This is a genomic window from Thermococcus sp. JdF3, from assembly GCF_012027495.1.
In the GTDB taxonomy this organism is placed as follows: Archaea; Methanobacteriota_B; Thermococci; order Thermococcales; family Thermococcaceae; genus Thermococcus.
The window spans coordinates 109,547-223,747 of the sequence record NZ_SNUK01000003.1 but is presented as its reverse complement, the minus strand read 5'-3'; the positions used below and the strand labels follow the sequence as shown (position 1 = coordinate 223,747).

Below are 114,201 nucleotides of genomic sequence, written 5' to 3'. Positions count from 1 at the left end.
CAAGGGCGCTCAAAACGGCACCGAGCGTTTCAAGGGGGTCGTACCTCTCTCCCACTGCTTACCACCATGGAAAAGAAGAAAACAAACTATAAAAGGTTTTCGAAGTCAAGAGGTCAGGCTGTCGCCCAGATGGGTATCCCCGCCTCGATGAGCCTCTTGAGTTCCTTACCTATGGGCGTGCTCTTGCTGACCTTCACGAGCCCTTTCTTGCTCGGTGTGGCCGTGAAGACGTACTGCTCGCCGCCGTAGAACTTGAGCGGCCTCTTCGCGTAGTCCGGTGAGACGCGGAGGACTATGGTTTTCTTCTTCTCCTCGATCTCCACGGGGAGTTTCTCCCTGGGCTTGGCTTCCTCGCGCTCGGTGAAGCTCTTGACGTCTATGCTTATCCCTATCCTCTTCTCCAGCTCGGTGATTCTCTTGCCCTTCTTTCCGATTATCGCGGGGATGTCGAACTCGTCCGCGTAGATCACCGCCTTGTGGGGACTGACTATCTCGACCTCCGCATAGACATCGGGCAGGAACTTCTTTATCTCCTGCTTGAGCCTCTTCTCCGCGAGTTTTAGTGCGGGGGCCTTCTCCTCCTTCTTCACCGGGACGACGCTTATCTCCTCGCCGTAGGTGTATATCTCGTACTCGAGCTCGCCGGTCTCAAAGTCGCGGACTTCGATGACGGGCCTGGCGAGGTCCTCCTCCCTCATGCCGCTCGGCACCTTGACGAGGTACTCCAGCGTGAGAACCTTCGCGACCCTCCCTGCCTTGATGAACAGGACCGTGTCAACTATCTGGGGAATCATTCCCAGCTCGACCCTTCCGATGAAGCGCTGGATTGCATCTATCGGCTTCGTTGCGTGCACGACACCGACCATTCCAACGCCGGCGAGCCTTAAATCCGAGTAGATCTTGAAGTCGCTCGTCTTTCTCATCTCGTCGAATATCGTGTAGTCCGGCCTGACGAGGAGCAGTATATCGCCGGTCAGCTCCATCCTGCCGCTCAGGGCCGTATACTGGGTGATTTCCTCGCCCACCTGGAGATCGCGGGGCTTTTCCATGGTCTTCACTATCTTACCCATGCCCGCGTACCATTCCGCCAGGGCCTGGGCGAAGGTCGAGTTGTGGACAAGAACCGGCGCGGTTCCTGCTATGAAATTGTGGTTTGGCACGGTTATGTCGTAGACCTCAAAGCTGCCCGTCAGCTCTTCAACCCCCTTGACCCTGTCCCAGAAGAGGTTCTCGTCGAGCATGAGCTCTAGGTGGGCCAGATACTCCTCGATGAAGCTGGCCCTGGTGTAGTACTCCTCGACCGCCCCGTCAACAAGCTTTTTGAGTGATGTAACCCGCATCTCGGAGCCGGACAGGAAGAGGCTCAGCATGGGCCGTGAAACAGCTCCCCACGTGGCACGCCCTATCTTCTCGAACACGATGGACAGCAGGCCCCGGATCTCACTGGAAATTACCCCCCATGTTTCGGCCTCTTCCTTCAGGAGCCCGGTTTCTCGGTAAAACGCGTCCAGTAGCTTCCCTATCGTGGAAGGCATCGGGGTTCTCTTCTCCTCCAGCCACAGCTCTGGCCCCGCGGGATCGATGCCGTTCCTCTTGTAGAAGTCCATCGGAACCCTCGAGTGAATGAACTCCACTACCTCCCTCCACCTGCCAAGCTCCTTTGAGTAAAGGGCGAGCTTTTTGACTGCCCACTCTATTCCGAGGTATTCCCTGTAGAGCTGGAGGTATTCCGAGTAAACCCTCCTGAGTCTGTCCTTGGAGTATGAGCTCTTGAGGGGGCCCTTCATGGGCTTTCTGAGGAGAATTCCGAGGGACTTGACGGCTTCACCGGCGGGGATGGTTCCTATGTTGGGATTCGAGCGGACGTTGAGGTGCCTTTCAAACCCGGCCACTTTGAACCTTGGCCTGACCGTTTCGTAGAACCTCTTTATACCCTCGGAGTTCTTTATGAGCACCCTGTACTGGGGGAGACCCTTAACTTCCCTCTCGGCCACTATGGAGGGTATACCGAGCCTCAGGAGAAGGTACTGAAGCCCGAAGGCAAAACTTTTACTTGCCGTTGCTATCTCGAGCTCCTTCCCCACGTACCCGTCCCCTTCGAACACGCCCCTTAGGAAGGACGCTATCCTGCGCTCATCTGCCCTGAACACCAAGGGGGGAATCCCTACTGTCCTCGCCTTTTTCTTTTCGGGATAGCCCAGGGCGCGCAGGAGCTTTTCAATCGTTTTGGAGTTTCTGAGGCGCAGTCTTCCTGGGCTGACGTAGTAGAACTCCTCCTTCGGGACCCTGAAGATCGACGTCACCAGGCGCTTGAAGTGCCTCACGAGGTTCTCGTCGAAGTTGTTGAACTCAAAGGTACTCCCAGAGCCCTCCGCCCACATCAGGCCCAGGAACTCAAAGAAGTCCTCGTTGAGTTGGATGAACGGTGGTATCTCACGCGAGTTCCTGTTGTTTTTGCCCCTGTAGAAGACGCCAACGGTCTCCTCAGGGACTGCCTCAGAGAGTGGAACGACTTTCCCGTCCCTCAACCGCGCGAAAAAGCCCTCACCCACAAGTTCCCCGACCCAAACTCGCTTTGGAAGCGTTGCTCTCACTGCAATCCTGCCCGGAACCGCTATGGGGGACCCCACCTCAAGGTTTCCTGCATCCTCCCAGACGACGAAACCTTCCCTTATCGTCAGGACTGGGTGGTTGGGGCTGAGAACTATCTCCCTCCCTGTTGCGGTTCTCAGCCTGATAAGCCGCCCTTCCTCCCTCCTGTAAACCCTTTCGACTTTCTGGACGCTCACACCATTATGGGACAGTGTTATGACCTCTTCCCCGGGCCTCAGGGAGGAGATGGGAGCAAAGGTTCCGTCCGCGAGGAGAACCGGTGTGTCCGGCGGCAAACACTTCCCCTCTCCCGGCGCTCCGGCGATGAGGATTCCCTCCGCCCTGTCCTTGAGTCTCTCCAACAGCTTCTCGCTCAGCTCGTACTCCTCTATGCTCAGCTTCCTGACGGGTCTAACTGCCGTTATCTCTATCCTGTCCGCAAAGGGTGGCTTGGCGATGACTATCCTGTAGTTGCGGAGCTGAACCACCGTTGCTCCGGGCTCGTCGAGCTCTATGAAGCTCTCGGGGTCGCGCCTGGCCCTCTCCACTATGTCGTCGGCTATCTCCTCCAGCTCCTCATCGCTCAGCGGCTCCTCGCGGACGGGCACGAGCCTCCATTCGCCGGGCCGACCCTTCTTTGCGAACGGCCTCATGCCGCCCTTGAGGTGAACACTCATCGTGGTCTCATCGAAGAAGTCCTCGAGGCGGTGCTGTACCTCCTTCTTCGCGGTCAGATAGACCACGTCTATCCCCTTGGCGATGGCCACGTCCCTCTGAACCCTGTCGCCCGTGATGAGCGTCGCTCCGAGGGCCTGTGCGGCCTCGCGAACCATGCTGTCTATCTCGCCGGACTTCGCCCTCCGTATCTGCCAGAGCTCGGGCCGCTCTCCGTAGAACTCGAGGAGGATTCTGTCACTGTCCGCCATCTCGCGGAGCTTTTTGAGCTCTTCGAGGCCCACGTGCCCTATGGCCTTTCCCTCGTTGGCCTGGTGCTCTATCTCGGCGATGACGGCTTCGGGAATGACAACCTTGACCTTCTCGCTGAGCGTTGATAGGAACTGCGTGAGCCTGCCATCGACGATAACGCTCGTATCTACAACGAATACCTTCATCTCTCTCACCTCTTTTCTCGCTCAACGGCCTCTGCGGCTAAAGGTTCATAAAGGTTTAGCCGAAAAACAGAATGGGTGGGACGATGGGAAGGCTTATCTCAATAGCCTCCGGCAAGGGGGGCACCGGAAAGACCACCACGACCGCGAATCTCTCCATAGCACTTGGTAAAATGGGATACAAGGTCTGTGCCGTGGATGCGGATTTAACCATGGCAAACCTGAGTCTGGTTATGGGAATAGACGACGCCTACACGACGATCCACGACGTCCTCGCCGGCAGGACGGACATAAACAATGCCATATACGCCACGACCTACGAGAACGTCCACATTATTCCTGCCTCTATAGACTGGGAGCACGTCATTCGGGCGGATCCGAGGAAGCTTCCCGAAACCATAAAACCCCTCAAAAAGAGTTTTGATTTCGTGATAATCGACTCCCCCGCGGGGCTCCAGATGGACGCCATGAACGCAATGATGAGCGGGGAGGAGGTTCTGCTCGTCACGAACCCCGAGATATCCTGCATCACGGACACGATGAAGGTGGGGATGGTTCTCAAAAAAGCCGGCCTTGTTGTTCTGGGCTTCGTGCTCAACCGCTACGGCAGGAGCGATAACGACATCCCGCCCGATGTGGCGGAGGAGGTCATGGAGATTCCCCTGCTGGCGGTTATCCCGGAGGACCCGCCGGTAAGGGAGGCGACGCTTGAGGGCATTCCCGTCGTCGAGTACAGGCCGAACTCTGCCGGTGCCCGGGCATTCATGGAGCTGGCGGAGAGGATAACCAGGATAGCCGGTCTCAAGGCAAAAGTGATGGTGTGATTATCCGTTCCCTTTCAAACTCTCTGAATTCCATGCGGAGGTGAGACTGTGAGGCCGAAGGTCTTCATCACGCGCGCCATTCCCGAAAACGGCATCGAACTCCTGAGGCGGCATTTTGAGGTCGAGGTCTGGGAGGACGAGCACGAGATTCCGCGGGAAGTCCTGCTCGAGAAGGTTCGCGACGTTGACGCCCTCGTTACCATGCTGAGCGAGAGGATTGACGCTGAAGTCTTTGACAGCGCCCCCAGGTTGAGGATAGTGGCCAATTATGCGGTGGGCTACGACAACATAGACGTTGAGGAAGCAACGAGGCGCGGGATATACGTCACCAATACCCCCGACGTCCTAACCAACGCCACCGCTGACTTCGCCTGGACGCTTCTGCTCGCCGCCGCAAGGAGGCTCATAGAGGCGGACGGGTTCATCCGCTCGGGCGAATGGAAAAAGCGCGGTATAGCCTGGCACCCAAGGATGCTGCTGGGCCACGACGTTTACGGAAAGACCATCGGCATAGTCGGCTTCGGGAGAATCGGCCAGGCGATAGCAAGGCGCGCCAGGGGCTTCGGCATGAGGATACTCTACAGTTCAAGAGCGAGGAAGCCGGAGGTAGAAAAGGAACTCAACGCGGAGTTCAGGCCCCTCAACGAGCTCCTGCGCGAGAGCGACTTCGTGGTTCTGGCCGTCCCGCTGACGAAGGAGACCCACCGCATGATGGGCGAACGGGAGCTTAAGCTCATGAAGCCCACCGCGATACTCGTCAACATAGCGAGGGGCAAGGTCGTCGACACGGAGGCGCTCGTAAGGGCACTCAAGGAGGGCTGGATAGCCGGGGCCGGTTTGGACGTCTACGAAGAGGAGCCGTACTACCACGAGGAGCTCTTCAGCCTCGACAACGTGGTTCTGGCCCCCCACATAGGTAGCGCCACCCACGGTGCCAGAGAAGGCATGGCCGAGCTCGTGGCCAGGAATCTCATAGCCTTCAAAAACGGCGAGGTTCCGCCGACGCTGGTCAATGGAGAGGTTGTGAAAATTAGAAAGCCGGGGTTTGAGTGACCTCGGGCTTTTCTTGTTTTAAACCTCCCGTGAAGCTGTTCCAGGATGATTCTTAACCCACCGATGGGGGGCTGGCCCGCTGGATGGGTCTCACTCCAGCGGCTCCCTGCCGTAGCGGAGGAAGCTGAGGAACCCCTCGTCCTCCCCCACCAGCGCGCTCAGCACGGCGCTCACGTAGGCGTCGAACTCCTTCTTTTTAATGACCACCGAATGGTGGGCGTACTCCAGCGGGATAACGTATTCATCCTCTGCGACGGAGAGTATCATCGACAGGGTTTCGAGGGCATCCCGCTCGCTCTCACCGGGTACCTCCAGAAGGTATATGACGCCGCCGTCCACGAAGCGAACGTAGAAAGGCTGCACCTTTACTCTGTAGCCGTCTTTGGTCTTGTCGAGGAGCCTCATGAGGTTCCCGAAGTGCCCCATGTCCATAAGTTTCTCCACGACATCTGGGAACTTCCTCTTCTCCTCCCTCGAGTACCTGAACGGTACGTAGCCCGCTTCCTTTGAAATCATGTCTAGGACAGGGACGTCGAGCATCGGGGTGCCCGGTCTTACCTGCCTTACTATATCGTCGCGGTAGAAGGTTTTGGCTATCGCGGCAGTTCTGGATGCGAGGAGCCTGTCGAGGGCGTGGAGGAACTCGAGGTACTCCAGGAGGATTATCACGTCCTCGTAATCGTCCTGCCAGCGGGTTATCTTGGCCTCCTCGACGCCCCTCTCCTTGAGCAGCGTGAATATTCCCTTCCTGCCGTCCCCCCTCGCAACGAGAGTCGGGGCGTTTATGATGCCGTCCCTCTCAAGGGTCTCCAGCCAGGACTCCCATTTTTCGTCCAGGAGCTTCAGAAAGCCATCCGCCAGGGCGACCAGCTCGTCGCTGTGCCTCCTGAACATCTTATCGGTGTTACTTCCTATGTAACTGGGAGGGCGAATTATCGAGCCGCTTATCGTGCCGTCCATCAGCACCAGCTCGGCCCCCATCTCCGATGCCATGGCCCCTATGCGCTTCTCTAGGAGCTCCATGTGAATCCTTATCCTCTCGTCAACGTGCTTGTACGGCGACACGAAGCCGACTTCGCTCCAGTGGTACAGGTTCTCCCCGATGGCGACCGAGGCGACGCCGTAGATTATCGCCCCGCTGAGGCGCTTCATCATTCTGCTGCCGTCAACGGCGTAAACGCTGGCCCTTTTGGGCTCGGGGAAGGGCAGCCACTGGTAGCTCTTCGATATCTCCCGGGTGAGTTCTTCCATGAGCTCCAGCTGGTTCTTCAGGTAGTCCCTCATCGCCCTTACGTGGGCGTCGCTAATACGCTCCAATGCTCTCCACCTCCACGCGGCTCTTGCCGCCGACGTTCAGGACCCTTATCACGTAGTCCGCCGCGTCCTTCAGCTCCTCGTCGTGGGAGACTATTATGACCTGCGGTATCTTCCTCAACTGGCTCGATATAATCTCCACGAGCTTCTTCCTGCGCTCCTCATCCAGGAAGGGCGTGGGCTCGTCCAGGATCAGAAGCTCAAGGTTCCCCACCTTGTAGAGCGAGAGCGCCAGGCGGAAGGCCAGGCCGAGCGCTATTCTCTCCCCACCGCTCAGGAATTCCAGACCGACCTCGTTGCCGGCGTAGAGCACCTTCAGCTCTATCCGCTCCTTTCCGAACTTCTTCTCGCGTTTGAGCTTTATCCCCTGGTACTTGCCCTCCGTCATCTCCGAGAAGGTCTCGCCGGCGAGCTTCTGTACCTCCTCGAGCCCCCTGAGTTCCTCCTCGGCCTTGAGCCTCGCTACCTTCTCCTTGAAAGCGATCATGTCTGCCATGGCCTTCTCGACGGTCTCCAGCTCCTTTTCGGCCCCTTCTATCTCCTTCTTCTTTGCCTTCAGCTCGTCGAGGAGCTTCATTACCTCGTCCCTCAGCTCTTCAGCGCCCTTGAGCTCCGTTCTGGCTTTCTCAAGTTCCCTCATGGTTGCCATGTATCTCTTCTCCGCTTCGGCGTAGGCTTCCTCCGAGAACTCCCGCGAGAGTTTTTCCATCTCTGTCCTCAGCTTCTTGAGCTCTTCCCCCAGTTTTCCCAGGGCCTCAACACTCTCATCGTGTTTCTTCTCCAGGAAAGATAGCTTCTTCTTTGTCCTCTCAAGCCGGGCCGGGACGTCCCTGAGCGAGAGGTACTCGCGGTAAGATGGTTCGAGCTCCTTCATCCTTTCCTCAACAGCTTCGAACGAGCCGAAGCCCTCGTTCTTCAGCCTTTCCATTATCCTCCTCGTTTCCCTGCCTATCTCCTGGAGCTTTTTCTCTATCCTCCCCAGCTCGTCTTTTGCTTTCTCAAGCTCCTCAAGCTCCTCCCTGAGGTGCCTCAGCTCCTTCTTTATCTCGATGAGCCTTGCCTTGGCCTTTTCAAACTCCTCCGCGGCCTTCTCGAGTTCCTCCAGGTCGTACTTCGCCAGTTTCTCCTCGACCTCCCTCAGGAGGTCCGCCGTCTTCTTCAGCCTTATGAGCTTTGACTCCCTCTTGATAATCCCCTTGAGCTCGATTTCCCGTTCATTGAGCTGTTTGAGCTTCTTTGATAACTTATTCAGCTTCTTCTCGATGGAGGTTATCTCGGCGTCGTACTCGGCCCGTATCTCCTCCTCGTCGTGCTCCTCGATGGGCCTCTTGCACAGCGGGCAGACCCTGGCGCCTTCCAGCTTCGAGAGGTTCTCGATGAGGCTCTCCTTCAGTCCGTTGAGAGTCGCGATCTCCTCCCTTATTCCGGTCACTTCCCCGCGGAGGTTCTCAAGCTCCTCCTTGGCGTTCTCAACCGCTTTTAGCTCCTTTTCCAGGCTCTCGGGGGTAACCCCTGCCCGCTCGAGCTCCCTCAGGTACCGCTCCGCCTCGGCCTTCCTCTGGAGGGCGCGCTGGTAGAGGCCGTTCTTCCTCTTCAGCTCCTCGTAGGTCTCGCGGAGGGACTTTTCCTCCCCTTCGAGCTCCGCTATCTTTGCGGAGACCTCACCGATCCTGGCGACCCTCTCCTCAAAGACCTTTTTCTTCTCTGCCAGTCTTGCTTCGGCGGTTTCAAGCTTCGACAGCTCGTTCTTGAGGGAGAGGAGCGACTTCAGCTTCAGGTACTCCTTTTCGAGGGGTTCGAGCTCCCTGAGGCGTGCGAGTTTCTCCTCAAGTTCTCCTATCTCCTTCTTTACTTCCTCGATCTGGGCTTCATAGTCCTTTATTCTACCCTTCTCGGCCTCTATCCTCTGCTCCAGGACTGCCCTCTTCTTCTCCAGGCTCTCAAGCTCTCCCTTCCGGGTCTTGAGGCGCGAGTAATCCTCCTCCGCTTTCCTGAAGGCCTCTTCGAGTTCTCCAACCCGCTTCCGGAGCTCGCTTATCCTCCTCAGCGTCTCGGAGAAGCGCCTTTGAGCCTCGCGGAGGTTCTCCTCCACCTCGGCCTTTCTCTCGATGAGCTTCCTGAGGTACTCCCTCCTCCGCTTGAGTTCCCTTATCACGTCAGCCGCGTTCCTCTCGGCGTTCTCGTAGTCCTCTATGCCCAGAACCTTGCGCAGGACCTTTTCCATTACCTCGCGGTTCGTGATTATGCCCTCTATCTCACCCTGCCTTATGTAGAGCGCGTTGGTGAACACCTGAATCGGGTAGACGTTCCTCTCGACCCAGCGCGCCACGTCGGAGCTCTTCTCCGCTATCATATTCCCGTCCTCAAGGAGCTCGCTCTTCTTGGAGTCCCTGGCGATTCTGTAGCTCTTCCCGTTGTGCTCGAACTCCAGCGTTAATCCCAGTCCGCCGGTCGAGCCCACGCGGGTGTTTGCCTGAAGGTAGCCCCTCGGGAAGCTCGGGTGCCCCATGTAGAGGGCCGCGAAAATCGCCTCGAGTATCGAGCTTTTGCCTGCGCCGTTCTGTCCTATCAGCAGGTTTATGCCGTCGCTGAACTCCACCTCACTCATCTCGTGTGCCCTGAAGTTCCTGATCTTTATCCTCCTTATCCTCACGGCTTACCCCTCCTGAGCCACGCGTCGAGGCTCGATGGGTTTTTGGGCTTGGAAACGGGTTTGGGTTTTTTGGGAGGCTCTTTCCCCGGATCTTTTTCCGGTTTGGGCTTCTCCGGCTTGGAGGTGCTCTTGGACACTTTCTCCTCGAGTTCTTCCTTCCTTTCAGTCTCCAGAACTTTCTGAGCTTTTTCCGGGATTCCCTTCTCGTACCTCCCAATCAGCCAGGAGACGAACTCGGTGAGCCCCTCGGAGAACTCCTTCGGGGAGACCCTCAGGTTCAGAAGGAGCTCCCGCTCCCATTCGGTGAACAGCTCCTCCTCGCTCAGCTTCTCCCTGGAAAGCACCGTCTCCCCGACGACCCTGCTCCTGAAGGTGTAGTACATTATCCCCGAATCTTTAAGGAGGTCGTTGAACTCGGCCAGGCTCACTCCGCCTTTAATCGTCCCTTCGAGCGTTATAACCGCTATCGCGTCCTTCGGGACGAGCGAGGCGGCCTCCTCAACCCTCTTCCTGAGCTGGGACTTGCTGCTCCCCTCCACCCTGATCGAGTAGAACGGCCTCGCATCGACCTCTACGAACTCCGGCTGAAAGTCCTCGACGATGTAGAAACCCTTCGGCCCCTCTCTGCTCTCCATTACCTTCGGCTTTTTGTCCCTCAGGGAGTAGCGGATTATGTGGCTCGCCTCCCTTACCTCCGTCCTCTCCAGCGAGCCCGGATAGACCAGAGGCCCGCTCAGGCCTGTCTGGGCCGTTTCCGCTATCCTCCTCACGTGGATGTGGCCGAGGGCGTAGTAGGAAAAGCCGTCGGGAAGCTCGTTGAGCTTCAGGTCAAAGGCGTCCTTGTAGGGCGTGTCCTTGGCGAGGTAATCGACCGCCTGGTGGAGCATCAGGATGCCCTTCTTTCCCTTGAAGAGTGCCCTGAGAACGTTTACAGCGCCGTCTTGCCTTATGAGCTGCCAGCGGGTGTGGTGCCTGAGGCCGTGGATTTCAACGTCCCCGACCTGTCCCCAGACGAGGTAGCGGTTCTCACTTATCTTCCTGCTCCTCTGGAACTCGCCCTCCCTCGGCTCCCTCTTCAGCCCGACGGTGTATATCAGCCCGAGATGCTCGAGGAGGTCGAAGACCGAGGTTTCCCTTATGGTCTTGTCGTGGTTGCCCTCTATCGCAAAGACCGGGATTCCCTTCCGCCTCGGAAGCTCAAGGACCTCAACCGCGTCGCGTATCGTCTTTGGGGACGGCCTGCTCACGTGGAAGAGGTCGCCGGCGATGAGTATGAAGTCCACCCTGGCTTTCACGGCCTTCTCGATGGACTCCCTGAAGACCTTGAGGTAGTCGTCGTAGCGGAAGGGCTGGTTGAACTGCTCCCTGCCGAGGTGGACGTCGGCGATGTGCGCGAACTTCATGGCTCATCACCGGCTTCACAGCGGGAGGGCCTCTATGGCCTCCTCCTCGGTTATCTCCTCTTCCTCATCCCTCCCCGCGAGCCACTCGCCGACGATGTCTATGTCCCCGCCGCCGTAGTGGCCGTTCATATCCCTCTCGAAGCTGTATATCTTCACCATCGCCGGGATCGTTATCGCGTAACCCACTAGGACGGCCTCACCAACGCCGAGGGAGGCAATGTCGCTCAGCAGATCCTCGCTTATCTGCTCGCTCGCCTGCTGGACGTAGCGCTGGTCGTTCGGCTCGACGAGCTTCAGGATTATTTTGGTGTTCGTCTGGCTGAGTATATCGTCGTCCAGCTTCTTCGGCCTCTGCGACACTATTCCGAGGCCGACGCCGAACTTCCTGCCCTCGCGCGCTATCTTGCCGAGCCACAGAGTTGCGGGGTTCTTCTCGCCCCTCGGCGCGAATATGTGTGCCTCCTCCACTATGATCAGCACGGGCCTCGTTAGGGCGGGATACCTCTCGGAAACCTCCCTAACGAGGGCCCTGTCGTTGGTTCTGACGCCCTTAACGTAGTCTATCCTGTTCTTGAGGATTCCGCGAAGAACGAAGCTCGCCAGCGTTATCATCTGCTCCTCTTCCATTCCGCTGAGGTCTATAACGTTCACCATCCCCGGTCTTATCTCGCTCAGCACGTTGACGGGGCTTATGAACTCGCCGAAGTTGGCCCTGAGCTCGCTGAGGTAGTCCTTCAGCCTTATGAGGGCCTCTATGTCCCTTGACTGTATTTTCCTCGGCGTCTCTATGCCCTTCTCGTCGTAGTAGTGGATGATCTTGTCGTCGGTGTTCTCGTAAACCCTTATCCACTCCTCTATCTTATCCTCCATCTCGTGGATGAAGGCAATTCCGCCGACGACCTGCCCTTTCCTCCGCATCTCCTCCCTGACCGTCCTGTAAACCAGCCCCAGGAAGCGTCTCTGCAGACTGGCGTTTTCAGCTATCCCGAGCAGCGTGGCGAACTCGCTGAGCCTTATCCTCCCCGGATCTATCGTGGCCCTTATCGGGTTCACGCGCGCGCCGGGCCAGCTGAGCCTCTGGTATTCCCCGTGGGGGTCGAGAATAACAACCGTAGCGTTGACGCTGCTCACCAGCTCCTTCGTGAGAACCGCTATCGTGTTGGACTTTCCTGCACCCGTGACGGCCAGGACCGCGAAGTGCCTCGAGACGAGTCTGTTGGCGTCCAGCCCCACCTCTATGTTCTCCCTTGCGATGAGCCTGCCGAGACGTATGTGCCCTTCCGAGAAGATTTTCTGGAGGTCCTCGTCCCTCGCGAGGTAGACCTTCTCGCCCGGCTTTATCGGGACGCGGTTCGGGGCGGGCTTCGTCAGAAACTCACCGTCGTGCCTCCTCAGCACACCGAGAACCTTCGCCGTCGCCAGAATCGCCTCGCTCTTGTCCAGGACTCCCTTTGAGAATACGTTCACGGTCTTCTCGACGTAGTCATAGCTCCCCCTGCCGGCGTCCATCAGCCAGTTTACGTTTCTAATTGACTTCAGAAGCGCCAAAACCTCATCCCCGTCCCGGTTCTTAACAACCAGAAATTCCCCGAAGCGGGGCAGCTCGTTCCTCGGGTTCACTATGAACGTGAAGTGATCCGTGCTTGATTCACCAAAAACTATTCCAACGGCACCGTTTCCGACCATATTACCACCCTGAGTTGATTGGATTTGGGGAAACAAAAACCTTTCGCCGGCCAAAACCCTAAAAGGCCCCGGGTGCTATCTGGTAACATGAGCGAAATCCCCTGTGAAAGGATTCTCCTGGTTACGGGCAGGCTCGCGGAACCCCTCGTTAGAAAGTACGGAGAAGGCTGCGACGTCTTCGTTACACCGGTGAGCGTTGCCGCCTTCCTAACGCCCGGGATGATAGTCCGCTATCTAAAAAAGGCCGGTATAAAGAGCGACGACTACGACCTGATTCTGATTCCAGGTCTCGTTCGCGGCTCTGCTCAAATCATAGAAGACGAACTCGGAATCCCCGCCTTCAAGGGGCCCAGGAACGCGATGGACATTCCCCAGACGCTGAAGGCGGTTGAAAACGGCTTCAAACTGAGCAAAGAGGTTCCGGCCGACGAGCTCTTCTCCTTCGACGCCCTCAGGAGGGTTGAGGACATAAGGAACAAAACGAGGAACAGGAACTACATTGAGAAAGCCCTCAAAAAGCCCTGGAACGTCCTCATAGGGAATCTTCCGGTCGGAAGGGACTTTCCGGCGAGGATACTCGGCGAGGTCGTCGATGCCCCGAGGCTCGGAGTTGAGGGAACCGTTGAGAAGGCCCTCCACTATCTCCGCGAGGGAGCCGATATAATCGACATCGGGATGATAGCGGGCGAGACGAACCTCGACTTCATCGAGCTGATCCCTGAAATACGCGAGAGGCTTAAAGAGAAGGGCTTCGACGTCCCGGTAAGTTTTGACTCGCTCAACACGGCCGAAATCGAGAAGGCCCTGAGCTACGCCGACCTCCTCCTGAGCGTTGATGCCGGCAACCTTGAGGAACTCGTAACCGAAAAGCCCGTCGTTTTAATCCCGACCAACCAGAAGGAAGGCTTCTTCCCGACCAAACCTGCTGAGAGGGTCGAGTTCCTTGAGGGGCTGAAGGAAAGGGCCCTTGACCTCGGTTACAAGGTGGTGATCCCGGATTTAATACTCGAGCACGTCCCCCATCTGGCGCGCTCTGTAACGGCATTCCAGCTCTACCGCGAGAGGAATCCGGACGATGTTCTTCTGGCGGGGGTTGGAAACGTCGTCGAGCTCTACGACGCCGACAGCGTCGGGATGAACGCCCTGCTCGCTGGAATCGCGAGGGAGCTTTCAATAAACCTGCTTCTCACAACGGAGACGAGCGCAAAGGCGAGGGGTTCTGTAAGGGAGCTTAGAAGGGCAATAGACATGAACCTCTTTGAGATGCCGAAGGATTTAGGCTTCGACCTGCTGATTTTAAAGGAGAAGAGAAGCCCGGAGTGGAGCTTCGAGCCGGCTGAAAAGGTCGTCGAGGCCAGGGAAAGGCCGGTGGAGCTTGAGCCACTCTACTTTCGCATCTGGGTCGAAAACGGAAGGATATGGGTGAACGCCCATCGAGGAACCGAGGCCATTCTGACGATAGTGGGCGACGAGCCGAACGCGATAATCGACACGATCCTTGAGCGCTTTGAGATAGGTCCAAGGCACGCCTTCTACCTCGGCAGGGAGCTTGAGAGGGCTTACACAGCTTTAAGGCTCCGTAGGAGCTACGTCCAGGAGGTCAAGCTTTTCCCGGACTTCTACGCTCCACCGGATAAAGGTGTGGAAAAATGAAAGCGCCTCACCGCCTCCTGTATGCGTAGGCTAAAAGCGCCAGAATAGCCAGCGCCGCAAGAACGTAATAGGTCGTGTTACTCCCTTCCGGAGCCCCCGCGGGGGCCGTTTCGGTCGGGCTTTCCGTGTGGGTCGGTGTTTCCGTCTCTTCCTGGATCTCATGTTCCTCCTGTGTGACTTTCACCGCAACGGCGAAGATGGAGAGGGACGGGACCTCCGCGTGGTAGTGGAGGTAGTTTACGTCCTCGTAGTCCAGAACCGGGACGTATTCCTCCCAGCCCCCACCCCTGCGGAGAAGAGCGAGGTTCTCGGGGCTGGCATTGTTCTCCTCGAACCATCTCTTCGGAACCCTGAAGTACAGGGTGACGTTTTCCACGCTCCAGTTCCCCGGATGGGTGACATTGAAGGTCGAGTACACCGCGTAGCCCGTGATCTCTCCTCCTGGCTCCTGAGAGACGGCTATTGGGCCTTCAACCTCCTCCGGGGCCACGAGGGAGATCATGTTGAGGTCCGTCCCGAACTCAAACACCATAAACCCGGAGCCCTTTACAAGCGTTCCGGAGGCTTTTTCCGGCGCGATCCGGGGTTCTATTATCTCGACCGTAAAGTCCCTCGATGTGCTGAAGTTTCCGGCCATGCAGGTGGCCCCAAGTGTGTGCTTTCCTACCTTCAGGCCGTCGGTGGGCACGAAGATTCCTCTTCCGGTCCTTCCGTCGAGTCTCCACTCCACCACGCATTCTTCCGGTGCCGTTATGGTGATTCTCTTTCCCGCTTCGAGTGTCAGCGGAAAAGCATTCAGCTCCGGGGCCTTCACGCTTCCCCTGACAACTGTTACAACGTCGTCCAGAACCCCGACGGAGGCGTTACCGGTCACGTGGATCGTCGTCGAGTTCAGTGGGACGAAGGAGGGCCTTATCTCGATGACGTCCCCGTAGTGTCCAATCCGGGTTACGTTGGCCAGGGTGACGTTTGCGTTCGCGAAGATTTCTATCCCCGTTTCCTCCTCGCACGGAAGGGAGTTCAGGATTCCGGAGGCTGTGATGGTCACAACTCCCCCCGCAGTGGAAACGTTCCAGAGGGGCTTCTCCGCGAAGTATGCCCCAAGGAGCATCCCCATGGTGCCCTCGTCCCTGAGTGCCCTCAGGAGACGCCCCGCCCCCTCGGCCGTGGGTTTCATGGTTATCGTCACGTTGCCGAGCATCTCGCCCCTTCTCCGGCCCCTCACGCTGGTTCTTATCCAGAGCAGGGTTCCGTTGAAGAGGGCCGCTGTGGGCAGGCTTTCCGTGGAGCTCACGTAGCTGGCGCGGTAAACGTCCACATCGCCCAGGGACAGCGACACGTTTCCAATGCCCGCTCCAACGCTTCCCCCTCCGAGCACCGTCACATTGGAACTCTCAGCGTGCACCGTGAAGTTGCCGGGCGGGTCGAGGACGTATATCGTTCTGCTCCCTGGAACCGGGGCCAGAACCACGTATGTGACGAACTGGGACATGTCGAAGGTGTAGGTCACTATCGCCCCAACGCCCTTCCCCACTTTCTTCTCGTATTCATCCTGCTCAGCGGGCGTCAGTCCCTTGTAGTAGCTCGTCTTCTTCAGCTCCTTTAGAACCGCCTTCTTGGCGGCCTTTTTCAGGCCCTTCTTCAGCCCGGCCGTTCCCACGGCACTTCCAGCGCCGACGACCTCACCCCTGTCCCCCGTGTAGATTCCCTTGGCTATCTTGGCGAGGTTGTAGTAGAGGTTCATGTTGTTGAGCGCTATTATCGTCTCCAGGAGGAGTATCTGAAGGTCCTCGTCCAGCACTATCGCCTTGACGAGCTTTCCAAGAACCTCTGCCTGTTGGGCAACGGGAAGCTCCTCAAGGTTCTCCAGGCTGTTGTAGTACTCCCTGTCCATGCCGTAGTTCTCCTCGAGCCTGGCAAAGGTGTCTATACCGACAGGGGCTATGGCCGTCTCGTTGCTCGCTATGATGGCCGCGTCTACCTCGTCCCTCCTGGCGCTGGAGTTTATCGACTCGAAGCTCTCAGACTCCGTCTGGAAGTCCACGGTCTCGGCCAGGTTCACCACCTTCACGGCGGTGTGGGCGAGGGCGATGGTTATCGTTTCGGCCGGAACCTCCACACCGAGCACTCCCAGGAATGCCTCAAGCGTGGATGCGAAGACCTTGAGGATGTTCCCCGTCATCGAGGGCATGGCACCCACTACGATCCTGTAGTGGGGTATCGTCCTGTTGGGTTCGAGGCTGTTGTCGGCTATCGCCCTCATCGTGAAGTCGGGCGGTATGAAGTGGTACCACAGGTAGCCCTCGCCCGGCCCGTAGGAGCCCTGGACGAAGTAGTCGTAGTACACGTTCCCGTTGGTGTTGTGCAGCTCAACGTAGGTTTTGCCGTTCTTCACCGCGAGCACCTTGACCTCTATCGGGTCCATCCTGACGTTCTGAACCACGAAGGTCTTGTTCAGGGCCTTCACCGGTCTCTCCTTGTAGTTCAGGCTAGGGGTGTAGTAGGTCTTCTCGTCCTCGCTCCTGTAGTAGAACATGGCGTTCGTGAGGTAGTCCCCGCTGAAGTTCACAGGCGGGATTATCACGGGAGGAACGTCCGCCCACCAGTCGATGAAGAGATACTTGCCGCTCTTCTCGACCCCGACGGGGGCGCTTCCGAGGAGGTCAAAGGAGCCGGGGCTAGTGTCCGCAAGGGCCGAGGAGTTCGGGAATATGTATGCGCTCTGCCCGCGGAGTATCTTCTCCCCGGGATACCTCTCGGGTATATGGTCCGTCAGGTCTATCATCAGCACCTCCGCATCCCTGTCGCCGATGTTCTCGTAGCTAAGGTCGAAGTGGTGGCTTTCGGCAGCTTCGACGGTATCGTCGCCGTCCCCGTCGTAGGGCGGGGTGTTGTGGCAGTCGTTGGGGAAGCTCTCGCAGTAGGCCCTGGAGTACGGGTACATGGTGTAGTGTGTTATCTCGAAGACCGGGCCGAGGGTGAAGCCCACCCTCACGGGTACATCTGCCCTCAGCAGGTTGTCCTCGTCGTAGAGCTTGACCCTGACGGTGAACCTTTCCAGGTCCGGCAGTTCATCGGGCAGCACGTCCCACGTCATGGTTCCCCAGTCGTATTCAACGACAGGTATCACGAACTCCAGGTTCAGGGACCCGTTGGGCGGCAGGTAGGCGATTCCCTCGACCTTTCCGGTGTGCCTCTCGATGTACTCCGGCAGTTCCAGCACGACCCTCGCCGTTCCGTTCATCAGCCCGGTGTTCCTCAGGCTCACCGTGACGCACGCCATCCTGTCCCAGTTCAGGGCGAAGTCATGCGGCCCCTCCGTGTAGTCGTCGTATTTAACCGTGTAGAGCGAGTAGACGTTGGTGGCGTTTTTGACGCTGACGTTCTCCAGCACAACCTCGGCGTTGGCGAAGTAAACCCTCACGGAGCTCGTGAGATTCTTGCCGGTTGAATCCGTGGCCGTGAACCTCAGAACCCCCGGACCGGTGAGGTTCATCCCGAGCGTGTCCACGAGTATGTAGTCGTCGTAGGTGGTCGAGCCGACGGAAACCTCGGCCAGCGTTTCCACGCTTCCGTTTCTCTCAAGGGAGTAGGTGACCTTTGAGATGCCGTCCCTGGATACGGCCTTTCCGGCTAGGGTTATCACTCCTTTCACGGACCCGTTTTCAACGGGGATTACCTCCAAAAAGGCCGAGAGGAGGCTGGAACCCCAATCTTCCCCGGTCTCGGTTGAGTTGTACACAACCGGCTTCCAGTTCCTCGCGAGTATGTCGTAGTCCTCCCTGATGGTGCCATCGCGGGTGTACATTAGCCCCTCCTGGTAACTCTGCACCATCTCCGGCTCCTCACCGCCCCAGTCAATGTTGAAGAGCATCTGGGCGGAGGGGCCCTCTACGAGCACGTCCCTTTCGTTCACCAGGGAATCGGAGCGTATTCCTGGCGTTGGAGTCGAGTTTATGAGCAACCCAAGGTCGTTGTTCTGGATCAGGCTCTTCGTGAGCTCAACGTAGCCGCTCCCGTCCCTTCCCTCGAATAGAACCCCAACGGAGTTCCCGACGATGGTTCCGTGCGTTATGGACAGCTGATTGCCCCTCGTGTAGGCGTCTCCCCCTGCGTTAACCCTTATGCCGATGTTGTTGCCGTAGATCACGCTGTTGTCTATCCGGCCGGTGACGTTGGAGGTCTCTATCCCAACGCCGTTGTTCATGACGTAGGAATCCTTAACCACGATCCTTGCACTCTTCAGTCTTATCCCGACGTCGTTGTCATACACCTCGCTTCCGGTTACGTTGACCTCGCTCGTGGCCACTATTCCGCAGTCAAACCCGTGTATCCGGGAGTTCTCCACCTTCATCATCCCGTAATCGGTCATCTTGAGTCCCGTTCCGCTTCCCTGGCCGATTAGCTCGCTGTTGATAAGCTCAATCCTCCCGACGGCCTGCAGGGTGCCGTGTATCCGGGAGTCCGAGACGGTGACCCGGGAGAGGTATCCGAAGCTCATCCCAGTGTTGATCTCGTCCCTCGCGAACATAACCCTGCTCCCGTAGCCGCTCACCTTCCCGTTGAGAACGCTGTCAGTTACGGAGGCCAGGCCGCTCTCCAGCGTCAGGGAGGCCCTGAAGGCTCCGAACTCCGGGTACGGGTAGCCGGAGGGGACCTTAACGAGGACGGCTATCAGGTTGTCCCCCGGAAGCAGGTAGGGGGCCACATCAACGCTTCCCGAGTGGGGCTTTCCGTGTGCGCCCAATCCTGCGAACGAAACGCCTCCGAGCCTTCCATCGTTCACGGCCCTCCGCCCGTTCACGTAAACCTCCACCCTTCCGACGGCGGAGTAGAACAGAGTGGCCCTCACCGGAAGCTCCTCCACGCTGAACGTCCTCTTGAGATACAGCAGGGTGAAGGTTCCAAGTTCCGTACCAGAGTTCCAGCCCAGCGGTGCCGTCGAGGAGCGTGCAACAAAGGGGCCTGTGCCCAGGCTCATGCCCTCCACGTCCCGCGAGTAGTACCAGTTCTCCGGGAGCGTATTCGTGCTGTAGTACCATCCGGCGTTTGAGCCGAAGGCCACCTCACCGCTGAGACCCCCGCTCAGGGACTCGTCGTCGGTGTTGAAGCTCAGCTCGCCGTCGATTACGCTGCCCCTTATCAGGAACCATCTGGAGTCGGTGACGATGCTGCCGTTCTGGAGCCTGGAGTTCAGGAAGACGAGGTGTGCCTTTTCCTCGCCGGAAGCCTCCTGGATGAGAACCCCTTTGAGGACGCTGGCGTCCCCATCGGCGGGGTCTGTGGCCGGAATGCCGTCTTCGTCCTCCACCCTGAGCGTCCCACCGCCGTGCACGGTTATACTTCCGCGGTTCAGGGTGTAGCTGACTACGGACAGAACGCCCCTCACGTCGCAGCTGACCTCGTCCGCAGCACCTCCCTTCAGCGACGCCCTCGCTCCCGGACTCACCAGAACCTCGGTGTAGCCGACGCTTCCCCTGATGTCTCCACTCAGGTTGCTGTCCCGGAGGGAGAGGGTGCTCAGCTCCCTTATCAGGAAGCCCTTACCTCCCACGCTGGAGTTTTTGAACGTCAGGATTTTTCCCGCCGAATCCACCAGCACCGCGTAGCCTTCCCCGGGCTCTATCTTTGAGCGGTTGAAGGTCGCGCTCCCCCCGTTTACCACCACGTTGCCCCCGACAACGCTCAGGTTCGTGAAGACCGCTTCCCCGCTCCAGTAGCCTCCTCTCAGGTCGATGAAAATCCCCGCCTCGCGTGGGTTCTCCACGAGGACGTCCCTGAAGACCGCGTTCCTCCCGTTGTCGTTTATGAGATGGATCCCGTAGGTACAGTCCCTTACAGTTACGTTTTCGATCCTTCCCTCGCTCACGTCGCCGATCGCTATTCCTCCCCCGCCCGTGACGAGGGTGTTTGTGATATCAAAGCTCCCACCTGTAAAGAGGCCGCCCTCAATCCTGCTTGAGTCAATACTAACCTCGGAAATTTCAAAGGTGAACTCCCCCGCGAGCAGTGCCCTTTCAACCCTTACCGTTCCATCAACGAAGCTCCCAACTTTACCGCCCTCAAGGGTTGAGTCCTCTACCTCCAGCTTTCCGGAGTCGCCCCATAGTCCGCTTGCGTTTCCTATCAGCGAGCCCTCAAGGACTCTCAGACTTCCATTCACCCCCACTCCTCCGCGGAGATGAACCTTACAGCCCCTGAGCGTCAGGTTGCCGGTTTCATCCACGGCCAGTCCACCGTTCACGGTGAACTCGTGGCCGATGCACTCTTCTGTATCGTTCACAAGCCAGTCGCCGTCGCTCGGCGGACCGAGGAACACTGAAACATCCCGTCTCGCTTCTACACCGCACCCGCTCACGGCTATAACCGAGACCGTGTTCTCACCCGGCCTCAGAAGGCCCGTGAGGTTTGCACTCCCGTTGAACTCCCCCCATGGCCCCCCGTTGATGGAGTAGTAGAACTCCCTCACAGGAACACCGTTGGTGACCTCCGCGGACACGATGACCTCTTCATCGCGGTAGTAGAAGTCCTTCAGGTTCACCGACAGGTCGGGCTTCTCCGGGTTTTCACAGACGGTCAGCTCCTTCTCTGCCGTGAGCGAGCGGGCACAGTCGTCGGTAGCCCTTACCTCAAGGTGCACGGGGATCTTCTCCTCGGCTCCCTTCAAAACGGCGTCCCTTATCCCCCAGAGGTCGAGGGTGAAAATGGCCCTGACGATGTAGAGCCTCCCTACCTTCCCCCAGAAGGGATCCTCGACCTCTTTAAATCCAACCACCTCAAACTCCGGCTCAAAGGTGCCGTTTACGCTCTCACCCCGGACGGAAGCCCTGTAGGAGTACTCCCTCGCGAGGCTGTTTGTTACGAACGTGAACTCCACCGGGAAGAGGAGAGAGTCCTGTCCTCCTGTGGATTCTATCGTCAGGGAGCTTCCATCGGCAAAGCATTCCCTTTTTACCGAAAACCTCCGGACGGTAGTCCTTGCGGTTCTTCCGTACACGTCCGTCGCCGATATCGAGAAGCTGTACTCTCCGCCGGGGATAACGGTGAACCTCGCCCTGCAGGCGTTCCTGGTCACCCCAGCCGGCAGCGATACACCGTTCCAGGTAACCTGACATTCCCTGAGCGATACGCTCGATGCCACAGCCACCGTGACCTCCCGAACCTCGCTCTCAAGGACAGTTCCGTTCTCGGGGGTGGGTTTCACGTAGTAAATCACAAAGTTTGGCAGTGGCACCGTGAAAGCTATACTCACCGGCTTTCCGATGTTCCAGTATCTGTCGAAGGTCCTCACGTACAGGACGTGCCTCCCGTGGGCGAGGTTCATCGAAAACTCCATTTCCTCACCCGGGTCCCCCGTGAGGTTGGCAACGAGTGAGGAGTTCCAGTCCATGACCTTCTCTCCCTTCTCGCCCTCAATCTCCTTCGGATCGAGGTACAGTTCAACCCTCTCGAAGTCATCGTTGGTGGGGTTCCTCCACCTTGAGGTGAACCCCGAAGTGCTCGTGCTGACCGTCAGGTCTGCAACCGGCTCTGGCGGAGTGGTATCGACGACGTGAACCGTGTATCTAAGCCTGGCCTCGTTCCCTGCCCTGTCCCTCACGACGATGAGGTAAACATCATCCCCCACCTCCCGGGTCCTGACAGGGAAGCCAAAGGGAACACCGCTCTCGTAGCTTCCTCTCCATACGGGCGGCTCCAGCAGGTTCGGAAGCGGGTTACGGTAGACCTCGTAGACCAGCGGGTGCTCGTCGGTGGCGTTCACCTCGATGGACGCTCTGGAGAGCCTCTCCACCTCAAAGGTTCCCGGCGCGATGGGGCTCATGTTTCTCCCATGCACCCATTCAATAAGCGGCGGGGTTGAGTCGACCGCTATTGTCCTCCTCCCGCTCGTTCCCCTGTTGCCCCCAAGGTCGGTGCCGTAAACCATGAAGGAGTATTCACCATCGGAGGAGCAGAGCTCTCCGGTGTAGCTCCAGAGCCTCCCCGATCCTGACATCGTGAAGTTCCCTCCGTCCATCTCCAGGACGGCAGAGCCGAGGGGCTCGCTGGCGTTTACCGTGACAGTGAATGTGCAGGTGTTGATGAGGGAGCCGTTTTCCGGTGTTGGCGGGACGAACCGGAGCGCTGGCGGGGTGGTGTCAATCCTGAAGGTTCTGCGCTCCGTTTCGTTGGTGTTGCCCTCTATGTCCGAGGCCTCGATGTAAAAGCTGTATTCCCCGTCCTCAAGCGCCATCGACAGGCTCCAGTTCCTTCCGGAGCCGTTCATTTCGTACGCGGTCCCGTTCAGGTAAAGCAGGGCCTGCGAAAGGTTCTCGTTCGAGAGCAGCCTGAACTCCACCGTGCTCTCGTTCAGAATCGAGCCGTTCTCCGGGGTGGGCGGGAGCAGGGCAAGGGCCGGAGGCGTTCTGTCCCTCACCCTAATCTCCACGGTTTTCTCGCTCTCCCATCCGAAGGTGTCGTTGGCCCAGATCCTGTATTCCACGATTCCGGGTTCGGAGGCCTGGAAGGTTAATCTGAGCGTGGAGTTGCTGGGGTACCCTCCTTCCTCTTGGAGGGCTTCGTCAAGGTACACCCTGTAACTGTCCGGGTGGACGTCGTTTATCACCGCTTCCACGGTCACCGATGTCCCCTCGTCCACCTCCCCCGGACAGTTCACCGTTATTTCCGGAGGCTTTCCGTCGGAGTCAAAAGCCACCTCCCCGCTCGCTGCCCCGTTTCCGCGTTCGTCCGTTCCGTACGCCCTGATGACGTGGTGACCATCAGTCAGGGAAACGTTCAGGCTCCAGCTCTTTCCGGAGCCGAGCATCGTGTGGTTTACTCCGTCCAGCTCCAGAACCGCCGATGAGAGCTCCCTGTTCGCCTCAACCCTGACCTCCACATGGTTCCCCTTCACCCTCGACCCGTTCCCGGGCGCGGTGATGATCACATCAAGGGGTGCCTCTGGTCTCCTTACCCTCATGAGCCACCAGTGCCTCGCGAGACCGTTCCCGTTACCGGCGATGACGCTCACGTTCCAGAGGCCCGGAATCAGGGTCGAGTTCGTGTACGTGGATTCGTTTCCTACCTCTTCAAAAACCTCCGTCCCGTTAACGAACCACGTGACGTTTGCAATCTGGTTGAGTTCCACCGAGAAGACCGCTGTCCCGCTGTGGGGAAGCTCCACCTCATTGCCCTCTGGGGAGAATGAGATTATCCTCAGCCTTTCCCCGACGCGGAAGCACAGCTCCGGTGTCTCGTTCTCGTTCCCGAAGGTGTCGTTTGCCCTGATGTACCAGCAGAAGACCTTCCCCGCGAAGTTCCCGTCGGTGTTTATGCTCCAGTTGCTCCAGCCGCCGGCGATTTCGAGAGGAACCTCGCTCCAGACGAAGGCTCCATCAACGAAGGTCGCGTTCGTCACCAGAACGGCCCCGTCGAGATGGGCATCGCTCCACCTCGCGAATACCTCAATGCTCTCCCCTTCAAGAACCTCGTCCGAACTCTGGCCGTATTCGATGAACCCCGGGGCCGTTGCATCTATCTCTATCGTTCTCTCCTCGGTGGCGTTGCTAACTCCGTCGGCCGAGCCGTAAACGCGGAAGGTGTAGGTTCCATCGGCGAGGTTCTCCTTGGTTGCCCACCAGTTTCTTCCGGAGCCGCTCATGCTCTCGTTGACGCCGTTCCATTCGAGGGTTGCGCTTTCAAGGTCGAGCGACGAGGTGACGTTTATAACCACCGTTCTCACGTTGAGCCTTGCCCCGTTTTCCGGCGTTGGCTCGACGAAGCTCACCGTGAGGCCCGGCCTCGGATAGACGTACCACGCCCAGAACTGGCTCGCCGAGCCGTTGGCGTTCTCTACCGCCGCCCTTACCCCGTGCTCGCCCTCTCCAGCGTCGGAGTTGGTGTAGGTGGACGTTTCGACGTTCTGCTCCGTCTTCACGGGGCTCCCGTCGAGGTACCATGTGACGTTCACGACCTGGCTCGCGGTTATGCTGAAAGTCACGGTATCGCCGACGTAGCTCTCGACGGGGCTTTCGGGGGAGTGAGAAACTATCTCCGGCGGCTCATAAAGCCGGAAGCACTCGGTTGGGGTCGAGTTCCAGTGCTCCAGGGAGTCCGATGCTTCTATGCGCCAGCAGTAGAGACCCGGATCAAGCCCCTCGGTTGAAATCGTGAAGTTGCTCCATCCCTCGCTCCCCTCGAAGAAGGTATCGTCTATCCAGTCCCATGCCCCTCCCTCGGTTGCGTTCGTGACGAGCCTCGCGTAGCTGAGATGCGGGTCGCTCCAGAGGGCGTGAACGTGAAGCTCCCCTCCGGGTGGGATTCCAGCTTTGTCCTGCCCAACCTCCGAGTATTCCGGTGCCTTCGTGTCAACCTCAAAGCTCCGTCCCTCGCTCGTTCCGTTGTTGCCAGCTAAGTTAGTCCCGTAAGCTTTGAAAGTGTGAACCCCGTCCGAAACGTCGGCCTCGTAGTGCCAGTTCCTCCCGGAGCCGAGCATGGTGTGGTTTGCTCCATCGAACTCGATGAGGGCTTCACTTAGGTTCTCGTTCGAGGTGACGTTGATAACTACATGGGAGTATCCGATGAGGGCACCATTCTCTGGAGTCGGCTCAACGAAGGTCAGAACCGGAGGCGTAACGTCGTTCTCCTCCTGGGCCAGCGGGGCAAAGATGCTGAACTGCGTCAGGTTCGCTTCGACAAGGTTCTTCGATGTGTCCAGGCTCCCTCCGCTCGTCCCATCGAGCGTCCAGTCCTCATTGAAGCGCCATATCTCCAGGGTGTCCTCTCTGAGGCCTCCCAGCGATGAATCGTCGTAGTAAAGGCCCAGATGGAGCCAGGAATCGGCGTCTATCTCCAGGTACTCCCCAACGTCCCCGTAGCCCTCCGGGGGAGCGGGTCTGTTCTCCGGCGAAACACCCCTCAGGAGACAGTTTTCAGGGCAGACTATCTCAGTCTGTACTCCGTTTATCCTGTTTCCGCTCAGCGAACCTTTGAACTCCCCGATAACGAGTATCGCCCACGCGTTCTCCTCCGACAGGTTGGTCGTCAGTCCGTTGTTGTCTATCGAGGAATCTTCCGCCAGGTACAGATAGAGCGCGTAGCCGGGGGTTTCCCCCACGCCGCTTATCGAGACCGTGTTGTCGTAAACCCGTGCCGAGGAGTAGAACACCTCTATCCCATCGGCGCTGTCGCCCTCAGTTACAACGGTGTTCCCGTAAACGTCGCTTTCGCCGTCCGTCTCGTAGACGTAGATTCCGACCCCCTGGAAGCCCGAGACGCTCACCTCGTTGTTCCTGACCACGTGATTTCCACCGTAGCTGAGGTAGATTCCGTAGCGCTCGCTCTCCCCGGCCTCCCTTATGATGATATTGTTGTTCTCGACCGTGCAGTTCCCCACGTCATCGAGCCAGACCCCGATGTTGGAAACCGACGAGTCTATCTCAAACCCCCTCAGCGTGACGTTGTCCGAACTCACGTAGAAGACCGGCTTTTTCCCGTTCTCCCATTCGGAGCCGTCGCCGGTTACGCGGGCATTTTCGCCCGTTTCCACGGTCAGGGGCTTGTCCACCTCGACGCTCTCCGGGTACGTCCCGGCGAGGACCATTACCGTCCCGCCCTTGACAGCCCCGTCTATGCCGTCCTGGAGCGGGGTCTCGCTGGGGTTCAGCTCGCCTCCCTCGTACCACCAGCCGCTCTCGTTTACGTAGACGGTTTCGGCCGGTGTGAGCGTCGTTGCCGTGTCGTTCACCCAGGTGGTGTTCACGTTCCCGGAATAATCCCTCGTGAGGATTCCAATCGTATGGGTCTCGCCCGGTGACAGCTCGTCGAGCCACCACTCACCCTCGTCGGTCTCGCCCTGAAACTCCCCGTCGATGTAAACGAGGGCAGTCTCGAAGTCCTCATCCTCCGGGTTCTTCCACGTCCAGTGTATATAGTCGGTCCCAACCTCGTGGGTGAGGTTCTCAACGGTTCCCGGCGGAGTTGTGTCTTCCTCGCTCGCGTTCACATAGAAGTTCACCTGAGCCATTCCTCTCTCGTCGCCGGCCAGGGCGTATACCACGAGGAGGTTCTCCCCGTTCGGCGCCGTTATGGTGGTGTTCGGGGTGAACGTCACGTTCTCTCCACTGTTGAGCGAGTAGCGCCACTCATCAACCGGCTTGTTGGCGGTGACGTTCAGGTCTATCACGGACGTGTCGTACTCCCTTTCCTCCGGGGAAACGATGGTCACCTCAAGGGGCTCGTCCTCCGGAAGGGCCGGCTCGTACTCAACCGCGGCGTTGTCAAAGTACATGTGGGAGTAGATGGAAGAATAGTCCCAGCCTCCTATAACCAGCTGGAAGTTTGTTGCGTTCTCCAGGCCTGTGGTTGGCACTGTCTTGACCAAACTCCCGCCCTCCCAGTATTCGAAGTGATCCTTGTAGAGAACTACCTTGAATGTGACGTAATCTCTGGGAATGGCTCTATAGTTCGTTATCGAGCCCTCAGGCCGGTCGTATGTTATCTTATCCGCTGGCCAGCTGACATAGCGTACACCGATGTAGTTGCCAGAGTTAGTGTCATAAATCCTGAACCACATCTCTGCTGTTCCCGGATCTGTGAACTTCCAGCTTCCCGAGAAGATAACGTAACTCCAGTTGTTTATGGGAATCATAGAGCTCCGAAGGAACGCATGCCCGTTCTCGATTCCCTGATGCCCATAGGTAATGAATTGGGCTTCTCCGTTTGCTTCGGTGTAGCTGTTCCCGCTACCGACAACATCCTCTGTCCACTTATCCGTATCGAGGCTGTTGTCGTTGAAGTCGTCCTGAAAAACGTACGTTTCCTGGGCCCCGACAACATGGGAAACGCCGACGAAGCCCACGTTTAGATAGGAGGCTAAGAGGAGGTAAATAAGAAATATAACCCTTTTTCTCATTTTCTCACCTTCTCGAAGAAGAGACCCTAGCTGTCGGGTGTGTGAGGGTGATTAGAGGGGCCTTGATTGGAGGCAACAGTTAGGGCCCCTCCTGTGTCGGATACGTATACTTCATATAACGAGTTTAAGGTATAATAGGCTTTTGGTGAGGCTGCGAAATGTTGGAAAATATACAGCAAGGCATCCCGGGACGTATGCGCCCCCCGGTGTGCACCTTTTTTGGCTGGCTGACTTACCTCAGGTTCTGCATCGCCGGCTTTCTGAAAAGTTCGTCCAGCTCCGCCCGCCTGGCCCGTATCCGCTCGTGGAGCCCGGCCACACGCTCGTTCTCGGGGTATTTCATCATAAGGGTCGTGGTTATGCCCTCCAAGAAGCCGAGTATCGAGACCTTTATGAAGTCCTCGCCCTTCTTGCTCTCAAGCCCCTCGTTGAGGGTCACGAACGAATCGAGCCTCGCTATTAGCGCCCCCTCTCCAAGCTCTTCCAGCAGGTTCCTGACCTCCGTCACCTCGGGTATATCGATCGCCATACCATCACCTCACAGCCTCAGATTGAAGAACCTCACCGCGTTCCTCTCGGTGACCCTCTCGACTTCCTCAAACTCCATGCCCTTAAGCTTTGCCACCTCTTCAATGGCAACGCGGACGTTGCACGGTCTGTTTCTCTCCCCCTTGATGGGACTCATGTAGGGAGCGTCCGTTTCCACCAGCATGTTTTCGACTTCAACTGCCTTCGCCGCCGCCATTACCTCTGGGATGAAAACTATCCCCGTGTTTATCCCGATGGGGTGCCCGTTTTCCGCTATCTCCCCCGCCAGCTCAACGCTCCCGGCGAAGGAGTGGAAGTACGCCCTAACGCCCGCGCGCTGAACCATCTCAAAGGCCTCCCTTTCGGCCTCTCTGGCGTGTATGACAACCGGGAGGTCGAGTTCGGCGGCAAACTCCAGAAAATACCGGAAAATTTCCTTTTGGTTCTCCCGCTGCCTTTCGTTTTCCGCGTAGTGGTAGTCGAGCCCTATCTCTCCTATCGCCACTATCTCGTTCCTGTGGTTCAGTATGAACTCCTCAACCCGCTTCACCTTCTCCCAGTTGCCCCTTCTGGCCTCGTTCGGATGGTACCCAAGGGTGGGGAAGATGAAGCCGAAGTACGGCCTGAGCATCTCCCAGCTCTTCCAGACGTGGGTTTTCCTGTACTCGGTGATTGAGTCCACCACAGCGGCGAGATCCTTCCGGCACTCCTTTATGATCTTCGGTGCGTCCTTCTTGTAAAACTCGAAGTGGGCGTGGGCATCAATCACTCTCTCCCCTCCTGTCCTTTCTGGTCTCCCATATTACCTCTCCATCTTTTCTAACGACCCTCAGAATGCGGTGGTAGGGTATCTGGGCGTCCCCGACAAAGAAGTAGCCGTGACCGAGCTCTATCATCTCGACGGGGATCTTTTTTATATCCCCGTAGGCCCCGCGATGTTCGATAACGATGTAGTAGTCCCCTTCGTCCTCCCTCGGGTCGTACTTGAGCTTCGCGAGAACCTCCTTCACGGAGCCCTTCCGCATCAGAGCCACCCCAGGATTTCATCGATGTTCTCTCTCCAGTCCTTTATGACCCATCCGTGTCCAGGAAGACCGAAATCAACGTCGTAATCCCTGAGCCTTTCGAGGCTCTCCTGAAGTTTCCAGCCGTTCCCTGTCGGCAGATCCGTCCTTCCAACCGTGCCGTTGAAGACTGTATCCCCTGTGAACATCACCCTCGTCTCACCATCGTCCAGGTAAAGGCACGAACTTCCCGCCGTGTGGCCGGGCGTGTGAATCAGCTCAAGCTCCAGTGAGCCGACCTTGAGCGCATCGCCCTCCCTCATGTGGAGATCAACCTTCTGCGGTTCAAACCTCCTTCCGTAGGAGTAGGCCAGAATCACGTAGTCGTCTCCCTTCTCCAGCGTTTTTGCCGTGGCTTCGTGGGCGGCGAAGAGAACCTCAATGCCCTTCCTCTTCAGCCAGTCCGCCAGGGCCATGTTCCCGCCCACGTGGTCGAAGTGCTCGTGGGTGTTGAATATCGTGACCCTCTCAACGCCGTTGAGGAGACCTTCCCTCTCCCAGATTTCAGCGTAGACGTGCCAGTTAACGCCGGTGCCGGTGTCCACTACGAGGGCCTCTCTCCCGTCCCTCACCAGGTAGACGTTCGAGTCCCAGCCTATGCCCCTCAGCATCGTGGTGTGGGGAGGAATCTCAACGGGCACTATCTCGCGGGGGAACTCCTCGATGGAGCTTATCCTCACGCTTTCACCTCCAAAAGGGGCTCGAGGGAGGACCGCCTCCTCATACGGAGGGCAAACCCCGTCGGGAGGGGTCAAACTCTTCATCACCCCCTCGAATTACGCGGGGGATGTTTATAAACTCAACCGCGGAGGTTGAATTAGGTGACCCAAATGAAAACCGAGCGCGCGAAGGAGATACTCCTTCAGCTTTTGAAGATACCCTCCCCATCCGGGGAGGAAGACAGGATAATGCTCCACATAATGGAGTTCCTCCACAAACTGAACTACGACGTCCATATCGAGAGCGACGGGCAGATCATCGACCTCGTCGTCAACCCCGAGGCCGAGCTCTTCTATGAGGTTCACATCGACACGATACCGATTCGCGCGGAGCCCTTCGTGAGGGGCAACATCGTCTACGGAACCGGAGCGAGCGACATCAAGGGCGGGGCGGCGGCTATACTCCTCATGCTGGAGAACCTCCGCAGGGAAGGGAAGGAACTCAACGTCGGCATAGTCTTCGTCAGCGACGAGGAGCTGGGCGGCCAAGGGAGTGCGCTCTTCATGGAGCGCTACAAGCCAAAGATGGCCGTCGTTTTGGAACCGACCGACCTGGAGGTTCACATAGCCCACGCGGGCAACATCGAGGCCTACTTCGAGGTGGACGGCAAAGAGGCCCACGGAGCGTGCCCCGAGAGCGGGGTGAACGCGATAGAGGAGACCTACAAGATGCTGGAGGAGATGAAGAAGCTCGAGCCCTTCAAGGCCAGGGGCGAGTTCTTCGACCCTCACATCGGAATCCAGGAGCTGGTCTGTGAGAACCCGGTCTACTTAATCCCCGCCCTCTGCAGGGGAAGGCTTGAGGCGAGGCTTCTGCCCGAGCAGGAGGTAGAGGACATACTCGACCTGCTCGACCCGATATTCGACGAGTACACGCTGAAGTACGAGTACACCGAGATATGGGACGGCTACCGGCTGGAGCCGGACGAGGAGATAGTTCAGCTGGCGAAGAAGGCGATGGAAGTCACGGAGATAGACGAGTTCGGCGGGATGAGGAGCTGGACCGATGCCATAAACTTCATGTACAACGGAACCAGAACCATAGTGTTCGGCCCCGGAAACCTCGACATCTCCCACACCAAGAACGAGCACATCGACGTGAGGGACGTGGTTACCGCCAGCGAGTTCCTGAAGGCACTGAACGAGATTTATGGGAAGAGCGGGTGAACTTTCTCTTCCCATCACCTTTTTAAGGAAGGCCCCCCACCAGTAACTGGTGGGGGGTATGCTCTTCAACCCGAGGCCGAAGACCAGAAGGGAAGAACTGTACGACAGAAGAGATGAGCTTGAGCGTGTTGAGGACGGCCTGAGGAAGGTCCTTGGCCTCGTTACGATCCTCGGAATCAGGCGCCTTGGAAAGAGCTCACTCCTGAACGTTGCTTTGAACGAACTACCCTACGGAAGCGTCAAGATCGACGCGAGAAAGGTCTATTCCGAGTTCGGCAACGTGCCGAGGGAGGCCCTGGCAAAGCTCATCCTCGAGGGGTTCCTGAAGAGGTCGGGAAAGGAGCGGGCCAGGGAGCTAGCGAGAAGCATCAGGGGCGTGCGCCTCCTTGGATTCGGCGTTGAGGTTGAGGTCGAGAGGGGAGTAAACCTCTACGGCCTCCTTGAGCGCATAAACTCCCTCGGAGAGCGCTTTGTCATCGCGATAGACGAGGCCCAGTACCTGCGATTTTCGAATTCCCGCTACCCCGAGCTCATCGCGTGGGCCATCGACGAGCTTGAGAACGTGAGCTTTGTGCTGACGGGCTCGGAGGTTGGCCTGCTGGAGGACTTTCTGAGGCTTCATGACCCGGGCTCGGCGCTCTTTGGGAGGCCCCACCTGGAGATCAGGCTGAAGCGTTTTGAGAGGCACCAGAGCGTGGATTTTCTTGAGAGGGGTTTTGACGAGCTCGGCCTTAGGGTTTCACGGGAGGAGATCGATGAGGCGGTCGATGAGCTGGACGGCATAGTCGGCTGGCTCACCCTCTACGGCTACAACCGCTACCTCGGGCTGGGCCACTCCCGGGCTCTCCAGAGGCTCAAGGAGGACGCTAAGAGGCTGATTCTGGCGGAGTTCTCCCGGCTGAGGGAGCTATCCCACCGCTACGAGCTGGCGATGCGGGCGGTGGCCAACGGGAAGCACCGCTGGAAGGAGATAAAGGAGACCGTGGAGATTCTTGAGGGGAAGAGGATAGACGACAAGAACTTCTCCAACGTCCTCAGCAACCTCGTCCGTTACGGCTACCTTGAAAAGACCGTTGATGGCTACGTGATCCCCGACCCACTCGTGGAACTGGCTTTCAGGTAGGGGGCCACCAGTAACTGGTGGGGGGTTAAGGGCACCAAAACCCCCGGAAAGTGGAACCCTTTCTTGCATGGAACCGGGGGTTTGGGGGGCCCGCCGGGACTTCGAAAACCTTATCTCCAATAGCGATGAAGTTTGAGGGGTGGTGGCTTTGTCGCTTCTGGCCTTGACCGGGATGTTCATATTCGGGGGGAAGAAAAAAAGGAAGCCTTGGAGAGAAATACGTAAAGAACTGGCGAAGAAGTATGGGCTACCCGAAGAAGTTATAGAGTCCATAGAAGGCGCGCATATGCCGTTCAACGGATACATAGAGTTCGTAAGGCAAATAGACCCTGAAAGAAACTATGAAAGGGTAAAAAAACCCTTGCAGTTGATGAAACTGGCGACTTAAAAACTGCTAGAGCACTCTTTGACCATGAGTACCATCATTACATTGGGAGAGAGAGGGACCCAAAGTCACGGGGATACCATATACTCCACGGAGTGCTCGCTGTTCTTGTTGCAAACCATCTGGGCAAGGAACACGAAGATATCGGGTGGGCCATAGGTGACGCAATATACGACTATCTCGTCATGAAAAACAAAAGCATAGAGGAGGTTGAAAAGAGGCCTTCAGAGTTCGCAAAACTTGTTGTGAAAAAATTACAGGAAAGAGAAATACTTGGACCATCGGTTGCCAAGTCCACCGAGCGCGCAATAAAGGAAGCGATTCCCCCCACGATAAAACTCATCAATAAAATGTGGCCAAAGGATCATGATGTCAAGCACCTGCGAGCGATGGAAGAGGCGTTTTCGCCAGATATCAAAGATCCGCTAAGAACTCTAAAAGCCGCAGGAATAGACGTTACAAAAGAGGTCGAGGAGCTAAGGAATGCCATCGCAGAGATCACAGGAAAGAAGCCCAAGGCGAGGGGGGCACCTCCAGGGGGGTCGAGGAAGAGGGCCAAGTCGAAACGCCCCGTAAGCTCTGCCGGCCTTCCCCCCGAGCTCCTCGCCATCGTCAAGGCCCTCGAGTTCTCGGACTTCTCGGAGAGGGCGATGGAAAAGGCGGAGAAGGAACTCCTCAGGCTCGTGGACGGGCTCCTGGAGGACGAGGCCAACGCCCCCCAGCTCTTCCACGCGGTCAAACTGCTGAGACTCGTCCAGAAGGGCGACATCAAGGGCATCAAGAAGCTGGGAGGTTAACTACCCGGCGGCGCCCGAGCATTGGCGCGGCCCTCATGAGTCCTCTTCACCACCTTCTTCCTTCTCCTTCCTATCCACCCAGAAGCGCCTCGTCCTTATGAACTGCCTCTCACGCTCCATGAGTGCGACGAGGAGTGCCTCGCCCCGGTACTGCGCCAGAAGCCTCGCCGCCGTGTCCGGCCCGGTTCCGTAGCTGGCCAGTGCTAAAACTGCCTCGAAGCCGTAGGAGTCCACGAGGTCCGCAGCTTTCAGCAGCTTCCGGTAGGTTCTCTCCTCCCTCCTCTCCAGCGGCTTCCCATGGCGAACCTTCTCAAGAACCGGCAGAAACTCCTCCGCATCTATCGGGTGGGCAACCGCGAGCATCTTCGAGCCGCAGCGCGGGCACTGTCTGAGCTCTATGTTTTGAAGCCTCGCCACCCTCGTCTTCGCGCTCCACCCGCAGTTGGTGCACACTAAAACGACCTCGTGGTCGAGCAGTCTCTTCCTGAACAGCTCTATCAGTTCGTCCCTCTCCAGCGTCCCGCTCAGCAGGAACTCGCCGCCGACGGTCATGTTGAGCCTGGCCAAAGTCGAGGGTTCCTTCCTGAGAACCGTTTTCACCCTCATCGTGCCCCTTTTGAGCATCTCAAGGACGAGCTCTCCCTTTCTTACGTCAACCTTGTCGTGGTACAGCTCGTTCAAGGTCTCGCGCTCAATCACCGTCCCCTCGAAGAGCCTCTCGACCTTCCTTATCTTCGCGTCCCTCCTCAAGGCCCCGAAGCGCTTCGCCACGTTCAGCATGCGCCACCTGTATGCATGGGAATCCCTCAGCGCGCGGGAGACTATGAACTCAAGGCTTTCTGGCTCTTGGTAGAGGTAGCCCTTCACCTCCTCCGGGTTCAGCTGGAAGGGCGTCTTGAAGACCACCGCATGCCCCTGGCTCCTCACGGAGAAGACCCTGCCGTAGCGCAGGATGAGGAGCGAGTGAACAAGCCTTCCCAGAGCCTCGTTCGCCCTGTTTCCAAAGTCCGCGTGGATTACCAGCGCTTTCGGCGTGCTCTCAACAACGATGTCGCGGTCGGTCGAGAAGGGCTCGTCCCTGATCTCGTCAAACGCCCTCCTCAGCTCCTCCTCGCTGAACTCAACCCCCTCAAGGAGCTCCTTCGCCTTCTCGAAGTCAAAGGCCAGCTCCCTCTTCAGCCTGCCGACGTCGAGGGCCACTCCGAGGGGAACGGGGATCATCTCGCCCTCCCAGCTCGGTATCGCGCTCTCCAGACTTTTGCTCTCGCGGACCTTCAAAAGTCTCGCCTCGTCGTCGATTTTAAGCACGATCCAGCTCCAGCCGTTCATGACGAACTCCATGCCCTCCTCCAGGTCCATCACGAACCTCTCGTCGAGCCTTCCAATGACGTGCCCGCTCCCCGCGTCGAAAACCCTCCACGAGACTTCGTCAGGAATCGTTGAGAGGTTCTCGTAGTAGTACTGGAACGCGCCGCGGCGGAGATAGAGAAGGTTTTTCTCCTCGTCGTAGCCCATGAGTCTCGCATCTTCGAGAACCCCCAGGACGTCGAGGTAGTCCTCCCAGCTCAAATCCCTGTAAACGTAGGCCCGCTTCGCTATCTCATAGGGTCTCTCGCGCGGGAGTTTCTTATACTCGATGAGCAGGCCGACGACGAAGTGGGCCAGAACGTCAAGGCCGCCCATTGGCTCGACCGCCTCAAAACGGCCTTGGAGGGCGTGTTTCGCTATGACGAGGCTCTGGAGGTAGTCCTCGACGTTCGTCGCTATGACGTAGCCCTCGCTGACCTCGCCGATTCTATGTTTGGCCCTCCCGACGCGCTGGACGAGCCGGTTCACCTGGCGCGGGCTCATGTACTGGATTACGACGTCAACGTCGCCTATGTCTATGCCGAGCTCCATCGAGGACGTGCAGATCAGCGCTTTAATTCTGCCCTCCTTGAGGGCCTTTTCGGCCTTGATTCTGGCTTCCCTCGAAAGCGAGCCGTGGTGAACCTCGACGGGTTTTCCCCAGGCCTTGAGGCGGTGCGCCAGAATCTCCGCGAACTGGCGCGTGTTGGTGAATATCAAAGCTTTCCCGTGCCCCTCGACGACCCCCCACAGGGCCCTCAGTCTAGAGGCTATCTCGGACGAGACGCTCAGCTCCCGGGCGAGTTCTAAGTCCTTCTCAGTTGGCCTTGGATAGAGCACGTGGAAGCGGTAGCGCTTTTTCCAGTTCGGCTTGACTATGACGTCCGCCTTCAGCCACTCCCTCACTTCCTCCTCATTGCCTACCGTTGCAGTCATGCCTATTCTCCTGAAGTCGGCTATCTCCGCTAAGCGTTCAAGGTTCAGGAGGAGCTGTGCTCCCCTTTTGTTGTCCACCAGCTCCGCTATCTCGTCGACGATGACGAACTTCACGTTCTCCAGGTGCTTCCTGAGGGATTTGACCGTCAGGATAACCCCCAGCGTTTCGGGAGTGATTATGAGCATCTGCGGGGGATTCTTCGTCTGCTTTGCCTTCCTGTAGGCTGAGGTGTCGCCGTGCCTCACCTCTACGGTTATTCCCAGCTTCTTTCCCCACCATTCCAGCCTCTCAAGCAGATCCCTGTTGAGGGCCTTGAGCGGTGCGACGTAGAGCGCAGAAACCGGCTTAAGTCCCCCTTCAAGGATTTCATTGAATACCGGTAGAACAGCTGCCTCGGTCTTCCCCGAGCCGGTGGGGGCTATTATCAGGACGCCCTTTCCGGAGCTAACCTCCCTGAACGCGTCCTGCTGGAGCCTGTTGAGCCTTCCGAAGCGCTCTTTGATGGCCTTTCTGAGGAGGGGGTGCATGGTGAAAAATGGGGTACGTGGTTTATAAGCCCAACCACCGTTAGATTTATAAACGATATATCGTTCGATACATCGGTGATAAAAAGTGGAGGTCACGAGGAATATCGAGACCTACGACATGGCCTATGCAAAGCGGGCGATGCTGGTGGTCGTTATCCTGCCCCTCCTCGTCATGTACACGGAGGCGATGCTGACCCCCGCACTGCCGACGATACAGAAGGAGTTCGCCATCAACCCCAACGACGTCAGCTGGGTACTGACGATATACCTCCTCGTCGGAACGGTAAGTGCCGCCATATTCGGCAAGCTCGGGGACATGTACGGCAAGAAGAAGATGTTCCTGGTTGCGTTGGGCTTCTACACGCTGGGGGTTATACTCAACGGCTTTGCGCCGGGCTTCGAGTGGCTCCTCTTCAGCAGGGCAATCCAGGGCCTCGGCATGGCAATATTCCCGCTCGCCTTCAGCCTCGTCCGCGAGGAGTTCCCGCCCGAGATGGTGCCCCAGGTTCAGGGGATGATAAGCGCGATGTTCGGCGTCGGTATGGTCATCGCTCTTCCCCTTGGCGCGTACGTAACCCAGAACTTCGGCTGGCGCTGGACGTACCACTCGGCGGCACCGTTTGCTGTCATCATGTTCATCCTTGCGTGGAGAATCCTCCGCGAGAGCCGCTACGTGAACCCCGGAAAGCTCGACTGGCCCGGTGCACTCTTCCTGGTCTGGGCTGTTGTTCCCGCCCTGGTTGCCGTTACGCGCGCCCCGAACGTTGGCTGGCAGGCGGGGCAGACGCTTGCGCTCTTCGGGGTGTCCATTGTTGGGGCCCTCCTCCTCTACCTCTGGGAGAAGCGGGCGGACAATCCGTTGATTCCGCTCGACATAATATCCTCCCGGAATCCCGCGATAGTGAACCTCGGCATAATGTTCGCGGCCTTCGGCATCTCGATGATGAGCCAGGCGAACACCTACATCTTCCAGATGAAGCCGCCCTACGGCTTCGGCAAGACGATACTCGAAAGCGGCCTGCTCATGACCCCTATGGCCCTCGCGATGCTGGTCGTAGCTCCCCTCGCCGGCAAGCTGATGCCCAGGACAGGCGCAAAGCCCCTCGCCATAACTGGTGCCCTGACAGCAAGCGCCGGTCTGGCGTTGCTCTCCCAGTACGCCACGCAGCTATCCCTCACCCAGTTCGTGGCCCTCATAACTGTCGTTGGGGCCGGAATAACCCTGATGAACGTCTCCTTCATCAACGTGCTGGTGTTCTCTGTCCCGCCGAGGGTCATGGGAGTGGCGACCGGAGCGAACAGTCTGTTCAGAAACTTCGGTTCCACCTGGGGGCCGGCCATAGCGGGAACCGTCATGAGCACCTACTACATACTCGTGCACATTCCTCAAGTGCCGGTGCCCATCAAGATACCGACGGAGAAGGCCTACGAGGTGCTCTTCGGCACTTCAGCGCTCGTCTACCTCTTCCTCGCCCTGCTGAGCCTTGCCATCGTAGAGGTCATGAAGGGCGGGAAGATACACGAGGTTGAAAACGGTGGAGAAAAGGAGATAACCGTTGGCTGATTTCTTTTTCCCTTTTATTCTCCCCTGTAGGCCCTCAGGTAGAGCTCCCGTATCTCCTCCGGCTTTGGCTCGACGGGGTTGAAGACAACGAGCCCGTCGCGGTAGGCATTCTCGGCCATCTCCTCGACCCTGCTCACGAAAGTTTCATCGTCCACCAGTTCACCCAGCTCCGGGACACCGAGCATCTCGTTGAGCTCCCGTACTACCTCCACGAGGTCTTTGGCCGTCGAGAAGCCAAGCTCCCTCGCTATCTCGTCGTAGCGCCTCCTCGCGTAGTCGCTTTTCGTGGCGTTGAACTCCATGACGTGGGGCAGGAGTATCGCGTTGAGGAGGCCGTGCGGACCAATCCACGCCGCCTTGTGGCTCATAGCATGGCAGAGGCCGAGGCGCGCGTTGAGAAACGCTATACCTGCCATCGTTGCTGCGTAGTGAACCCTCGCCCTCGCCTCCTCATCGCCCTTCACCGAGAGCGGCAGCCACCTATAGACGGTCTTTATTGCCTTAATCGCCATGGCGTCACTGAATGGATTCGCCACCTTTGTCGTGTAGGCTTCTATTCCATGAACGAGGACGTCAAGGCCGGAATTGCGTGCCACCTCTGCCGGCATAGTCCTCGGCAGTCGCGGGTCAAGTATGGCAACGTCGGGCGCTATCTCCGGGGTCACGATGTTGTACTTAGCGTCGCCCTTCTTCAGGACGCTCGCCCCGGAGACCTCGCTCCCAGCTCCACTCGTCGAGGGAATCGCTATCAGCGGTGTTCTGAGCTTGGGAACGGGCTTGGGCTTTGAAAAGCGGTCTATGAAGGCTATCTCCTCAAAGTTCAGCTCGGGAGCATCGTAGAAGACCTTCAACGCTTTGGTCGTGTCTATCACGCTCCCGCCGCCTAGGGCTATCAGCAGATCCGGCTCGAAATCCTTCACTTTCGGCAGAAACTCTTCTATTACCTCAACGCTCGGCTCTGCTGGAAGTCCAGCTATCGAAAAGACCTCCGCCCCGGCCTCCTTCACGTAGTCCTCGGCCTCCTTCAGGAAGCCGTGCCTCTTCATCGAGCGTGAAGAGAGTATGAGAACGCGCTCGTACCCTCTGGCCTCCTTTGAGAGCCTTCCCAGGCTTCCCTCACCCTCAATGAGTTTTGTCTTCAGCCAGAACATGAGCACCACCGATGAAGGTTGGGAGGGAGGGCTTTTAACGTTAGCTGAGTGGACTGCTGAAGAATGCAATTCTGTGGCCATCTGCTGGAGGAAGTGGTAAAAAATGGGTTAAAATAAATGGGGAGGGACATCAATCTTCGTCGTCCCAGTCCCACTCCTCCTCGTCTTCCCACTCTTCATCATATTCGTCAAAGTCCTCGTAGGCCTCCTCCACCTCATTGAGAGGGTCGAAATCTTCTTCCTCTTCCTCGACCTCAACCTTTGGCGGGACCTTCTTCTTGGGCGGATACATCTGAGCCACCCCCTTCAGGGCAGAGTATAGCCGGAAAAGGGACTTAAAAACTTTTCTTTTCAATTTTCACGGCAATTATTCGGCTGTCTAAAAATTTTATCGGATAAGAAAATAGTTAGGCGAGAAAAACGGCCTTACCTGGGAGAAAGGTTTATATACCCTTAGCCAACCCAATGGTGCTTTCCCATAGATTTCGGAGGAGCATGGCCATGGAAGCCTTTAAAGCGGCCCCACCAGGGGAGTATAAGAAAAAAACAGGATCTTTGGCAGGAGAATCGGAGGCAGGTGATGCCCCCGGCGGCCTCGGAAGGCTCTTTAGAGCACCCCTTCTTGAGGAGTTCCTCGGAATCAATGAAATCCACATTGAGTACGAGGGAATAAACCCGACGGGAACACACAAGGATAGGATAGCAATGGCTCACGCGAAGAGGGCTCGCGAGGAAGGCTTCTCCGGAATAACCGTCGGCACCTGCGGGAACTACGGAGTCGCGATAGCCAGCTACGCCCGCCTCTTTGGCCTAAGGGCGTACATTTTCGTCCCCGAAGGTTATACCCTCGAGAGGCTCCCCGAGATGAGGGCCCTCGGCGCCGAGGTCATCATGGTCTCAGGTACTTACGAGGATGCCGTCGAGGCCAGCAGGCGCTTTGCCGTTGAGATGAACGTCTACGACGCCAATCCCGGAAGCAAACGCGATGTGGACTTCACGGCCTATTCCCTGCTGGCGGAGCAGATATTAGAAAGAGTACAGCCGGATGCGGTCTTCGTTCCCCTCGGCAACGGCACCACCCTCGCCGGCCTCGGGGAAGGCTTCAAAGAGCGTGGAGCCAGACCGAGGATGATCGGTGTTACAACTGCCTTTGGCAACGAGGTTCTCAGAAGGTTCCACGGCGATTCAAACGAAGACTTCGCGGAGACCGCGCTGAATGAACCCCTTGTTTCGGGGCGTTCCTTCGACCGCGATGCGGCCCTACTGGCGGTGATGAACTCGAACGGCTACGTCTTTGGCTTTGCGGATGACACCGCCCTGAGGTGCTCCGAGGTTCTCCACCTAACGACGGGATTGAAAATCATGCCCGCCTCGGCCCTCACCCTCGCCGGCCTCGTCAAGTTTGTCGTGAAGTTTGGGATCAGGAAAGGAAAGTTTGTGCTCCTGCTTACCGGAGGTGTTGATAGTGGAAGAGGCACTCGTCCTTACCGAGGGGCGTTATCTGACCTCCGATGGGAAAACGGCCCACGGGCTCGTGCGCTATTCCAGGATGTTTAGGATAGTGGGTCTCATAGACTCAACTCTGGCCAGCCTTGACGCCGGGGAGGTCCTCGACGGAAGGAGGAGGGGCATACCGATCTACGCCACCCTCGAGGAGGCCCTCGCGGAGAACCCCAACGCGAAGTGGCTCATCATAGGCGTGGCCACCCCCGGGGGAAGGCTCCCGCCCGAGTACAGGAGGATCGTTGAGGAGGCGATAAAAAACGGCCTCGGGATAATCAACGGCCTCCACGAGTTCCTGAGCGACGACCCCTACCTCAGGCACCTCGCGAGGCGCTACGGCGTCGAGATAATCGACGTCCGCAAGATTTTCTACAACATGCGGGTTCCCTTCACGGGCAGGATAGCGGAGGTCAAGGCCATCAAGGTCGCCGTCCTCGGCACGGACGCGGCCGTGGGCAAGAGAACCGTCGCGATAATGCTCCACGAGGCCTTCAGGGAGCTCGGCCTGAAGAGCGTCTTCATAGCGATGGGTCAGACGGGCTGGATGCAGGGCTTTAAGTACGCGATAGTCACGGACTCAATAATAGACGACTTCGTTCCGGGAGCGATAGAGGACGTCTTCTACCGCGCATGGGTCGAAGAGAGGCCCGACGTCATTGTAACCCACGGCGAGGGTTCGCTCCTCCATCCCGCCTTCCCTGGCGGTTTCGACCTGATAGCCGCGGCAAGGCCCGACTTCATCGTCCTCCAGCACGCTCCCGCGAGGAAGACCTTCGACGACTTCCCCGAATTCAGGATCCCCCCTCTCGAAACCTACGTCCAGCTCATAGAGCTTCTCAGCGGGAAAAAGCCGATCGCAATAACGATAAACTCCGAGGGGCTGAGTGATGAAGAGGCCCTGAGCTGGGCAAGGCGTATAGAAGGGGAGACGGGGATAATGACGCGCGTTCCCTTCCTTCAGGGAGTTGGGGACATAGCGAGGCTCATCGCGAGACAATCCTCAGGGGTGGGGGGCGTTGAGCCTTCAAGAGCTGAAGTGCTTTGACTACATCCTCATAGAGCGCCCGAGGATCTCGGCGAGGCGCGTCTCGGCGCACTACGTCCTCGGCGTTGACGGCGAGGAGCTCTCGTACAGGCTGATCCACACCTATCCGGAAAGGATTCCAAAGGTCGAGGCTTTTGCAAAGCTCATGAGCATAGTTCCGGCCATAAACTACGGCCTCTTCACACCCGAGATAAGGTTTGAGTTCTCTCTCGATCCCCGTGACCTCGAGTTCTTCTCGGACATGATGGAAACCACGGCCCGCGACATCTTCGTCAACAGGATAGCCAACCCGACGGAGTTCATAAGGCCCGAGTTCGTTCCCAGGGAGGTTCATCCGGCCATGGCCAGGCCGATGGCAAACCTCGTTCCCGAAGGTGTGGAGGAGGAAGAGATCCACTTCAAGCCCGACTACTCGCGCTGCGCAGTCATGCTCAGCGGTGGGAAGGAGAGCCTCCTCACCTACGGCCTGATGAAGGAGCTCGGTTGTGAGGTTTACCCCTTCTTCTACAACGAGTCCGGGGCCCACTGGCACGTGGCGATTCCGGCGTACAGATGGTTCCGGGAAAACGAGCCGAACACGAGGCGCGTCTGGGGCAACGCTGACAGGCTGTACACCTTCATAGAGCGCAACATGAGAATCCTGCGGGGCGTGGGGAAGAGGAAGTCGGAGGTTTACCCGATAAGGCTCTTCTTCTTTGAGGGCTATGCCTTCGCCTTTCTACCGCTGATTTACAAGTACGGCATCGGGAACCTGCTTTTCGGCAACGAATACGACGACCCCCGCGGCTATGAGCCCTTCCACGGGATAGAGCACTACAACGCCACCTACGACCAGAGTCAGGACTTTGAGAGGTACATGACGGAGTGGTTTGGGAAGAGAAACCTCAGAATCCGCCAGTGGTCGGCGGTCAGACCTTTGACCGGCTTAATAGTCGAGAGAATCCTCCACAACCGCTATCCCCATCTGTTCCGCCTCCAGAGGAGCTGTCACTCCGTCCATAAGGAGGGTGACGATTACCTCCCCTGCGGCACCTGCTTCAAGTGCAACGGAATCCTCACCTTCCTCCTCGCCAACGGGATAAACCCGAGGTTCATAGGCTATAAAGACTGGCACATCGTTACACTTCCCAAGAGGATAAGGAAGGGACTCGTTCGCCTGGACAGGGACGAGCTTGAGCACTCGCTCTACCTCATAAAGCGCAACCTCCCCAACTTCCCGCTGGAGGGAAAGCCCCACTGGCATGTCGAGATGGTGCACTTCGACGATAAGAGCTCCCGCCTTGATAACATACCACCAGAGTTCAGGGAGGGGCTGTATTCAATTTTCGAGGAATACACGAGGGGTTACGCTTACTTGACTGGCAACGGGTGGATCAGGATAACCCGGAGGGAGGCTGTAGAAGGTGCTCTTCAGGAAGGGGAGAAAGGCGGAGCTACCGCCCATTGAGGAGACCGCGAAGGACTTCCGGATCGTTGACGGCGAGCCCTACATGGGCGAAATCTTCGAGTACGACATGGAGGTCAGCAGAGACTTTTTGCGGGCCGAACTGACGGAGGACGAGTACGTCTCGGCCTATACCAGGGTAATCAACCGCCTTCGGGCCCATGGGACCCACAGGTTCTTCGCCGCCGTTGACCCTTACAACCGTTATCTCGGGCACATCTGGGTCTGCATCCTTGATGACACAGTGGATTTCGTGCCCACATCTTATATCCTCGACGTCGAGACCAAGGTTCACGGTCTCGGAATTGGTTCTGCTCTCCTCAAACGGGCCGAGGAATGGGCCAGAGCCGAAGGCGCCAGAAAGGCCTCCCTTCGCGTTGAGCTTAACAACCCTGCGGTGGAATGGTACAGGAAAAGGGGTTACTCGGAGAGGGCCCTCATCCTCGAAAAGCCTCTGTAACGTTCTGTTTTAAACTTTAGGTTTGAGAAATGCCTTTAATCCAGTGTTCCTACTCCCTCCGATGCTCGTACGGGGGAAGGTGGTTGGTGAGAGGGGTGTCGCGAGGTTCGAGGCCGTGAAGGACGGGAAGGGAGTAGCGGTCAGGGCCGAGTTCCCAGAGGGGGAGCCCCTCGAATACTCCGTTGAATGTCCGTGCTTGGAACCACTTGAGCTTGTCGGCCTCCTACTGCCTGCCTTCGAGGAACGCCTCGGGAAAATTGAAGGCGTTTTTGTTGAGGAGGTCGTTGAAGAAGGCACTCAATCCCTCTTGGGGAAACTGAAAAGGATGTTCTCCAGAGGTTAGAGAAAACGTTTTATTGGGGGAATCGTAGGTTAAACCGGTGGTGTTATGCCCCTCTCGGCCAGGAAAGTCCAGTTGATGATAACCTACCCCCACCTCAAGAGGTTTCTCAAGGAGGCTCAACCCGTAGAGAAAGTCAGGGAGCTTCTGAAGGACGTTTCTGGGGAGTTGAGCGAAGATATAATCCGGGAGAGGGAGGAGGAGTGGAGGTAGCCTTCTTCGACACGAGCGCTCTCGTTCCTCAGTGGGGAACTTCGAAAAGTGACGTTCGATGAGAAACTGAAAAAAGCCGCCGAAGGGGAGGGCTTCAGGGTTCTCCCCTGAACAGCCTCTTCAAGTTCCTCTCAAAGGGAGGGTAAACGATGCCTCTGTCGGTTATTATCGCCGTCAGGTACCTGTGCGGCGTGACATCAAAGGCAGGGTTGTAGACGTCAACGTCGGGCGCAATTCTGCAGCCGCCGCAGGTCAGGACTTCCTCGGGCTTCCTTTCCTCGATGGGTATCTCCTTCCCGCTCTTGAGGCTCATGTCTATTGTCGAGAGCGGTGCGACCGTGAAGAACGGTATCCCGTGCTCCTTGGCGAGAACCGCGAGGGTGTAGGTTCCTATCTTGTTGGCGAAGTCGCCGTTGGCCACTATCCTGTCGGCGCCGACGATGATGGCATCGACCTTCCCCTGCTGCATGACGAAGCCGGCCATGTTGTCGGCTATGAGCTTAAGCGGTATTCCATCGTAGTGGTACTCCCAGGCTGAAAGCCTCGCGCCCTGGAGGACGGGCCTCGTCTCGTCCACCCAGAGGAGCTTGAGCGTCCCATCGCGGTGCACCACCCTTAGAACCGCTCCAACCGTTCCGAGCTGGACCGTTGCCAAACTTCCCGCGTTGCAGTGCGTTAGAACGTTCCCTTCCGGAAGGGCCTCGGCACCGTAGTGGCCCATCCTGAGGTTGGCCTCGACGTCCTCGTCCGCTATCCTCTGCGCCTCGGCGACGATAAGCCTCTTAATCTCGTCGAGCGGGCTCTCAAGGTGCTCCTCGACGAGCTTCTTCACCCTGTTGAGCGCCCAGAAGAGGTTCACAGCGGTTGGCCTCGTGTTCTTAAGCCTGTCGTACGCCCGGTAAAATCCATCCATGAACTCATCCTTGGTTTTGGCTTTTGAAGTGTCGGCGTAGAGGGCCAGACCGAAGGCTGCCGCCGCACCTATTGCCGGCGCACCGCGAACCTTCATCGTGATTATGGCATCCGCCACCTCATCAACGGTCGTCAGCTCAATCGTTTTGAACTCTTTAGGCAGAATGGTCTGGTCTATCATGATGACCTTCCCGCGCTCATAGCGTACGCTCCTTGGGAGCCTCGTGAGTTCCTCGGGTTTATACCTTATCTCCACAGCCACCACCCCAAAGGGTTTAAGGCAGGAGCTTAAATCTCCTTCGGTGGTTGAAATGGTGCTGAGGATATTCGTTACCGGCCCGGCGGGAGTCGGGAAGACGACGCTGGTGGAGAGGGTCGCGAGGGAAGCCGACCGCTGGGGCTACCTCGTCGGTGGAATGATCACAAGAGAGGTACGGAGGGGTGGAAGGCGTGTGGGCTTCAGGATTACTGCCCTCGACACCGGAGAGGAGGGAACCCTGGCCAGCGTTAGAGGGACCTCGCACCTCCCGGGCGTTCCCTTCGGGAAGTACGTCGTCCACGTTGACGAAATAAACCGCGTCGGCGTTTCGGCGATAAGGCGCGCCCTTGTTGAGGCGGACCTGATAGTCATAGACGAGATCGGCCCGATGGAGTACAAGAGCGACGAGTTTGTTAGGGTCATCGGCGAGGTTCTGAAGTCCGAGAAACCGCTGTTGGCGGTCGTCCACAGGAAGATGGCCGATAAATTCCGTCCCCTTGGAAAGCTCTACACGCTGAGCGTTGAGAACAGGAACAGGGCCTTCGCTGAGGTGCTCGATGAAGTTATGAAAGAACTGAAGGGAGTCAGAGGTTGAGGCTGTCCTTGCAGCTCTCACAGATCCACTTCTCGCCGCCCTCGATGTAGACCTTGTAGAGGGGACCGTACTGGCCGCAGAGCTCGCAGATGCCGTAGACCTCCGTCTCCTCGCTGGCTTCCTCCTCACTCTCACTATTGTACGCGTTGAGCGCAGCGAGAAGGTCCGCGGCGGTGACGAAGCCTATCGGCCTTCCGAGCCTGGTAACGAGGAGTCTTCTTATACCCTTGTCCATCATCTTGTCAATCGCGTCCTGAACCTCGTAGTCGTCCTCGATGGTTATCGGGTTCTTCGTCATGACCTCCTCGACCTTAACTGTCTTGGGGTCCCTTCCCTTCGCAACGACCTTGTCGAGTATGTCGCGGTCGGTTATTATCCCAACGATCTCGTCGCCTTTAACAACAACCGCGCTTCCCACCTTGTTCTTTGAGAGAATCCTGGCGACCCTGTGGACGGTGTCGTCCGGCTTGACGATGACTGCCTTCCTCTTAACCACTTGTCCCACGGCCATCCTAGGTGCCATTTTATCACCTCGCCAACGGGGGTTGGGAGAGAAACTTAAAAACCTTTTCTTCAACTCCTGCGCTTCATAATGTATGAAATCAGGAGAAACGTTAAGACGAACGCCGCAACGGCAAGAATTGCAGGGGTAGCCGGATTCCACGCGGTTGGGGCAGCGGAGGGGGTTGCCGAAGTCGTTGTCTGAAACACCGCGCCCGTACTCGTGTTGGTGGCCATCGGCACAAGGGCCTTTTCCGGCGTCGACATCACCGTTACGTTATTCATCTCATGGGATACGTTGGTTCCGGATTCCACCATTGGTGTCAGCATGCGGTTCGAGACCGCGTAAACTCCCGCCGAGATCAATCCGGCTATGCCAAGGCTTATGACGTGGAGCCTCTCAAAGCCCAGCACGGTCTTCTTCTTCACCTTGGCAACGCTCTTCCTTGGGACGAGGAGAATGGGCCTGTTGGAGGCGCGATAGAGCTTAACCTCCTGGAGCCTCTTCCCGTACTTCTTCCCTGCCACCTCGATGAGGCCGACCTTGAGCATCTTGTCTATGTGGTATGAGACGGTGGAGATGGGGAGGCTCAGCTCGCGGGATATCTCGCTTATTGACAGCGCCTGGTCTTCCACGAGATGCAGGATGGCTATCGCTTTGTCGTTCATCAGAATCTGCGCGAGCTCCTTGGCCCTTTCGTCGTGTATATCAATGGTCTCATAGTCCAACCGGCGCCACCTGGGAAGAATAGGGCACGGACGTATTAAAGCTTTTCACAGCTTCAAGCCAGTTTGAAGCGTCAAAAGAGCCCCGAAGGAAAAGGAAAGGGAGTCGAATTCACGGCTTCTCCATAACAATCTCGATGGTCGAGGTGTTGGCGGTCCTGCCGTCGGCGGTCGGGAGCTCCTCGGTGCCGATCCTGATCTCCTTGACCCTGACCTCTGGGAGGAACCTGTTCCTGACGATCTCGGCGACGTCAACGGCCCTGCTGATGGCCCTACCGCGAGCCTTAACGCTGACCTCCTTGGCGCCCTCGTTGAACTGGGTTATCACAGCGAGGACGTAGTTCATAACCGGCTTCTTTCCGATGTAGACGACGTGCTCCTCAGCCATTTCTGGCACCTCCGGAAGTTTTGTCGTTAGGCTATCGTTGGGTTCCGGTTAAATACTTTTCGGTCGTTTAATAGCGTTATTGAACACTCCTGTGGCTCCGATGCGCGAATCAAATGACCAACCATGTTCCTGCAAATTTATGTTAAGCGAAAGGTTTTAAGGCCCAGAAATTGCCATATGGTTGGTGATAAGATGGCCGTTCATCCGATAGATTACCGCTACGGAAGCGAGGAAATGAGGCGCATCTGGGACGAGGAGAACAAGCTTCAAAAACTCCTCGATGTGGAGGCGGCTCTGGCAAGGGCCCATGCAAAGGTTGGAAACATACCCGAGGATAGTGCCCGCGTCATCTCCGAGAGGGCCAACACGAAGTGGGTCAAAGTGGGGCGTGTCAAGGAGATAGAGGCCGAAATACACCACGACATAATGGCCGTCGTCAAGGCCCTGAGCGAGGTCTGCGGAGAACACGGTAAGTACGTCCACCTGGGTGCCACTTCCAACGATATAATCGACACTGCCAACGCGCTCCTCATAAAGGAGAGCCTCGCCATAGTGGAGAACGACCTCAAGGAGCTGCGCTCGATCCTCAAGAACCTCGCTAGGGAACACAGGTACACCGTCTGCATAGGCAGGACTCACGGCCAGCACGCGGTTCCAACCACTTACGGCATGAAGTTTGCCATATGGCTCGACGAGATACAGAGGCACATAGACAGGATGGAGGAGCTGAAGGAGAGGGTTTTGGTTGGCCAGATGAGCGGTGCCGTTGGAACTATGGCCAGCTTCGGGGAGAAGGGCCTTGAGATACAGCGCCTCGTTATGGAAGACCTCGGCTTAAAGCCGGCCAGGATAAGCAACCAGATAATCCAGCGCGACGTTTATGCGGAACTCATGATGGTTCTCGCTCTCATTGCCTCAACACTCGACAAGATTGCCCTGGAGATAAGGAACCTCCAGAGGACCGAGATACTCGAAATCAGCGAGCCCTTTGGGAAGAAGCAGGTGGGCTCTTCGACCATGCCCCACAAGAGGAACCCCATCAGGAGCGAGAAGGTGAGCGGCCTGGCGAGGGTTCTCTACTCAAACGTCTTCCCGGCCCTGCTCAACAATCCCCTCTGGCACGAGAGAGACCTCACGAACTCCTCCGTTGAGCGTGTTATCCTTCCAGAGAGCTTTGTTCTGCTCGATGAGATGCTGAAGAGCATGAAGAAAGTCCTTGCAGGCCTGGAGTTCTTCCCTGAGAACATCAGAAGGAACCTCTACATGACTAACAACCTCATCATGGCCGAGCCGTTGATGCTGAAGCTAACTGAGAGGGGCATGGGGAGGCAGGAAGCCCATGAACTCGTCAGACAGCTCGCGATGAAGGCGTTTGGGGAGAATAGAGACCTGATTGAGGTTGCCAGGGAAAACGAAGATGTTAGAAAGTTCTTAAGCAGGGATGATTTTGAGAGCCTGAAGCCGGGGAACTACATAGGGATGGCCCCGCAGATAGTCGACAACGTAATCGCGTGGATAGAGGAGAAAGAGCGAAAAGAAGGGCGGTGAGGCTTTGATTTCTTGCCTTTATCTTATGCATCATCTTTGTTGCTCCGCCATCATTGTTGAAGTTGTCTCTCAAATTTTTGGGCGAATTGTTACATTTAATTATAGTGATTTTTATGTTTTCTATTTGGTTCCTATTTATACTTAATTCATTTGTACGTTTAATTCTTGTTTGTTCGACTTAAAAATTACTTACTAAAATATTAAAAAATTTGGATTTTTGACTTATTTTTAGCGTAATTTCCACAATCATCCTGGGTAGGCAAGATGTGTGGATGCCATATGCCGACGAGTGACTTTGTCTCTGCCGCTGTCTTTGAGTCTACTGACAGTAGTATCCACGGCTGGAATCAACACCACCTTTAATTGTAATCGATTTTTGGTCTGTAGAAGCCGGACCCTGTCGATAAAATCCCCCAATTTGGAAAGGGTGTCCATAGTTGTACCCTCAATATCCACTTGAGGGGGATAATCTGGTTGCGGGTTGTCTATGTGTGCTCAGCTTGTGTTGTTCAATCCTGCTCAGTACATCATGATAATTTATTTGCAGTTCCTGCGGCTGTAGCTCTGTCTCCGCGAATCAGATGCAAATTAAGAGTTCTTGACGTCTCCGGCACTACCTCCGTGGGGGTCACTTCAATCCACCGTGGAATTCGTGGATGGCACGGGTAGCAGTTAGCTGGAACATAGAGCTTTGAGCATGTAAGTGATGCCCCCCGTGCAGTTCACTCATCGGCCACTCTGTTTCTGCTCTTTTTAATGTTCGGGTATGTCCATGGATTTTGGATATAAGGCACATTATAGGAAAATTAAATAAAGTGGTAAATACTAACAAGGGGCGACAGTGAGGGTCGCGGGCATCTACTGTCGGCGCCAGTGCAGGTGCGCCAAGTCCTTTGTAGGCCCCTGTGAACTTTTCTGAGTGGGGAGATATCCATATAAAGGGCCGTGAATACACACCTTCGTGTATTGAATACGACGTTGCTTTCCGGTATCCCAATTCACACTGGAGGTGTTCGGCGGATGAACAATACCAATACTCCTAAATATGGAGCCTCTGGGTACAGGTACCTGAGGCCGCTGGCCGAGGAGATAATCCTCAAGAAGCTTGAGAGGGTCTCCACCGCACGTAATTCAATCAGCCCGTTCTTCCGGGAGAACTACAGAACCAAGCACCTTGAATTTGTCATACCGTTTAAAGCCCTTACCAGTATGGAGAAGCATGTCCTGAGGGAGGCGGGATATCCCGAGAGGCTTGTACGGGGAGACGAGAATGCGGGACTAGCCAAGGCCTTCGTTATCGATGTGCGGGCGGTTGAGGCTACGTCTCCCGAGCTAGCGGAGGCAATACTATCCGCATATCGGCGGATGTGATCTGCAGTGGGGCTCACATAGTCTGACTGTACCGTGCGGGAGCTTGCTCCCAACATATTTTTAGCAAACGCTGCATGAACGGGTCGAACCCGTTTGGGCTGTATGAATGTGTTCATCTTTTGAGGTTTTACTTTTTTAGAGGGTAGATTTTTTGGGTTTACTAATTTTACAAAATGGTAATATTACGATTTTTGAAAATTTTAATATTTTTATTTGATATTATCTTAATTTCAATAATAAATCATAAAGTATTTATTGAAGCATAAAAACAAGTACTTTTAATGACTTTCTTAAAAAGTAAGAATTCACCCAAAAATTTGAGAGATAAACCCCGCACAAAAATTAGGCAACCCTAAAAAAGAATAAACGGCCGGGAAACCCCGTCTGGCAAAAACGGGCCATAATATCATTTGGAGGTTAGAAAAGAGGACAGTTATTCCTCTTCAACGATGTTCTTTGGAACCTCATTCCCCTGGGGCAGTATCACGAGTTCCCGCCCCTCGACCAGCATCTGGGCAACTTTTTTCCTGGCCGAGCTCAGCGCCCTCCACACGGTGCCGCGGGAAACTCCCATTCTCTTTCCAGCTTCTTCCTGCGTCAGCCCTTCGTGATCCACCAGCCTAAGGGCTTCGAATTCCTCGTAGGTCATGAAAATCGGTGGTTTGGGCTGACCCATCGGGGGTAACGCGGGATAGAAATGTCTAACCTCCGGAACGAATCCTATCCTCCTCAGTTTCCTTCTCCTCCCCCTTCCGCGGCCCCAGCCGGGTCCCATTCCCATCGGCATGGCTATCAAAGACCTTTGAGCTTTGGGGTTTATAGGCTTTCCCCCGCCCAGTAAGGGTTATAACTCTTCCCACTAACTCCTGGGTGGTGAGAGATATGGGGTTTCACGTGACTGAGAGGAAGATAGGATGGCACAAGGACTTTGACAGCTCGCATTTCCTTGCCCTGCCCTACGAGAGCAAGTGCCTCCGGATACACGGACACACATACAACGTGGACGTTGAGATATGGGGTGACGTTAATGAAAACGGCATGATATTTGACTTCAACCACCTCAGCAGGCTTATCAAGCTCCTCGACCACAGGATCATCGTGAGCGAGAGCTGGGTTGTGGAGAGGAAGGAAGGTCTTATTGTCATTGAAAAGAACGGAAAACGTCTGGAGCTGCCTGCAGATGAGGCGGTGATCTTGGATAAGCCCAACGTCACCGCCGAGTACATAGCCGAGTGGTTCGCGGAGAGGATAACGGAGAAGGCGGGGGAAAACGTGAGAAAAATCCGGGTCAAGATATGGGAGGACCCGAGGAGCTACGCGGAGGTAACCCTGGAGAGATGACTCTTAACTCCCTTTTTGTGTTTGTCTCTATTTTCGAAACCTGTGGATAGAAAGACGTCCATGTTGACCGCGTGGCGTGCCCTGGCTTATAAAGCGTTTTGTCGACCCTGAGGCGGAGTTTATCTTCGTGCCCGCGATACCGGCCCGGCGACCATCACGAGGGAATACCCTTTGATTTTAAGGGGGATGAGCTCGGTCATCACGATGGGAAATGCTTCTTTGACGCTTTCGTTGAGAAGTACAGCATAACCGACCCTGCCGTTCTGAAAGAACCCTCAGCCTCTGGCGGTTGCCCTGGATTGAAGAGGGAGAGGCTTAGCAGCCATTCTCTCTTTTTTCGTGGAGTACCTCTTCGATTCCACAGTTCTTGTAAACCTTCGCAAGCATCTCTCCGGCCTTCGTTCTGAGCTCGCTGAAATACTCCCCTCCAAAGGTTTCCCCCGCTTCAATCGTTAGCAGGTAGGCGGTTTTCATGTATGCTGGACCTATCTCGCAGTCGGACCTTTCTGCAATCTTCCCCGCTATGTCCACGAGATAGCCGACGAACGAATGGAGGAGCCTTCTGTAGTCGTTCTCAAAGCCATGCTCGTTGAGCCAGCCCTTGAGGGTAAGGAAGACTTTGAATGCCGGCACCTCGACGTTTTCGTCCCCGTAGCGGCGGTATCTGATGAGGAGGTACTGGAAGACTGAGATGAGAAACTTTCCAACGTCGGCTTTCGTTCCGCCGTTTTCCTCAATGAACTCCTCGAATTCCCTTAAGCCGGCTTTCCCGCTCTCGAGAAAGGCCATCAGCATGGCCGCGTAGGGTGTTGAGTACTGGGAGAAGTCAACCTCGCCGAATTCCGGAATCTCCGGAAAGATACGCATTATCGCCCCTTTGGTGCTCATTCCTTCCACCCAAAACCGTTAAATCGGGGGAGGCTTATTAGCTTTGAGGTGAGTACCGTGAGGTTCTCGAGGGGCAGGAATTTTCTGTTCAGGGTCCCCGAGGGGGAGGAGCTCCTGAAGTTCATAAACAAATTTGCAAAGGAGAACAACGTCCTGATTGGGACGGTCAGCGCCATCGGGAGTCTGAAGAATCCGAAAATAGGTTACTTCGATGAGGATGCGGGTGAGTACAAGGTCATTGAGCTGACCGGCACCTATGAGCTGGTCTCCCTTGCGGGCAACATAAGTGTTAAGGACGGCGAGCCTTTCGCCCATATCCACGTTGCCCTGGGAGACTCCGACGGTATGCTGTACGGAGGGCATCTCATTGAGGCTGAGGTCTTCGTGGCCGAGGTGTTCATGCAGGAACTCCTGGGTGAGCTCCTTGAGAGAAAGCCGCAGGAGAACGGATTGGCGCTGTGGGACACGGTGGAACTTTGATTTTTGTCCTTATTTGTCCTTGAAAAACTTCATCCACATCAGCATGTAGTGCCAGGTCAGTATCGCAAAAATCCCGATGAACTCGGCAATGGCAACGCCGCTGAAGGCACCGAACGCCCACCGGGCAAGGAGCACCTCGACCGCGAACAGTAATACCGTGAAAATCCCAAAGCGCCGGTTCCCTTCGAACCACATGCCTGCTCCTGCCATCAAAAATCCCAAACTTCCCGCGGCGAAGAAGCCCCAGCTGACGTGGTAGTGCGGTTCAGTTCCTTCTGGAAAGACCGCTATTCCCGCGAGGAAGAATAGACCTAGTATGAACACCAAAACGCCCAGCCTTGAAACCAGGTTTTTCATTTCCCCAAGGAGGTCGAGCGCGTAGTAAATCGTTAGGATCGCAGATATTAAGAGCGGAACGTTCATTACCCAGCTGTGGGGCAGGCCGACCTTTCCCAGGTCGCTTATCGCGTTGTCCGTGAGACTCCACCAGGAGCGGTTTATGAGGATCGCCGCCCCTATCCCGCCGAGGGCGATTGGGGGAGAAAGAATGCCAGCCAACAGCTGGCTCTTTTTCATTCTCGGTCACCCTTCGTAGAAGATTCGGTAGTGCTGAACGTACTTCTCCTTTTCCAGCAGGAAGTCGTCGTCCTCAGGATAGTACTTGGCTATCTCAGGGTTCTCACCGGCGAACTTCTTGAGGGACTCCATTGAGTCCCATGTCGTGACGAGAAGGAAGTGGGCAACGCCTTCTTCGTCTTTCCTCATGAAGTAGAGCTTTAAAAGGCCATCAACGGAACCGTAGTCCGGAACCGCCCTTTCGATAAGGAACTTTTCGTATTCGTCCGCCTTTTCGATCGGCACCCTCCCGTGCCAGAGCCTCATAACGGCCACTGAAATCACCCCAGCATTATTCTGGGCCGCATCATATAAAAAACCTCCCGGGGTTACTGGGTAAGCGCCCACCTGGCGCTCTTTACAAGACTCGCGACAGCAACAACGCTCGCAAAGGCCCAGAGGGCCATGATAAGGGCAACTCCGAGCTCTGGCAGCGCGAGCGCTTTGATTGAGGTGAATATGGTCGCGGAGATTACAAAAACCCCTGCCAGTCTGCTGAGCCTTCTAAGTTCGAGCCTACATTCCGTGAGCCCAACCTCTCCGTGCTCTCGGGACTTCTTTAGGGCGCGGTACAGCAGCAGAAGCGTGGCCGCGTAGAGCAGCCAGATTGGGGCCTGGGCGGCAAATCCAGGAAGGGCTTCCCTTCTCAGCAGGGAGCCGAAGATGATGTAGTACGCCAGGAGGGCGAGAAACAGAGGCTTAAGCTCCCGTGAGGAGGGGAGGAGCTCCTTCATGTCATAGCGTCCGCCTTTAAAACGCCCCAGCCAGATGTGTACGAGGAGGATCAGGAACGCCGAGGAGGAGAAGGTGGAGAGGAGTGAATGGGGCGGTGAGGGGGCGTTTGAGGATTCGACGATGCCGAGGATCGCTGCCGTGAGATAGGGATGTTTGAGCACGGCACCGGGGAGCAGCCTCCTTCCGGAAGTCAGGAGCTCTGCGATGCCGACGGGAATCATGAATGACATGAAGGGGTGCCAGAAGAGCACCACGACGAGGACCTCGAAGATTCCGACGCCGCCGATCTTGAGGAAAGAGCCCCACTCCGGGTTCCACACAACTTTGGTTATGTACGCCTCGTAGAGGCCGAAGAGGATTCCCGCGAGGTAGAGGGTCTCGAACCGGGGCTTCCCAAAGCGGTAAACAATTCCGGCGAGAACCAGCGTGTGGAGGCCGTAGAGCGGGAGAAGGGAGATTATCCCCCAGAGCGTGAAGTACGGGTAGAGGTACGAGGCTACGGTGACCTCGGCGAAGAAGACGGAGAGCGAAGCCAGCAGGAACCAGAAGAAGTACCTATGCCTCATCCGTCCGTCCCCAGGGGATCCCATAAGGGCACTTACCGGGCGCATGGTTCATAACTGTCACTCCTACAGGTAGTTCCTCAAGTATGAATACAGCGAACCCCGAAGCGAGTATTCTAAGAATGATTGCTACCACGGTTTTGAGGGCTGGCGCGGACTTCACATAGTTTTTTCTTCACATGGGGTTTTTTAGGATTTTGGCCTGTGGTGAGTCAGAATTTGCCCTCCGGAGACTCGGATGTTGAAAGCGTGTAGAAGACGAGGGAAAGGAGGAAAAAGCTCACCAGCCGCCACCGCGGCCGTATCCTCCGCCCCTACCTCTTCCCATTCCACGACCCATACCGCCGCCTGTTCCTCTGCCTCTCCCCATCCCGTAGCCTGCTCCCGGTCCGGCTCCCCCCTCGGGGCCAAAGACTGCCTGGGTGAGCTCGCCCCTCAGGAAGGCTTCGACGGCTTCTCTGACGGTCATCGTGGCCGGGGCGGAGACCATCCTTATGCCAGCGGCCTGGAGGACTCCCGATGAGTTGGGCCCGAACTGACCCGCAATGACAACGTTGGCCCCCTGGTCTATGCAGAACTGCGCCGCGGTAACTCCGGCTCCCCTCGGCTGGCTGTAGCCGGGGTTCTGGACGACATGGGCGTTGGTTATTCCCCCGTTCCCGACGTCAACTATCGTGAAAGTGGGGGTTCTTCCGAATGCCGGGTTCACCCTGTCATCGAGTCCTCCGTTTACGGTTGAGACTATGATCCTCATTCACATCACCTCCGGGAGAATTAGGAAAACCGAACTTAAAAAAGTTTGCATACGCTCAAAATGGCCTCCCCCATCCCCAGAAACGGGGCCTCAGGAATGACCTGAGGACTAGAAGGGCCGCGAGACCCAGAGCGTATGGAAACGCCACAACGAATAGCTTGAACATGAAATACAGGATCCCCACAAGGAAGAGCAGGTCAATTAGACCGTACGCGCCGCCGAATGGATAAAATCCGTACCCCGGCCTGCCGTATCCCCTTCCCATCCCCCTTGGCATCGTGTGTTCCTCCGTGCATTATCAACAGCTCATGCTGAGGTGTCATATAAAAAGAACGAAGTCACCACCAGCCAAAGAATCTGGAAAGCCATGCTCTCCTGCTTGGCTGGCCGGTCCAGGGGCAGTAGCCGAGTCTGGCTCCCCAGCCTCTTCCTCCTCTGCCCCATCCACGGCCGAAGCCTCTGCCTCTTCCCCAGCCGCCACCGCGGCCCCAGCCTCTGCCCGGGCCAAAACCGTAGCCGTAGGCGGGGTAGGCCGGGTAAGCCGGCGCCGCTGGGTACGGCCCGTAGGCCGGTGCGGGAGCTGTTGCAGTTGCTGGAGCGGGCGGCACCGGTGCCGTGAACTGGCCAACGCTTCCGCTGGTGACGGCCTTTACCGCCTCCTCAACCGGGGTTCCCGGAGCGACCTGGTAGAGCCTTATTCCTGCGGCCTGTATGGCTCCAAGGGCGTTGGGGCCGACCTGCGGTGCTATCACTGCTTCGACACCCTCGTTGATGAGGGTCTGAACCGCCATCGGTCCGGCTCCGCCTCCCGCCATGGCGGCACCGTTCTGGATGACCCTGCTGTTGGTGAGGTTGCCGTTTTCGTCAACGTCCACTATGAGGAAAGCCGGCGCCCTGGCAAAGACCTGAGCAACGGTGTCCTCGAGTCCCCCTCCGTTGGTGGGTATCGCGATTCTCATCTCAACCACCTCCATTTCATTCTATTATTTTGTGCATATGCACAGCATTTAAAGTTTTCGGTTACCCTAACGGTGCCGTTAATAAGGGGTTGAGTGCAGGGGAGGGTGGTGGTGATATGCTCCTGAGGAGGATAAAAAAGGAGGCGCTCAAGCTCGCCGGGGACCTTGAGCTGGTCGATTTTGACTTCGCCCTGCCCTACACGTGGGTTCTCGCCCAAGGGCCGGAGGGAAAAGCATTGGGGGTTGCGATGACCCTGCCCGAGGAGATCCAGCGCTACACCAGCTCAATAAGCGAGCCGTCGCTTGAGGCTTTCATAGAAAGGGCCGACAGCCTTAACGTGGTCGAGCGGACCCTCGGTTTAGCCGCGATAAACGCGGTTTCGCAGTACCATATAGACCTGAGCGGGGCGGAGTGGGTCGACGTGCTCGACCTCCTCCCCGAGAACGCGGGTAATATAGCGATGATTGGGAACATGCCTCCCCTGGTAAGGGAGCTCCGCGAAAAGGGGCACAGGGTGTACGTCTTCGAGAGGAACGCCAAGCTCTGGGACAGGGACACCTACAGCGACGCCCTTGAGTACCACCTCCTCCCCGAGATGGACGCGGTGATAGCGAGCGCGAGCTGTCTCGTGAACGGAACAATAGACATGCTCCTGGACAGGGCGAAGAAGGCCAGGCTCTTCGTCCTGACGGGCCCCACCGGCCAGCTCCTCCCGGAGTTCTTAAGGGGGAGCGGCGTTACACACCTGGCCTCGATGAAGGTCGTTGAGGTCGAGAAGGCCCTCCTGGGACTCAAACTCGGCTCATTCAGGGGCTTTGAGGAGGGAAACAGAAAGTACGTCGTGGAAGTGGGGTGAGCTCTCCGTTTTTATAATAGTGGGAACCACATTTTTTGAAAGTCCCTTCTTCAAGGCAGAGGAAGAGCCCAGAGATTAGGCAAGAAAAGCAAATAGGAACTTCCAAACATTATGTGGTTCTGAAACATAGATGAAAACGACGAGCTAGTTCTCCAACACTTTGGCAACGGTTCGTTTCCAAACATTATATGGTTCTGAAACCGGGCTTTAAATTACATTATTAGCGAGCTCAAGAAACGTTTCCAAACATTATGTGGTTCTGAAACCGGACAGGTTAATGTCAGGAGCCTTATCATGGAGGCCCAGAGGGAGTTTCCAAACATTATGTGGTTCTGAAACCCGCCAAAGCTTCGGAAAAGTCTCCTCAGCAGTCAAGAACTTCCAGGTTTCCAAACATTATGTGGTTCTGAAACCTTCGTTGTCTGCTTGATGATCCTCAGAAGTGCGAGCGTGTTTGAGTTTCCAAACATTATGTGGTTCTGAAACTGATATGTTTGGTTTGTGGTCGCAAGGTGTAGGGGAGCTCGTAGTTTCCAAACATTATGTGGTTCTGAAACCTCAATGAACAGTATGACCTTGCGAAAACCATTCTTAGAGAGGCCCTCATGTTTCCAAACATTATGTGGCTCTGAAACGGTTAACTTTTTTGCCCTATTGAGCAAATAGAGTAACGCCAAATCCCCATATAAATTTTGCGGTTACCAGAAGTTCAGAAAACAGCACCAGAACAAAAACCCTAAACGCCCCCAACACAAACCATCTAAAATAGTAAGAAAACCGAAAAAGAAAGAAAAAGCTCCAACAAACCAGGGAAGAAGATAACGCCAGGGAGAGGACCAGCGGGGCGGATTAAACGGTTCACAGGGAGAACAAAGACCAACCAGTGGAAACCACTCCACCAGACTCCCGCGCGAAGCCTCCGAAAGCTCAACTGAGACGGCAGAGAGCCCCGTTTGAGGCCCGTCTGAAAAATAGTAGAAAATGCTCCCCTCGGCTAAAGGGGAATTCTCAAGGCCTTTCTATGGTTATATAGAAGTCATAACGCCCCGTTTTCAAACGTGTGCACGATTTTACTTCTATGTAATGTAAAAATGGGAAAATCTGCTTTAGCGTTTTTCTGGCCGAGAAAAGCGTTCAGGGGAGAAATCGCTCCACCCATCTCCGAGGAGAATTCTTAAAACGCCTGAGTAAGCCTGAAGCTTGCCTGTTTTATCAATGCTTTCAAAGTTAGAGAAGCTATTTAGTGGTTTTATTTGGGTTTTGAAAGTTTTCTCCGCGTTCATTCGCTTGAAACAAAAAAGTAAAGTCCCGAATTCAAAAAAGAAGGAAAAAACTCAAAAGACCCAGTGTAACGATGGACAAAAATGTTCAACCAAGTGGGGGGTGCGGGGTTATACCCTCAGGAACTCCCACAGTCTCTTGAAGAACTCCGTTTTCCTCCCCTTTTCCGTGATGAAGTGGAGAACCTTCAGCTCCTCGGCGGTTTCGTCGTCTATCCCAATCCCCCGGCTGGCCTCCCGTATGTTCCCGGACTCCGCGAGAGCTTTAACGACCCTCCAGCCGTCGGAGAGGAGGGAGTTGAAGTACTCCTTCAGCCACCTCCCATCAACGGAGCGGACCAGCAGTTCTCCCTCGCGGGAGAGGCGGTAGTAGGTGTGGTGCTTGTGAACCTCGAAGGCCTTCTTTAAGCGCGCCCTGCTTCGCTTTACCGCGCTCCCCGGGTCGCGTTCTATCAGGCCGATTTCAAGGAGGTCGCCGATGGCGTCGTTGATTAACTCAAGGGAAAGGCCGCCAACTTTGGCCATCATCTTCGCATAGTCAACGCCCGCCCTCTTCAGGTGGGCTAGGACGTAGAGGTGAACTGGCAGAAGTTCAAAGCCTCGGTAGGAACCTGGGCGTTCTCTCAGCGTACTGTCTCCACTCATCCCCGAACCTCTCCTCCAGGACTTTCTCCTCATCCCCTATAAACCCCACCACCGCGAGCCAGTAGACGAGAGGTAAACCTAGGAGGAAACCGCCGAAGACGAGAGAAAAGCCCGGGACTATGAGGAGGCCCCATATCGAGTATATCGGGTGCCTGACCCTGGAGTAGCAGCCTCCCGTGAGGAGCCTCCCCTCGGAGTAGGCCCTTGAGACCTGGAGGTAGCAGAGGAGCCAGAGGACTATCCCAACGCTCAAAAGGACAACTCCCACACCGGGGAGCTGCAGAAAAGACTGGGGGAGCCTTGAGTTGAGGTAAAATGCGAAGAGAGCATAAGGGGCTGTAACCAGAAAGACCCTCGGCTCGATCCCCCAAAAGCGCATTGCTCACTCCTCTATCGGCGGCTTCTCGGCCTTCTTCGCCTGGGTCTGCTCCCAGAGGTCGTCGAAGTTCTCAACGACACGCTGGAGGGCTATCTTAAGGTCCCTCGTCCTCGTGAAGAAGGCCACCTTGTTGGTCTTGTCTCTGATGCGCAAGAAGTTCGGGCCCATCCTGAACGCTGCCAGAACGTCAACGTCCAGGAGCTGGCTGACAACTGCTTTAAACTTCCTCGGGTCCCCGTGCCCCTCGTCGTGTTCCTCCTCAAGGTCTCTGGCCCTATTGTGCCTCTTCTCAAGTAACTTAACGCTTCCGTCCTCGCAGACCTCGTAGATAGCGAAGAACTTGGAGTCGCCGTAGTGGGCATCGATGAGCGTCTCGTCGTTCTCCATTCCAAACGCGACCTTCAGGCATCTCATGAGCATCACCGTTTTGAGCGTATGCACAAAGCTTAAAAGCTTTTAGGTTAGCCTAATTCCTGGAGGTGAGAGCTTGCAGATAGCGGTGAGTGGTGGAAAAGGTGGCACCGGAAAGTCCACGGTCGCGATTAACATGACGATAGCGCTTAGGGAGCGCTACGACCTTGTCCTGGCCGATCTCGATGTTGAGGCCCCAAACGACCACCTCCTCCTCGGCGTGGAGCTGGCCAACGAGGAGCCGGTTGAACTGTTCATGCCCAGGTTTGACTATTCGAAGTGCACCCGGTGCAGGAAGTGCGCGGAGGTCTGCGAGGAGCACGCGATAATAACCATGCGCGATGGGACGCCCTTCCTGATGCCGAACCTCTGCTCCGGCTGCGCCGCCTGTGAGATAGTCTGCCAGGTTCCCGGAGCGATTCTGCCGGGTAAGAAGCTAATGGGGCACACCTACCTTACCGAGACGCCCTACGGCTTCCCGCTCGTTACGGGAAGGCTCCTCGAAGGAGAGGAGAGGGCGATGCCGATAGTTTCGAGGGCGAAGAAGCGCGCCCAGGCCCTCGGGAAGGAGCTTCTCCTGGTGGACACCGCGGCCGGAACGAGCAACACGGTGTCGAAGGCCCTTGAGGACTCAAGACTCATCATAGCCGTCACGGAGCCGACGCCCCTCGGGATCCACGACGGCGAGCTGATACTCAGGCTGGCGAAGCTGATGGACATTCCCGCGATGGTCGTAGTGAACCGCTCCGACCTCGGCGACGTGGGCAGGGTGCGCGAGATAGCGGAGAGGTACGGGGCGGAAGTGATAGCCGAGATTCCGTACAGCGAGAACATCATAAGGAGCTACGTTGAGGGGAAGCCGATAGTCCTGGGTGACTATCCCGAGGCCGGGATTTTCAGGGAGATCGCTTCCAGGGTCGTCGAGTTCCTCGGAGGTGGTGAGTGATGCAGCTGGTCATAGCGAGCGGCAAGGGCGGCGTTGGAAAGAGCACGGTAACGGCTTCGCTCCTCTACCTGCTGAAGGACGAGTACCGTTTCGTTGCCGTTGATGCAGATGCGGACGCGCCGAACCTCGACCTGCTCCTCGGCGTCGAGCACTGGGAGGAGGAGAAGGAGCTGATAGGCGCAAAGGTGGCGAGGATAAACACCGAGAGCTGCATAAGGTGCGGCATCTGCCAGGAGCGCTGTCCCTACGACTGCATCAAGGTCATAGACGGCGACTACGTTGTCAGCGAGCTGACCTGCGAGGGCTGCAACGTCTGTGGCCTGGTCTGCCCGGTTCCAGGGACGATAACGCTGGAGGAGGTCCGCTCCGGCGTTGTGAGGAAGACAACCACCCGCTACGGCTTCCCGCTGATCTCGGCCCAGCTCGACGTCGGCAGGCCCAACAGCGGAAAGCTGGTCACAGAGGAGAAGGAGTGGGCGAAAAAGCTCATGGGCGAGCTTGGCCTGGAGCACATGATAGTGGACAGCGCCGCTGGAATAGGTTGCCAGGTCATAGCGAGCATAGGCGGGGCCGATCTAACGATACTCGTTGCCGAGCCGACCCCCGCTTCCCTCAGCGACGTCCAGAGGGCCTACAGGGTCGTTCAGCACTTCAGGCAGCCGGCGTACCTGATAATAAACAAGTCCGACTTCAACCCGGGCTTCACCGCCCTGAGGGAGTGGGCCGAAACGGAGGGGATCCCGATACTCGGCGAGATACCCTACGACAGGGCCATTCCGAGGAGCATGAGCATGCTCAAGCCCTTCGTTGAGGCATTCCCCGACTCAAAGGCTGCTGACGCGATGAGGGAGATAGCCGAGAGGGTTAGGAAGGAGATTCTGAAGTGATTCCACCGGGCCCGGTCTCGGGCCCAGGTTCCATTTGCCTATCCTGAAGATGTGGTTAGGGGGTCCCCGCAAAGAGACGCTTCGGCAGGAGAATCGTCACCAATTTTGAGCTTCTCGAATCCTCCCCGCTCAGACAAACCCTGAGATGCCCCTACTTTGGGAAATGCGGGGGTGCCTCTGGCAGGGGATGAAGTACCGGGACCAGCTGAAGTTGACCCGCCGGGGAAGGGGTTGGAGGAGGCACCGAAGCTTTTGATTAAAAGCGGCGTTGAGGGAATCGTTTACGTCCTCTGCAATCCGGGGCGTTCAAGCTGGACTACGGGAACCATTCAAGAGGGTGTATATGGTCCAGGACGCGCTTTGGTCGATATGTCCCCCCACACGCCCACGTTGAGGCGGTTCTTCTGCTGGAAAGGAAAACTGGGGAACGGCGGTTACTTTTTCATGAAATCTTCAAGGCTGAGCTGTCCTTTCCTCGGGGGTTTCTTCGTTTCCATCTCTGTTTTCAGCTTCTCCTCGATCTTCTTCAGCGTTTTCCAGCTCCGCCTGACTATCGGCGGGAACTCGCCGTGCTCGCGGTAGTAGTTCTCCAAGAACGCCCTCGTCCTCGGGTCGCTCGGGTAGCCGCTTCCAATCTCGCCGTACCTCCCCTTCAGCTTCTCTATAGCCCTGTCGCGCGTTACCTTCGCTATTATCGAGGCCGCCGAGACAGGCACGAACTTGTCGTCGGCCTTGTGCTCTGCCACTATCTCCGCCTCGAAGTTGAGCCGTTTCCCTATCTCCTCGCCAAAGCGAGCCTCTTTGACGTCAGCTGCATCGATGTAAACGACATCGGGCTTCACCTTGAGCGAGTTGAGGGCTTTAACGAAGTTCTCCACCTCGAACTCGTTTAAAGTTCCCTCGCGGGAGTCTATCTCCTCAGGCCAAAGCTCCAGAACCACGTAATCGTCTAGTAGATAGATTATCTCATCGAACAGCCTCTCACGCCGCTTGGGGGTGAGCTTCTTCGAATCCTTAACCCCAAGCTCCTCGAGCTTTGGAACGTTCCGTTCATCCACAACAACCGCCGCTATGACCATCGGGCCGAGCACCGGCCCCCTGCCTGCTTCGTCGATTCCCGCGAGCTTCAAAGTTTCACCTCCTGAAGAGCAGGGCCCCGTAGATGAGGCCAAGCATTATCGTCGCCAGGCCGCTGGGGGGTATGTCGGTGAAGTAGGCGAGGATTACGGAGGACACCTGGACGCCCAGGGTCAGGAACAGGCTGACCCCGATGACCTTGCGCAGGTCGCTGCTGACCATCAGCGCTATCGCGCCCGGAAGAACGGCCACCACCTGGAGGGTTATCAGCCCGACGGTCTGGACGATGAGGGCCCCGATGGCACCGACGAGGACGTAGAGGATCATGAGGTATGCCCTGGCGTTGCCCCCGTAGCTCTCCATGCCGTCCGGGTCGAAGCTCAGGTATAGAAAGTCGCGGTACAGGAATAGCATGGCGAAAAAGAGAAGTGCACCCCCCAGGACGAGGACGGTAAGGTCACCGAGGGTTATGAGGAATATATCGCCGGTGAGGTAGGAGACTATGCTCTCGCCGAGCGGGAAGTACGGCCTGGTTGCCATCACCTTGTAGAGCACGCCAAAGCCAAGGACTGTAAGTCCGGCGACAAAGCTGGCCACTATTCCAACGGCGGAATCGGGCGAGAATCCGAGCTTCTCAAGCTCCGCTATACTAAGCACGACGATGATAGTGACGATGAGTGCGACGAGCATGACCAGGGAGAGGTTCTCGAACAGCAGGCCGAGTATCATTCCAAGGACCGCACCGAACAGCAGGGAGTGGAAGAGGGCGTGGGTCAGGAAAGCCAGTCCCTTCGTGTTGATGAGCGGGCTGAGCATGCCGAGCAGGACGCTTACCATAACGCTGGCAAGGAGGGCCCGGATCAGATACTCCGGAATCACCGCCCGCCACCCCCGTGCCTGTGCAGGTGGACGTCGCCGGTTATGCAGAAGAGCTTGCCCTCAACGGGAATTACCCTTGCCAGCGGGCCGTAAACGGACTTGATTATCGTATCCTGGAGGACGTCCTCCGGCCTTCCGAAGGCTATCAGGCGCCTGTTGAGGAGCATGATTCTGTCCCCGACCTCGATTAGGGGGTTGATGTCGTGGGTCGTGATGACCATCGTCACGCTTTTCTCACGCTTTATCTTGGCCAGAACGCTGGCGACCTCCACCCTTGCGCTGGGGTCCAGGGCGGAGAGCGGCTCGTCGAGGAGGAGCAGTTTGGGGTCGCTCATCAGGGCCCTCGCGAGGAGGACGCGCTGCTTCTGACCGCCGCTCAGCTCGCTGAAAAGCCTGTTACCCACTTCTGCGAGTCCGACGAAGCCCAGGACTTCCTCTGCCTTTTCCAGGGTCTCTGGAGGGAGCTTGAAGTGGACGAAGCCGCGGCGGTAGACGCCCCCCATCGCAACGACCTCGAGGGCGGTGAGGGGAACCCTTTCGTTGAGGCTGTGGCTCTGGGGGACGTAGCCTATGAGCTCTTTCGCCTCGCAGGGTGGTTTCCCGAAGACCTCCAGCCGTCCGGTGTAGTCCCTGTGGAAGCAGGCAATTGCCTTGAGCAGGGTCGTCTTGCCTGCCCCGTTGGGGCCGAGCAGGAGGAGCGTCTCGCCCTCCTCGAGGGTGAAGTCTACCCCCTCCACAGCGGGCTTTCCGTCGTAGAGTATCGTGAGGCTTTCGGCGGTTATTGCCTCCATGGTAATCTCCAGACTCCAGTTTAAGCGGTGCGTTTTTAAACTTTGATGTGCCCCTACTGGACAGAGGTGGGTAATGGAAGGGCCGGTTTTTGCACCTTCCTGGGTTTGTGCAAAAATTTTAAAAGCACATGCCTGTACTCTCGTTAGAAAAATTTTTGCAAGGCTCAGGTTTATAAGGGCTCGGGCCTATTCGCTGGAGGTGATGATCATGGCGTACCACAGAGGAAGAGGCGGAAGAAGTGGGGGGAAGAAAAAGAACAGGCAGGTTCAGGGTGACGAGGTCATCCGTGTTCCCCTCCCGAAGGAAGGACAGCTGTTCGGTGTAATCGAGCAGGCCCTGGGGTCAGGATGGATGGACGTGAGGTGCTCCGACGGGAAGATTAGAAGGTGCAGGATACCCGGCAAGCTCAAGAGACGCATGTGGATGCGCGTGGGCGACGTCGTTATAGTCCAGCCCTGGGACGTGCAGACCGAGGAGCGCGGGGACATAGTCTACCGCTACACCAGGACTCAGGTGGACTGGCTCCTGAGGAGGGGCAAGATAAGTCAGGAATTCCTCAGCGGTGGCGAGCTCCTGTTCTGAGCCCGCTTCTTCTAAAATTCCGGCCGCCGGCGAGTGATGGGAATGCGCGAGGATGTAATAGAGCGCGAAATCGAGGGAATGCTGGGCCTCCGGGAGAGGAGGGAGAAGGACAGCGACCTCTACAAGATAGCCAACGAGGTATTTGACCGAACAACAAAGGAAACGTTGGCCTACCTCCACAGGCGCGGTAAAATCGAGGAGTTACACGGCGTCATAAGCACCGGAAAGGAGGCCAACGTCTTTGCCGGCGTGGACGCCGGGGGGAACAGGATAGCCGTCAAGATATACCGCACGTACACGACCGAGTTCCGGCGCATATGGGAGTACCTCGCGGCAGACCCGCGTGTCGGCTACCTGCCCAAGGATATGCGCAAGCTGGTCTTTGTGTGGACCCGGAGGGAGTTTAAGAACCTCCAGCGGGCGATAAAATACGCCGTTCGCGTCCCTGAACCGGTTATCTTCCGCAACAACGTCCTGGTGATGGAGTTCATAGGGGACGAGCTCCCCGCACCCCGCATCAAAGACGTCGAGCGTTCGCTCGAGCCTTCGGACTTTGAGGAACTCTACGACTTCACGATGGGCGTCATCGAGAGGCTCTGGAAGCGCGGGGACATGGTGCACGGCGACCTGAGCGAGTACAACATACTGCTCCACGACAGGCCCGTTGTGATAGACTGGTCGCAGGCGACGGTGAAGAGGAACAGGATGAGCGTGGAGCTGCTCAGAAGGGATCTGAGGAACGTCATAAACTACTTTGGAAGGAAAGGCGTTGATGTTGATGATTTCGACGATAAGTTCCGTGAGCTGGTTGGGATTTAGAGGGTGAGAGCATGGACGAGTTTGAGAGACTGCTGAGGAAGTATGAGCGGATAGACAAGGATGGCCGGCCCACCCGGGGCGGTCGCGATGAGGAGATCACCTACGCCGCGGAGGGCGAGCAGGAGGAGTTCATAAGAATCCCCCGCGACAGGGTTGCCGTCGTCATAGGCAGAAAGGGGCAGACCAAGAGGGAGATAGAGGAGAGGACCAAGACCAAGATAGAGGTGGACAGCGAGACCGGCGAGGTCTTCATAACCTCCACGGAGGAAACGGAAGACCCCCTGGCCGTATGGAAGGCACGGGATGTTGTGATGGCCATAGGAAGGGGATTCTCCCCGGAAAGAGCATTCAGGCTCTTCAACGAGGGGGAGGTTCTTGAGGTAGTCAACCTTACCGATGTAATAATCGGCAACGATAAAAACGCCCTTCCCCGCGTCAGGGGAAGGATAATTGGAAGGAGAGGAAGGACGCGCGAGATAATCGAGGAGATGAGCGGGGCTGATGTTAGCGTCTACGGAAAAACCGTCGCGATAATCGGCAACCCGATTCAGGTCGAGGTTGCCAAGACCGCCATAGAGAAGCTCGCCAGGGGCTCCCCGCACGGTGTCGTTTACAAGTACCTCGAGCGCAGAAAGAAGGACCTTGAACTTGAGAGCACGACCTACTACGAGGCCCTTGAAGGGGAGCCGGGCGATTTCGGGGAGAACTACGAGGGCCCCGATGAGGATTACGATGACGAAGACTTTTGGGAGGACTGAATATGGCCGAGGCGAATCAGCTGTTTAAGGAGTTCAAAATCCAGAGTGTCAGCGAGTTCTTCAGACGGAACGCGGCAATGCTCGGCTACACGGGCAAGATACGCTCCCTCACCACGGTGATCCATGAGGCCGTGACCAACTCACTCGATGCCTGTGAGGAGGCGGGCATACTTCCCTACGTCCGTGTTGAGATAGAGGAACTCGGAAGGGAGCACTACAAGGTCATAGTCGAGGACAACGGACCAGGAATCCCCGAGAAGTACATAACCCACGTCTTTGGTAAGATGCTGGCCGGTACGAAGGCCCACAGGAACATACAGAGCCGCGGTCAGCAGGGTATCGGTATAAGCGGCGCCGTTATGTTCGCCCAGATAACGAGCGGAAAGGCCACTAGGGTCATCACCTCCACGGGCGACGACAGCATCATCGAGGCATGGGTTAAGATAGACGTTGACAGGAACGAGGGCAAGATAGTGAAGAAGGAGAAGCACCCCAATCCCAAGGGCTGGCGCGGCACGAGGATAGAGCTGGAAGTGAAGAACGTCCGCTACGTCCGCTCCAAGCAGGGCGTCTACTGGTACCTCAAGCTCACAGCGATAGCCAACCCGCACGCCCACATAGAACTCATTGAACCGGACGGGAAACTCATAGTATTCCCGCGTTCCAGTGAGGACGTTCCCGAGCCCCCGATGGAGATGAAGCCCCATCCGCGCGGCGTCCTCACCGATGACGTTTACAGGATGGCCAAGAAGACGAGGAGAAGTTCCGTCAAGCGCTTCCTCGTCGGGGAGTTCTCAAGGATAAGCGACAAGAAAATCGACGAGCTCGTTGAGTACATCGCGGCGCTGAGGCTCATAAAGACGGAGGACGACAAGAACGTCCAGGAACAGCTCTACGAGAGGCTCATGAAGGGCGAGGTAAAGGCAGTCCTCCGCTCCTTCAGGGGCTACACCAAGGTCGTAAAGCAGGTTGCGAAGCTCATGGAGAAGCCGCCCGAGAAGCTGAGCTGGCACGAGGCTGAGGAGATAGTCGAAGCCTTCAGGTACATGAAGTTCCTGGCCCCGCCGACCCACGGCCTCAGGCCCATAGGCGAGGAGAACATAGAGAAGGGCCTCACCAACATCCTCAAGCCGGAGTTCGTCACCGCGGTCACCAGGTCGCCAAAGGTCTACTCCGGAGGTATCCCGTTCCAGGTCGAGGTCGGCCTCGCTTACGGCGGTGAGATTCCCGGTGGGTTCGATGTGCTCCGCTACGCCAACCGCGTGCCGCTGCTCTTCGATGCAGGTTCCTGTGTGACGACGCTGGCGGCGCGCTCCGTTGATTGGAGGCGCTACAAGGTTGATGACCTCGACCGCGCCCCACTCGTGCTCATGATAAACGTCATCAGCGTCCACGTCCCCTACACCGGCACCGGGAAGCAGAGCATAGCAAACGTAGAGGAGATTCAGAACGAGATAAGGCTGGCGATAATGGACGCGGCAAGGAGGCTCCAGACCTACCTCAGCGGAAAACACCGCAGGCTCCACCAGGCCAAGAGGAGGAGGACCTTTGAGAAATACGTGCCCGAGATAGCGAGGGCACTGAGCGTACTCACCGGGGAGCCCGAGGATGAGGTTAAGAGCTACTTCCTGTCATATATAGAGGGCCATTTCGCGTCCAAGGAGTCAGGTGGAGCGGAGGAGGTGAGCGAGAATGCCTAAATCCAAAGCAGTCAGGCGCGAGAAGCCCAGGGAGCGCTTCAGCTACGACCCGACTAAAGTGCTCACCAGGCTGGAGGAGTACGGGAAGAGGATCCTTGAGGACATAAAGAGCGGAAAGAACCCCTACTTTGACATCCCCATGCGCGGCATTGGCAACGTCTACTTCGACGAGAAGAGGCGCGTTATCAGGATGGGCGACAAGCTATCAAGACGCTACTTCCTCAACGTTGCCCACGCCAGGAAGTTTATGCAGACCCTCCTTATAATGGCCTATGTCAAGAGGCTTGTGAGCGAAAACAAGCACGCGAGCCTTCGTGAAGCCTACTACGCCAACAAGCACACAATCCCCGGAACAAAGGAGAACACCTTTGAGGACCAGCGCGAGAGCGACCCCATCATAGAGGACCTGGAGAGAATGATGGGCGTCCTGCGTGAGGAGATGCACCTCACGGCGGACAGGCGCGGCTACATCTACGGCGACATAGTCATTCGCGACGGCGAGGACGAGTTCAACACGAGCAAGCTCGGTATGGGTGGCTGGGCCGTCCCGGGAACCGTCGAGCACCTCCAGTTCGTTGAGGTCAACGTCGACTACGCCCTGGTCGTCGAGACCGCCGCTATGGCCGATCGTCTCATCGAGGAAAAGTTCCCGAAGAAGGAGAAGGCCCTCATCATAGCCACCCAGGGACAGGCCTCGCGCGGTGTCAGGAGGCTCATCCACAGGCTTCACTACGAGGAGGGGCTGCCCATCATAGTTTTCACCGACGGCGACCCCTACGGTTGGTACATCTACTCCACCATAAAGCAGGGCTCCATCAACCTCGCCTACCTCAGCGACAAGCTGGCAACTCCCGAGGCGAAGTTCGTTGGAATGACCATGGACGACATAGAGCGCTACGGCCTCAAGAACGTCACCGAAAAGCTCAAGGGAATCCCGCCGAACAAGAAGGGCGGCCCGACGGCCGATTACAAGAGAATCCTGGAGGAGATGGAGTACCCGTGGTTCCAGAACAGGGAGTGGCAGAGACAGCTCAAGATGGCGATCAAGATGGGTGTCAGGATAGAGCAGCAGGCCCTCGCCAACAAGAGCCTCGAGTTCGTCGCGAAGAAGTACCTCCCCGAAAAGATAAACAACGGTGAGCTGCTGCCATGACGACGACTGAAGAGCTCGTCGCGCAGGTCAACAAGATCCTGGACGATATTGGGATAGACATGGACGGGTTATTCGAAACCTTCGACATCCCGTCCATCTCCCTCCGCCTTAAGGAGAACCTCTCGCTCCTTCAGGAGCTTGAGGACGACCTTTCAAGGCGCGTGGGCGAGGCCACACCCTCGACCGGGTTCTCGGACAAAAAGAACAAGGACCCCCACATCCAGTGGATATACAAGAAGAAGCGCAACCGCGTCCTGGCCCTTGAGAGGCTCCGCTCGGCCATAACGGCCCACAAGATGGCCCTCGCACTCATCTCCGCCAACTACACATTCTTCATGGGGAAGAAGCTTGTTGATCCAAAGGAACTCACCCGGGAGAACGTGGAGCGGATCAGGGCCGTCCCCAACCCCGTTCAAATCGGGCGTGTTGAAGTCCTTCCGTATCTGGCTTACTCCGGTGACGTCCTCCGTCTGCTCGCCAGGGAGAGCGTGGACGTCAGGGAGTCGTTCAAGTTCATAAAGGGCAAGCTCCGCGAGAAAGGAACGGTCCGGACCCGCGGGCTTAGGATAGAGGTCGAGTACTGGGAGAACAACCGGCTGAAGAAGACCCGCCTCGACCTGCCCGCGGACGCCGATATCGAGGCTGAACTCCGCCAGAGGTATGGGAGACGCTTCCGCTGGCGCGTGCTGAGCTTCGTCAAGACGCGTGGAGTGCTCATAAACAACCACTACACTGTGGACAACCTGGCCCTGGCCTACTCCATCCTCGACCCGGAGAACGGCGCCAGGAAGCTCGGCCTCGACCTCTTCAGATACTACTTCCTCACGTCGGAGAATGACAGGGAAAACCTCGGCCTCTACCCGGACATAAGGCTCTGCATCGACTGCCACTATTCGATATTTGACCTTCCATTCACCGAGGAGAAGGGCTTCAGAACGGGCCACGGCAGCATGCTCCTCATCCGGAAGTGCGAGATGGAAAAGGCCATGGTGGGCAGGAGGAAGGACATAGCCAACGTACCCAACCACCTCCTCGGGGGAGTGCTCCTCTACGGGATGAGTGAGTACAGCGAGGACAGGGTCGCGGAGATTCTCGGCATTCAGGCAGACGAGCTGGTTGAGGCCGTGAAGAAGTTCGTCATCTCCGGCCTGCACAGGAGGCTCTTTGCCGACACAAAGAAGTTCGAGAAGTTCCTCCCCAAGAGTGACAAGGCCAAACAGTTCCTGGCCCTCCTGCAGGGGTGAGGCTATGCGGGTGGAGATAAAGGCGCGCAACAACGCCGAGCTGATAGCAAAGCTCGGGGAGTCCCTGAACGAGGATGTTACCGAGGTATACATCAACCTCCGTCCGACGAAGGAGATACTCGTAAGGATACTCGAGCGGGCCCCCAACGTGCGCAAAATCTCCTGTCCCCCCAGCCTCTACCCCAAGGTCTCCAAGAGGGTCATAGCGGCACTCGCCCAGATGGGCATAGAACTCGTCCCCGAGGGTTACCCCCGCGGGAGGCCCCGGAAGTACAACGAACGCACCATCCGGGAGGTCCAGAACCTCCTGATGAAGGGGGTGCCCGCCAAGGAGATAAGCACCCGCATGGGCATCCCCCTGAGGACAGTTTACTATATGATAGAGCGCACCTCCAAGGCCGACCGCACATGAGGGGCCGATGTTCGATTCTCGGCCCCTGTGAAATCCGTAAAAGCCTTTAAGGCCAACGTCGATTACATGTACGATGAGTGATGGAGGCGCGAAAAACTACCACACTCGTCATGCTGACCATAGTGGTTACCTTCGCCCTCATCCAGTCCTCAACAGTCCACGGCGGCACGACGGCCTTTAACTTCGAGTGGTACTTCTTCCTATCCTCGCTCTTTCTCTTCGGTGCCGCCGGTTACGTCGTCAAGCTGGCCATCGAGGGCCGTCTCGGCGCACACGGTGTGAGGAACGGGAAGAGCAACCCTCTGGCAGGGATAATAACGCTCATTGCTATGATGGTCGCGGTTTATCTGCTCTTCTTCAACAGGAGGCCCGAGAAGCTGGTGGAGGGCGGGGAGGTGGGCAGGACCCTCGAGGGGGTCTGGTACAACGTCACCTCGGGCGATTTCGTGGTGGTGTGGAGGCAGTTCCCGGGCTGGGCATATCTAATCCCGTTCATCCTCTTCATCGTCATCGTGCTCACCGCCAAGAGGGTGAAAAAGGGCCGGCCCGTTCCGGAGGTCAAGTTTGAACCTGAACTTACCTACGACGCTATCGAGGGAACGCCCGTTGAGAAGGTTATTCGAATGTACAAGAACGTTGTCGCGGGCCTCGTGGAGAAGGGATATCCCTACCGGAAGAGCTGGACCCACTGGGAGCACGAGGAGAAGCTGAAGGAGATATTTCCCGACCTCAAGGACCTGGACGTTCTTACCCGGCTCTTCGAGAAAGCCAGGTACGCCGAGAGATTGAGTGATGGGGACGTCGCTGCCGCCCGCGAGAGCTACGACAGACTCATGGAGTTCCTCAGGTAGCGGGTAGCTTTAAAAGGGGCCGCGGTTAGAACCACCTAACTAAAAAGTGAGGGTGATGCTAATGCCGATATTTGAGACCCAGGAGGAGACCCCGAAAATAAAGGAGCGCCTTCACCGCGTCGGAATCACCAACCTGCGGAGCGTTGCGAAGATAAACTGGAAGGGGAAGGTTTACACGTTCCTCCCGCTCTTCGAGATAACCATCGACGTCCCCGAGGAGAAGAAGGGAATCCACATGAGCAGGCTGGTCGAGAGCATAACCGAGGCCATGAGCGAGGCCGTCGAGGAGGAGGTCATGGAGGCCCATCCCTCCCTTGAGGAGCTTGGGAGGGCAATAATCAGCCGTCTGGAAGGGAAACACCCCCACAGGAGGGCCGAGGTCTGGATAAGGACGCACCTCATAATCCCGAGGCAGACCCCAGCCAGCGGAAAGATCACCTACGAGCCCTACGACGTCGAGGTCGGGGTCATAAAGCACTACGACGGGGCCTTTGAGAAGGTTCTCCGCGTCAAGGTCATCGGAAACACCGCCTGCCCCCACGCCATGGCCAACAACAACGGGAAGACCCACATACAGAGGGCGATAGGCGAGCTTGAGGTTAGAACCCCCTTCGATGAGGAGATAGCGCTGGAGGACATGATCGACGTGGTTGAGAGCTCGTTCAGCCACCCGACGTACACCCTGCTGAAGACGGTGGACGAGAACGCGGTCGTGCAGGGTATGTTCGCCAACCCGAAGTTCGTCGAGGACGTCGCGCGTGAGATATTCGCCAAGGCGAAGGAGAGGTTCAAGGGCAGGATCCACGTGAAGGTCATCAGCAACGAGAGCATCCACAAGCACGACGTCATAGCCGAGACGTGGAGCTGACTCTCCACAACCTTTTTGGTGCCCACAATGAAGCTCGTCCACGACCCCATACACGGCCACATCGAGCTCGACGACTTCGCGGTCAGGCTTGTTGATACCCCCGAGTTTCAGCGCCTCAGGCGGATAACCCAGCTCGGCCTGGCTTTTCTCGCCTACCCTTCTGCCAGGCACACCCGCTTCGAGCACTCCCTCGGAGCCTTCCACCTCGCCAGGAAAATCGCCGGATATAATCCAGAGATTGATGATGGGGCCGTTTACGCGGCTTTGCTCCACGACCTCGGCCACTACCCCTTCAGCCACACGCTTGAGACCCTCTACCCGAGGCACGAGGAGAACACGAAATGGTTCATAAGGCACGGTGAAATCGGGGACGCGGTGAGGGAGCGCTATTCCCTCGGCGAGTTCCTCAAGTTCCTCAAGCACCCCCTCGTGAGCGGAGATATAGACGCCGACAGGATGGATTACCTGGTGCGTGACGCCTACTACACCGGCGCAGCCTACGGCCTGGTTGACCTCGACAGGCTCGTGAGGAACCTGGTGTGGAAGGATGGCATGCTCATCGTTGGGGAAAAGGGGGCAATAGCTGCCCAGAACCTGCTCCTGGCGAGGAGTATGATGTATCCCACCGTTTACCAGCACCACGTCTCAAAGATAGCGAGTGCCATGCTCGTAACGGCCGTTGAGCTCGAAGGAATTCCCTCCGAGGAAATACGCACCATGGACGAGGTTGATTTGATAGCACGGCTCAGGGCGAGTGAAAGGGCAGAGGTTCGGGAGCTTGTTCGGGCGATAGACGATAGAAGGCTCTACAAGCGTGTTCTCTACAGTGCCAGCGACCCTGGAGGGGACGCTGTTGCCGAACTTCGGGGAGAGCTTGAGGCCGAGTTCGGACACCTCGCCATCGTTGACTATCCCCCCAAACCCAAGTTCGGGGAGAAGAACGCCTTCGTGGAGGCCGAAAGGGAACTGAAGCGCCTCAGCGAGGTCTCGCCCCTCGTCCGCTCGCTAGTGGAGCTGAAGGACACCCACTGGCGATGGGGCGTTTACGCGAGGGCCGACGTGAGGGAGCGGGTTGAAAGGTTTCTGGGGGCCTTCTTTGATTGAGGGTGATTTTTTCCTCCAAAACCCTTAAGTAGTTTGAACGCGTTCCCGCGCTGCCGCTTCTCAACCGGGAAAAGCTTTATAACCGCACCTTTTAAGTGAGTGGTGAACAAGCTCATCAGGTTAGAAGGTGGTGTAAATGGGAAGAAGGGAAGAGATGGTTGCGAAGATTAAAGAACTCATGACCCAGCCCGAGAGGATCAGGAACATGGGTATTGCCGCTCATATTGACCACGGTAAGACGACGCTGAGCGACAACCTGCTTGCCGGTGCTGGGATGATAAGCGAGGAGCTCGCCGGAAAGCAGCTCGTCCTTGACTTCGACGAGCAGGAGCAGGCGAGAGGAATCACCATCAACGCGGCCAACGTGTCGATGGTTCACAACTACGAGGGTCAGGACTACCTCATCAACCTCATCGACACCCCGGGTCACGTTGACTTCGGTGGTGACGTTACCAGGGCCATGCGTGCCATCGACGGTGCCATCATCGTCGTTGATGCCGTCGAGGGTGTTATGCCGCAGACCGAGACCGTTCTCAGGCAGGCCCTGAGGGAGTACGTCAAGCCGGTTCTCTTCATCAACAAGGTTGACCGTCTCATCAAGGAGCTCAAGCTCGGCCCGAACGACATCCTCCAGAGGTTCGCCAAGATCATCACCGACGTCAACAGGCTCATCAAGAAGTACGCCCCGGACGAGTTCAAGAACCAGTGGTTCGTCAAGGTCGAGGACGGTAGCGTTGCCTTCGGAAGTGCCTACTACAACTGGGCCCTCAGCGTTCCCTACATGAAGAAGACCGGCGTTTCCTTCAAGGACATCGTCGAGCTCACCAACAGCGGCGACCTCAAGACCCTCAGGCAGAAGGCTCCGCTCCACGTCGTCGTCCTCGATATGGTCGTCAAGCACCTGCCGAACCCGCTCGAGGCCCAGAAGTACAGGATCCCGCACCTCTGGAGGGGCGACGTCGAGAGCGAGGTCGGCCAGGCCATGATGAACTGCGACCCGAAGGGCAAGATGGTCATGGTCGTCACCAAGATCATCCTCGACAAGCACGCCGGTGAGGTTTCAACCGGCCGTGTCTGGAGCGGTACGGTTAAGACCGGTCAGGAGGTCTACCTCATCAACGCCAAGAGGAAGGCCAGGATCCAGCAGGTCGGTATCTACATGGGTCCCGAGAGGGTCAACATGGAGGCTGTTCCGGCCGGTAACATCGTCGCCGTCACCGGACTGCGCGACGCCATGGCCGGTGAGACCGTCTCCCAGGAGCAGATCGAGCCGTTCGAGGCCCTCCACTACGCCAGCGAGCCGGTCGTTACCGTCGCCATCGAGGCCAAGAACGTTAAGGACCTTCCGAAGCTCATCGAGGCCCTCCGCCAGCTCGCCAAGGAGGACCCGACCCTCCACGTCAAGATCGACGAGGAGACCGGCCAGCACCTCCTCAGCGGTATGGGTGAGCTCCACCTCGAGGTCAAGCTCGTCAAGCTCAAGGAGGACTGGAAGCTCGACGTCGATGTCAGCCCGCCGATCGTCGTTTACCGCGAGAGCGTCAGCAAGATCAGCCCGATAGTCGAAGGAAAGTCCCCGAACAAGCACAACAGGTTCTACATCACCGTGGAGCCGCTTCCGGACGAGATATACGAGGCCATCCACGAGGGACTCATCCCCGAGGGCAGGCCGAAGGACCCGAAGGCCGTCGCCAAGAAGCTCGCCGAGCTCGGCATGGACTACGAGGTCGCCAAGGGCATAGTTGACATATACCACGGCAACATATTCCTCGACAACACCAAGGGTATCCAGTACCTCAACGAGGTCATGGACCTCCTCGTCGACGGATTCCACCAGGCCATGGACGAGGGTCCGCTCGCCAAGGAGCCGGTCATGAAGGTCATGGTCAGGCTCCACGACGCCAAGATCCACGAGGACAACGTCCACCGCGGTCCTGCCCAGATCTACCCGGCCATCAGGAGTGCCATCCAGTGCGCCATGATGAAGGCCCAGCCGATCCTCTACGAGCCGTACCAGAAGGTCATCATCAACGTGCCCTACGAGTACATGGGTGCCGTCAGCAGGGAGATCAACCAGAGGCGCGGCCAGCTCATCGACATGAGGCAGGAGGGCGAGGTCATGATCATCATCTCGGAGGCCCCGGTCGCCGAGATGTTCGGATTCGCCGGAGCCATCCGTGGCGCCACCAGCGGAAGGGCCCTCTGGAGCACCGAGCACGCCGGCTTCAAGAGGGTTCCGGGAGAGCTGGCCACCAACATCATCAGGCAGATCAGGCAGAGGAAGGGTCTCGACCCGAACCCGCCGAGGGAGCAGGACGTCTGCCCGCAGCAGTGAGGGCTTTCAGCCCTCTGAACCTTTCTCTTCCCGTTTCTGCGGTCTTTTTCTGTCTTCCAAATCCCGAGGTACGAAGTCCCCTCTGGACGCTCGAATAGTTGAAACACAGGTATCATACTCACGGGTGGACAGAGTAGATGTAGCGTTTGGGGCTATCTTTCTATTCGTGTAGGGGTCGTCTCAATGGGTTGAAGGGATTGAAAGTCTGGGGGAAGAAGGGTGTCCCGTGCGGGATCCGGCGGATTTTGAGGGCCTGTCCTGAAAATTGACAGATTCCTGCCCAACGGCGATTAGTTAAGTTTTTAAACTCATCCCTCAAGTTCACTCCGGAACTCGTGAGGCCTCCCCGATAAACGGCGGGTTTCCCGCCCGAGGGGGCCGAGGTTCGAAAGATTTAAAAAGCCATCCTAGTCAATCGGACTAGACCAAAGTTTGGAGGTGTATGGAAATGGCTAAGGAGAAGCCGCACATTAACATTGTCTTTATCGGACACGTCGACCACGGTAAGAGCACCACCGTTGGAAGGCTCCTGTTCGACAGCCAGAACATTCCGGAGAACATCATCCAGAAGTTCGAGCAGATGGGTGAGAAGGGTAAGTCCTTCAAGTTCGCCTGGGTCATGGACAGGCTCAAGGAGGAGCGCGAGAGGGGTATCACCATCGACGTCGCCCACACCAAGTTCGAGACCCCGCACAGGTACATCACCATCATCGACGCTCCGGGCCACAGGGACTTCGTTAAGAACATGATCACCGGTGCCAGCCAGGCTGACGCCGCCGTTCTCGTCGTCGCCGTCACCGACGGTGTCATGCCGCAGACCAAGGAGCACGCCTTCCTCGCCAAGACCCTCGGTATCAACCACATCATCGTCTCCCTCAACAAGATGGACATGGTCAACTACGACGAGAAGAAGTTCAAGCAGGTCGCCGAGCAGGTTAAGAAGCTCCTCATGATGCTCGGCTACAAGAACGTCCAGGTCATCCCGACCAGCGCCTGGGAGGGCGACAACATCGTTAAGAAGAGCGACAAGATGCCCTGGTACAACGGCCCGACCCTCTTCGAGGCCCTCGACCAGATACCGGAGCCGCCGAAGCCGACCGACAAGCCGCTCCGCATCCCGATCCAGGACGTCTACTCCATTAAGGGTGTCGGTACCGTCCCGGTCGGCCGTGTCGAGACCGGTGTCCTCAAGGTCGGTGACGTCGTCATCTTCGAGCCGGCCAGCACCATCTTCCACAAGGCCATCCAGGGTGAGGTCAAGAGCATCGAGATGCACCACGAGTCCATGCAGGAGGCCCTTCCGGGTGACAACATCGGATTCAACGTCCGTGGCGTTGGTAAGAACGACATAAAGCGCGGTGACGTTGCCGGACACAGCAACAACCCGCCGACCGTCGTCAGGCCGAAGGACACCTTCAAGGCCCAGATCATCGTCCTCAACCACCCGACCGCCATCACCGTCGGCTACACCCCGGTCCTCCACGCCCACACCCTCCAGGTCGCCGTCAGGTTCGAGCAGCTCCTCGCCAAGCTCGACCCGAGGACCGGTAACATCGTCGAGGAGAACCCGCAGTTCATCAAGACCGGTGACTCCGCCATCGTCGTCCTCAGGCCGACCAAGCCGATGGTCATCGAGCCGGTCAAGGAGATCCCGCAGATGGGCAGGTTCGCCATCCGTGACATGGGCCAGACCGTCGCTGCCGGTATGGTCATCTCCGTTCAGAAGGCCGAGTGAAGGGCCTTCTCTGGCCTTTCCTTTACTTCCTTAAGCCTTAGGAGGGACGGAAATGCAGAAGGCAAGGATTAAGCTTGCGAGCACGGACATTAAGGCCCTCAACGAGGTCACCGACCAGATCAAGCAGATCGCCGAGAGGACCGGTGTCAGGATGAGCGGGCCCATCCCGCTTCCGACCAAGAGAATAAGGATCACCACCAGGAAGAGCCCGGACGGAGAGGGCACCGCCACATTTGACAGGTTCGAGCTCCGCGTTCACAAGAGGCTCGTTGACATTGAGGCCGACGAAAGGGCCATGCGCCAGATCATGCGCATCCGCGTCCCCGAGGACGTCACCATCGAGATCGAGCTCATCTCCTGATTCCTCTCCTTTATGCGCCGGGGTAGCCTAGCCTGGGAAGGCGCGGGCCTGGAGAGTCCGTGGGCGTTTGCCCACCAGGGTTCAAATCCCTGCCCCGGCGCCACCAAACTTTGCCTGCGCAAAGCATTGACGGAATTGTGTTTACACGTCTAAAACGCTGATTTTCGTAGAGATTTGGTATTAATTGGAGGTTCTAACGTGTTTTACAGTTCTCAAGACGTTCAAAGAATGCTAGAATGAGAATGAAACCTATTAACATATTCATGGAACTTAAAACTTCATCTGGTTTTCTTGGTATTGGGCTCCTGTGGGCGGAGGTGGGGGAGTCGAACCCCCACACCCTCTGGGAAGCGAGGGTAAGACACTCTTGGCCCTGTATAACGATCCCCTAGTACCTCCGAGCCCAGAGGGGGACCGCCGCTCCGCCCTTGTTCCACTGTAGTGAGGTAGATAGCCATACGGCCACCTCAATCACCTCCTTTACAAGCTGTATTAGCAGTACTGTAGTCGCTAGATTTACTGAAGCTGCTAGGGCCAAGAGCGTCCCAACCTCCACACATAACATTGTGTCTTTACAAACAAATGGTACTTATACTTTTTCATTGTGTTCTTCTAGAGTTCCCATTCGAACTTGGTCTTTGGATTGAGAAATTGGGAATTGATTTTTGAATAAGCTTTCCTCTAAATACATAATCTCCTGCTTATTTATGAAAATTTTAACTTTCTGCTCTTGATCAAGCAGATATACAAAATCCCCAAATTTTAGAAGTTTGCCTTGGAGAATCTGTCCATTTTTTAGGTGAATGATTGCAGGAGGATAATATGCAGTACTAAACCCATAAACAAGTGCCATCATTGTGAAGAGAAAGAACCCAAGTACTAATGTAACTGTAATAAAGATCAGAGAGTTCTCTGAGATTGCTCTATATAGTGAAAAAATGGAAATTGTTGATACTAACATTAAAAAGAGGTAATTGCTGGAGATTTTTCTATTAGCCTCCAATATACTTGAGAATGTTGAAACAGGATCTTTGTTATTTTTCACTATATCGTAAACCGCAATAATGTTTCCCAAAAGGGTATTATCTTTTTTGATTTCCTCTAGTTTCTCTCTGTATTTCTTTTGGAACACATCCAAAAGACCGTGCTTAAGAAAATATTCGTAAGTTTTTACTGCCCAAGAAAGCATTGAGAACATCACAATCTGAAGAAGCACTAGTGCAAGTTTAGGTATCCACACAAGGTAATCTTTGATATAGTACACAGTCCCACCGGGAACTAAGATAAAGAACACAACGAAGATAAATCCTGCAACGTAAAGAACAGATTTATCAGCTTGTTCAACGTGCGTGTCGGCTATTATCCTGCCAAAATAGTAGAGAATTGCACTAAAAGCTACAACTGCTATAGAGACCTCAAGGGGAGTAAACGAAAATGTATCGAGGATCACACGCTAACCCCCCTCCTTTCCCTCAGCAGGTCTTTCATCAGCCCTCGTTACTCTCTCACGCTCCTCACAGATTAGAACCTTGTTTTCTTGAGCTGATGAGTTGATAAAATCCGTGAGCTTCCTCTCCATGACTCACACCGAAGAAAATACCCCCGGCGGTTCTTATATTTAACTCCTGGGAAGAGGCAAAAGAAAAGGGCAAGAACTCAAACTCCCGCCCCGATGTCCTCCGCGATGTCCGGGAGGTCGAGGGCCATGAGCTTGGCCTTGGTCGGGATTCCGTCCCTGCTCCAGCCGCGGGCCTGGTAGTACTCGTCGAGCATCCTGTCGAGCTCCCACGGCGGTACGTGCATACCCTTGCTGACCCCCTCCGGAATCGGCTCCCACATGATCCTGTACGGAAGCGTGTCGTCCTTCCTGCTGAAGCCCTCGCGGACGTTGAAGGCCCTGGCGATGTTCATTATCCTCTCGCCGATGACCATCAGCTCGGCCTCGCCGATGTTCATGCCGGTGAGAGCCTCAACGAGCGGCGGGAAGCCCTCGAGGAAGTACATGTGCCTGGAGAACTTACAGACGCCGGTGGCGTCGTAGACCGCCATGAGGTTCTCGTGGAAGGCAATCTCGAAGCCCTTGTTCTCGCCCTTGGTCCTGTCCACGCCGTCGAACTTCCACCACCTGCCAACGAGCTCGGTTCCGTAGGCGCCGCTGGTGAGGTGGTCGGCACCGCGGACGTTCACGGCAAAGGCGAGCGCCATTCCCTTTATACCGCGGACGTCGTAGGCAGGCGGCTCCATGCCCTTGACGTGCATGGCGAACTTCTCGCTGCCCTTTCCGAGCCTCTCGCTGGCCCTCTTGACACCGTCGGCGAGGAGCTTTCCGAGGTTGCCTTCGCGGTGGGCCATCTTCCTGAGGGCCTCGACGGCGGCCTCGCCGTTTCCGAAGGTCAGCTCGAGGCCGTCAGCTTCCTCCTTGCTGAGAAGGCCCCTCTCGTAGGCCTCCATGGCCCAGGCGATGGTGACACCGGCGGAGATGGTGTCGAGGCCGAGCTCGTCCGCGAGATAGTTGAGGTAGGCAACGGTCTCGAAGTCGTCGAGCTCGAGGACGCCGCCGAAGGAGTAGAGGGTCTCGTACTCGGGACCGTCGGTCATGAAGGTGCCCCACTTCTCGCTCTCGACCTTGATGTACTGGCTGCATGGCTTGTTACAGAGCGGGCACGGCCTCCTGCCGGCGCGGTACTTCGGTGCCCAGAAGTACGGATCGATTCCAATGTGCTCCCTGCCCTCCTCCTTGGCCTTCTCGTAGGCCTTCTTGAAGAAGCCCATCTGCCAGTTCCTGACCGGGAAGGTGCCGCGCTCGCGGTTCATCCAGTCGAGGAACTCGCCGCTTCCGTAGTCCATGTCGGCCTTCGTGGCCGGGTGGTCCTTAAAGACCATCGCCCACTCCTTGATGAGCTCGCGGAGCTTCTCGGGCTGGGCTATCGGTATCTTCTTGGTACCCTTGACGAGGATTCCCTTGAGCTTCTTGCTTCCGAGAACGGCACCGGGGCCGCCTCTACCGGCCTGCCTGTCGTCGGTCTCTATCGTGGCTATCCTGCTGAGGTTCTCGCCGGCCGGGCCGATAAAGGCCGTGGAAAATCCGGGGTACTCCTCTCTGGCCTTCTTCCTGGCCTCGCCGGTCGTGAGGCCCCAGTACTCCTTCGCCGGGACGAGCTTCACCTCGTCGTCCTCTATGACGAGGAGAACGGGCTCCTCGCTCTGCCCCTCGATGATGAGGACATCGTAGCCTGCCTTCTTGAGCTCCTCACCCATCTTGGCTCCGGCCATTGAGCGGCCGTAGGCACCGGTGAGCGGGCTCTTGAAGTTGAAGGCCGTCTTGGAACCGGTTCCGATACCGGTTCCGACGAAAAGACCGGGGGTTATTATCATCTTGTTCTCCGGGCCGAGAGGGTCAGCTTTTGCCGGAACCTCGTCGTAGAGGAGCCTGGTTCCGAAGCCAACGCCGCCGAGGTACTTCCTCGGGAACTCCTCGGGGAGGGACTCGACCCTGACCTCACCCGTGGTCAGATTGACCCTCAGAATCTTGCCCCAGTAGCCACCTTTCGCCTCCATTTCAGAATCACCTCGAAAGATTTTCAGGTTGAAGGATATAAGGTCTTCGCAAAAGGAAGCGTTTCACAGCATATGTTAAGTTAAGTTCAATTGTTAACCATCGGGGAGCACTGAACTGCAGGATGGTCCAAAAGTTTATCAGGATGACCTAAAATTTTCCCCGGTGAACAGGTTGGAGAACACTTTGAACGCATGCAAAACCGGTAAATGGTCATGGGAAATCGTACTCCCGCTCGCAGGCCATCTCGAGAGCACCAGAACACCTGTGGTACGGGCTTTCGCTATCTCTTAAAGACCCTCACGTCAACGACGACGTGCCACACTCCAGGGGCGTAGCGCTTGATGATGAGTTCGTTGAGCTTCTCCGCCTCGTAGCCGTGCTCCCTTGCTGTTTTTCTGAACGTCCCGAAGGGCTCCTCTGGCATCAGCCTTTCCGGCACCGTGTTGTGGTAGTGGATTATAGCCTCGTCCCTGGCTATGCTCAGGGCCTTGGGGATGAACTCGTGGGTTTTCACCACGTAGCCCATGAGAATCCTGTCGGCTATGTCCTCCCCAGGAAAGTCTCGGTTGTCGATGTTGTAGGCAGTCATCCTGTCCTGAACCTTGTTGAGCTCGATGTTCTCAACCAGAAAGCGGAATGTGTAGGGGCTCTTCTCTATGGCTATAACTCTGGCTTTTCCGTGGACAGCCATTGGGAGGCTGAGGTGGCCGATTCCGGCGAACATGTCGACGACCAGCTCGCCGGGCTTTGCAACCTTCGCCATCCTCACGCGCTCCTTCACGTTTGCCGGCGAGAACATTATCTTTGCCACATCGAGCTTGTATTTGATCCCGTTCTCAACATGAACCGTTATCGTGTCGTTTCCGTGGAGGAGCTCATAGTTTGTCTCCCTGAACTCGCCGCCTATTCTGCCCTTTCTGAGGACTGTTTTAACGCCGAGAACCTCCGCGTAAACCTCGGCTATCCGGCGTTTATGGGGTTCGAGCTCTGGCCGTAGGGGGAGGATTAGAACGTCGCCTATCTGGACCCAGTGCTTGGGGAGCATCCTCACTAGCTCCGCCGGAAGTTCGCGGGAAAGGATCTCCCTTATACGGGGTTTTATCAGCTGGGTTCTTCTCATCGGCCTTACTCACCGCGAAAACCTTAAAAGCCTTCCTCTCGTCATTTCGGCAAAAAGCGATGAGAAAGCCTTAAAAACCTGAGGGACGAATTTAAAGCGAGAAATCCTCCGGAGGTAGATGAGGAGTATGGATGACGAACCTTCAAGTAGTTTGTTCTCCCGCCTGTTTAAGTCACGTGAGAAACCCGTCTTTCTTGAGCAGAAGCTCAGCAGGGAAGCATACGAGGACTACAGGCAGCTTTTAATGAAGGCCAGGCCTGAAGTGAACGGCTCGAAGCTCACCCTGAGGCTGTCCAACGGAACGGTTGAACTCGAGGACGGCGTTCTGAGGGTAAAGGCCAGAAACAAAAAGACCGCAGAGAAGATACTGAGGAACCTCCACCACTACGAGCAGCCGCCGAGCATCTGGCCGGCGTACGGGCTGAGCTACTCGCTCAAGAGGAAAAAGGGGACTGTACTCTGATTTCTCCTCCTTCAACTTTCCCCGGATTCTTCCCCAAACCTTTAAATGGTGGGTTAGCCTTAACCCTCCGAGCGGATGACGACCCTTGCCCAGTCTGATGGGTGATGACGTCGGTATTAGCTGACGCGGGGGCGGCGAGGTTCGCGGGCCGATGACCCGCCCCGTTACTGGAGGGAAAGGAATGGCGTCGGATGGGAATCATAATGAAAACGATGGATTTATCGAGTTCTACGCCAGCGAGGCCCTGACGTGCCCGAGGAGGATATACTTCAGGCTGAAGGGCTACCCTGAGAGGTGGCCCGAGTTCGTGAAGGTGCGGCTGAACCAGGGCATAAACACCCACAACGTCCTCGGTGAGATTCTACAGAAACGCTTCGGCTTCGAGCTTGAGAAGCACCTCATCCTCAGATCCCAGAGACTCGGTTTCGAGATACACGGCAGGATAGACGCCATAGGGGACTTCCCAATCGAGATAAAGGGCAAGACCAGTCTCCCCAGCAAACCCTACGACTATCACATGGCCCAGCTCAACATCTACATGCGCTGGGCGGAGGCGGAGTACGGGTACCTGTACTACATCAAGCTCCACGAGGAGCCCATGAGGGTTATAAGCAAAATAGACTTCTCGCGCTTCCCGATAGTCAAGGGACCGAACTTCAGGGCCTTTGAGGTGCCCTACGACGGAAAGCTCTTCCGCGAGACCCTTAAGCACTTCTACTCCGTCAAGAAGGCCTACGAAAGAGGAAAGCCCCCGAAGGGGGAGTACTCCTACACGTGCAGGTTCTGCCCGTACAGGTACCTGTGCTACCCTGATGGGGAGTGAGCGCCTGCTCTCTAACCCTTCTCCACCCTCCATTTGAGTCCATTGTCAACGACCGCGTCCACCTTTCCCTCGTTGTAGAGCTTCGCGATGAAGGCCCTGGCAGGGACGAGGTTGAGGGCGAGCTTCTGGGGCGTGACCTCGACCCCGTAGTACCTCATTATGCGGAAGGCGATACCGTCGATGCCCATCGGACCCTCCCTCAGGATGTCCAGGATGAGGCTTTCGGTCTCCTCGACGCGGCTGAGGTTGAAGTCGAGCAGCTCGAGCGCCTCCTCCCCCTCCACCGGTCTGCCGTGGGAGGGTACCAGGAGGAAGCCATTCTCTGCATAATTCTTTAATTCTGCAATTGAAGCTTTGAATAAGTCGGGGTCGACCAGATACGGCAATCCCACGGCCTCTATGACCCGTGCCCCAAAGAAGGCATCTCCAGCGTAGATAAGCCCGTTCTCCTTGTCCAGAAAGCCTGTCATCCCGGGCGAATGGCCGTTCAGTTTGATCGCCTTCAGGCCGAAGAGTTCGTCGCCCCACTCGAAGACTGCATGAACTTTAACCTCTTCCGGGAACTGGAAGACCAGAAAGCCCCCCGGAGCCTTCGAGCCGAAGGTCAAAAGTTCCCTGTTCAGGGGGCTTTCGGCTATCGAGAACTCAAAGCGGTGCATGAAGAGCGGCGCGTCGATCCTCGGCGCAACCGATACGTGGTCTGCGTGGCCGTGCGTCGCGAGCTGGGCTTTCATCTCGAGCCCCAGTTTTCTGACCTCCCTCTTCAGGTCTTTGTGCCTTCCGCTCCCGTGGCCGGGGTCGACGAGAACGGCTTTTCCATCAGAGACCCGCACAAGTGTTGAGGGGCTGCCGGGATAAAGATAAACCGAATCACCGAGTTTTCTGAGCGCCATGGTATCACCACAAAAGTTGGGAAAAGGAGAATAAAAGGCCATCGATGGAATGGAAAAAGCAGGAAAAGGGAGAAGCCTCAAACGTGCCTCGGGTAGAGGGTCTTCTTGCCCTCGTCCTTGGCCCTCTTGACGGCCTTCTCAACGAGGGTCTTGATCTCGGCCTCAAGGGCCTCGTAGAACTCCGGGTTGACCCTCATCTCGGGGTCGATGGCCTTAACGGCCTCCTTAACCTTGCTCTTAACAATCATCTCAACCATTTCATACACCTCCTTTCAGCGGGGCCGCTTTCAGTGGCCGCCAATAGTCATACCTCCTCGGGGTTTATAACCCTTCCTGCGGTTCCCAGGGTGGTGTACCTATTCTCTCCGGAGAGGTGCCGCCGGGACACACTCCAAAATGTTAAATGCTCCATGAATATAGTGGTTACGGTGGTGGCATGAAAAATCGGAGGCTCGTCCTTATCGACGGCGAGCACTATCCAGACGTTACCGCGTGGGCGGTGGAAAAGCTCGGTGGTGTCTGCTGCGCCGTCTTTCTGGGCGGGAGTGAGAAGATTGGAGACATTCGGGACATCGAGAAGAGGCTCGGGATTCCGGTGTATTACGCGGGGGACTACCTTGCCGCCCTCGCGAGGGCCCTCAGGGAGAACAACGTTTGTGAGGTCGTTGACCTGAGCGACGAGCCCGTCCTGAACTACGAGGACAGGTTTAGGATTGCATCCCTGTGCATGCTCCACGGTGTGACCTACAGGGGGGCGGACTTCACGTTCACTCCCAGGCCGCTGAGGAGGACCAGAAAGCCGAGCCTTGCCGTCATAGGGACGGGGAAGAGGGTCGGCAAGACTGCGGTCAGCGGCTTCATAGCCAGAACCCTCAAGGAGATAGCCAACCCCGTTATAGTCACGATGGGCCGCGGGGGTCCCGAGGAGCCGGAGCTCATAGAGGGGGATAAGTTTGAGATAACCCCCGAGTTCCTGGTCAGGCTGGCGGGGAAGGGAAAGCACGCCGCCTCGGACCACTTTGAGAACGCGCTCACCTCACGCGTTGCGACCATAGGGTGCCGCCGCTGCGGGGGAGGCATGGCGGGGTTTTCCTTCTTCGATGTTGTGGACGAGGGCGTTAAGCTGGCGGAGAGCCTGCCAAACGACCTCATAATCCTCGAGGGCAGTGGGGCAACGTTTCCTGCCTACCGTGCGGATGGGTACGTCCTCATGGTCAGCGCCGCCCAGAAGTCCGACTTCATAGGCGGCTACTTCGGCCCCTTCAGGCTCTCTCTGGCGGACATAGTCGTCGTCACGATGGCCGACTCGGTACGCCCGGAGCGGCTGAGGGAGCTTGAGAGGATAATCCGGGAGACTAACCCCGACGCGGACGTGCATTTGACCGCATTCAGACCGAGGCCCCTCGGGGACGTTTCCGGGAAGAGGCTGGCCCTTGTGATGACGTCGGGGCTGGCCCTCGAGGGGGCGAGGAGGTACATCGAGGGTCTGGGGGCGGATGTAGTCCATGCCTCCGGCAACCTGTCGAGGAGGCCCGCACTGAGAAAAGACCTGGAGGGATTTGAGGGCATCGACGCGGTGGCCGTTGAGCTCAAGGCCGCCGCTGTGGACGTTGTTACCAGGTGGGCCCTTGAGAGGGGGATTGAGGTGGTGTATCTGGACAACGAGCCGGTCAACATCGATGGGAAGGACCTGGGGGGGGCCGTTTTGAGGCTCGGCCGCTCGATACTGGAGGGGAGAGGATGATAATCGTAACCGACCCCGAGAGCGGGGCCAGGCTCCCGTTCTCAAGGGGGATCCTCACGCGCTCCATAACCCTTGCGGGGGTTGACGTGGGTATCGCCTACATCATAGCCACGGAGGTTCAGAAGGAGCTGAATTCCAGGAATGCCAAGTTCGTCACCACGGAGGAGATACGGGAACTGACGTACCGGAAGCTCATTGACCACGGCCTTAAGGAAGCGGCGAAGCGCTACCTGTTCTGGCGCCAGCTCCGCCGCCTGAAGGTGCCGATAACCATTCTCCTCGGCGGGGCAACGGGCGTCGGGAAGTCAACGATAGCGACCGAGCTGGCGTTTCGCCTCGGCATAAGGAGCGTTATAGGAACGGACACGGTAAGGGAGGTCATGAGGAAGATAATAGCACCCGAACTTCTCCCCGACCTCCACACGTCGTCCTTCCTCGCCTGGACGGCCGCTGGCAGGGTCAAGGGAAGGGACTCCCCCCTGATCAGGGGCTTCGAGGAGCAGGTCCGTCACGTGTCCGTTGGCCTCAAGGCGGTCCTTGAGAGGGCCCACAAGGAGGGCTTCAACACGGTCATCGAGGGCATACACCTGGTTCCCGGCTACGTGGAGCTCGACGACAGGGACTTCATGTACGTGGTAACCGTGGGGAGCAAGCGGGACCTGGAGGCCAGGTTCTACGAAAGGGCGCGCTACAGCAAGAGGCCCGCCGAGTACTACATCGAGCACATAGACGCCATCATGGAGATACAGGATTTCATTGTGGAGATGGCCAGGGAGCACGGGGTTCGGGTGATAAACAACGTCGAACTCGAGAGCACGGTGGACGTTATAATGGAGGACATAATGGAGCGGCTGATGAGAAAGATGGGAAGGGACGTCAGGGGGTGAACGGGCCCTTTATCTTCCATATTCCAAGGAGCCTTCCGCTCCCCCAGGTGGCCTGAACCTCAAATGCCACTATCATTTCGGGGTATATGTCTATGAGGTTGAAGCTGTTTCCGAAGGGGTTCCTGTGGAGCTCCCAGCTTATGGAGCCCGCGTTGACTATGGGTGTTTTCTCAACCTTGACTGCGAAGGAGTTGCCCCCGTGGCCGGTCAGCACGAGGCTGGCCTCCCCCCACGTCAATGTCCTCAGCACGTCGCCGGCGTCTTCGAGGAATCCCACCTCCCTGCTCCGCGGAATCGGAATGATGTTGTGGTGCAGAACGACCACCGTAAAGCTCCCGCGATACTCCTCGAGGTGCCTCGCTATTTTCCGCTGGCCTATCCGTCCGACGACCCCTATTGGAGTTTCGTACTGGGCGCTTATCACTGGAAGGAACGTGAAGCCCTTCATCTCCACGATTTCCGGTTCGCCGAAGTACTCCAGAAACAGGTCGTAGCCCAGGTAGGTTATGTCGTTGTGGCCGGGAACGACGAGCTTTTCCGCTTTGATCTTCTCGTAGAACTCGTAGGCCTTCTCGTAGTAGCGCTCTATCCCCATATCCACGATGTCACCGTTGTGGATCACTATGTCGGGCCTCAGCTTTTCGTTTATGGTGCGCACGGCGTTTTCGAGTACCTTCCTCCTGAAGTACATCCTGTCCGAGACGTTGCTCTCGCTCATCTGGACTATCCGGAGCAGGCGCTCTCCACGGGGCACGAAGATCTTCGGCTTTATGGGTCTGTGTTCCTTCTGCACCTCGTCCCCGGTCACGCGTTTTATCGTAACCTCGATCCTGCCGTCGTCGTGGATGGTGATGATGTTGTAGCTGTTCACGTCCCCCTTCCTCGTCTTCCTGCAGGATGTGCAGCCCGCGTTGTCGATCACCATGTCCTCGATGCGGTAGACGTTGGGCACGTGCTTGTGGCCGCAGGTGTAGAGGCTGACCTCGTGCCTGAGGAGGAGGTCGAGAACGTCGCCGGCGTTGTACAGAACGTTTCTCTCCCGCCCGGTGTCGGGCAGCGGGACGAGGTGATGGTGTGCGGCGACGATTTTGAACTTTTTCTCGGAGTACTCCTCGAGTCTCGACTTGAGCCACCGGAACTTGTGGCCGCCCACCCTGCCGTCGCTCAGGTCGGGTATGGTCGAGTCAACCCAGATGACGACACCGTCGCGGAACTCGTAAACGCCGTTAAGCGGGCCTATGAACTTCTCGAACAGCTTGTAGCCGACGTTCCTGACATCGTGGTTGCCAGGAATGACAACGAGCGGCTTCTTTATTTTTCTAAGCTCGTACGAGGCCCGCTCATACTCCTCGCGGAGGCCCTGGTTGGTCACGTCACCGGTGTGTATCACGAAGTCGAAGTCCCCGCGGTTCACGTCGTTGACTATGAGGTCGTAGGCGTAGCCCTTGTAGGCGCTCTCGCTGGTTATGTGGGTGTCGCTTATGTGCGCTATCCGTATCATAACCATCACTCCGCCGCGATGGCTGTCTCGAGCCGCCTCCGGCTGGCGGTCAGCAGGTCGCTCAGGCTGAATATGCCGACTATCTCCCCATCTTCCTTGATGAGCATGTGCTTGATCCCTTTCTTGGCCATCAGGTTGAGGACGTCCCTCACGGGAGTGTTCGCGTCGACTGTTATCAGCTCCCCGCTCATTATCTCCCTGACGGGGGTGCCGTTCGACAGCCCCGGGATGACGACACGTCGGATTATGTCACTCTTTGTGAAGAATCCCACCACCCTGTTTTCTTCAACGACAACCAGGGAGCCTATGTCGAACTCCACCATGACCTCGCAGGCGCGCTTTACGCTGTCGTCCGGAGAAACGCCTATCAGTTTTCTCGTCATGTAAACCTTAATCGGGGCATCCCCATCCATGTTACCACCCAAAATAAAAGTGGGACGGCATCGTATATAACGTTTCACAGGCGAACGGTCTCAACGTGGAAGCCATCCTCACCAAGCCTGACGTAGAACGCGGTTCCGTTTGGGATTACCCGGTAGTCCGCGGGGTGGTACAGCTCGAAGGTTGACGACGTCACCGCGAAGAGGTCCTCACCTTCAATGAGGAGCAGCCTGCCGTAGTCGTAGTTCAGCGGGTTCTCGGCATATTTCTCGCTCATGCTGGCGGTTATGAAAGCGGAGAATCTTCCCCCGGAATCCTGGAACAGGGTGACGGTGTTGAGGAGGGACTTCATCGTCCCGTTGATGATCCGGTACTGCTCCAGAACGTCATCGAGCGACGGGCTGGGGAGCCTCCTGCACAGGTAGGTGGCGAAGGCGTAGGTGTCGGAAACGTTCTCCAGCTCCTCCCCGTCCAGTTCGGCAAGCTCCATAATCCTCCCCTTGTCAAGGTCGCCGTTGTGAAGCAGCCAGAACGTGAAGCCGTGTCTGGACGAAAATGCAAACGGGTGGACGTTGAAGAGGTTCCTGGCCCCCTGACTGGCCGCCCTCGTGTGGGCCATCAGCACGGTGAAGCCCTCAAGCTCCTCTCTGAGGGAACCGAGGGCGGCGGCGTCCTCAAATATAGGCCTCAGCGAGCGGTAGTGCTTCACCGAACCCTCCTTCAGGAGGACGTACCCCCATCCGTCCCTGTGCTGCCTCCCCCTTCCCCTCCGCTCCTTGTACGGGTCATTTTCGGAGGACCTTACCAGGGCATCCAGCAGCGGACAAATCCGCTTTCCGTCACCTGCTGCAAACATTATGCGGCACATAGTCCCACCGGAGCAATTTGAACCCACCGCCCAAAAGCTTTTAGGTCGTGGGGAGAGCACTAAAGCGGTCGGGGGTATGGGCATGGAGGAACTTACCAAGGCCGTGGCCAGCGTCAGGAGGAAAATCCGTTCACACAGGGAACTCTACGCCAAGAACGAGGAGGCGGTGAAGCAGCACCTCATCGGTGAGGTCTTTCAGGCCCTGGGATGGGACTGGAACAACCCGGAGGAAGTCAGACCGGAGGAGCGGACGGAGGACGGGAGGGCGGACTACGCGCTCATCCTCAACGGCGAGGTCTTCGCCTACGTCGAGGCCAAGAACCTCGGGGTTAACATAATCAAGCGGGACGAGCCCCTCCGCCAGCTGGCGCGCTACTGCTTCAACTCCGGCGTTAAATACGGCATCCTCACGAACGGTGCCGTGTGGATAGCGGTGAAGGCCTTTGAAGAGGGCTCCCGTCTGAGGGACAGGGTTCTCGTCACCGTCAACATCGAGGAAGAGCCCCTTGAGAAGGCCGTGTTGAAGCTGTCCATTCTCTCGAAGTCCAGGATAACCGAGATGGAGAGGGTTGCCTCCCTTCTGAGGGCACTTGAACTGAGCTTTCTGGGGCTCAGGCAGGAGGGCTACTCCGAGGGGATGCTGATCGAGTACCTGACGTCGCGGGAGGGCATGAACACGGTTCCCGTTGGGGAGCTGAAGGGGGACGAGACGCCCAAGGCAGCCTATGTCTATGACGGTGGATGGAAGCTCCTTCCCCTCCAGGAAAGGAGTATCAAGGGAGTTCTTCTCTCCGTCCTGCTGTACCTGGAGAAGCGCGCCCGGGGGTACGAGCGGGAGGAGATACGGAGGGCCTACGAGCACATCAGGAGAATGTCGCTCAGCCCCGAGACCGCCCTGGGTGTACTCAAAAAGCTGGAGGAAGAGGAAAAGCTGAGGATATCGGTTGAGATTTGATGGGGCTCAGACCACCTTCCAGAGCTCGTCGCTCTCAGGTCTCTCAAGGGGCCTCTCTTCACCGTTCTCAACGATGACCCTGACGCCGGGGTCTTCCACAAACTCCCCTATGACGGAGGCGTTTATGCCCTTCTCTCCGAGGGCGTTTAGGATTTCATCCACGCCGTCCCTCGGGGCGGCTATCATCAGGGCCCCGGAGCTTATCAGGGCGAGGGGGTTTAGACCGTAGAAGCGGCATATTCCGAGCGTCTCCTCCCGTATGGGTATTCTCTCGAGGTGCACCCTGAAGCCCAGGCCGGCGGCGTCGGCCATCTCGTGAAGGCCGTTCGCTATTCCCCCTTCAGTTGGATCATGCATGGCGTGAACGCCGACCTCGTTGGCCGTGAGGGCATCTTCCACGACGCTTATCATCTCGATGAACTTCCTCGCCCTCTCGACGAACTCCCTTCCGAAGGCCCTCTCAAGCTCCTCAGCCCTCTCGCCCGCTATTATCGACGTTCCCTCAAGGCCGGCCCACTTGGTGAGTATTATCGCGTCCCCGGGCTTCGAGCCGTTCGACGTCACGAGCTTTCCCCTCGGCACCTCTCCAAGCATCGTCCCGACGACTATGGGCCTGTCGAGGCCAGGCGTCACCTCCGTGTGGCCGCCCACTATGGCGACGCCGAGTTTTGCGGCGCTCCTGTGGAGTTCCTCCATTATCCCCGAGAGGATGGCCTCGTCGGAGTTCCCGGGGAGGAGTATTGAAACAAGAAACCACTTTGGTCTGGCCCCAAAGGTGGCCACGTCGTTGGCGTTGACGTGAACCGCGTAGAAACCTATTCCCTCCCCGGCACCGGTTATGGGGTCGGTCGATGCAACGAGAACCGTCTCTCCGAAGTCTATCGCGGCCGCATCCACCCCGAGATCGGCCCCGATTATCACCCTCTCCCCCCCGGCCCCGAGGCGGTTGAAAACGAGCTCTCTGAGTTTTTCCGGTGGAATTTTGCCCACAGGCAGCATCTTGATCCCCCTGAATTCCTTTGTGTCTGTACGACATAACGGGTGAAGGCTTAAAGACTTTGCCCGAGGATGAAAGAACGGGGGAGGCAGCCCTCACGGCTGCCAGCGTCCGGCACGGTCCGGGAGAAGGATACGCTCCCTGAACTTGCCTTTTCCGTGGGAGTACATCTGGAGCAGCTCCTGCCTGATCTGCGCCATCAGGGCATCGATAATGTCGTAGTCCTTGTTCTCGATGGCGGTCTTGAGCTGGTCAACGAGGGTCTCTATCCTGGTGACGTTCATTCCCGACTTCTCCATGATCCTGAGCTGTATCTCCACGCGGTGCAGGAACACCCTCGCCATCACAGCGGCGTCGATACCTACCCGGTGCTGCCACTCCTTTGAGGCCACTCTTATGACGAACTCGGCGTGGGCCTTTGCGGCCGTCGCCTGCCCGTAGGCCCTTCCGTACTCACCGTCGTCATAGGCGTTCCTGGCTCTCTCAAGCTCCTTCTTGGCGAGGTTCAGCATCTTCTCCGCGACCCGGTCCATCTGGGGCGGCAGGGTAACGTTCGCGAGCAGTTCCTCGGCGGAGGCAATGCGCTCTTCGCTCGTGTTGATGGCCTCCATCGCCATCTCAGGGGTTATGTTGACATCGATCTCTGTGACGTTGGCCCCGACGCGGTTCTCGAACCTCTCCCTGAGTCTCTCGGCCATTTCCACCATGACCTGGCTTCTGATGAGGGTCATGTTCTTCGGGTGGGCCTCTATCTTCATCATGACTCTGGTTATGTTGGTGGTGTCGTTGGCGAAGATTATCACCCCGTGAACCTTCACGGCTTTCCGGAGGGCAACCTTGAGCGCGGCGGTGTCGTTGCCGGGAACCACTATCACATTGTTCTCAAACTTTATCCTGAGCTTGGCGGTTGCGTTTCCTATGACCGCCAGGTTGGTCTCGTACCTGTTCCTGCCCCACCAGCGCTCGACGGTGATGTTGAGCTCCTCAAGGTCATCCAGATACCTATCGACGACGGCATCGGGTCCGCCGATTATTATAACATTATCCGGGCCGTAGCTCATCACGTTCGCCGTGACGTTCGGGTCATAGACACCCCAGGGGGTCGTCACGACCACCGCGCCGGTCATGTTGGCGAGGTACTGGGCCAGTGTGCAGTCGGCCTCGTTGTCGCTGACGAGTATGACGGTCACGCTGGTATCGGCCGCGGACACGTGGCCGAAGGACAGGGTCGTCGCCACCACCATCAAACCAAAGAGCAATGCAATAGCTTTTTTCCACACCATGGTGCTTCACCTCGCTTTTCTTTTTGAAAACTGTCATATTTAAGCTTTTTTCACGAAATCGTAGTCTTAAATTCATATTTGTTCAGCGTAGTCCCTCTTTACGGACTTTTTCATGGCTTATCGTTAAACAACGTTAGTCAACGTTTATTTAAGTTTACGGGGGTACAAAACCCGGTGGTTTTGGCGGTGGGGGGTGTGGAGGAGAATAAACAGAAAAAAGAATCACGGGGCGACGTAGTAGTACTCGCCCATCTCCTTCTGCTCCCTGTCCTTGACGCTGTTCTCCTTGTTGGCCCTGGGCCTGCCCGTGTCGGGATCGCGTCTGAAGGTTATGCCAACCCCCGCGAGGAAGCGGTTCATTCCCTCGCGCATCCCGGTGGGCGGCAGCGCCCTGCCGTGCTTCCCCGGTTCGCCCTCGAAGACCATCAGCCTGTCGCTGATGTAGTCTATCATCAGCACGTCGTGCTCGACTACCAGGGCGGTCTTGCCTTCCTTCTCCATCAGGTGCCTTATCGCCCTCGAAACAGCCAGTCTCTGCTCGACGTCGAGGTAAGCGGAGGGCTCGTCGAGCAGGTACAGGTCCGCGTCGCGGATGAGGGCCGCGGTTATTGCAACCCTCTGAAGCTCACCGCCCGACAGCTCGTTCACCTGCTTGTCGTAGAGGTCCGGAACTCCGAGGGGGTTGAGCAGTTCGGTCTTGTAGAAGCTGTTGAGGAGCTTCCCCGCGTTTATTTTGCTCAGGAGATCATAGACGGTCCCCTCGTAGTCGACCTTGATGTACTGCGGCTTGTAGGAGACCTTCAGCTCCCAGTCGACATCTCCCTCGGTGGGCTTCTCGACGCCTGCGAGCATCTTCACGAAGGTGGTCTTACCGATTCCGTTGGGGCCGACGATGCTCACGACTTCGCCCATGTAGAGCGTTCCGGGCTCAGCCTCGAGCCTGAAGCCGCCGTAGTCCTTCACCAGCCTCGGGTACTCAACCAGTATCTCGCCCTCCTGGCTCTTCCTCTCGCTGGATTTGGTGAACCTTATCTCCTGGGGCCTGAAGCGGACGTTCTCGTCCTTCAGGTAGCCGCGCAGGAACTCGTTTATTCCGTTGCGCGTGCCCTTCGGCTGGGAGAATATACCGTAGGCGCCGGGCTTACCGTAGACGACGTGGATGACATCGCTGAGGTAGTCAAGGACCGCCAGGTCGTGCTCAACGGTGAGAACCGCCTTGCCCGAATCGGCCAGGTGGCGGATTATCCTGGCCACCTTGAGCCTCTGCCTTATGTCGAGGTAGCTCGAGGGCTCGTCGAAGAAGTAGAAGTGGGCCTTCCTCAGTATCGCCGCGGCTATCGCAACCCTCTGCAACTCACCGCCGGAGAGGTGTTTTATATCCCTGTCGAGGACGTTCTCAAGCTCAAGCTCCCTGACAACATCGTCGAAGGCGCCAACCTCATCAGCCCTCCTGAGCAGATCCCTGACCTTGCCCTTAACGGCCTTGGGGATCAGATCAACGTACTGGGGCTTCACCACCGGCCTGATCTCGCCGTCCCTGAGCCTTTCGAAGTAGGTTTGGAGCTCGTTGCCCCGGAAGGCCCTGATCACGTTGTCCCAGCTCTCGTTGTCGCCGCAGAGGTTCGGCAGGAGCTGGCCCGCGAGGATTTTAACGGCCGTTGTCTTACCGGTTCCGTTCGGTCCGAGTATGCCAACGACCATGCCGTCCTTGACCACGGGGAGGCGGTAGAGGACGAAGGCGTTCACGCCGTAGCGGTGCACGCAGCCCTCCTCAAGCTCCTCCGGGAGGTTCACTATGGTTATCGCGTTGAAGGGGCACTTATGCACACATATCCCACAGCCGGTACAGCTCGCCTCCTGAATCACCGGCCGGTAGTTCTCCTCGTCTATTATTATCGCCTCTCCACCCATTCGATTGACCGGACAGACCCGCTCGCACAGGAAGTTACCGCACTTGTCAGGGTTACACCTGTCGTAATCGATGACCGCTATCCTCATTCCCACCACCGGGTTAGGCTGAGGGAGAGGGTTTTAAAGGGTTGCGGGGGAGCTAATACCATGGGGCTCGGAAGAAAGGACGTTGCACTGATAGTGTTCCTCCTACTACCCCTTACCTCGTTTTACCTAAGCAACACCTCCAGTGTAGGCCACTTATTCCTGATGTCTTCGGCCGGAGTTTTTATCGTTTCAGTTCTTCTCTACTTTGAGGCACGAAAGAAAGCAGATATTGGGCTAGAGGCTTTTCTCTCGACACAGTTCATAGGGCTCGTCCTTGGCCAGGTGGAGAGCCTTGTGGGATTGATCCTCTTTGTTCTCCTGGCGGCGGTTTTAACCGCATGGTTGCCCGATAGTGTGGTGGAAGGACGGCTGGCGGCAACGATGGGGACAATCCTTTATACAATCTCAATAGTTCTCCTTACTTACTGGGTGGTGGAACCAAAACAAAAGGCTTCCAGAAGAAAGAAACTGAAAAAAACAAAATACCTAGTCAGTGCGCTGAGCATTCCTAACTGGGATCCAGATAAAGTTTTAGGAGGGGACTGCGAAGACCTCAGGAAAAACAGCGCAAAGCTCAACAACGAGAGCAAAATGCAGAACATCGTACCGCTCTTCCAGGCCGTCAGTTATCACCTGCCGCGGCTGGATAAGGTCTTTCTGCTGGTTTCTAAATCAGTAATCAACCTGAAATGGGAGAGATTAAAACCAGTTGAGCGGGAGTTCATTGAGAACTACCTAATGGTGAAGGGGGTAGTGGTTCCCGAATCTGCTTTCAAGGCCAAGATGAAGGCTTTTCTGCTCAAGCTCTCGGAGTGCACAGGAAGACCAATTCTGATAAGGTGGCATGATGGGCAGAGGGAAAGCCTCGGGACCGGAACTGAGGTTCTGGAGTTCGAAGTGGTCCCTGCTGGAGATTTTGATGACATTGAAGAGTGCAGGAGAGCCATAAAGAAGGCCCTCGGTGAACTTCTTGAACGCGAAGGAGGGGAGATAACCTTCGATATAACCAGTGGCAAAAGTCTGGTGAGTGTTGCAATGGCCATAGAAGCGATAAGGGAGGAATGTCAGGCAGAGTACGTGAAGCAGGGAATCCAAGACGTTGAGCCAGAGGAGAGCCTCTACCGCGTTGACCTTGATGTCTATTCCGTCCGTGATTTGTTGAATGAGGTTGCAAAATCCCTGAACAGAAAACTTTAGTGCGGCCGCTGTCCAACCCGGCAACCGAAAAGTTTATAAATCTGCAAGTTGCCAAGATAGAATCGCCTCCGGGTGGATGGGTGAGACAACCACCCGGAGGTGATGGGTCTGATAGAGAGACTCCTTCGGCTGTTCCGGTTCTTCAGCGCTTCGCCCCTCGGCAGGGCCGACTTCACCAGGGATCTTCTCCTGCTCCGCTGGCTTCGCCGCCGCTGATCCCTTTCCCTTTTTTCGGGGGTGGTGTCGTGAGGTACCTTGCCGGTGTCTGCGGTGATAGGTTCCCTGGAGGAGACCTATTCGTGGTAATGAGAAACTCCGTGGTGGTGTTTTCCCTCAGCGACTATCCCGCCGTCAGAGTGTTCTTTGGTATGGAGGCTAGGGCGTACCTGGAAGGCCTCAGGACATTTGAGGGAGCCTGCACCCTTTGCACGCTGACAAAAGACGAGGCGGAACGGCTCATTGCGAAGGCAGTCGTGTGGTTTGACGAGCTTGAGGGCCACCTTCAGAGGGCCGCGGAAGAGCTGATGGAGCAGGGAATCGAGAAGCTCGAATGCGATGACCCAAACCCCTCAGTTGAGCTCAAGATACTTCACCTCAAACTCATCGGTTTTCGTTCACTTCTTCCAGTTGAACAGTGCAAGTCCCTCCAGACAGGGCCCGAACTCATAGATGGTTGCTTTCACATTGCGATGGTGAACGAAAGGATAAGGAGGCTCAGAGAACCCTGAAAACCCTGCCGTACTCGAAGCCGTTCAGCCTCACCCTCTCATTTTCCCAGTCCTCCGAGTTCTTGCCGTGCCAGAGGCCGTAGAGCTTGTAGGTGTGGACGTTGAGCTCGCCGAGGGTTACCGCCAGCGTGTAGAGCGTGTCCCTCAGCGCCTCCCAGCTCCCCTCAAGGTTCTCCCCGAAGGAGAACTCCCACTCCAGCCTGAAGGGAACCAGCCCGCTCCCGCGGAGCGCGTCCATCTCCGCGTAGGCCCTGTCGTCGAGGGTGATGACCATCACGTTCGCGTCCTTCTCCTCGGCGAAGGCCTTGTAGTCGAGGGCTATCTTCGTGTCTCCCCGCTCGTCCCTCCTGCTGTCGGCCCTTTCAGCTCCCATCTCCCTCAGCTTTACCAGCTCGACCCTGCCCAGGGAGGCCAGCCTTGCCCGCGGCGTTGGCTGGTTGGAGTAGGTGCCGAGCCTCCTGTCGAAGGGCAGTTTCTCGTTCACCTGCCGCCCTATCTCGACCTGAACCTCGTCGGAGTAGGCGAAGTCGAATATCAGATTGCCGTTCCTGTAGAAGTCCCCCTCTGCGATGACCCTTGAAGGAACGCGGAAGAGGAGGGCGTTAGTGTCAAAGCCGATGTAGAGCGGCCTTCCGGAGCGGAGTAACGCCCTGACCTCTTCCTTCAGCTCGTCCCAGTTCCTGAAGCTCCCCATTCCCGCTATCACCGCCTCCTTCACCATCGTGTGCCCGCCGTGGAGTTCCCGGTCGAGGGTCAAATACTCCCTCACCCTTATCCTCGCCCGCCTGCCCAGCTTCACGGACGCTATCTCCTCGCTCCTGACGGCCAGCCTGAACCTCCTCAACCCATCGAGATACAGGGAGTCGAGGAGCGCCATCAGCGACTCCCTGTTCACGGTGAGGCTCTCCGCGGGCCCCCGCCTCCTTCCAGGCAGGGAGACATTTCCGGGTTTTCCCGTCAGCTCCCCCTTCCTGAAGAGCCTCTGCTCCACCATCGGAACCTCGAAGAGCAGCTTCCCTGCGTAGCGCCTCCAGTCCTCCAGGTGGAGGTAGGTTATCTCGCCCGCCCCCCTCGCCATCGCGGCGCCGAGGAGGAGGGCGCTCATGAACTTCCTGCCGGGGGTTATGTCGACAATGACCTCATGTCCCTCAGAGACAAGTGAGCCGATGAGCGAGGCGGCCCTCTCCCTGAACTCCATCGGGTTATCCTCGCTGAACCTCAGGCCTTCGCTGGCTATGACGTTTATCCCCACGCAGTAGGCGCTGGAGAGGCGTTCTATCAGTCCCTTCACCCCCTCAAGCTGTTCCCTCACGCCGTCGTTCCAGAGCAGGTAAACGGCATCGGGAACCCAGCCGTGAACCTCGACGAGGTACCAGAGGGGGTTGAAGACCGCCTCGGGTGAGGTTCCAACGGTCGTCACGTACGCCCTCATGCCATCACCCCAGAGCGAACTGAATGCCCAAACCGGTCCAAAGGCCCGCGAGCAGGGCCATTAGGGCCAGCAAGCCCGTCCAGAGGGGGCCGAGCTCCTTCCTCTCCTCCCCAAGGGCCACGAGGAAGAACAGGGCAACCATGAGGGCCGTCATGAAGGTCCCCTCCCCCGGGCGCCAGAGTTTGGGGAGGAGGGGAACGGAGAGGAGCAGGGCAACCGCGTTCAGCCCCCAGAACCAGAGGTGGGGCGGGATCGAGCTTTTCCCCTCGTAGTGGAGGGGAGCCAGGGAGACCGCGGAGAAGAGCCAGACGAAGAGACTCGCCGCGAGGGCACCGAGAGCCAGCAGGGTTGAAAGACCCTCGTGTCCCAGACCCTCAACGTATATTCCGAGGAGAACTAGGCCGACGAGGACTACCATTCCAACGACCAGGCCGGCGGTCAGCCCCATTATCGCCCCTATCGGGTCATCGCTCACCAGGGAGACAAAGTACCCCGAGAGGAACATCGCGCCGAGGCCCACAAAGAAGGCCCAGCCCGGGCTCTGGAGGCCGTGGAAGTGGGCGTAGAAGAGCCACTCGGGGAGGTAGTGGTTTTCCACCAGCCCCGGGATAGCCAGGAAGAGTGGAAGGGCTATGACAAACATCGCCGGGCCGACGGGGTATGCGGAGACGTCATCGAAGACCTTCTCGAAGAGCGCCCGCCCGGTGAAGGTCTGGAGGGCTGTGGGAATGAAGGCGAGGGGACCGAGGGCCATGAAGTAGAGGGCTATTATCAGGACGTCGCCCCCGGCCATCTCCTCTATGACCGCGTTCTCTATCAGGCCGACCATCAGGCCGATGAAGGTCCAGTTTATTGCGCTCGATGCAGGATAGAGGTAGGCGTTCACGACGGCGAGGGGAAGGGAGAGGAGAAAGACGAGCGTTGCCAGCTTCTCGCGGTTCCTGCTCATGAGGAGGGCGAAGAGGACGAAGGCGAGGCCCGTCGGAATGCCGTAGTAGATTCCATCGAAGTTCCCGGCGAAGAGGCCGGCTATGGCGCCGAAGGCCGGGGCTATGTAGATTACGAAGCTGAAGTAGTCGGTCCAGGCGAAGAGCAGGAGTATGAACGCGACGGTCGTGGCAAAGGTGGCGTTCTCTATGTCGGTTTGTGCCAGGAAGGCCCAGCTGGTCAGGACCAGAACGAGGAAGCCAACCTTCCGCCTGACCTCCCAGTTTTTCATGGCAACCCCTCACGAGCCTTTAATTGGGTTAATAAACCCGAAGCCCAGGCTGTTCAGCTCCCCGATTCCGGCGTCCATCGTGAAGGCGTAGAAGTCCCTGTTTGACTCGTTCAGCGGGGCCTCGAGGTACTCCCATGTTGTGCCCGGGACGTCGAAGTAGCGCCCGCGGATATTAACCCTGACGTAGATGTCGAGCCAGCCCTTCCTCCTCACCCTCGGGATCATCCTCGTGAAGAGCGGGCCGTCTAGCTCAAGGCCCTCGCCCGTGAAGGCCTCGTATTTCCTCACGGCCAGCTCGGTGAGCCTCCCGACGAAGTAGGCGAGGCTGTTGTGGTGGTGGAAGGTGAAGAAGCGGCCGTTTCCGGGGGCGGAGAGGACGACGGGGGAGCCGGTTATGAAGGCCTTCCTCGGCTTTAGCCTGAACCTCTTCAGCGAGACTATTTTAAGCGCGTGCCTCCCGAGGTAGAGCTTCTCATCGGGGAGGAGCTTCTCGTAGAGCGTCTCGATTAACCCCTCGTCCGGGGAGCTGATTATCAGGCTTTTCCTCTTGCCCGGCTCGAAGGGGCCGCTAGGGTAGATGTCGGAGAAAGTGAAGAACTTGAAGCCCTTCCTGTCGTGAAGATCAGAGTAATCCGTCCCGTTGAGGTGGGTGTATATCATCGCCTGGATGGTGTGTTTTCCAACGGCGTAGAAGGGGAAGCTTTCCTCGGGCTCCAGGTCGAGCTTTATCCTCATTCTGAAACACCTTCTCACTAAAAGCTGGAGGGATAAAAAAGCCTTTCGGCCCGGGGAAGAACTGGGTAAAGATGAGTACCGCCCCTGGATACTCCTCTGGTTTCTTGTTTCTCCGACGGGCGTCCCTGATTGCTCCCTCAATGTCTTCCCCGGCGGTGTTCTCTTCACTGGCCTCTTCAGGTTCTCCTATTCCCCGGGCGAGGTTTTTACAACCCTGCGTGGTCTGGGAGGGGTCTTTCGGGGCCCCTTCCCCGGGGTTCCCTCCGAGGCTTTTAGTGGGCGTAAGGTTTATATCGGAGTTGGAGTTACTCCTCTTGCCCAGAGGGGCAAAAAAGTTAACCGTTTCAGAACCACATGATGTTTGGAAAGTCCTTTTGGCCTCCTCAACTAGGGCCCTAAGCTCCTCGGGAACGTTTCAGAACCACATAATGTTTGGAAACCTGACGACAACGATGTGTTCCTCGATTTCTCTCCTCTCCTCGAAGGTTTCAGAACCACATAATGTTTGGAAACTCGACAAGGGTGAGCCACCTCACCGTCTCGACGAGCGCGTTCTCCTCGTTTCAGAACCACATGATGTTTGGACGCTAAAATCCGGGGTATCGGGAGATGGGGCCTCAAGCGCCCCCGCGGTAGGTTTGGTGTGTTCTGGAAGCTTTCCAGGTGCGTCGTGGCCTCGAAACAAAAGGGCGTCTTCTGGCGGTGGCGGGGCCGAGTCCGGGCTCCGGCCACCCCAAAAGGCAGAGCCGAGTAACCTTGGGCCACTTCCCCCTCCCCTGGCAATGTTTCCAAAAACCTCTCTCACGGATTACAACTCCGCTGAATTGGACTCATAGCTCCACAATTTTGAAGCTGGGAACGATCTCCCTTAGGTTCTTCGCACCAACATAACCGAAAAACTTTTTTATTTCCGGTACAATAAAGCGCGCAGGTGCTTCCTGATGCTCAATGTGGCTTACTCTTCCTCCCGGGGGTGTTTCGATGTATGAAGCGACCTTCGAGCTTGAAGCTATAACGCCGGTTTTCATGCGCGGTGCGGATCAGAGAAAGGCCGAGTTCCGCTCCGCCAGCGTCAAGGGCGTGATGCGCTGGTGGTTTCGTGCTTTGGCCGGCAACTACTTCGGGAACGACATCAAGGGACTCAAGCGGGCCGAGTGCCGGGTCTTTGGCTGTGCCGGCGAAGAGACGAGGAGGAGCGCGGTGACGGTTGAAGTGGAGAGCCTTTCAGAGCCAAGAGACATATACTTCACCCGCAGGAGGTTCGATAGGGACTCCTGGATCTGGGACCTCCAGTACCTGTTCTTCTCCATAAAGCTGACGGCTGGAAAGCAGATGATGAACAAGTTTTATCCCCCAGGTTCGAAGTTCAGGGTAACACTGTCATCGTACAGCGAGGACCTCCTGAAGGCGGCCGTGGCTTCCCTCTGGACGGGGGTCATGCTGGGGGGCTTTGGCTTCAGAGCGAGAAGGGGAGCTGGCAGTCTGAAATTTGCGGGGGATACAAGGTATCTCGGCGAGCTGGGTCTCGTTACGTCACCGAACTCGGATAAAGAGCTTGGAGACTCAATAAACAGGGCCGTGAAGCTCGTTGGGGATTCAATCGGGGTGAGCTCAAGGGTTAAGGGGATATTTAAGTACCCGGTTCTTGGAGAGGAATCTTCCTGCGTCGCCCGGTGGGGGTGGGAAACTGACCCCAAGGGGCTCCTGAAATCCTTCCAAGGCAAATACTCGCGTTTCAGGTCTTCTCCCTCTCTGAGGGTAAAGAGGGTTGTGCTGGGCCTTCCCATCGTGAAGGGCAAGCTTGGGCCCGTTAGAAAAGCCGCCAAAAATGCCAGGAGAGCGTCTCCCCTCATAGTCACGGTGTTGCCCTATAAGGGTGCCTACTCCCTGGTTCTGACGAAGCTCCGTACCGGGCCATATTACACCGCAGAGAAAAGGGAGTTAAAGGGGTTTGAGAACACGATAAACAAAAACGCCGACTGGAAGGTTCTCCATTGGCTGGACGTGGATCATCTCAGCCAGGAGGTAGTGGTTTACGGCTCTCCGGAGGTGTTTCTGCAATGAAACTCTGGGAAACCTACGCTCACGCGTTCCTTGAGGTTGCCCCCTCGAAGATCCTCGGGGCACTTAACGGGAAGAACGAACTCCCCGACCTCTGGAAGCGCCTCTCAAGCTCCCCCGCCGAAGGAGAACCGGACAGGTTCATCTTCAGGCACCCGATAAGCGGGAAGGAGAAGCCGCTCGAAAAGCTCACCTCCCTGTGGTTCAATTCTCGCGGCAGAAGGGAGACCCTTCTCGGGGCACTTGAGAAGGCCGAGAAGAAGGTTGCAGAGGAACTCGAATCAGCCGGCTCAATGGAGGAGTTCGCCAAACTGTGGAATGGGCTCCCCGAGATGCTCAGAAAGGCTTACGAGGAGGAGCTTGAGAGCGCTGGCATCGAGAACGCACCGTTGCTTGCGGAGGAGCTCCTCCACTTCCCAGCAGACCCGCTCGTCCCTGATCACGACTGGCTGAGCAGGCTCGACGTTTACGCGGTCCTCAGGGCGGGCGGGGCAAAGCTGGTGCGCTTCAAGCTTTCCCCCGTCCAGGGCTTCATAGGCAACGCGAGGAGCGAGCGCGACCTCTGGGCAGGCAGTCATATGCTGAGCCTGCTCACTTACCTGGCCGTTTCAAAGCTGTGGCGCGCGGCGGGGCCCAACGCATTGATCTTCCCCCATCTAAGGGGCCAGCCCTTCTTCGAGCACGAGATCGGGGAGCTGAAAAAGAAGGACTCCCTCGACGTGGCCAACATGCCCAACAAGGTTCTTGCAATTGTCCCCTGGGACGTGGACGTTGAAAAGCTGGCCGGGGAAATTGAAGACGGAATACGCGACTTTATGGAGCGCCTTTTCAACTCTGCTTGGGAGTTCTACGGGTTAACTGGCAGTTTCGAGAAGGAGGAGATATACGGGAAGACCGTCAGGGGCTACTTCTCGATAACCGTCGAGGAGGTTCCCCTCTCGGAAGTTGAGGTAATCGAGGTGAACCTCAGGAAGTACCTGGAATCCCTCCCGGACGGCTTCGAGAGCGAGGTTCACCACTACCCCGAGCTCTTCTCTATCCTCGACCAGCTGACCGACTTTAAGTCCGCGGAGCACTTCCCGCCGGAGCAGCCCCTCGGCCACAAGTGCACCCTCTGCGGCGAGAACCTCGCGATAGGCGGTGGCGGGGACTTTTCCACCCTGAGAGAAAAGTGGGACTCCCTCAGGGAGAGGCTCAGGGATAGGGGTATCTACGACATCAAGGACAAGGAGCACCTCTGCCCCCTCTGTCTTTCAAAGAGGTTCTACCCGAGGTTCTACGCCCTGTGGAAGGAGGACTACAGGGTGCTCGGCAGGGATTGCAGGACAATAGCCAAAGAGGCAGGAAAGGTGGAGCTGAGGCGCTTTGCGTCCGTGAGTGAAGTTGCCATGAGAAGGCCCACCGAAAAGGCCTGGGAACTGTTTGAAAGGAACGAACTCAAAACCGAGAGCGGTCCGGTCACTTGGTACGACGTTTTCGAGTACCTCGTCCTCCACACAGGATCGAGGGACGAGTGGCGTGGAAAGCGGGAAAAGCCCTCCTTTGGGGTGGAATTTGAAAAGCACCTCATGGAGCTGGCATCGGCGCTGATGCCCCTCTTCAAGCACCTCGGCCCCAACAGCGAGGTTCTCTACGCCGAGAACCTGTCGAGCAAGGTATCAATCGCCAAGGTCTACGGCGTGAAGGAGGAACACCTCCCGGCCGGGGTCAGTCCTGGGGGGATAAAGGACTCCCTGAGCGAGGTCGTTGGGAAACTAGGAGAGCCGCCGAAGTACTACGCCCTCCTCAAGATGGACGGCGACAACATGGGGAAGGTGATAAGCGGTTCCAAAGGGGTCAAAAGCGTGGGCGAGTACACCCTGGCTGGTAGGAAGAACGACGTGCCCAGACCGGCGACGCCGATGGTCCACGTGGCGATAACCCGCTCCCTCAGCAACTTCGCCGTCCACTTTGTCCCTGAAATCGTGGGGAAGAGAAAAGGAGAGCTTCTTTACGCCGGTGGAGACGACGTCATGGCCCTCGCCCCGACGCACAGCGTTTTCACACTGGCGAAGGAGATATGGGAAACCTTCAGGGAGGACTGGAAAGACTTCACCTACCTCCAGGGCGGGACGAGGAGCATGAGTGCCGGCGTTCTCATAACCCACTACAAGGAGCCCCTCTATGTGGCGGTGAAGAGGGTGGGCGAGCTGGAGCACATGGCCAAGGAAAGCGGCAGGAACGCCCTCGCCATAGGCTACCTCAAGCACAGCGGTTCCTACTACCGCGTTGCCGTCAACTGGGGTGCGATAGATGGGAACCTGCCCCATCTGCTCGACGCGATCCGCTCCGGAAAGCTCAGCAGAAAGCTCGTTTACGAGTTCGACACCGCCACCTGGCCCAACGAGCCCCTGGCCGTCCTTAACCTCGTCAAGTACGAGTTCGAGAGGCACTCACACTATAGCCGCGATGAGAAGGAAGAACTGCAGGAGAGACTCGCCGAGTTCCTGTGGCTGGCGAGGAACGTTAGGGTGGTACTTTCAGCTGAAGAGCTGGAGGAACTCGGCGTGAACCCTGAGAAGGGCGGGGAGATAAACGAGGCAATAAGGAAAGTCATAGTGGACGACCCCGAGAAAGATGAACCCATGGACAGCTTCGAGGATATCCTGAAGGGCGTTGGAGTTCTCTTCGACCATGGGGAGCCAAAGCTGTGGTCCTCTTCCCTAGTGAAGAAAATCAAGTGCAAGTTTGGGAAAGAGGGGACTACCGCCAAAGAGGCCGAGGAAATGGCGAGGAGCATAGCCGGCCTCGTGCTGAAAAAGCAGGTCGCCGGGGCGGCGGTTCTCCTCAAGGTCTTCCTCGAGGCGGGGGTGAGAGAATGATTGAGATCCTTCCCAACGACGTCCTCCTCTTCAGGGAGAGCAGGAACTTCACGGCCGGTGAAAGCCACGTGGCGCTCAGCCAGGAGCCCCTTCCGCACACCATAGCCGGCGCCCTGATGGGCCTCATCTACCACAGGGCCGATGGGGGAACCAGGGAGAAACTGCTAAGGCTAGAGGAAAGGAGAAAACTTGCCGGAGCCGGCAGGCTCGACGAATGGGCTCCCGGATTTTCCCTCCTCGGCACGTTCTTTGCCCTCAACGGCAAGGCACTCTTCCCGCTCCCCAGGGATACCGGTCTGGTCGGAGAAGCTCGGGGAAAGGCCGTTGTTCTAACTCTCCACGAGGTTCTGGGGAGGAGGACGGTGGTGGCCCGCGACGGAGAAAACCTCACGAGGCACTTCAAGGCCGGTGACGGCTTCGTAAGACCTGAGGAACTCAGGGGCTACCTCAACGGGGCGGAGGAGGTCAGGTTCCTGGAGAAGGGAGCCGTCTACATTCACGAGGAGCGCGTCGGGATAGGCATGAGGGAAACCAGGACCGTCGAGGAGGGCCTGCTCTACCGCGTGCGGACCCTCAGGCTCAGGGAGGGGGCAGCGATAAGGGTTTACTTTGATAGTGGAGAGGCGGAGGTCATGGAAGTCCTCGGTGAGAAGGGCCTGCTCAAGCTCGGCGGCGAGTCGAGGTTCGCCCGCTACCGCTTCATAGACGAGGGATTCCCCCTGGAGAACGGGGAGCTGGAGGTAAAGGCCGGAGCTATTCTAAGGCTCTACTTCGCCACTCCCCTCCTGCCGAGAAACGGCCTGCGCGGGGTTCTCGAAGAGCTCGGCGTGAAGGGGGAGGTTGTGAAGCTCTTCACCGGGAGAAAGGTCAGGGTAACGGGCTGGGACGTCCAGCTGGGCAAGCCCAAGCAGACCCTTTACGCCTATCCCGCCGGAACCGTCGTCTGGGTGAAGGTGAGCGAGGGGACGACGATGGGTCGCCTCTCGAAGGCGGGGGGAATGAAGGAGCTGGGCTACGGCCTGGTAATCGCGGGGGTGCTGAGATGAAGCGCGTTCTCGTGGCCACATGGGGCAACCCCTTCCAGTGGGGGGAGATAGCATACAGAGTCGATTGTAAGGAACTGGGTTTGGTAAATTGTGAAAACGTCGAGATGAGGAACGTCAGCACGTTGCCCGTCCTCATCAAGGCCCTGAATCCTGACAAAGTGATAATCCTCGCCCTTGATACCCTCGCCAACTTAACCCTTAAGAACGAGGTGCCGGCCAGGGAGCTGAACTCGTACAATGATGTCAAGAACGACGTGGAGGAGCGCGTCAGGTGGTTCATCGAAAACAGGGTCAAGCCCAACCTCGATGAGGACAGTGATCTTCTAAACGATGAGTATCTTTCAAACTATGTCGATGTGGTCGTCCTTCCCGGCCTGGGGGAGTTCGACAACGCCAGCGTCAGGGGGGACCTCCTCGACTTCTACTCGATGGTCCTCAAGGAGCTCGCGGAGAGGTTACCTGAGGACGACGCAGAGGTCTTCCTCGACCTGACCCACGGGATAAACTTCATGCCGGTCCTGACCTACCGCGCCCTCACGGATCTCCTCGGGCTCCTGGCTTACCTCCATACCGCCAGGCTCCACGTCCTCAACTCGGAGCCCTACCCAGCCGGGGCTAGAGCCTGGAGGGAGGAGGCCACCGAAACGCTCGTCCTGAACATAAGGTCGGTGGAGAGCACGGAGCTGAGGCCGAAGCCCATCTACTCCGTGATAAGTGGCAAACCGGGGTGGAGCGCCTTCATAAGCTCCGTCACCAACGGCTTCCCGCTGGCCTTCGCGGTTTTCTACCCATACATCGCGGAGGTTAGGGGCTACATTGATGGGGAGCTCGAGAGGTTCCTCGACTCAATCGAAGTGGAAATGAGACCGGATTCGATGGGTGCCAGAAAGGTCCACGTGGAGAGAAAGCTCGCCCTCAGCAGGGACTTCAGGACGGCAGTCAAGCTGTACTATATGCTAAGGGTCTTCAACACGACATTCAGAGGCTACCCCAAGAGGAACAGGGACGGTGTCAGCCTCGATGAACTCCTTGCATTGACAAGGCGTCTTTTCTACGCGATGCCAAGGATTGGGATAGTGGTTGAGGATCAGCTCTGCACCATGAAGGACGTCCTCAGCAGGCGGGGGCGGAGCATTAAGGAAAAAGGGTGGGAACCGCTCATGAAGGCAATGCGGGCAGATTCGTTCTCCGGTGGCTCAAGCCAGTCCCTCCGGCACGGGGGAAGCGTGTCTGAGAAGACCATCAGAAACTTCATAGCCCACGCTGGCTTTGAGTTCAACCTAACCATGTTCCGGAAGTTTGGAGGCGAGTTCCTCTTTAAGTATAGTGACGTCTCTCTTGCCAGAACCCTCGCCGTTGAGGCCCTTAAAATGAGGAGGAACCCCTCTCCTGGCATCTGCGGTCAGTTTAACCCTTCTTGGAGGTGAAAGCCGATGTACTCCGTGAAGAAGCTGTTGGGGATATACGCGGTCTCGCCCGTCCACGCGGGCAGCGGATCGGAGGTAAGCGTAATAGACCTCCCCATACAGAGGGAGCGCCACACGGGATTCCCCGTGATATGGGGCCAGAGCCTCAAGGGCGTGCTCAGGCACGCATTTAGAAATGAAGAACTTAAAGGCAACTGGGAAGAGTATGCAGAAGAGTATGTCAAGGCAGTGCTATCCAAGAATGGGAGAACTCCCTCCGACGAAGAAGTACAGAGAGAACTTGCAAAATACACAAAAGATGTAAAAGAGGGCAAGAGAGATCCCCCAAAGACCGAAATCATATTCGGGCCGACGACCAACAACGCCAGCGACCACGCCGGGGCTATAAGCGTTGGCGATGCAAGGATACTCCTCTTCCCAGTGAGGAGTGTTAAAGGGGTCTTTGCCTACGTCACCAGCCCCTTCGTCCTGGAGCGCTTCAAGAGGGACCTTGAGCTTGCCGGAAAAGGTGCAAGCTTCGACGTCCCGCAGGTGGACGGGAAGAAAGCGGTTGTCAGCAGCGACAGCGTTCTGACGCTCGGCGGAAAGGTCGTCCTCGAGGAGGTGGTCCTCGACGCAAGACAGGACAACGAAATTGTCTCGAAGATAGTAAAGGCCATCAGCCTCGTGCTCCCGGAGGGAATAGAGGTTGGAAAGAGGCTGGCCGTAGTGCCCGATGACGTCTTCTCTGCCTTCGTCAGGTTATCCACCGAGATCGTGGCCAGGATATCCATAGACGCGGAGACCGGAACCGTCAGGCAGGGTGGCCTCTGGTACGAGGAGTTCCTGCCGAGCGACACGCTCCTCTACTCAGTCATAGCGGTTGCAGAGCCGAGGGGCGGTTCGCTGAAGAGCGCCGATGAAATCGCGGAGGAGCTTAAGAAATTCGTCTCCAGCACCGGGTTCCTCCAGATAGGCGGCGACGAGACGGTCGGCAAGGGCTTCGTGAAGGTCAGGATGGGGTGAGGGTGATGGGCCTCAGGAGCCTCGAGCAGGAGCGGGCCAAGTTCGCCTACGACTGCGTCTCCGAGGTAAGGAGAAGCGGTGAGGAGACTCAGAAGAGGTACGTCTCCTACGTTAAGAGCGCCCCCGCGCTCATACTGACCAACGGCCTCGGCCAGGCGCTGGCCTTCTACCTCTCCAAGATGGGAAATGGAGGGGAGCTCGAACACAGCGCCATAAACCCGGAAGTCTTTGAGGAAGGGGAAAAGAGGGCCTACGCCTTCCTCTACTCCCACATCACCGGGTGGCTCGCGGAGAAGATGACGGGCGGTAAAGACCCCCTCAAGGTATACATGGAGGGGGACTCGATGACGGCCATAGCGATAACCGAGGAGGCGCTGGCACTCCTCAACTGGCTGAAGCGCTTCGGGGACGCGATGCTCAAAAAGGACAAGAACGGTGAGGGCTGATGGAACGCGACGGGGCGGAGGTAATCTACTACCTCCCTAAGGACACGGCCGGAGCCCTCCCCGGACCCGTTGGAGCCGTGGAGAACCTCTCCCTCCTGCTCTCCAAGTTCGCCCCCTTCGTCCAGGAAAAGGGCACGCCAAAGACCTCTGTAGCGGTGCTGAGGAAAGCGGGGTTCCGGCCCGAGATAAGGCCAGAGGCCAGGGAGGCCTACATGGCATACTTCAGGACCTACAGGGAGATGCTGAAGACCGTGGGGGCCAGAACGGTCTACCTGACATCGAAGTCGAGGCTCATCGTCGGCCTTGGCAACGAGAGCGTCTATGAGACCAGCATAACCCTCCTCAGGAACTACGGGGTTCCCTACATCCCGGGCTCGGCTCTAAAGGGAGTAACCAAGGCCTACGCCATCGAGATGCTGGCAGAGATTCTCGTCTCTGCCGGACACTGCGGGGACTTCTTCAAGTGCGCGGGGAAGGTTCAGGAATGGCTCAACGGGGGCGAGCTGGAGAGGTTCCCAGAGAGTGTAAAGGTGAGGGGCACATCGAGGCACGTCAGGGAGTTCCTCAGGATATTCACCGGTGACACTCAGGGGGGCGAAATCAACCTCCGGGACGTGGCGGGGAAGCTCGTCGCGATGTTCGGGACGACGGATAGGGAAGGCGATGTCGTCTTCTTCGACGCCCTTCCAGAGAATCCCAACAGCATCAGGCTCGAGTTCGACATAATGAACCCCCACTACGGGCCCTACTACAGCAAGGGCCAACCCCCCGGGGACTGGTACGACCCGGTTCCTGTGCTCTTCCTGACCGTAAGAAAGGGGGCAAGGTTCCTCTTCGCCGTCGGGAGGAGCTCCAAGGCCGAGAAGGACCTCAGCGAGGAGGCGCTGAAACTCCTCAAACTGGCCCTGCGGGAGCACGGCGTCGGCGCCAAGACGAGCCTCGGGTACGGGAGGTTCGGGTGATTCTAACCCTTTTCTTTCCCGGTGGGACCATGGCGCGCTACTACATAGTCGTCTACGACGTGAACGAGAAGAGGGTCGTAAGGGTGCACAAAATACTGAAGGCCTACCTCCAGTGGCGCCAGAGGAGCGTCTTCGAGGGCTGGCTCGATGGGAACGAGGTCGCCGAGCTGAAGAGGAAGCTCTCGCGGGCGATAAACGAGGAGGAGGACTCGATCCTCTTCTACTCCCTGCCGAGCGACTCCAACCTCGTCACCTTCCACCTCGGCAGACCGCCGGACGAGTTCGACAACGTCATCTAAGTGGACAGTTATGGGTATTGTTACACAGGGCCTTTTGGGTTTCTTCCTTCTTTTCCGAATTCAGGGATTTACTTTTTTGTTTCGGGCTAATGGATGCGAAGAAAACTCCCAAAATCCAAAAGAAGACTTAAAATCTTCCCTTTAACTTTGAAAGCACTAACAAAACAAGCGAGCTTCAAGCTCACCCAGGCGTTTTGAAAATTCTCCTCGGAGATAGGTGGAGTGATTTCTCTCCTGAACGCTTTTTTCAGCTAGAGAGGCTCTAAGACAACTTTTCGCCTTTTTACATTACATAGAAGTAAGACCATGCACACGTTTGAAAACAGAGCGTTATAGCACCACCAGAACCCTAGAAAAGCCCTAAAAATCCTCTTTTAGCTGGGAGGAGCATTTTCTACCGTTTTCCAGACGGAGCTTGAACAGGGTCTTCTGCCGTCTCAGTTGAGCTTTTGGGGGCTTTTCGTGGGAGTCTGGTGGAGTGGTTTCTAGCGAGAAGTGCTTGTTTTTTCAGCGGACGGTTTTGATTGCCCTGCCAATGGTCTTCCCGGTTGTGCACCCTCCAATAAGTTTTTCGGGTTCTTCTATTTCTTAAACCCGGTTTTTACAATATTGGGTAGTTTGAAAGGAGCTTTCTGTGCTCTTTTGGCTGGCGGCCTTACGTAACCGCAAAATTTATATAGGGGTTTGGCACTACCCTATTTGCCCAAAAGGGCAAAAAAGTTAACCGTTTCAGAACCACATAATGTTTGGAAACGGAACTTCATAAAGATCCAGGAGTAGCTCCTAGTCGCTTCTCGAACACTTCCGTTTCAGAACCACATAATGTTTGGAAACAAACTACTATGGAAAACTCATCCTTCTCTATAACTTCGAATCTCATCGTTTCAGAACCACATAATGTTTGGAAACCCCTGTCGTAAACAGCTTCTTCCCAGACCCACTCTCTCATAGAGTTTCAGAACCACATAATGTTTGCCGCAAGGTTTTTATCCCGGGCTGTACACCCTTCTTCAAGCTAATGGAGGGAGCATTGTGAAGTACCCTCTCTTCATAACCGACCACGGGAGGCTTGAGAGGCAGTCCGGTTCCCTCGTCTTCGTCGGCAGGCTTGAGAAGAGAACCATACCCCTCGCCCAGGTGAGCGAGGTTCACTGCCTCGCGAGGGTTTCCCTGACGAGCGGGGCCGTTGAGCTGCTGAGCGAGAAGAGAATTCCAGTTCACTTCTACTCCACGCGGGGCGATTACAGGGGCTCCCTGATAAACGACGCGTCCCCGAGGGCAGGCTCCACCTGGCCCAGGCAGAGCACCACCTCGATCCCGAAAAGAGGCTCTTCATAGCCCGGGCCATCGTCCAGGGGTATAGACCGAAAAGTTTATAAACTCCGAACTCACCATATCACCCGCGTTTCAGAACCTCCGTTGAGGATTCGCCCCGTACAGTGACTCTTCTAGCAGGGCAGCGAGACCGGCTCAAATAAAGGGTTCTGGAGGTGGTTTTTTGAGGGGTAGGGATTTCTGGCACTACGTTTTCGAGGTTGAGGACATGGACGGCGAGGCCGTTATAGAGATGACCTTTGAGGCCGGTAGCGCCTCCGTGAGAATAAGGGACGCGAACCACTACTCCCTCCTTCTGTCGCCGAAGCTGAACCGCGACAACCTTCTCGCCCTCACCTACATAATATCCAAGTACGTTGAGCGCGTCCTCACGCCCGAGGAGATAAGGGCCCTCCTCAGGAACCCCGGCGAGGAGGTGGTTGAGTGCCGGGAGTGAAGACGTACCGGAAGTTCAAAGTGGCCATCGAGGAGGAGAAAGCAATTCTGGACCTCTTCGGGAATTCGGAGAGCACGGTCGAGGTTGAGCTGACGCTCTACGATGACCACGCCCACTTCCACCTCCCCGGCGTCTCCCTGAGGCTACCCTACACGAAGGAGAACGCGAAGGTGCTGGTGGAGTTCCTCAGGATTTTTGCCAAGCGCGTGAAGCTGGAGGAGGAGCGCGCGAGGCTCCTCCGGTGATTTTCTCCTTTACCTGTCCTTTGAAGAGCAGGTCGAGCATTTTTAATCCAATTCGGGAGGTATTTTTCCATCGAGTAAAAAGTTTAGTTCCAGCGATAAGTTTATGAATTTCCAATCCAACTGTGTAGCATGGAGGAGGTTCCCCCCATTATAGAGGATACTTCGGGTGGCATAGAAAAGAGGAAGGAAGATGAGATACTCTGTAAAGTGGCCAAGCGCTTCATCAAGAGAGAGCTCTACGGCGAGCTTATCAGCTTAATAAGGCGTCACGGCTGTCCCGAGGGGGTTAGGGATTTAATACGCTGGCAGGCCAGGGAACTAGCCTCTAACGGAGATAGAACGGCTTTCCGACTCCTCGAGGCCTGCGGGGACGTTGAACCCGATGCCCTGAGGGATTACTTCCGAAAAACGGGGGACCTCACAGGAACCCTTGAAAGTATCCACCTGGCCGGGGAGGAGGCAATGAGGATAATGAGAGAGGTGTTTCAGAAAACTGAAGACCCTCTAAGGTTCCTCCCGCTCTGCACCCTTCCCTGGGAAAACCATTACCGCGAGCTCTGCAGGCTGGTTCTCCTAAGGGCGGCGATGCTGAGGAAGGATAAACGCGGAATGCTCATCTCCTGCCGTGCGCTGACGAGGCCCACGATGGTGAAACTCCTCCGGGGAATCGGGAGGGACATCAAAACGTGCGGGGAAGCGGTTGAGCGGCTTCTCGAGATGAACCGCGAGGCCCTTTACTGGAACGACTGCGTTGAGCTGGCCCTGCGGGGAGAGCTTACGAAGGCCCTCTCACTGGCCGGAAACTCCGAAAGGCTGCTCGCTGAGATAATCAAGGACTACTTCCTCTCGGGCTTTATCAGGAGACCCCGCGAGCTCTTCAGGGCCGTTAAAATGGAGGAATTCAAAAGAGGTGCCGGGTATTTCCTCCGGGCCTTCGCGAGAAGGGAACTCAAACCTGAACCGATTTACCTCGTTTACCGGTGGTGAGGAGGTGGGAGGCTCATAAGGGCCGGGAAGCTTGATGAAGTCAGTTGAGCTTGCACTCGCCGGGCCTGGTGCGGTGCCGGGTGGAACCGGCTCAGAGGCTCCCCT

104 protein-coding genes, 1 tRNA gene and 2 CRISPR repeat arrays (2 of these 107 only partly in view) are annotated in these 114,201 nt (G+C 57.0%); of the genes, 57 read left to right on the top strand and 48 right to left on the bottom strand.

What is annotated here, in order from left to right:
* Positions 1-55: the 5' end (the start) of a hypothetical protein gene (locus E3E42_RS06215; RefSeq protein WP_167903421.1), read on the bottom strand. Its footprint begins 179 nt before the window's first position; 55 of the gene's 234 nt are visible here — the first part of the coding sequence; its start codon is at positions 53-55; its stop codon lies off the left edge, out of view.
* 58 nt (positions 56-113) lie between these two features.
* A complete protein-coding gene (locus tag E3E42_RS06210) occupies positions 114-3,704 on the bottom strand; it encodes an LAGLIDADG family homing endonuclease (protein ID WP_167903420.1) in 3,591 nt (1,196 codons plus the stop codon).
* Positions 3,705-3,787: 83 nt separating this feature from the next.
* Here E3E42_RS06210 and minD point away from each other — a divergent pair, with 83 nt between their 5' ends.
* Positions 3,788-4,525 (top strand): cell division ATPase MinD, encoded by a 738-nt coding sequence (minD, locus tag E3E42_RS06205; protein WP_167903419.1) that lies wholly within the window; start codon positions 3,788-3,790, stop codon positions 4,523-4,525.
* 48 nt (positions 4,526-4,573) lie between these two features.
* Positions 4,574-5,578 carry a glyoxylate reductase gene (gyaR, locus tag E3E42_RS06200; RefSeq protein WP_167903418.1) on the top strand — a complete coding sequence of 335 codons (1,005 nt, stop codon included), beginning with the start codon at positions 4,574-4,576 and terminating at the stop codon, positions 5,576-5,578.
* A gap of 90 nt (positions 5,579-5,668) precedes the next feature.
* On the opposite strand, the gene E3E42_RS06195 is transcribed toward gyaR, so the two are convergent.
* The 4 genes from E3E42_RS06195 to E3E42_RS06180 are packed head-to-tail and all read right to left on the bottom strand — an operon-like array spanning position 5,669 to position 12,634.
* Positions 5,669-6,895: a DNA double-strand break repair nuclease NurA gene (locus E3E42_RS06195; RefSeq protein WP_167903417.1), complete on the bottom strand. Its 1,227-nt coding sequence runs from the start codon at positions 6,893-6,895 to the stop codon at positions 5,669-5,671.
* Entirely contained in the window at positions 6,882-9,545 is a 2,664-nt protein-coding gene (gene rad50, locus E3E42_RS06190) for a DNA double-strand break repair ATPase Rad50 (protein WP_167903415.1), read from the bottom strand. Before rad50 ends, E3E42_RS06195 begins: the two co-directional genes overlap by 14 nt.
* Complete coding sequence (locus tag E3E42_RS06185; RefSeq protein WP_167903413.1) at positions 9,542-10,948, bottom strand: exonuclease SbcCD subunit D; 1,407 nt, start codon at positions 10,946-10,948, stop codon at positions 9,542-9,544. The genes rad50 and E3E42_RS06185 overlap by 4 nt, the downstream gene beginning before the upstream one ends.
* Positions 10,949-10,963: 15 nt before the next feature.
* A complete protein-coding gene (locus tag E3E42_RS06180; protein WP_167903411.1) occupies positions 10,964-12,634 on the bottom strand; it encodes an ATP-binding protein in 1,671 nt (556 codons plus the stop codon).
* Between the two features lie 87 nt (positions 12,635-12,721).
* Here E3E42_RS06180 and E3E42_RS06175 point away from each other — a divergent pair, with 87 nt between their 5' ends.
* Positions 12,722-14,287, top strand: a complete 1,566-nt coding sequence (locus E3E42_RS06175) for a dihydropteroate synthase-like protein (RefSeq protein ID WP_167903409.1) — start codon at positions 12,722-12,724, stop codon at positions 14,285-14,287.
* A 7-nt stretch (positions 14,288-14,294) separates the two neighbouring features.
* Here the strand turns inward: E3E42_RS06175 and E3E42_RS06170 are convergent, their stop codons facing one another.
* The 5 genes from E3E42_RS06170 to E3E42_RS06150 form a co-directional block, all read right to left on the bottom strand.
* Entirely contained in the window at positions 14,295-27,179 is a 12,885-nt protein-coding gene (locus tag E3E42_RS06170) for a right-handed parallel beta-helix repeat-containing protein (RefSeq protein ID WP_167903407.1), read from the bottom strand.
* A 232-nt stretch (positions 27,180-27,411) separates the two neighbouring features.
* Complete coding sequence (locus E3E42_RS06165) at positions 27,412-27,708, bottom strand: DUF3216 domain-containing protein (protein WP_167903405.1); 297 nt, start codon at positions 27,706-27,708, stop codon at positions 27,412-27,414.
* A 9-nt stretch (positions 27,709-27,717) separates the two neighbouring features.
* Positions 27,718-28,476 (bottom strand): YchF/TatD family DNA exonuclease, encoded by a 759-nt coding sequence (locus E3E42_RS06160; RefSeq protein ID WP_167903403.1) that lies wholly within the window; start codon positions 28,474-28,476, stop codon positions 27,718-27,720.
* Positions 28,469-28,732: a DUF504 domain-containing protein gene (locus E3E42_RS06155; RefSeq protein WP_167903401.1), complete on the bottom strand. Its 264-nt coding sequence runs from the start codon at positions 28,730-28,732 to the stop codon at positions 28,469-28,471. The genes E3E42_RS06160 and E3E42_RS06155 overlap by 8 nt, the downstream gene beginning before the upstream one ends.
* Positions 28,732-29,451, bottom strand: coding sequence for an MBL fold metallo-hydrolase (locus E3E42_RS06150; protein ID WP_167903400.1), 720 nt, complete (start codon positions 29,449-29,451; stop codon positions 28,732-28,734). The genes E3E42_RS06155 and E3E42_RS06150 overlap by 1 nt, the downstream gene beginning before the upstream one ends.
* 150 nt (positions 29,452-29,601) lie before the next feature.
* Between E3E42_RS06150 and E3E42_RS06145 the strand changes: the two genes are divergently transcribed.
* From E3E42_RS06145 to E3E42_RS06130, 4 genes are all read left to right on the top strand, one after another.
* Positions 29,602-30,657: a M20/M25/M40 family metallo-hydrolase gene (locus E3E42_RS06145; protein WP_167903651.1), complete on the top strand. Its 1,056-nt coding sequence runs from the start codon at positions 29,602-29,604 to the stop codon at positions 30,655-30,657.
* Between the two features lie 58 nt (positions 30,658-30,715).
* Entirely contained in the window at positions 30,716-31,780 is a 1,065-nt protein-coding gene (locus E3E42_RS06140; RefSeq protein ID WP_167903649.1) for an ATP-binding protein, read from the top strand.
* Positions 31,781-31,928: 148 nt separating this feature from the next.
* Positions 31,929-32,168, top strand: a complete 240-nt coding sequence (locus tag E3E42_RS06135; protein WP_167903399.1) for a hypothetical protein — start codon at positions 31,929-31,931, stop codon at positions 32,166-32,168.
* 92 nt (positions 32,169-32,260) lie between these two features.
* Complete coding sequence (locus E3E42_RS06130; RefSeq protein ID WP_167903398.1) at positions 32,261-32,962, top strand: hypothetical protein; 702 nt, start codon at positions 32,261-32,263, stop codon at positions 32,960-32,962.
* A gap of 33 nt (positions 32,963-32,995) precedes the next feature.
* On the opposite strand, the gene E3E42_RS06125 is transcribed toward E3E42_RS06130, so the two are convergent.
* Positions 32,996-35,773, bottom strand: coding sequence for a DEAD/DEAH box helicase (locus tag E3E42_RS06125; RefSeq protein ID WP_167903397.1), 2,778 nt, complete (start codon positions 35,771-35,773; stop codon positions 32,996-32,998).
* An 85-nt stretch (positions 35,774-35,858) separates the two neighbouring features.
* Between E3E42_RS06125 and E3E42_RS06120 the strand changes: the two genes are divergently transcribed.
* The gene (locus E3E42_RS06120) at positions 35,859-37,337 is read left to right on the top strand and encodes an MFS transporter (RefSeq protein ID WP_370519618.1); all 1,479 of its coding nucleotides are present in this window, start codon (positions 35,859-35,861) and stop codon (positions 37,335-37,337) included.
* A gap of 14 nt (positions 37,338-37,351) precedes the next feature.
* Here the strand turns inward: E3E42_RS06120 and E3E42_RS06115 are convergent, their stop codons facing one another.
* Together E3E42_RS06115 and E3E42_RS06110 are read right to left on the bottom strand one after the other, a co-directional pair.
* Positions 37,352-38,488, bottom strand: a complete 1,137-nt coding sequence (locus E3E42_RS06115; RefSeq protein WP_167903645.1) for an iron-containing alcohol dehydrogenase — start codon at positions 38,486-38,488, stop codon at positions 37,352-37,354.
* Between the two features lie 130 nt (positions 38,489-38,618).
* Positions 38,619-38,780 carry a hypothetical protein gene (locus tag E3E42_RS06110; protein ID WP_167903396.1) on the bottom strand — a complete coding sequence of 54 codons (162 nt, stop codon included), beginning with the start codon at positions 38,778-38,780 and terminating at the stop codon, positions 38,619-38,621.
* 209 nt (positions 38,781-38,989) lie between these two features.
* Here E3E42_RS06110 and E3E42_RS06105 point away from each other — a divergent pair, with 209 nt between their 5' ends.
* The 6 genes from E3E42_RS06105 (at position 38,990) to E3E42_RS06080 (ending at position 43,493) form a co-directional block, all read left to right on the top strand.
* Positions 38,990-40,045, top strand: a complete 1,056-nt coding sequence (locus tag E3E42_RS06105) for a pyridoxal-phosphate dependent enzyme (protein WP_167903395.1) — start codon at positions 38,990-38,992, stop codon at positions 40,043-40,045.
* A complete protein-coding gene (locus E3E42_RS06100) occupies positions 39,954-41,036 on the top strand; it encodes a DUF1611 domain-containing protein (protein WP_167903643.1) in 1,083 nt (360 codons plus the stop codon). Before E3E42_RS06105 ends, E3E42_RS06100 begins: the two co-directional genes overlap by 92 nt.
* Positions 41,008-42,483 (top strand): hypothetical protein, encoded by a 1,476-nt coding sequence (locus E3E42_RS06095; protein ID WP_167903394.1) that lies wholly within the window; start codon positions 41,008-41,010, stop codon positions 42,481-42,483. Before E3E42_RS06100 ends, E3E42_RS06095 begins: the two co-directional genes overlap by 29 nt.
* Positions 42,440-42,940, top strand: a complete 501-nt coding sequence (locus E3E42_RS06090) for a GNAT family N-acetyltransferase (RefSeq protein WP_167903393.1) — start codon at positions 42,440-42,442, stop codon at positions 42,938-42,940. Before E3E42_RS06095 ends, E3E42_RS06090 begins: the two co-directional genes overlap by 44 nt.
* 61 nt (positions 42,941-43,001) lie before the next feature.
* On the top strand, positions 43,002-43,283 hold the full coding sequence (locus E3E42_RS06085) for a hypothetical protein (protein ID WP_167903392.1): 282 nt from the start codon (positions 43,002-43,004) through the stop codon (positions 43,281-43,283).
* A gap of 45 nt (positions 43,284-43,328) precedes the next feature.
* On the top strand, positions 43,329-43,493 hold the full coding sequence (locus E3E42_RS06080) for a hypothetical protein (protein WP_167903391.1): 165 nt from the start codon (positions 43,329-43,331) through the stop codon (positions 43,491-43,493).
* A gap of 94 nt (positions 43,494-43,587) precedes the next feature.
* Here the strand turns inward: E3E42_RS06080 and mtnA are convergent, their stop codons facing one another.
* Complete coding sequence (gene mtnA, locus E3E42_RS06075) at positions 43,588-44,661, bottom strand: S-methyl-5-thioribose-1-phosphate isomerase (protein WP_167903641.1); 1,074 nt, start codon at positions 44,659-44,661, stop codon at positions 43,588-43,590.
* A 55-nt stretch (positions 44,662-44,716) separates the two neighbouring features.
* On the opposite strand from mtnA, the gene E3E42_RS06070 reads away from it, so the two are divergent.
* Positions 44,717-45,259, top strand: coding sequence for an NTPase (locus E3E42_RS06070; protein WP_167903640.1), 543 nt, complete (start codon positions 44,717-44,719; stop codon positions 45,257-45,259).
* On the opposite strand, the gene E3E42_RS06065 is transcribed toward E3E42_RS06070, so the two are convergent.
* From E3E42_RS06065 to albA, 3 genes are all read right to left on the bottom strand, one after another.
* Entirely contained in the window at positions 45,249-45,782 is a 534-nt protein-coding gene (locus E3E42_RS06065; protein ID WP_167903390.1) for a cyclic nucleotide-binding/CBS domain-containing protein, read from the bottom strand. The two genes, E3E42_RS06070 and E3E42_RS06065, sit on opposite strands and share 11 nt — an antisense overlap.
* Positions 45,783-45,832: 50 nt before the next feature.
* On the bottom strand, positions 45,833-46,489 hold the full coding sequence (locus E3E42_RS06060) for a transcriptional regulator (protein ID WP_167903389.1): 657 nt from the start codon (positions 46,487-46,489) through the stop codon (positions 45,833-45,835).
* A gap of 109 nt (positions 46,490-46,598) precedes the next feature.
* Complete coding sequence (albA, locus tag E3E42_RS06055; RefSeq protein ID WP_014011661.1) at positions 46,599-46,874, bottom strand: DNA-binding protein Alba; 276 nt, start codon at positions 46,872-46,874, stop codon at positions 46,599-46,601.
* A gap of 192 nt (positions 46,875-47,066) precedes the next feature.
* Here albA and purB point away from each other — a divergent pair, with 192 nt between their 5' ends.
* Both purB and E3E42_RS06045 read left to right on the top strand, forming a co-directional pair.
* The gene (gene purB / locus E3E42_RS06050; RefSeq protein WP_167903639.1) at positions 47,067-48,422 is read left to right on the top strand and encodes an adenylosuccinate lyase; all 1,356 of its coding nucleotides are present in this window, start codon (positions 47,067-47,069) and stop codon (positions 48,420-48,422) included.
* Between the two features lie 1,020 nt (positions 48,423-49,442).
* The gene (locus E3E42_RS06045; protein WP_167903388.1) at positions 49,443-49,793 is read left to right on the top strand and encodes a hypothetical protein; all 351 of its coding nucleotides are present in this window, start codon (positions 49,443-49,445) and stop codon (positions 49,791-49,793) included.
* Between the two features lie 433 nt (positions 49,794-50,226).
* Here E3E42_RS06045 and E3E42_RS06040 read toward each other — a convergent pair whose 3' ends face one another.
* Positions 50,227-50,580 carry a DUF134 domain-containing protein gene (locus tag E3E42_RS06040; protein ID WP_167903387.1) on the bottom strand — a complete coding sequence of 118 codons (354 nt, stop codon included), beginning with the start codon at positions 50,578-50,580 and terminating at the stop codon, positions 50,227-50,229.
* Between the two features lie 95 nt (positions 50,581-50,675).
* Between E3E42_RS06040 and E3E42_RS06035 the strand changes: the two genes are divergently transcribed.
* The 3 genes from E3E42_RS06035 to E3E42_RS12180 all read left to right on the top strand — a co-directional run bounded on the left by E3E42_RS06035 (position 50,676) and on the right by E3E42_RS12180 (position 51,541).
* Positions 50,676-51,134: a 6-carboxytetrahydropterin synthase gene (locus E3E42_RS06035; protein ID WP_167903638.1), complete on the top strand. Its 459-nt coding sequence runs from the start codon at positions 50,676-50,678 to the stop codon at positions 51,132-51,134.
* Between the two features lie 76 nt (positions 51,135-51,210).
* Positions 51,211-51,309 carry a chromate resistance protein ChrB domain-containing protein gene (locus E3E42_RS12185; RefSeq protein WP_370519616.1) on the top strand — a complete coding sequence of 33 codons (99 nt, stop codon included), beginning with the start codon at positions 51,211-51,213 and terminating at the stop codon, positions 51,307-51,309.
* On the top strand, positions 51,299-51,541 hold the full coding sequence (locus E3E42_RS12180) for a chromate resistance protein ChrB domain-containing protein (RefSeq protein ID WP_370519625.1): 243 nt from the start codon (positions 51,299-51,301) through the stop codon (positions 51,539-51,541). Before E3E42_RS12185 ends, E3E42_RS12180 begins: the two co-directional genes overlap by 11 nt.
* Here the strand turns inward: E3E42_RS12180 and E3E42_RS06025 are convergent.
* Complete coding sequence (locus tag E3E42_RS06025; RefSeq protein WP_167903637.1) at positions 51,450-52,022, bottom strand: hypothetical protein; 573 nt, start codon at positions 52,020-52,022, stop codon at positions 51,450-51,452. The two genes, E3E42_RS12180 and E3E42_RS06025, sit on opposite strands and share 92 nt — an antisense overlap.
* Before the next feature lie 57 nt (positions 52,023-52,079).
* On the opposite strand from E3E42_RS06025, the gene E3E42_RS06020 reads away from it, so the two are divergent.
* Positions 52,080-52,502: a PPC domain-containing DNA-binding protein gene (locus E3E42_RS06020; protein WP_167903385.1), complete on the top strand. Its 423-nt coding sequence runs from the start codon at positions 52,080-52,082 to the stop codon at positions 52,500-52,502.
* Between the two features lie 9 nt (positions 52,503-52,511).
* Here the strand turns inward: E3E42_RS06020 and E3E42_RS06015 are convergent, their stop codons facing one another.
* The 6 genes from E3E42_RS06015 to E3E42_RS05990 form a co-directional block, all read right to left on the bottom strand.
* Positions 52,512-53,078, bottom strand: coding sequence for a DUF998 domain-containing protein (locus E3E42_RS06015; protein ID WP_167903384.1), 567 nt, complete (start codon positions 53,076-53,078; stop codon positions 52,512-52,514).
* Between the two features lie 6 nt (positions 53,079-53,084).
* Positions 53,085-53,384, bottom strand: a complete 300-nt coding sequence (locus E3E42_RS06010) for an antibiotic biosynthesis monooxygenase (RefSeq protein WP_206206048.1) — start codon at positions 53,382-53,384, stop codon at positions 53,085-53,087.
* 62 nt (positions 53,385-53,446) lie between these two features.
* Positions 53,447-54,418 carry a hypothetical protein gene (locus E3E42_RS06005; RefSeq protein WP_206206039.1) on the bottom strand — a complete coding sequence of 324 codons (972 nt, stop codon included), beginning with the start codon at positions 54,416-54,418 and terminating at the stop codon, positions 53,447-53,449.
* 277 nt (positions 54,419-54,695) lie between these two features.
* Complete coding sequence (locus E3E42_RS06000) at positions 54,696-55,169, bottom strand: NifB/NifX family molybdenum-iron cluster-binding protein (RefSeq protein WP_167903381.1); 474 nt, start codon at positions 55,167-55,169, stop codon at positions 54,696-54,698.
* A 55-nt stretch (positions 55,170-55,224) separates the two neighbouring features.
* Positions 55,225-55,446 (bottom strand): hypothetical protein, encoded by a 222-nt coding sequence (locus tag E3E42_RS05995; protein ID WP_167903380.1) that lies wholly within the window; start codon positions 55,444-55,446, stop codon positions 55,225-55,227.
* Between the two features lie 61 nt (positions 55,447-55,507).
* Positions 55,508-56,128 carry a NifB/NifX family molybdenum-iron cluster-binding protein gene (locus E3E42_RS05990; RefSeq protein WP_167903379.1) on the bottom strand — a complete coding sequence of 207 codons (621 nt, stop codon included), beginning with the start codon at positions 56,126-56,128 and terminating at the stop codon, positions 55,508-55,510.
* Between the two features lie 116 nt (positions 56,129-56,244).
* On the opposite strand from E3E42_RS05990, the gene E3E42_RS05985 reads away from it, so the two are divergent.
* Positions 56,245-56,985 (top strand): Rossmann-like domain-containing protein, encoded by a 741-nt coding sequence (locus E3E42_RS05985; protein WP_167903378.1) that lies wholly within the window; start codon positions 56,245-56,247, stop codon positions 56,983-56,985.
* Positions 56,986-57,083: 98 nt separating this feature from the next.
* Positions 57,084-57,620: direct repeats of the CRISPR family, unit length 28 nt; unit sequence GTTTCCAAACATTATGTGGTTCTGAAAC.
* Between the two features lie 756 nt (positions 57,621-58,376).
* On the opposite strand, the gene E3E42_RS05980 is transcribed toward E3E42_RS05985, so the two are convergent.
* The 3 genes from E3E42_RS05980 to E3E42_RS05970 are packed head-to-tail and all read right to left on the bottom strand — an operon-like array spanning position 58,377 to position 59,703.
* Positions 58,377-58,910, bottom strand: coding sequence for a DUF2250 domain-containing protein (locus E3E42_RS05980; protein ID WP_167903377.1), 534 nt, complete (start codon positions 58,908-58,910; stop codon positions 58,377-58,379).
* A complete protein-coding gene (locus E3E42_RS05975) occupies positions 58,858-59,289 on the bottom strand; it encodes an isoprenylcysteine carboxylmethyltransferase family protein (protein WP_167903376.1) in 432 nt (143 codons plus the stop codon). The genes E3E42_RS05980 and E3E42_RS05975 overlap by 53 nt, the downstream gene beginning before the upstream one ends.
* A gap of 3 nt (positions 59,290-59,292) precedes the next feature.
* Positions 59,293-59,703 carry a NifB/NifX family molybdenum-iron cluster-binding protein gene (locus E3E42_RS05970; RefSeq protein WP_167903636.1) on the bottom strand — a complete coding sequence of 137 codons (411 nt, stop codon included), beginning with the start codon at positions 59,701-59,703 and terminating at the stop codon, positions 59,293-59,295.
* A 73-nt stretch (positions 59,704-59,776) separates the two neighbouring features.
* On the opposite strand from E3E42_RS05970, the gene E3E42_RS05965 reads away from it, so the two are divergent.
* Both E3E42_RS05965 and E3E42_RS05960 read left to right on the top strand, forming a co-directional pair.
* Complete coding sequence (locus tag E3E42_RS05965; protein ID WP_167903375.1) at positions 59,777-60,646, top strand: P-loop NTPase; 870 nt, start codon at positions 59,777-59,779, stop codon at positions 60,644-60,646.
* Positions 60,646-61,533: a P-loop NTPase gene (locus tag E3E42_RS05960; protein WP_167903374.1), complete on the top strand. Its 888-nt coding sequence runs from the start codon at positions 60,646-60,648 to the stop codon at positions 61,531-61,533. The genes E3E42_RS05965 and E3E42_RS05960 overlap by 1 nt, the downstream gene beginning before the upstream one ends.
* A gap of 434 nt (positions 61,534-61,967) precedes the next feature.
* Here the strand turns inward: E3E42_RS05960 and rnhB are convergent, their stop codons facing one another.
* From rnhB to E3E42_RS05945, 3 genes are read right to left on the bottom strand one after another with little or no spacing between them, the layout of a single operon-like run.
* Positions 61,968-62,663, bottom strand: coding sequence for a ribonuclease HII (rnhB, locus tag E3E42_RS05955; RefSeq protein WP_167903373.1), 696 nt, complete (start codon positions 62,661-62,663; stop codon positions 61,968-61,970).
* Between the two features lie 4 nt (positions 62,664-62,667).
* Positions 62,668-63,489 (bottom strand): metal ABC transporter permease, encoded by an 822-nt coding sequence (locus tag E3E42_RS05950; RefSeq protein WP_167903372.1) that lies wholly within the window; start codon positions 63,487-63,489, stop codon positions 62,668-62,670.
* Positions 63,486-64,280 carry a metal ABC transporter ATP-binding protein gene (locus tag E3E42_RS05945; protein ID WP_167903371.1) on the bottom strand — a complete coding sequence of 265 codons (795 nt, stop codon included), beginning with the start codon at positions 64,278-64,280 and terminating at the stop codon, positions 63,486-63,488. The genes E3E42_RS05950 and E3E42_RS05945 overlap by 4 nt, the downstream gene beginning before the upstream one ends.
* Positions 64,281-64,488: 208 nt before the next feature.
* Between E3E42_RS05945 and eif1A the strand changes: the two genes are divergently transcribed.
* From eif1A to E3E42_RS05875, 14 genes are all read left to right on the top strand, one after another.
* The gene (gene eif1A / locus E3E42_RS05940) at positions 64,489-64,863 is read left to right on the top strand and encodes a translation initiation factor eIF-1A (RefSeq protein WP_058938267.1); all 375 of its coding nucleotides are present in this window, start codon (positions 64,489-64,491) and stop codon (positions 64,861-64,863) included.
* A gap of 42 nt (positions 64,864-64,905) precedes the next feature.
* Complete coding sequence (locus tag E3E42_RS05935) at positions 64,906-65,682, top strand: serine protein kinase RIO (protein ID WP_167903635.1); 777 nt, start codon at positions 64,906-64,908, stop codon at positions 65,680-65,682.
* 11 nt (positions 65,683-65,693) lie between these two features.
* Positions 65,694-66,440 (top strand): KH domain-containing protein, encoded by a 747-nt coding sequence (locus tag E3E42_RS05930; RefSeq protein WP_167903370.1) that lies wholly within the window; start codon positions 65,694-65,696, stop codon positions 66,438-66,440.
* A gap of 2 nt (positions 66,441-66,442) precedes the next feature.
* Positions 66,443-68,140 carry a DNA topoisomerase VI subunit B gene (top6B, locus tag E3E42_RS05925; RefSeq protein WP_167903369.1) on the top strand — a complete coding sequence of 566 codons (1,698 nt, stop codon included), beginning with the start codon at positions 66,443-66,445 and terminating at the stop codon, positions 68,138-68,140.
* Complete coding sequence (locus E3E42_RS05920) at positions 68,133-69,293, top strand: DNA topoisomerase IV subunit A (protein WP_167903368.1); 1,161 nt, start codon at positions 68,133-68,135, stop codon at positions 69,291-69,293. Before top6B ends, E3E42_RS05920 begins: the two co-directional genes overlap by 8 nt.
* Positions 69,290-70,537, top strand: a complete 1,248-nt coding sequence (locus tag E3E42_RS05915) for a DUF530 family protein (RefSeq protein WP_167903367.1) — start codon at positions 69,290-69,292, stop codon at positions 70,535-70,537. Before E3E42_RS05920 ends, E3E42_RS05915 begins: the two co-directional genes overlap by 4 nt.
* Positions 70,538-70,541: 4 nt before the next feature.
* Positions 70,542-70,949, top strand: a complete 408-nt coding sequence (locus E3E42_RS05910; protein WP_167903366.1) for a DUF1699 family protein — start codon at positions 70,542-70,544, stop codon at positions 70,947-70,949.
* Positions 70,950-71,029: 80 nt separating this feature from the next.
* Positions 71,030-71,800, top strand: a complete 771-nt coding sequence (locus E3E42_RS05905; protein ID WP_167903365.1) for a DUF4129 domain-containing protein — start codon at positions 71,030-71,032, stop codon at positions 71,798-71,800.
* Between the two features lie 61 nt (positions 71,801-71,861).
* Entirely contained in the window at positions 71,862-72,668 is an 807-nt protein-coding gene (locus tag E3E42_RS05900; RefSeq protein WP_167903364.1) for a GTP cyclohydrolase IV, read from the top strand.
* 27 nt (positions 72,669-72,695) lie between these two features.
* Complete coding sequence (locus tag E3E42_RS05895) at positions 72,696-73,772, top strand: HD domain-containing protein (protein WP_167903363.1); 1,077 nt, start codon at positions 72,696-72,698, stop codon at positions 73,770-73,772.
* A 136-nt stretch (positions 73,773-73,908) separates the two neighbouring features.
* Entirely contained in the window at positions 73,909-76,107 is a 2,199-nt protein-coding gene (locus E3E42_RS05890) for an elongation factor EF-2 (RefSeq protein ID WP_167903362.1), read from the top strand.
* A gap of 448 nt (positions 76,108-76,555) precedes the next feature.
* Positions 76,556-77,842, top strand: a complete 1,287-nt coding sequence (gene tuf / locus E3E42_RS05885; RefSeq protein ID WP_167903361.1) for a translation elongation factor EF-1 subunit alpha — start codon at positions 76,556-76,558, stop codon at positions 77,840-77,842.
* A 52-nt stretch (positions 77,843-77,894) separates the two neighbouring features.
* Positions 77,895-78,203 carry a 30S ribosomal protein S10 gene (gene rpsJ, locus E3E42_RS05880; RefSeq protein ID WP_014011815.1) on the top strand — a complete coding sequence of 103 codons (309 nt, stop codon included), beginning with the start codon at positions 77,895-77,897 and terminating at the stop codon, positions 78,201-78,203.
* Positions 78,204-78,219: 16 nt separating this feature from the next.
* Positions 78,220-78,306 (top strand) — tRNA-Ser (locus E3E42_RS05875).
* A gap of 486 nt (positions 78,307-78,792) precedes the next feature.
* Here E3E42_RS05875 and E3E42_RS05870 read toward each other — a convergent pair.
* The 4 genes from E3E42_RS05870 to E3E42_RS05860 form a co-directional block, all read right to left on the bottom strand.
* Positions 78,793-79,653: a hypothetical protein gene (locus tag E3E42_RS05870; protein WP_167903360.1), complete on the bottom strand. Its 861-nt coding sequence runs from the start codon at positions 79,651-79,653 to the stop codon at positions 78,793-78,795.
* A 3-nt stretch (positions 79,654-79,656) separates the two neighbouring features.
* Positions 79,657-79,782, bottom strand: a complete 126-nt coding sequence (locus E3E42_RS12085; protein ID WP_255453637.1) for a hypothetical protein — start codon at positions 79,780-79,782, stop codon at positions 79,657-79,659.
* Between the two features lie 77 nt (positions 79,783-79,859).
* On the bottom strand, positions 79,860-81,761 hold the full coding sequence (locus tag E3E42_RS05865) for an aldehyde ferredoxin oxidoreductase family protein (RefSeq protein ID WP_167903359.1): 1,902 nt from the start codon (positions 81,759-81,761) through the stop codon (positions 79,860-79,862).
* 281 nt (positions 81,762-82,042) lie between these two features.
* Positions 82,043-82,882, bottom strand: a complete 840-nt coding sequence (locus tag E3E42_RS05860) for a class I SAM-dependent methyltransferase family protein (RefSeq protein ID WP_167903358.1) — start codon at positions 82,880-82,882, stop codon at positions 82,043-82,045.
* 127 nt (positions 82,883-83,009) lie between these two features.
* Here E3E42_RS05860 and E3E42_RS05855 point away from each other — a divergent pair, with 127 nt between their 5' ends.
* A complete protein-coding gene (locus E3E42_RS05855; RefSeq protein ID WP_167903634.1) occupies positions 83,010-83,345 on the top strand; it encodes a hypothetical protein in 336 nt (111 codons plus the stop codon).
* Between the two features lie 181 nt (positions 83,346-83,526).
* Positions 83,527-84,168 (top strand): CRISPR-associated protein Cas4, encoded by a 642-nt coding sequence (cas4, locus tag E3E42_RS05850; RefSeq protein ID WP_167903357.1) that lies wholly within the window; start codon positions 83,527-83,529, stop codon positions 84,166-84,168.
* 11 nt (positions 84,169-84,179) lie between these two features.
* Here the strand turns inward: cas4 and E3E42_RS05845 are convergent, their stop codons facing one another.
* Positions 84,180-85,061 carry an MBL fold metallo-hydrolase gene (locus E3E42_RS05845; protein ID WP_167903356.1) on the bottom strand — a complete coding sequence of 294 codons (882 nt, stop codon included), beginning with the start codon at positions 85,059-85,061 and terminating at the stop codon, positions 84,180-84,182.
* Positions 85,062-85,138: 77 nt separating this feature from the next.
* Positions 85,139-85,318 (bottom strand): hypothetical protein, encoded by a 180-nt coding sequence (locus E3E42_RS05840; protein WP_148882030.1) that lies wholly within the window; start codon positions 85,316-85,318, stop codon positions 85,139-85,141.
* Positions 85,319-85,497: 179 nt separating this feature from the next.
* Between E3E42_RS05840 and E3E42_RS05835 the strand changes: the two genes are divergently transcribed.
* Positions 85,498-86,805, top strand: a complete 1,308-nt coding sequence (locus tag E3E42_RS05835) for a 2,3-diphosphoglycerate synthetase (protein ID WP_167903355.1) — start codon at positions 85,498-85,500, stop codon at positions 86,803-86,805.
* Positions 86,802-87,692: a 2-phosphoglycerate kinase gene (locus tag E3E42_RS05830; protein WP_167903354.1), complete on the top strand. Its 891-nt coding sequence runs from the start codon at positions 86,802-86,804 to the stop codon at positions 87,690-87,692. Before E3E42_RS05835 ends, E3E42_RS05830 begins: the two co-directional genes overlap by 4 nt.
* On the opposite strand, the gene E3E42_RS05825 is transcribed toward E3E42_RS05830, so the two are convergent.
* The 3 genes from E3E42_RS05825 to E3E42_RS05815 are packed head-to-tail and all read right to left on the bottom strand — an operon-like array spanning position 87,682 to position 90,442.
* On the bottom strand, positions 87,682-89,193 hold the full coding sequence (locus E3E42_RS05825; protein WP_167903633.1) for a metallophosphoesterase: 1,512 nt from the start codon (positions 89,191-89,193) through the stop codon (positions 87,682-87,684). The genes E3E42_RS05830 and E3E42_RS05825 overlap by 11 nt on opposite strands.
* 5 nt (positions 89,194-89,198) lie before the next feature.
* Complete coding sequence (locus E3E42_RS05820; protein WP_058938461.1) at positions 89,199-89,606, bottom strand: CBS domain-containing protein; 408 nt, start codon at positions 89,604-89,606, stop codon at positions 89,199-89,201.
* Between the two features lie 44 nt (positions 89,607-89,650).
* The gene (locus tag E3E42_RS05815) at positions 89,651-90,442 is read right to left on the bottom strand and encodes a class II glutamine amidotransferase (RefSeq protein ID WP_240913647.1); all 792 of its coding nucleotides are present in this window, start codon (positions 90,440-90,442) and stop codon (positions 89,651-89,653) included.
* Between the two features lie 82 nt (positions 90,443-90,524).
* On the opposite strand from E3E42_RS05815, the gene E3E42_RS05810 reads away from it, so the two are divergent.
* Entirely contained in the window at positions 90,525-91,397 is an 873-nt protein-coding gene (locus E3E42_RS05810) for a type I restriction endonuclease (RefSeq protein WP_167903353.1), read from the top strand.
* A gap of 6 nt (positions 91,398-91,403) precedes the next feature.
* Here the strand turns inward: E3E42_RS05810 and E3E42_RS05805 are convergent, their stop codons facing one another.
* The 3 genes from E3E42_RS05805 to E3E42_RS05795 all read right to left on the bottom strand — a co-directional run bounded on the left by E3E42_RS05805 (position 91,404) and on the right by E3E42_RS05795 (position 95,675).
* On the bottom strand, positions 91,404-92,396 hold the full coding sequence (locus E3E42_RS05805) for an AIR synthase family protein (protein WP_167903352.1): 993 nt from the start codon (positions 92,394-92,396) through the stop codon (positions 91,404-91,406).
* 93 nt (positions 92,397-92,489) lie between these two features.
* Positions 92,490-93,677, bottom strand: a complete 1,188-nt coding sequence (locus tag E3E42_RS05800) for a cell wall-binding repeat-containing protein (protein ID WP_167903351.1) — start codon at positions 93,675-93,677, stop codon at positions 92,490-92,492.
* A gap of 222 nt (positions 93,678-93,899) precedes the next feature.
* Positions 93,900-95,675, bottom strand: a complete 1,776-nt coding sequence (locus E3E42_RS05795; protein WP_167903629.1) for a ribosome biogenesis/translation initiation ATPase RLI — start codon at positions 95,673-95,675, stop codon at positions 93,900-93,902.
* A 60-nt stretch (positions 95,676-95,735) separates the two neighbouring features.
* Between E3E42_RS05795 and E3E42_RS05790 the strand changes: the two genes are divergently transcribed.
* Both E3E42_RS05790 and E3E42_RS05785 read left to right on the top strand, forming a co-directional pair.
* Positions 95,736-96,872 carry a hypothetical protein gene (locus tag E3E42_RS05790; RefSeq protein WP_167903350.1) on the top strand — a complete coding sequence of 379 codons (1,137 nt, stop codon included), beginning with the start codon at positions 95,736-95,738 and terminating at the stop codon, positions 96,870-96,872.
* A gap of 245 nt (positions 96,873-97,117) precedes the next feature.
* Entirely contained in the window at positions 97,118-97,600 is a 483-nt protein-coding gene (locus E3E42_RS05785; RefSeq protein ID WP_167903349.1) for a hypothetical protein, read from the top strand.
* On the opposite strand, the gene E3E42_RS05780 is transcribed toward E3E42_RS05785, so the two are convergent.
* From E3E42_RS05780 to cas6, 3 genes are read right to left on the bottom strand one after another with little or no spacing between them, the layout of a single operon-like run.
* Positions 97,587-99,032, bottom strand: a complete 1,446-nt coding sequence (locus E3E42_RS05780) for a hypothetical protein (protein ID WP_167903348.1) — start codon at positions 99,030-99,032, stop codon at positions 97,587-97,589. The two genes, E3E42_RS05785 and E3E42_RS05780, sit on opposite strands and share 14 nt — an antisense overlap.
* A gap of 4 nt (positions 99,033-99,036) precedes the next feature.
* On the bottom strand, positions 99,037-100,251 hold the full coding sequence (locus tag E3E42_RS05775) for a hypothetical protein (RefSeq protein ID WP_167903347.1): 1,215 nt from the start codon (positions 100,249-100,251) through the stop codon (positions 99,037-99,039).
* A 9-nt stretch (positions 100,252-100,260) separates the two neighbouring features.
* Positions 100,261-100,986 carry a CRISPR-associated endoribonuclease Cas6 gene (gene cas6 / locus E3E42_RS05770; RefSeq protein WP_167903346.1) on the bottom strand — a complete coding sequence of 242 codons (726 nt, stop codon included), beginning with the start codon at positions 100,984-100,986 and terminating at the stop codon, positions 100,261-100,263.
* Between the two features lie 981 nt (positions 100,987-101,967).
* On the opposite strand from cas6, the gene cmr1 reads away from it, so the two are divergent.
* The 12 genes from cmr1 (at position 101,968) to E3E42_RS05710 (ending at position 114,096) form a co-directional block, all read left to right on the top strand.
* Positions 101,968-103,050 carry a type III-B CRISPR module RAMP protein Cmr1 gene (cmr1, locus tag E3E42_RS05765; protein WP_167903345.1) on the top strand — a complete coding sequence of 361 codons (1,083 nt, stop codon included), beginning with the start codon at positions 101,968-101,970 and terminating at the stop codon, positions 103,048-103,050.
* Positions 103,047-105,908: a type III-B CRISPR-associated protein Cas10/Cmr2 gene (gene cas10 / locus E3E42_RS05760; protein WP_167903344.1), complete on the top strand. Its 2,862-nt coding sequence runs from the start codon at positions 103,047-103,049 to the stop codon at positions 105,906-105,908. Before cmr1 ends, cas10 begins: the two co-directional genes overlap by 4 nt.
* The gene (cmr3, locus tag E3E42_RS05755; protein WP_167903343.1) at positions 105,905-106,954 is read left to right on the top strand and encodes a type III-B CRISPR module-associated protein Cmr3; all 1,050 of its coding nucleotides are present in this window, start codon (positions 105,905-105,907) and stop codon (positions 106,952-106,954) included. The genes cas10 and cmr3 overlap by 4 nt, the downstream gene beginning before the upstream one ends.
* Positions 106,951-108,381: a CRISPR-associated CARF protein Csx1 gene (gene csx1 / locus E3E42_RS05750; RefSeq protein ID WP_167903342.1), complete on the top strand. Its 1,431-nt coding sequence runs from the start codon at positions 106,951-106,953 to the stop codon at positions 108,379-108,381. Before cmr3 ends, csx1 begins: the two co-directional genes overlap by 4 nt.
* Positions 108,382-108,387: 6 nt before the next feature.
* Positions 108,388-109,386: a type III-B CRISPR module RAMP protein Cmr4 gene (gene cmr4 / locus E3E42_RS05745; RefSeq protein WP_167903341.1), complete on the top strand. Its 999-nt coding sequence runs from the start codon at positions 108,388-108,390 to the stop codon at positions 109,384-109,386.
* 5 nt (positions 109,387-109,391) lie between these two features.
* Complete coding sequence (gene cmr5, locus E3E42_RS05740; RefSeq protein WP_167903340.1) at positions 109,392-109,832, top strand: type III-B CRISPR module-associated protein Cmr5; 441 nt, start codon at positions 109,392-109,394, stop codon at positions 109,830-109,832.
* Positions 109,832-110,794, top strand: coding sequence for a type III-B CRISPR module RAMP protein Cmr6 (gene cmr6 / locus E3E42_RS05735; protein WP_167903339.1), 963 nt, complete (start codon positions 109,832-109,834; stop codon positions 110,792-110,794). The genes cmr5 and cmr6 overlap by 1 nt, the downstream gene beginning before the upstream one ends.
* A gap of 29 nt (positions 110,795-110,823) precedes the next feature.
* On the top strand, positions 110,824-111,093 hold the full coding sequence (gene cas2 / locus E3E42_RS05730) for a CRISPR-associated endonuclease Cas2 (protein WP_014789785.1): 270 nt from the start codon (positions 110,824-110,826) through the stop codon (positions 111,091-111,093).
* 725 nt (positions 111,094-111,818) lie between these two features.
* Positions 111,819-112,073: a CRISPR direct-repeat array (repeat unit 29 nt; unit sequence CGTTTCAGAACCACATAATGTTTGGAAAC).
* Between the two features lie 52 nt (positions 112,074-112,125).
* A complete protein-coding gene (locus E3E42_RS05725) occupies positions 112,126-112,431 on the top strand; it encodes a CRISPR-associated endonuclease Cas1 (protein WP_370519612.1) in 306 nt (101 codons plus the stop codon).
* Positions 112,432-112,591: 160 nt separating this feature from the next.
* The gene (locus E3E42_RS05720) at positions 112,592-112,864 is read left to right on the top strand and encodes a hypothetical protein (RefSeq protein WP_167903338.1); all 273 of its coding nucleotides are present in this window, start codon (positions 112,592-112,594) and stop codon (positions 112,862-112,864) included.
* Positions 112,852-113,109 (top strand): hypothetical protein, encoded by a 258-nt coding sequence (locus E3E42_RS05715; protein WP_167903337.1) that lies wholly within the window; start codon positions 112,852-112,854, stop codon positions 113,107-113,109. Before E3E42_RS05720 ends, E3E42_RS05715 begins: the two co-directional genes overlap by 13 nt.
* 129 nt (positions 113,110-113,238) lie before the next feature.
* On the top strand, positions 113,239-114,096 hold the full coding sequence (locus E3E42_RS05710) for a hypothetical protein (RefSeq protein WP_167903336.1): 858 nt from the start codon (positions 113,239-113,241) through the stop codon (positions 114,094-114,096).
* A 91-nt stretch (positions 114,097-114,187) separates the two neighbouring features.
* On the opposite strand, the gene E3E42_RS05705 is transcribed toward E3E42_RS05710, so the two are convergent.
* Positions 114,188-114,201, bottom strand: partial view of a YigZ family protein gene (locus E3E42_RS05705; RefSeq protein ID WP_167903335.1) — the final stretch only. It continues 616 nt past the right edge of the window; the window shows 14 of its 630 coding nt (coding positions 617-630); the start codon falls outside the window, past its right edge — the gene reads right to left on this strand; it ends in the stop codon at positions 114,188-114,190.

What these genes read in the sequence shown, in the direction of transcription:
- rpsJ (WP_014011815.1), top strand. Translation starts at nt 77,895, where the DNA reads ATGCAGAAGGCAAGGATTAAGCTTGCGAGCACGGACATTAAGGCCCTC.
- E3E42_RS05900 (WP_167903364.1), top strand. Translation starts at nt 71,862, where the DNA reads ATGCCGATATTTGAGACCCAGGAGGAGACCCCGAAAATAAAGGAGCGC.
- E3E42_RS05820 (WP_058938461.1), bottom strand. Translation starts at nt 89,606, where the DNA reads ATGGATGGGGATGCCCCGATTAAGGTTTACATGACGAGAAAACTGATA.
- E3E42_RS05860 (WP_167903358.1), bottom strand. Translation starts at nt 82,882, where the DNA reads ATGAGAAGAACCCAGCTGATAAAACCCCGTATAAGGGAGATCCTTTCC.
- E3E42_RS05780 (WP_167903348.1), bottom strand. Translation starts at nt 99,032, where the DNA reads ATGAGGGCGTACGTGACGACCGTTGGAACCTCACCCGAGGCGGTCTTC.
- E3E42_RS05895 (WP_167903363.1), top strand. Translation starts at nt 72,696, where the DNA reads ATGAAGCTCGTCCACGACCCCATACACGGCCACATCGAGCTCGACGAC.
- E3E42_RS06105 (WP_167903395.1), top strand. Translation starts at nt 38,990, where the DNA reads ATGGAAGCCTTTAAAGCGGCCCCACCAGGGGAGTATAAGAAAAAAACA.
- E3E42_RS06165 (WP_167903405.1), bottom strand. Translation starts at nt 27,708, where the DNA reads ATGGCGATCGATATACCCGAGGTGACGGAGGTCAGGAACCTGCTGGAA.
- E3E42_RS05975 (WP_167903376.1), bottom strand. Translation starts at nt 59,289, where the DNA reads ATGCGCTTTTGGGGGATCGAGCCGAGGGTCTTTCTGGTTACAGCCCCT.
- E3E42_RS05995 (WP_167903380.1), bottom strand. Translation starts at nt 55,446, where the DNA reads ATGCCAAGGGGGATGGGAAGGGGATACGGCAGGCCGGGGTACGGATTT.
- E3E42_RS05990 (WP_167903379.1), bottom strand. Translation starts at nt 56,128, where the DNA reads ATGAGAATCGCGATACCCACCAACGGAGGGGGACTCGAGGACACCGTT.
- cas6 (WP_167903346.1), bottom strand. Translation starts at nt 100,986, where the DNA reads ATGAGGATAAAGCTCGACCTGGAGCCCGAGGAAAGCTTCCCCTTCTAC.
- csx1 (WP_167903342.1), top strand. Translation starts at nt 106,951, where the DNA reads ATGAAGCGCGTTCTCGTGGCCACATGGGGCAACCCCTTCCAGTGGGGG.
- tuf (WP_167903361.1), top strand. Translation starts at nt 76,556, where the DNA reads ATGGCTAAGGAGAAGCCGCACATTAACATTGTCTTTATCGGACACGTC.
- cmr5 (WP_167903340.1), top strand. Translation starts at nt 109,392, where the DNA reads ATGGGCCTCAGGAGCCTCGAGCAGGAGCGGGCCAAGTTCGCCTACGAC.
- E3E42_RS05915 (WP_167903367.1), top strand. Translation starts at nt 69,290, where the DNA reads ATGACGACGACTGAAGAGCTCGTCGCGCAGGTCAACAAGATCCTGGAC.
- E3E42_RS06155 (WP_167903401.1), bottom strand. Translation starts at nt 28,732, where the DNA reads ATGCGGAAGGGCTCCGTGAAGGAGGTTCTCGCGAAGCTCAAGTACGAC.
- E3E42_RS06045 (WP_167903388.1), top strand. Translation starts at nt 49,443, where the DNA reads ATGAACAATACCAATACTCCTAAATATGGAGCCTCTGGGTACAGGTAC.
- E3E42_RS05945 (WP_167903371.1), bottom strand. Translation starts at nt 64,280, where the DNA reads ATGGAGGCAATAACCGCCGAAAGCCTCACGATACTCTACGACGGAAAG.
- E3E42_RS06185 (WP_167903413.1), bottom strand. Translation starts at nt 10,948, where the DNA reads ATGAAGTTCGCGCACATCGCCGACGTCCACCTCGGCAGGGAGCAGTTC.
- E3E42_RS06080 (WP_167903391.1), top strand. Translation starts at nt 43,329, where the DNA reads ATGCCCCTCTCGGCCAGGAAAGTCCAGTTGATGATAACCTACCCCCAC.
- E3E42_RS05920 (WP_167903368.1), top strand. Translation starts at nt 68,133, where the DNA reads ATGCCTAAATCCAAAGCAGTCAGGCGCGAGAAGCCCAGGGAGCGCTTC.
- cmr4 (WP_167903341.1), top strand. Translation starts at nt 108,388, where the DNA reads ATGTACTCCGTGAAGAAGCTGTTGGGGATATACGCGGTCTCGCCCGTC.
- cmr3 (WP_167903343.1), top strand. Translation starts at nt 105,905, where the DNA reads ATGATTGAGATCCTTCCCAACGACGTCCTCCTCTTCAGGGAGAGCAGG.
- E3E42_RS06085 (WP_167903392.1), top strand. Translation starts at nt 43,002, where the DNA reads ATGCTCGTACGGGGGAAGGTGGTTGGTGAGAGGGGTGTCGCGAGGTTC.
- E3E42_RS05810 (WP_167903353.1), top strand. Translation starts at nt 90,525, where the DNA reads ATGGAGGAACTTACCAAGGCCGTGGCCAGCGTCAGGAGGAAAATCCGT.
- E3E42_RS06175 (WP_167903409.1), top strand. Translation starts at nt 12,722, where the DNA reads ATGAGCGAAATCCCCTGTGAAAGGATTCTCCTGGTTACGGGCAGGCTC.
- albA (WP_014011661.1), bottom strand. Translation starts at nt 46,874, where the DNA reads ATGGCTGAGGAGCACGTCGTCTACATCGGAAAGAAGCCGGTTATGAAC.
- E3E42_RS06125 (WP_167903397.1), bottom strand. Translation starts at nt 35,773, where the DNA reads ATGCACCCCCTCCTCAGAAAGGCCATCAAAGAGCGCTTCGGAAGGCTC.
- E3E42_RS06180 (WP_167903411.1), bottom strand. Translation starts at nt 12,634, where the DNA reads ATGGTCGGAAACGGTGCCGTTGGAATAGTTTTTGGTGAATCAAGCACG.
- E3E42_RS05830 (WP_167903354.1), top strand. Translation starts at nt 86,802, where the DNA reads ATGATAATCGTAACCGACCCCGAGAGCGGGGCCAGGCTCCCGTTCTCA.
- E3E42_RS06015 (WP_167903384.1), bottom strand. Translation starts at nt 53,078, where the DNA reads ATGAAAAAGAGCCAGCTGTTGGCTGGCATTCTTTCTCCCCCAATCGCC.
- E3E42_RS05795 (WP_167903629.1), bottom strand. Translation starts at nt 95,675, where the DNA reads ATGAGGATAGCGGTCATCGATTACGACAGGTGTAACCCTGACAAGTGC.
- E3E42_RS05985 (WP_167903378.1), top strand. Translation starts at nt 56,245, where the DNA reads ATGCTCCTGAGGAGGATAAAAAAGGAGGCGCTCAAGCTCGCCGGGGAC.
- E3E42_RS06065 (WP_167903390.1), bottom strand. Translation starts at nt 45,782, where the DNA reads ATGGCACCTAGGATGGCCGTGGGACAAGTGGTTAAGAGGAAGGCAGTC.
- E3E42_RS05910 (WP_167903366.1), top strand. Translation starts at nt 70,542, where the DNA reads ATGCGGGTGGAGATAAAGGCGCGCAACAACGCCGAGCTGATAGCAAAG.
- E3E42_RS06025 (WP_167903637.1), bottom strand. Translation starts at nt 52,022, where the DNA reads ATGAGCACCAAAGGGGCGATAATGCGTATCTTTCCGGAGATTCCGGAA.
- E3E42_RS05930 (WP_167903370.1), top strand. Translation starts at nt 65,694, where the DNA reads ATGGACGAGTTTGAGAGACTGCTGAGGAAGTATGAGCGGATAGACAAG.
- E3E42_RS06115 (WP_167903645.1), bottom strand. Translation starts at nt 38,488, where the DNA reads ATGTTCTGGCTGAAGACAAAACTCATTGAGGGTGAGGGAAGCCTGGGA.
- E3E42_RS05825 (WP_167903633.1), bottom strand. Translation starts at nt 89,193, where the DNA reads ATGATACGGATAGCGCACATAAGCGACACCCACATAACCAGCGAGAGC.
- E3E42_RS05790 (WP_167903350.1), top strand. Translation starts at nt 95,736, where the DNA reads ATGGGGCTCGGAAGAAAGGACGTTGCACTGATAGTGTTCCTCCTACTA.
- E3E42_RS05970 (WP_167903636.1), bottom strand. Translation starts at nt 59,703, where the DNA reads ATGAGATGCCTGAAGGTCGCGTTTGGAATGGAGAACGACGAGACGCTC.
- cas4 (WP_167903357.1), top strand. Translation starts at nt 83,527, where the DNA reads ATGGCGTCGGATGGGAATCATAATGAAAACGATGGATTTATCGAGTTC.
- E3E42_RS05835 (WP_167903355.1), top strand. Translation starts at nt 85,498, where the DNA reads ATGAAAAATCGGAGGCTCGTCCTTATCGACGGCGAGCACTATCCAGAC.
- purB (WP_167903639.1), top strand. Translation starts at nt 47,067, where the DNA reads ATGGCCGTTCATCCGATAGATTACCGCTACGGAAGCGAGGAAATGAGG.
- E3E42_RS05840 (WP_148882030.1), bottom strand. Translation starts at nt 85,318, where the DNA reads ATGGTTGAGATGATTGTTAAGAGCAAGGTTAAGGAGGCCGTTAAGGCC.
- minD (WP_167903419.1), top strand. Translation starts at nt 3,788, where the DNA reads ATGGGAAGGCTTATCTCAATAGCCTCCGGCAAGGGGGGCACCGGAAAG.
- E3E42_RS05845 (WP_167903356.1), bottom strand. Translation starts at nt 85,061, where the DNA reads ATGGCGCTCAGAAAACTCGGTGATTCGGTTTATCTTTATCCCGGCAGC.
- E3E42_RS06010 (WP_206206048.1), bottom strand. Translation starts at nt 53,384, where the DNA reads ATGAGGCTCTGGCACGGGAGGGTGCCGATCGAAAAGGCGGACGAATAC.
- E3E42_RS06170 (WP_167903407.1), bottom strand. Translation starts at nt 27,179, where the DNA reads ATGAGAAAAAGGGTTATATTTCTTATTTACCTCCTCTTAGCCTCCTAT.
- top6B (WP_167903369.1), top strand. Translation starts at nt 66,443, where the DNA reads ATGGCCGAGGCGAATCAGCTGTTTAAGGAGTTCAAAATCCAGAGTGTC.
- E3E42_RS05855 (WP_167903634.1), top strand. Translation starts at nt 83,010, where the DNA reads ATGGATGACGAACCTTCAAGTAGTTTGTTCTCCCGCCTGTTTAAGTCA.
- E3E42_RS06110 (WP_167903396.1), bottom strand. Translation starts at nt 38,780, where the DNA reads ATGTATCCGCCCAAGAAGAAGGTCCCGCCAAAGGTTGAGGTCGAGGAA.
- E3E42_RS05815 (WP_240913647.1), bottom strand. Translation starts at nt 90,442, where the DNA reads ATGTGCCGCATAATGTTTGCAGCAGGTGACGGAAAGCGGATTTGTCCG.
- cmr6 (WP_167903339.1), top strand. Translation starts at nt 109,832, where the DNA reads ATGGAACGCGACGGGGCGGAGGTAATCTACTACCTCCCTAAGGACACG.
- E3E42_RS06000 (WP_167903381.1), bottom strand. Translation starts at nt 55,169, where the DNA reads ATGAGGATCATAGTCTCAACCGTAAACGGAGGACTCGATGACAGGGTG.
- E3E42_RS05775 (WP_167903347.1), bottom strand. Translation starts at nt 100,251, where the DNA reads ATGAAAAACTGGGAGGTCAGGCGGAAGGTTGGCTTCCTCGTTCTGGTC.
- cas2 (WP_014789785.1), top strand. Translation starts at nt 110,824, where the DNA reads ATGGCGCGCTACTACATAGTCGTCTACGACGTGAACGAGAAGAGGGTC.
- E3E42_RS06040 (WP_167903387.1), bottom strand. Translation starts at nt 50,580, where the DNA reads ATGCCGATGGGAATGGGACCCGGCTGGGGCCGCGGAAGGGGGAGGAGA.
- E3E42_RS06140 (WP_167903649.1), top strand. Translation starts at nt 30,716, where the DNA reads ATGCTCTTCAACCCGAGGCCGAAGACCAGAAGGGAAGAACTGTACGAC.
- E3E42_RS06145 (WP_167903651.1), top strand. Translation starts at nt 29,602, where the DNA reads ATGAAAACCGAGCGCGCGAAGGAGATACTCCTTCAGCTTTTGAAGATA.
- E3E42_RS05980 (WP_167903377.1), bottom strand. Translation starts at nt 58,910, where the DNA reads ATGAGTGGAGACAGTACGCTGAGAGAACGCCCAGGTTCCTACCGAGGC.
- E3E42_RS05905 (WP_167903365.1), top strand. Translation starts at nt 71,030, where the DNA reads ATGGAGGCGCGAAAAACTACCACACTCGTCATGCTGACCATAGTGGTT.
- E3E42_RS05800 (WP_167903351.1), bottom strand. Translation starts at nt 93,677, where the DNA reads ATGGTGTGGAAAAAAGCTATTGCATTGCTCTTTGGTTTGATGGTGGTG.
- cas10 (WP_167903344.1), top strand. Translation starts at nt 103,047, where the DNA reads ATGAAACTCTGGGAAACCTACGCTCACGCGTTCCTTGAGGTTGCCCCC.
- E3E42_RS05935 (WP_167903635.1), top strand. Translation starts at nt 64,906, where the DNA reads ATGCGCGAGGATGTAATAGAGCGCGAAATCGAGGGAATGCTGGGCCTC.
- E3E42_RS05890 (WP_167903362.1), top strand. Translation starts at nt 73,909, where the DNA reads ATGGGAAGAAGGGAAGAGATGGTTGCGAAGATTAAAGAACTCATGACC.
- E3E42_RS12085 (WP_255453637.1), bottom strand. Translation starts at nt 79,782, where the DNA reads ATGGAGAGGAAGCTCACGGATTTTATCAACTCATCAGCTCAAGAAAAC.
- E3E42_RS05805 (WP_167903352.1), bottom strand. Translation starts at nt 92,396, where the DNA reads ATGCTGCCTGTGGGCAAAATTCCACCGGAAAAACTCAGAGAGCTCGTT.
- E3E42_RS06070 (WP_167903640.1), top strand. Translation starts at nt 44,717, where the DNA reads ATGGTGCTGAGGATATTCGTTACCGGCCCGGCGGGAGTCGGGAAGACG.
- E3E42_RS05960 (WP_167903374.1), top strand. Translation starts at nt 60,646, where the DNA reads ATGCAGCTGGTCATAGCGAGCGGCAAGGGCGGCGTTGGAAAGAGCACG.
- cmr1 (WP_167903345.1), top strand. Translation starts at nt 101,968, where the DNA reads ATGTATGAAGCGACCTTCGAGCTTGAAGCTATAACGCCGGTTTTCATG.
- E3E42_RS05865 (WP_167903359.1), bottom strand. Translation starts at nt 81,761, where the DNA reads ATGGAGGCGAAAGGTGGCTACTGGGGCAAGATTCTGAGGGTCAATCTG.
- eif1A (WP_058938267.1), top strand. Translation starts at nt 64,489, where the DNA reads ATGGCGTACCACAGAGGAAGAGGCGGAAGAAGTGGGGGGAAGAAAAAG.
- E3E42_RS06210 (WP_167903420.1), bottom strand. Translation starts at nt 3,704, where the DNA reads ATGAAGGTATTCGTTGTAGATACGAGCGTTATCGTCGATGGCAGGCTC.
- E3E42_RS06035 (WP_167903638.1), top strand. Translation starts at nt 50,676, where the DNA reads ATGGGGTTTCACGTGACTGAGAGGAAGATAGGATGGCACAAGGACTTT.
- E3E42_RS06005 (WP_206206039.1), bottom strand. Translation starts at nt 54,418, where the DNA reads ATGAGGCATAGGTACTTCTTCTGGTTCCTGCTGGCTTCGCTCTCCGTC.
- E3E42_RS05710 (WP_167903336.1), top strand. Translation starts at nt 113,239, where the DNA reads ATGGAGGAGGTTCCCCCCATTATAGAGGATACTTCGGGTGGCATAGAA.